Here is a 115,343-nt window from a genome sequence, read left to right on the forward strand (position 1 = left end):
CCTAGATTTATTTACAAATTTTTTCAATTTTTCTTGCATGTAGCCACTTAGAAAAGGTAGTATGCGAAACAGAAAGCATTTCTGCACCCTCACGCAAATTTACCTGTCCACGCTGCCACCTAGTCGCCACAGCATAAAAATCATCAGGAAGCTCAATCTTTGCCCTACCAAACACCACACCTCTTTGTCTGGCAACACGAATCCCTTCCATCTGTCTTTGATGAATATTTTCTCGCTCAACTTGAGCAACATACGATAAAATCTGCAATACAAGATCGGCAATAAACTTACCTGTTACACCATTTACATGTTTTCTCGTATCCAGCAAAGGACAATCCAACACTACAATATTTGCTTCTTTTTCTTTCGTGATTTTGTTCCACTGCTCAATAATCTCATCATAGTTTCTACCTAAACGGTCAATCGACTTCACAAACAACTCATCACCAGATCTCAAACGTCTAAACAATCTCAAATAATTTCTACGGTTGAAATCCTTCCCTGATGCCTTGTCAACATAAATACAGCCTTTTCTAATGCCATTGTCTTCCAAGGCCTTAAACTGTCTGTCTACACACTGATCCTTTGTAGACACCCTCGCATACCCATAGCGCATACTTATTATCTACTCCTTTTTTGAACACCATTATTTCAAAAAAGAAAAGAATAATTCAGCATGAAGAATTATAAAACCCCACTTCATCAGCTGGGTGCAAAGTGGCGAATCGACTTGCATGAGCGATTAAATATAATTCGCGAATGCACTTCGATTCGCTGAGCTTGCTCAAAGTTGAAAGCACAGTGTGCTTTCAACGCAAGCGAAGTACGTTAACATCCTGTGCACTCAACCCTAGAGCGTAGACATGTTCCCTCATACAGCCAAACTGCGCTCAAAAATCACGAGAACCCAGCTTGAAGCCGCCACACGCTAAACCTTTTAACGATAGACTCTTAAGCCCATACACACAAAGCCTAAAATGCAGGAACTAGAATGCACGCAAGTAGGTGTCATCAAAACGATATCTCGAAACAGTCACGATTTGCAAAGGAACGCCACTGATTCTGTATGATGAGTGTTGGGATATATGTCGAACGCGCGCAAAGACTGAACGCTGTAGCCAAGCTCCTTAAACGTACCAACATCGCGAGCAAGACTAGTCGGATCGCAAGCAACATACACAACAGCTCTTGCTCCAGACTTCGCAATCTGCTTACAAACTTGAGCTTTAGCACCAGCGCGAGGAGGATCCAACACAACAACATCTGGATGCGCAAATCGGCGCACAATCTTAGACGACTTACTCGCCTTAAACACCTGCGATTCAAGCGTTTGTGCAACATCACCTTGCAAAGCTTCAACAACATCCCTGCTAAGCCCTGCGCGCCCAATGTTTCGCCTTGCGTTCTTTACAGCAATCGGCGCACCCTCAATGCTAAGCACGCGAGCTGGCTCTGCAGCGCCAGCGAAACCTGCAGCACCAGCAGCATCTCCGCCAACATTAGCCAAAGTCGCAAGCGGAATCGTAAACAAACCCGAACCAGAATACAAATCCCACAAAACCGTATTCTTAGTGCGACCACCAAGCGCAGAACGGACTAATCCCAAAACGTAGTTCACTAAATGCTCTGGAGCTGCGCGATGAATCTGCCAAAAACCGCGCGCGTCAACATCGTAGTCAAAAGTGCGCATACGCGATGAATCGCAAGCAGCCGCAACACGCACGCGCTCGCGCAACAAAGCCGAACCTGCAACCAACTCATCATTTACTATAAGCGCATAATTTTCGCCAATCGCACTAAGAAGCGCAGCCTTGTCATTAAAATCCAAACCATCAACCCTAGGCTCTGGAACAGCAAGGCGAATTTGCGCATTTGGCGAGAAAGAACGATTCCACAAGTCCAAAGAATCCGCAACTGCTAAAACCGCGCGCGACGCAAGTGGCATAGTATCAATCGCAATGCGATCATGCGACTCGCGCTTACGCATAGACAATCGGCCTTCATCATCCGCAACCAACTCCATGCGCGTACGCCAATTAAATCCGTTAAGCTCCTCGTCCCCTGGAATGCGCTCAACGTTAACATCACTATCCAAAACATCTATATGCGCTAAGCGCTGGAATTGATTGGCAATTACGGAAGCCTTCCAACGAATCTGACCAGGCAAAGAAACGTGAATTAAATCCGCGCCGCCAACTCCGCCGCCCTGAGCCAAAGGACCAGCGAGCTTCCATTGCGGCTCCACACGATCCGCACTAGGCTCCAAAACTTCTACAACTTCGCCGGTAAAAAAGTGCGCTTTTGCACGCATCGGCTCATCCATGCGCACAACAACCAGCTCACCAGGGAGCGCAAATCGCACGAATACAACGCGTCCGTCAAGATGACCTACACATCTTCCTTGATCCGCATATCTCTCGATTCGCATCGTCACTTGCATGTACTACCCCTTAGTTCTGCGTTTTGTTAAGCTGCTTTTCGTCACGCTAATCCTCTAACGCTGATTTTAGTTAATCTGACTTTCTCCGATTGGATTTACACCACTCTGCTTTTCGTCAATCTGCTTTTCGTTGCGATTTTTATGATGAAGTCGCATAAATGGAGTTGCAATAATCAAGTAAGAAACCCAAATCGCGAGCGCCCAGAACGGCAATCCCATAATCAAACGTACTGTGCCAAGCCACACAACGTGATTCGTCAAATATAGTGGCACTTGCAAAACAAGCCTCAGCGCAAAAACAGCAATCCACAATCCAGTAACATACATGTATGCTCGCTTAAGCGGCTTATAATCAAGCCATTCGTGCAGCCACTTGCCAAAATTTTCCGTAGGCATTTTGCGAATCGACTCAATCACAAGCCCAAGCGCTGGCACGCGCACAATCAGCGAAATCGCAAGAAGCACACCATACACAGCGTTTGTAATGAAGCCCATCATATAGTAGTCGCGCGCTTGATGGCTCGTCCACACCCAAATAAGGCAGATTCCAACGGAAACAAGTCCACTAATTGCTCCCATAAGCGACTGCTTCTGAATAAGACGAATCACAACTTGCAAAACAGCAAGAACAGCGGATGCAATAACAGTTGTATGCAAATTGTTTGTTACAACAAAGCAAATAACAAACAGCAAGCCTGGCAGCATGGATTCAATTACGCCTCGAACGCCACCTATGGAATCAATTACAGAAAAGTTTCTTCCATCAGAACCGATAGAGGCAAGGGAAGCAAGCCCAGAACTTTTTTTGCCATAAGCGTTATTTTTCTTCAAGACGATATCCTTATGCTACTTAACTTACTGCTATCTAACCTCAGAAAACATTGGTCCGCGAGAAAGCGTAGTTTTTACATCAACTTGCTGATCGTATCCTAAAGGCTTATCTTCTTTTTTTAAAGCGTCATCAGCATTTTCTTCAGATGAACTATTACTTTCATCATTATTTTCTTCTAATCTATGCGCTGATTCTTTTTCTTCACGAGTTAATGGCTCATGCATAGGAATAAGATCACGAGGCGCTAATGGTTCTTCACCGCGATTTACAACAATCCCCTTAAACCATTCGTCTAATTGCTTAGTTTCATTATTATTTTCTGCCAACTCTGTTGCTGCAGGCCCAGAAAATACTCCACGAAGCATCCAGCGAGGACCATCAACTCCAACGATACGAGTTGTAATACTCTTTTCTCCAACTTTTACAGGCAGCAAAAGTTCAGTTCCAAATTCGCCTTGTGCGGTGCAAGCTTGGCTATTCCCGTCAAGTAAGTCTTTGCATACTTCATTCCAAATACCAGTAGATTTCGGAGCAGCAAAAGCTTCAACTTCAACACTTGACGATCCGTAAGTTACTGTTGCGCCAATTACTTGATCATTTTCACGCTGCTTTTTTACGCGTAATTCTATACCTTGGAAATATGGAATATAAATTGAGCCAAAATCAAGATAATCACTGAAATCAGGAGCATCTTCATCGTTGAAATCCCATGGACCAGTTTTTAACTTTACAGCTTCATCTATATCTTTTGAAGATTCTACTTCTTTATTTCGGCCAAATAACCAGCCCATTATTCCTCATTTCTTAAAACAACAAGCACAACAATAAGCATAATGCTAATCGTCGTAAATTGCTCAACTTCACCAGATTATCACAAACAAAGCACTGAAAATATGCATATGAGCAAATGCTATTACTTTATTTATTTCAGTTATGTGATTAATAATCACACACCGTATTTTATGGTTAAAGGCGCGTGATCCGACCATCTTGCCTCATAACTTTCAGCCCGATCAATCACAAAGCCACAAGCGCTTTCTGCAATTTCTGGCGTTGCAAACTGATAGTCTAATCTCCAACCAACGTTATTGTCGAAAGCTTTGCCGCGCTGACTCCACCAAGTGTATGGTCCTTGAATATCTCCCGCAAGCATGCGCATAACGTCCACAAATTCATACTCGTTAATCCAGCGGTCAATATACGCGCGTTCCTCCGGCAAAAATCCTGCACTTTTTTCATTTGCTTTAGCGTTTTTAATATCTAACGGCGTATGCGCAATATTAAAATCACCGCACAAAATCGCTTGATTTCCGCCACTTGCAGCAATATCTCTAAGCTCCCCCAAGCGAATAAGCATTGTGTCTAAGAAGCGGAATTTTTGCTGCATTTTTTGCGGATCATCCACGTTTCCAGCGTGAACATACACTGAAGCAATAGTAATTTCATACCCTTCAGGAGTACGAACGTCAGTTTCAACCCATCGCCCAGAATCAACATCATCACTTAAGCCGGGCAAACCGTATCGTTTTTCAATTACAGGAAGTGATGTTACTAGCGCTACCCCAGCTCGACCTTTTATGCGGCAAACTTCGTTTGCATAAGTAAAATTATCGTTTTCTACAGGATTTGAGATATTTTCAGACGCGCGATATCCCATTTCAATTTTTGTCATAATTGGGTCGATTGCATCCTGCGGAGCGCGCACTTCTTGCATACACCACACGTCAGGAGTGTGAGAATCGGACCAGTCAAGCATCCCCTTACGCTCGGCCGCACGAATACCATTTAAGTTTGAAGTAGTAATTGTGATCATAAATCTAACTCTAATATGCGCGTTACACAAATATGCACGCTACGTAAAACAAAAAATAAGGTGCAGAAATTTATAAACCTAGTTATTAACCAAGTTATAAACTCTGCACCTTTTATTATTAGCTTGTATTATTTAATTTAATCTAATCCAAGCTCCAAGTTTCCACCAGGAATTGCGTCGAGAAGATCACGAGTATATTCCTTTTGAGGATGATCAAACACTTCGTCGGTTGTAGCGTGCTCAACAAGCTTGCCGTGCTGCATAACAACAACCTCGTCCGCAATCTGACGAACCACTGCCAAATCGTGAGTGATGAACAAGTAGCTCAATCCGCGCTCCGCTTGCAAATCGTTAAGCAAATGCAAAACCTGATCTTGCACAAGCACATCCAAAGCCGACACAGCTTCGTCGCAAACGATAACGTCCGGATCCAATGCCATTGCGCGCGCGATTGCAATGCGCTGACGCTGACCGCCTGAAAGCTCGTTCGGGAAGCGAGTCATAACAGAAGCAGGCATACGAACCATGTCCAAGAGTTCACGCACACGATTCTGGCGGCTCTTTTTATCACCAATCTTATGAATTCGCAAAGGCTCTTCAATAGAACGATAAATCGAATACATTGGGTCAAGCGAACCATAAGGATTCTGAAACACTGGCTGAACATGACGGCGGAAATCAAGCAAATCCGCACCCTTTAAGTCAGCAATATTCTTGCCTTCGTAAGTAACAGTTCCGCTTGTTGGATTAAGAAGTCGCAAAACCATGTTTGCAACAGTAGACTTACCAGAACCGGATTCACCCACAATTGCCAACGTTGTTCCGCGTTTAATAGAGAACGAAACATCGTCAACAGCTTTGAAAAGCTCCTTCTTGCGAGGAAGCTTAAACTCTCGGGTTAAGTGATCGACTGTAATAATATGCTCACTCTTTTCAAGAGTTTGCTCACCTACTACGTGATGCTCAAGCAAATTATCCGCGTTACCACCATGCTCCTTAACGGAAATGATTCGTTGAGAAGCAAGACTTGGAGCGGCAGCAACAAGTCGCTTAGTATAAGGATGCTGTGGATGCTGCAAAACGTCCAAAGATGGACCAGATTCAACAACACGACCCTTATACATAACAACAACGTGCTGTGCGCGAGCTGCGGCCAAACCTAAATCGTGAGTAATGAACAGAACGGAAGTTCCGAGCGAATCAGTAAGCGTATGCAAATGGTCAAGAATGCGCTTTTGCACGGTAACGTCGAGTGCGGAAGTTGGCTCATCTGCAATCAGCAAATCTGGACGGCAAGCCAAGCCAATGGCAATTAACGCACGCTGACGCATGCCACCAGAGAACTCGTGCGGGAACTGACGTGCTCGAGTTGCAGCATCAGGCAAACCAGCCTCATCAAGTAAACCTGCAATACGGTCGTCAACATTAGCGCCAACAACATACTTTTTGGCAATTTCCCAAGCTTTGTCGTCGTTCACACCGTACTTGATTAAATCGTCTGCAACGCGCCAACGAGTTTCAGAACCTGGAACCCACTCTTTTTTGTAGTAGCCCATGGCTTCATTCATCTTGAATTCATCAAGTCCGATTTCTGCCAAAGACTTGCGTGCAACTTCCATCAATTCTGGTAATTCTTTAGAACCGAGGAACGTTTCGTCCTCATTGCTTTTAACTTCTACAGCATCACCTGCAAGAGCTTCCGCAAGAGCAGAACGCTTCTCATGGCTTACGTCAACACCATTTGCAAGAAGAGCTTCTTTAACCTGTGTACCAATACGCCAAACAGGGTTCAAGTTACTCATAGGATCCTGAGGTACCAAGCCCATTGCAGTACCGCGCAAAGAAGCAAACTCTTTTGGCTTTAATTTGCTAATTTCTTGGCCATTAAGCTTAATAGAGCCGCCCGTAACATGACCTGTTCCTGGAAGCAAACCCAAAACTGCCATTGCAGAAGTGGACTTTCCAGAACCAGACTCACCTACGATTGCAACCCACTGGCCGGGATATACGCTAAAGCTTGCATCTCGAACAGCGTGAACAGCTTTCTTAGAATCAGTAGTGAAATCAACCTGAAGATTTTTCACTTCAAGCAATGGACCTTGCTCACGCTGCATAGCGAGAGCGTCTACATTTTTATGCGTTGAAATGCTCATAAGTTTTATTCCTCCACGCTAACTTCACGCCTTACGGCTCTTTGGATCCAACGCATCCTTTACAGCGTCACCCATCATAATGAAGGTAAGAACTGTAATAGCAAGCGCAAATGACGGATAGAACAATACTTCTGGACTATTATTGAAGTACCTGCTGTAAGTAGCAATATCTCCACCCCAGCTCACTGTAGTAGTTGGCAAACCAATACCGAGGAAGCTAAGTGTTGCTTCCAACACGATGTAGGAGCCGAGAGAAGTTGTGCCAACAACAATGATTGGAGCCAAAGAGTTTGGAATAATATGCCTAAAGAGATTTCGTATAGGCCTAGATCCTAAAGCTGTAGAAGCTGTGTTAAATTCTAGATTCTTTGATTCCATAACAGCACTTCTAGCTATTCGAGCAACACTAACCCAACCGAATAGAACCATAACTAGAATTATCTTCCACATTGATTTTGTGGTTCTAAACATTTGGAGAACAACTATAGCGCCAAGAAGCATAGGCAAAGCCAAGAAGATGTCGGTAATGCGGCTAAGAACAGCATCAACCCAACCTCCGAAGAAGCCTGCAATAGCGCCAATTAAAGAACCAACTAAAACAACCAAAGCTGTAGCAATTATGCCGATTGTTACAGAAGTACGAGTTCCGTATACTACACGAGCGTAAATATCGCATCCCTGCTTATCAAATCCAAGAGGATGACCATGAGAACTTGGCATCAAAGAGTTATTAAGTACGCAATACATAGGATCTTGCTTAACAAGCAATCCTGGGAATAATGCAATAAATAAAATTGCAATAATCAATATTGCGGAAATAATAAACAAAGGATTTCGTCTCAAAGTACGCCAAGCATCAGCCCACATGCTCGTAGCAGGAGCAGACTCGTCAACGGAATCAACTTCTTGTAACGGAGTTTCATCCAAGGAAGCAACATAACGTTCCTGTCCTGGAAGAGCAATATCTGCAGCAGTCAAATTTTCCTCAACTTTTTCTTGCATAATTATGCTTCTCCTTACGCGTAACGAATTCGCGGATCAAGAGCCGCGTACAAGATATCAACAAGTAAATTACTGACTACGAAAATCAGCATAAGCAAGGTAACTACAGAAACTACCAGGTTGCTTTCACCCTTCAAAATACCTTGATAAGTAAGGAAGCCAATACCGTGAATATTAAATATTGTTTCTGTAATCATTGCGCCGCCCATAAGAGCGCCTAAATCCTGGCCTAGGAACGTTACAACTGGGATTAAAGAGTTTCGAAGAATGTGTCGAATAATAACAGCGCCTTCTTTTAAGCCTTTAGCGCGAGCTGTGCGAACATAGTCGAGCGCAATATTTGACGAAACTTCAGACCTTGTAAGTCGAATTACATATGCCATAGATACAGATCCAAGAACCATTGCAGGAGTGAGCATATCTAAGAATCCAGGATCATTACTTACATTAGGAGGGAGAATATGCCACTTAATACCAAGCAAATACTGCATAGCATAACCAGTTACGAAGGTTGGTACAGAAATAAGAAGCAGAGAAACAATAAGAATTACGCTATCGTACCATTTGCCTTTTTTAAGACCAGAAATAATACCGAAAGTTACACCGAACAGCGCTTCAAATGCAAACGCCATAACAGCAAGCTGAATGGTTACCGGGAATGCACGACCAATTTCATCAATAACAGGCTGACCTGCAAAGGTTTGGCCAAAGTCAAGAGTAAGCGCATTCTTTAAGAACAGTAAATATTGAATAATAAATGGTTTATCTAAATTATAATTAGCTCGAATTTGTGCTGCGACAGCAGGATTAACTGGTTTATCGCCAAACATTGCATTTACCGGATCACCCGGCAAAGCAAATACTAAAGCATAAACCAATAATGTTGTGCCGAGAACAACAGGAATCATCTGCAAAATTCGACGCAGAATGTACTTACCCATCGGCTTCTCCTTGAATTGTTAACAATTACTCGCAAAAACAACAAAGTGCCACTCCAGTTAAAGAAATTTTTGGATTAATTCCTTCATTCCTTCAACTGGAGTAGCAATTTCGCTATACGCGATATTAAATTATTGAGAGGTGATATCAGAATTAAGTATTTTTCTGAATATCATGAAATTAATTTATATAAACTCCATATGAAGATTTAAATCTTACTTATGAAGCTGGTAGTACAGTGGCATGTTCTGCCAATCCATTACGAATCCCTTCAAATTGTGATTCATAACAGCCTTAGCATTCATGTAAAGCAGTGGTACAGATGGAAGATCCTCAAGAAGAGTTTCGCCAGCCTGATGATAAAGCTTAGTTGCTTCGCTTGCATCGGAAGATGCAGTAGCCTTAGTAAGCAATTCATCAAACTTTGGATTCTTGTAATCGCCATCATTAGAACCATTGCCATCAGCTGCAACAGAAGCAAACTGCTGAGTCAAGTATTTTTCTGGGCTTGGATAATCTGGCATCCAGCCTGCACGCCATGCGCCCTTAACCTTACGCTTGGTGCATGCATCGCGGAACTCCTGGAAGGTTGGGATTGGCGTAGTTTCTGCCTTAACACCCAAATTGTTCTTCACATAGTTCACAACTGCATCGAACACAGACTTAGCAACAGCGTTATCAGCATTGTAGGTGAAGGTAAGAGGACCATCATACTTGGAAATAGCATCTGCCTTAGCCCACAATTCCTTAGCCTTCTTTGCATCGAACTTCAAATGCTCGCTACCCTTCAACTTAGGATCATAGCCTGGGGTCTTTGGAGAAGTGAAGTCGTTAGCAGGAGCAGCAGTCTTGTTCAGCACCTTTTCAGCAATTGCCTTACGATCGATAGACATGGAAACTGCTTGACGACGCAAGCGGCCTTCCTCAGTCTTAACATCGAAGTGTGGGAGGCTGGAAGCAATAGTGAATTGAAGAATTACAGAACCAGGCTTGTTGTAAGCAGTGATTGTGCTATCGCTCTGGAAGTTGCTGGTTTCAGTATCTGGAATGTTATCGGTCATATCGAGGTTGCCGGACTGTACGTCACGGTAAGCAGCATTACCATCGGTGTAAATCTTGAAGGTAACGCCATCATTCTGAGCCTTGCGAGGGCCTTCGTAAGCTGGGTTCTTCACAACTTCAATCTGCCTGTTGTGATCCCAAGACTTGAACAAGTATGGACCGGAGGAAACAGGCTTTTCACCATAAGCCTTTGGATCCTTGTAGAAGGATTCTGGAAGTGGAGCGAATGCCAAGTAGCCAACCTTAATTGGGAACACGGAATCTGGCTGCTTCAAATCAACGGTAAAGGTGTTCTTATCTACAACCTTCAAACCGGAAAGCTGTTCGTCGCCCTTTAAGCCATCCTTCTGCAATTCGTCATAACCCTTAATGGTCTGGAAGAAGGAAGCGCACTTCTGTGCATTCTTAGCGTTAGCAACAAAGCTCCAAGCCTTGGTGAAGCTTTCAGCGGTAACAGGAGTACCATCGCTGAACTTCTTGCCTTCCTTAAGCTTAACAGTGTACTGAGTTGCGTCTGCGTTTGGAGTCACGCTTTCAGCATCCTCGTTTACCGGATTGCCCTTTTCATCAAAAGTGATCAACGTTGAGTTGACCAACATAGCAGGACGTGCACCAGCGTTTTCGTTAATGTTGCCAGGCACCAATTCATTCTGTGGCTCAGTGTTATTTACGGTAATAATAACTTTTCCACCGTTTGTTTGCGCAGTCTTCGAAGCAGATGAGCCGCAACCACCAAGCAACATGGCCAGCGAGCAGGCCGCAGCAGCAAAAGCTAAAGCCTTATTCTTCATATTTATTCTCCTAACGTCTGGTAGGCAGGATGCTATATCAATACAAAAAGCCAAGTCATGAATAAAATAAATCCATCTAGTTTTATTGCCAGATGGATTTTTTTAGCCAATGACAAGGCCTCTTCGTTGATTAAAATTCAATAATACGTATTTTTGCAAACAATGCAAGAGAATAAGTAAATTGTAAAATTTATTGTTTATATATAAAAATTACTGATTAAAACACCATTTTTTCGCGTAAAAACCAAAAAAATTACTATTTTATCAATAAATTTTACTGTTTTTTACTAATTTAGATATATTACATATATGTAAATTATGTAATATATTATGTAAAGGCTTTGTTAATTAGCGAAAAGTTATGTATTTATTATACAGATAATTAAGCACGCGGAAAAGCTTGTAAATAGCGCTGTTTCAACGCTTCTATAGATACATGCGTATAGCGTTGAGTAGTGTTAAGCGAAGAATGACCCAACAATTCTTGCACTTCGCGCAAATCTGCTCCACCGTTAAGCATGTGTGTAGCCGCACTGTGGCGCAAAGAGTGCGGAGAAATATCCGGCACATGCGCACTTTTAGCCGCATCATGAACTACTTGTCTTACTAATCGCTGATCAATGCGCTTCCCACGAGCGCCAAGAAATATTGCAGTTTGTGCAGAATCTTTCAATAAAATTTTTCGCCCGCTCTCTGAAAGCCATTCAGACAAAGCTTTTGCGGCCGGAATCCCAAAAGGAACAACGCGCTGCTTATTTCCCTTACCTGTAACTTTTATAGTATGCGATGAAAAATTAATATCTTGAATGTTCAAGCCAGTAAGCTCACCAACGCGAATGCCGGTGGCATATAAAAGCTCAATAATTGCAGCATTGCGAAGTTCAACAGCTTTCTGATTTTTATTACACGAAGATGAATCATTAGCTTTAGAATCAATATTATTCATTAGCGCTTCTGCCTGAGACTCATCTAAAACAGATGGAAGAACATTCTTAATTTTTGGAGTCATCAAAATTTCTGCAGGATCACTATTTATAAACCCAACATGCTGGCACCATGCGAAAAATCCGCGCACCGCAACAACTTTTCTAGCCAAGCTTGAACGAGCATGATTTCTAGAAGCGTCTGCCATCCAAGAGCGCAAATCATCCGTAGTAAGATCTGAAATATTTTTAAAACCATGACGATTACACCATGATAAGCACTGTTTAATATCAATTGTGTAAGCTCGATTCGTGCGCTCCCCCAAGCCCTTATTCGCGCTCACATACGTAATGTAATCATCTACTAAACTCGCATATTGGGCAGGAAAATTTACGAAACTATTGGAAGCCACTCGCTTATTTTCCATGCTTAATCACCCTTGCGTAACTTTATAAACGTTTGCCATACGCGTCAGCCACATGCATAATACAACAAGGAGCATGTTATGGAAACACGTATAAAAAACTTGACTACACTACCACAGCGAATACCTGCAGGCACGCGCATAGTAGTAAGAACATACAAAATTATAGAAGAAAATAACGATGGAGTGCAAAAAATCGAGTATCATGATGCGATTGGGCACGTACTCGAGTGGGATGGAGAAACGCTTCACTTACTTCGAGATCCTGCAGCAAACGGCACTAGAGCTGCCGAAGAAATGTTCATTGATGCCAGAACAATTGCACGCTTAAAGCCAATTCCGGAACGCAAATTCCAAAAGCCGCTTAAAATATAGACATTAAAACTCGCGCAACAGCAAGCAAGGAACTCACATTATAAGTTGTTTAGCGAACTATCTGCACGCAATAGTAGTTGCGAAGATTCGTTGGTATTAAATCCGCAGATTTCAACAATAGATTCACCTAAGCGCGCTGAATCCAGCAAATCTTTCTGCCAATTGCTGCTGGAAACATACTTCCACAATCTAATATTTGCATCATCTATTTGATTCGTATCATCGCTTTGATTCGTATCATCGCTTTGATTCGTATTAGTTTTAGACGATTTGCGCTGCTGATATTTATATTCTCGCCACGATTGAGCTTTAGCAAAAAACTCTTGCTCATCATCGTCAGCAAGTTGCTCATCTTTATCCAACATATTTGCAGCAAAAGTTAGCTCAGAAATTACAGAACGCAATAATTTCGCAGTATTATGACGATTTTCGCTTACCATTGCGCGCGTGCGTTGAGGATCCGTAAGAGCAACGCGCGTCATATCTCGCCAAGAGCCTGCAGATAATTGCAAAGCAATAGCGCGGTTAGACTGTTCACATAATACGTTTGCAAGAGCTGTTGCAACAACGTGAGGCATGTGAGAAATAAGAGCTGCAGACTTATCGTGCGTTTCATCGTCTAAAACTATTGCACGATTCTTGCATAGCGAAACAATCATTCGTAAAACATTGCTAACTCGCCAAAACTCAGTGTTGTTATCAACAGTTAAAGCCCACAAAGCACCATTTAAAAGCTCAGCACTAGAAGCTTTCCAACCAGTAAATTCACTACCCGCCATAGGATGCGCACCAACGTAACAATCCTGCAAACCTGCCGCAGCAACTTGCTCACGAACTAAAGCTTTTACACTACCAACATCGCTAATAGTTGTACGAGATTTGTCAACATAAGGTGCGATTTCCTGCAAAATACTTGGCATAGAAGATAGAGAATTGCACAAAATTAGGACGTTTGGGCGAAGCTTAGCTAAATCTTGCACATTTTCTACGCAGTCAATTCCTAAATTTTCAGCTTCTTCGTATGGATTATGATGACGATTCCACGCATAAACGCTACATTCAGGCAATTTTGCAAGTCTTTTTGCAAGAGATCCACCAATAAGACCAAGACCTACAATACCAACAGAAAAATTTTGAGAAAATTCAGCGTTCTCTACCATAATAATTCTCTTTCTGCCTGCATTACGTTCAAATTGCGCAAAGAATCAACCGAAGGATCAACACACACTCCGCCATTAGGAAGCATCCAATCGTTCATCACGGGATTATTGCGCTTCTCAGAAGGATACACTGCTAAGACTCGAACCCAATCTCCATGCTCAAGAACCTCTTGAATCATATCTTTACACATAGAATCCCAAGGGGCAGAATCAACTGTTGCAATAAAACTGTATAAACCATCCTGCCCTTTAATCGGTCTAGACATAAAAGAAGTCATATTAAGACCATGATCACGAACAACGTCAAGCAAATTTGCTAGCACGCCAGCGCCTGTGCAACGCGGAATAAAAGCAATAATTGATGAAAATGATGAAAAGTTTTCACGCTGAATATTAACAAAATCTAAAACCTCATCTCGAGGAGCTAATACTAAAAACTCAGTGCGCGCACCGGAAAAATCTTCAACACCTTCGCTCACAATCCGCCTATTGTATAAATCTGCACAAATTCTAGGGCATAAAGCAACTTCGCCAGGAACTAAATCTCTACAGGCAGCAGCGTTTGAAGACGCAGTTTTTTCTTGCAACCCGCGCTCTTGAACAAACTTACGGCATTGCGCCAGCGCGTGAGGGTGAGCAACAATAGTCGAACAGTTATCAATTGAATCTGACTTGCAAATAACAGCATCAAAACTAATATCAACGCCTACGCGAGCAATGCCAACCATATTTTTTGCATCGATTAGTAAATCTAAATTAGGTATTACAACGCCTTCAATATTGTTTTCCCACGCAATAACACCCCAATGGTTATGCTCTTCAATTTCACTAGCAATGCTAAGAACATTTTCGCAAGCAGTTGGAATAAGTTGCAAATTATCAAATGATTGTAACTGCTGTTGAACTTTTAAAGCAGCTTGATGAGTAAAAGAACCTTCCGGCCCTAAATAACATAATTTACGAGCACTATTACTGTTCTTATTACTATCCATGACTATTTCCTTAAAGACCACTGTAAAAAATACTGTCAAAACTATTGTAAAGACTACTGTAAATTCTTTACTTATTTAACACTATTCAACAACAAACCAACGCTGAGGCATACAAAGCAAAATTGCGTGAGCAATAAGAATGCCATAAAGCCAAAAATACCCAACGTATTTCACACACCAAGGCATAGGAATAGTAAATCCTACAGGAACAAGAATTGCACTACCAATAAAACCAAGCGCTAGAATCCATACAACAGAAGAAAAAACTACTGCGTGAATAAATAATCCCCACCATCCACTACGAGCTCTGGAACACCAAGCAGAAAGCGCAAGTAATATTATGGCAACAACAAAACCATATGGCAAATTATCCATTGCTCCAGCACGATGCACAAAAGTTCCAATTAGCGCACATATTGCAGAAGAAACACACGTGGTCGCATACCTACCCCATAAAGGTAAGCGATGCGACCACGGTTTTGCTGTCATAATAAATCAGCCTTAATTTACAAATAGTATTTTCGAGAATGCATCACGCAGCATTATTATTTTGACGACGCTGCTTAGCACGCCACTTATACCATTCGTCACGGCTCAAAATAATCTTGCGAACACGAATTGCTTCAGGTGTAACTTCCACACACTCGTCTTCGTTAGCAAAATCAAGAGACTCTTCCAAACTCATCTTAATTGGCGGAGTTAAAGTTTCGAGAACATCAGCGGTTGAAGAACGCATGTTAGTCATATGCTTAGCAAGCGTAATGTTTACATCCAACTCGTCTGGCTTGTTGTTAATACCAACGATTTGACCTTCGTAAACTGGGCTTTGCGGATCCACAAAGAAGATGCCGCGAGCTTGCAAACGCTGCATAGCATAAGGAGTTGCAACACCCTTACGATCGCAAACCATTGAACCGTTCTGGCGAGTAACAATCTGACCAGCCCATGGAGCATAACCGGCGGAAATAGAGCTTGCAATACCAGTTCCGCGAGTAGCAGAAAGAAGAGCCGTGCGGAAACCAATAAGACCACGAGAAGGAACAGTAAACTGCAAACGAACCCAACCAGAACCGTGGTTGCTCATAGAATCCATGCGGCCTTTACGATCAGCCATAAGCTGTGTAACAGTACCCATGTATTCTTCTGGAACGTCAATAGTTGTACTTTCCATAGGCTCGTTAATTTGACCATCAATAGTCTTAGTAACAACCTGAGGACGGCCAACCGTAAGCTCGTAGCCTTCGCGACGCATCTGCTCAGCCAACACAGCCAACGCAAGCTCGCCACGACCCTGAACTTCCCAAGCATCTGGACGCTCAGTTGGAATAACCTTAATAGAAACGTTACCAATAAGCTCGCGGTCCAAACGATCCTTAATCATACGAGCAGTAAGCTTATGATCTTTTCCTTCAGTACCAGCAAGAGGAGAATCATTTACGCCGAAAGTCATAGAAATCGCAGGATCGTCAACATGAATTAACGGAAGAGGCTTTGGATTGTTCTGATCAACAATCGTTTCGCCAATCATAATGTCGTTAACGCCAGCAACAGCCACAATATCGCCAGGACCTGCAGAAGCTACAGGAGTACGCTCCAAACCTTGAGTACGAAGAAGCTCAGAAACACGGAAGTTTTCAATAGAGCCGTCGACTCGAGAAAGACCGTAAGTTTTGCCCTTTTCCAAAACGCCGTTATAAATACGAACCAAGCCTAAGCGTCCAAGGAAGTCGGAGGAATCAATGTTTGCAACATGAGCTTGAAGAGGAGCACCCTCTTCGTATTGCGGAGCTGGAATGTTGGAAATAATAGAATCAAACAGTGGTTCCAAATTGTCATTATCTGGCAAACCACCATTTTCTGGCTGATTTGCAGAAGCGTAACCGGCTTTAGCAGCGCAATAAATTACCGGCAAATCAAGCAAAGCGTCGAGATCAAGATCAATACCTTCCTCAACAACGTCCTGAGCCAAACCAAGAAGCAAATCTGTTGATTCGCCAACAACTTCTTCAATGCGAGCATCCGGACGATCCACCTTATTCACGCACAAAATCACAGGAAGCTTAGCTTCCAAAGCTTTGCGAAGCACAAAACGAGTCTGCGGAAGTGGACCTTCAGAAGCATCAACAAGCAGAACAACACCGTCAACCATAGAAATACCGCGCTCAACCTCACCACCAAAATCAGCGTGGCCAGGGGTATCAATCACGTTAATAGTAATGCCTTCTGGGTGACCATATTTTTCAGCCAACGGGCCGGTGTACTGCACAGCAGTGTTCTTAGCAAGAATAGTAATGCCCTTTTCGCGTTCCAAATCATTGGAATCCATAACGCGATCTGGAACTTCTTCACGCTCAGAAAATACGTGAGACTGTTGAAGCATGGCGTTTACCAGAGTGGTCTTACCGTGGTCGACGTGCGCCACAATTGCCACATTTCGAATATCACCGCGAACAGTCATCACAAACCTCTTCCATTCTTAGCGTTTAAGTAATTATTTACGAGCAGCTATCTTAAGCATGAAGCTAATTAAATAGCCGCAATACGTTATTGGCAAAACCAAAATCGGCAGACTGCCAAACCTCGCCGATTTTACTCGCGAGCTAAGACAGTCTTACAAAAAGCGCGAGAAGTAAAAACAACTCGCGCAAATCAAGCCGTAAAAAACTTAAGCAACAACACCTTTAGCAATAAGCTCGCGCGCAACCTCACGATACTCTTTTGCAGTCTTGTGCTCAGGAGCAAAAATAGTGATAGGAACTGCAGCAACAGTAGAATCCGGCAATTTAATAGAGCGGGAAATCACGGAATGCAAAACTCGATCTTGGAAAGCTTCGTAAATGCGCTGTAAGACTTCTTCGCTATGCAAAGTGCGTGTATACATAGTAACTAGAACACCAAATACTTTAAGATCTGGATTAATTCGAGACTGCACTTTTTCAATAGATTGCATAAGGAGAGCAACACCTCGAAGTGCAAAGAACTCTGCAGCAAGCGGAATAATTACACCATCTGCTGCTGTTAGCGCGTTTACTGTAAGCAAACCTAGAGAAGGCTGGCAGTCTACGATAATAACGTCATACTCGTCTCTAACTTTACGCAATACGCCTGCGAGAATCTGTTCACGGCCAACTTCTGTAACCAACTGAACTTCTGCAGCAGATAAATCAATATTAGCCGGCATAATATCAATATTTTCGGTTTCAGTATGACGAATTACGTCGTGAACGTCTACTGACGAATCGAATAATGCTGTATAAACCGTGTTATCAAGCGCGTTAGCGTTAATTCCAAGACCAACAGTTGCAGCACCTTGCGGATCGAAATCAACAATTAAAACGCGACGACCATACTGGCTTAAAGCTCCAGCAATATTAATAGAGCTGGTTGTTTTACCGACTCCACCTTTTTGATTGCACATAGCAATAATTCGCGCAGGACCGTGAGAAGTAAGCGGTTGCGGCGCATGAAAAGTCTCGTATTCGCGTCCAAGTAAATCAGTAGGCATGTTCCCCACTTTATCAACAGGTATACTCACGAAACTCTGAGAATGAAATTATCTAGCACGAGGATGACTCATTACATACGCTTCAAATAAAGCATCTGGGCTAATATGCGTGTAAATTTGCGTAGTTGTTACAGAAGCGTGACCAAGAAGCTCTTGAACTGTGCGAACATCCGCACCACCTGCTATTAAATGCGTAGCAAGAGAATGACGTAAAGTATGTGGATGCAAGGGGCGTCCAAGTTTTGCGCGCTCCCCTGCATCAACAACCACAAACCATGCTGACTGTCGAGATAAAGCATTGCCGCGTTTATTTAAGAAAATAGTGTGCAATTCGCGCTTTCCTTTTGAAGATAATATTGGGCGAGATTTTTCAATATACTTGCAAATAGCTCTAACAGCGCAACCACCAATTGGAACTAGACGCTGTTTTGCGCCTTTTCCAGTAAGTTTTACAACGGAGTCTTCTAAATCAAGATCTTCAAATTTTACGCCTACTGCTTCTGAAATTCGCGCTCCTGTAGCGTACAAAAATTCGAGTAATGCTGCGTCTCTAAGAGAAATCGCGTCCTCGCTACCAAAATTTCCAGCAGCTTCAATAACACGATTTACTTCATCAACGCTTAGCACATCCGGCAAGTAATCCGCCTGCTTTGGCGCTTTTACTTGCGCTGAGGCGTCAGAGCTAATATCTCCATGAGCAAGCATAAAACGATGCCATTCGTGAATACTTGCAAGTCTTCTAGCAACAGTGCGAGATCCCAAACCTAATTTATGCAAAGTTCTAATATATGATTCAATATCTAACTGCGAAATAGCGGTAATATCTTTAATTTTTCGTTCACTATAAAGCCAAGATGCGTAATCTTGCAAATCTGAAGCGTATGCTGATACTGTTTTTTTAGAAAGACCACGCTCAATATCAATATGCGCAATAAAACGTTGAATATAAGATGCAAATTCTTCAGGAATATTATTTTTTCTATTGTCAGAATCAAGATTTGAGCGCATAAAAATAATTATAGCTAATAAGTAAATTTGTTGTTTTAAAAGAAAAAGCCCGCCTTAAAATGGACGGGCTTAAAATCAAACTCTATTAAAGCGAAATCAGGCTTCAACTGGAGCATTTACGTCAGCTGGCAATGCAGCCTTAGCAGCTTCGACAACAGCCTTGAATGCTTCAATATCGGAAACAGCGAGCTCAGCAAGAGCGCGACGATCCAATTCAATCCCTGCCAAGTGCAAGCCCTGAATGAAGCGATTGTAGGTGATGCCTTCAGCGCGAACTGCAGCGTTGATGCGCTGAATCCACAACTTGCGGAAATCACCCTTGCGAGCCTTGCGGTCGCGGAAGTTATAAGTAAATGAGTGGAGCAGCTGTTCCTTTGCCTTGCGGTAAAGACGGGAGCGCTGACCGCGGTAGCCAGAAGCCCTCTCAAGAACAACGCGACGCTTCTTGTGAGCGTTTACTGCGCGCTTTACTCGTGCCATAAGTATTCCTCAGCTTTCTTAAAAATTTATGATTGCGTATTCGTTTACAAGCAATTCTTACTTGTTACTTACTTAACGAGCAAGCCCTTAAGCTTCTTGCTCTGCGCAGTAGCCAATACTTTATCTTCGGAAAGAGCACGACGTTTACGAGCCGACTTGTGCTCCAAGTTGTGGCGCATGGCGCTACCATCGTGCATCACCTTACCGGTACCGGTAAGACGAACGCGCTTGGACGCTGCGGAATTAGTTTTCATCTTCGGCATTGCTGCCCTCCTTGTGATGTTGATCGGATTGCATAGCATTTACTGCAGCTGCAGCCTGTGCCTGCACTTCCTGCTTTGCCGCAAGACGTGCAGCCTGGCGAGCTTGACGCTCTGCACGAGATTCAGCGCCTCGACGACGCTGCTCAGACTGTGTATGAATCTTCTTGCCCTTTGGAGCGAGAGTCATAATAATATTGCGACCCTCTTGCTTCGGCGCAAACTCAACGGTGCCACTTTCAGAGACCTCATCCGCAAGTCGGCGTAACAGTTCAACGCCGCCAATTGGACGAGACTGTTCGCGGCCACGCAGCATAATAGTGACCTTTACCTTATCTCCACCGTTCAAGAAACGAAGTACATGACCCTTTTTAACGTCAAAATCATGATCATCAATCTTGAGGCGGAAACGAATTTCCTTAACCTCAGCAGTGGTCTGATTACGGCGCGCTTCACGAGCCTTCATCTTTTCGTTGTACTTGTACTTACCATAGTCAATAAGCTTGGCTACTGGAGGTTTAGCAGTAGGCGCTACCTCGACGAGATCGAGGTTAGCTTCCCTTGCAAGGTTTAACGCGACAGAGGTTGCGATAACTCCCACCTGCTCGCCTTTTGGACCAATAAGGCGCACCTGAGGGACTCGAATCTCCTCGTTAATGCGTGGTTCGTCGCTAATGATGACTCCAATCCTTCTAAATACTGGTAGAATGCAATACACCAAGAAGTCCATTAGTTTAAGGATTCAACACTTCATATCAATAAAACGCTGTATAACAGCGCAGCAAGCAGCACAAGAGACTAACTTGCGTGACCGAAGTCATGAACCCGAAACCACAGTAGGCTTCCAGGTGGGGACATCCCACTTTCTTGATTACTCAAGCCAAATGTTTAGTATACTACATGCCTTGACAAATAATCATTACGCAAATCGCTAATAGACTTACTTACGCAACTTGCACAGGATCAGGCTTCAATCCATCGTGATTAAAGTACACGTCATACCAGGTCAAGAAAGTGTAAACTGTCCAAATCTTGCGACGATCGTCAGTACGCTTAGCATAGTTGTTATCTATCATTTGAAGTAAAGCGTCACGATCGAAGAACTTTGCCGCATCGTCACTTTCAAAAGTTTTGCGCACAATCTTATAAAAGCGTTCTTCGCGCAACCAATCTTTAACTGGCACTGGGAAACCAAGCTTTTCACGGTCGTACCAGGCCTTAGGTAAATGACGTGCAGCCGCCTGGCGGAAAGCAAACTTCGTATTTTCATCAGTAATCAAATACTTAGTAGGAACCTGCTCTGCAACATCCATAAGCATACGGTCAAGTAAAGGCACACGAAGCTCCAAAGAGTGAGCCATTGTCATTTTATCTGCCTTAAGCAAAATATCTCCCGGCATCCACTGATGCATATCGAGATACTGCTTCTTCTTAACTTCCGAAAGACCCTTACCTAAAATTCTGTTATAAATAGCACCAACAATATCCATAACATGCGGACCTTTACGGTATTCAGGCTTCAAAAGTTTTACAGCATCTTCCTCATTGAAAACCTTTGACTGGCCAATAAAATGCTCCTCAGCTGGAGCCAAATTAGCGTACAAATGCCATGCTCCATGGAAATGCTTTCCTTTTGCTGCTCTACCAATTGCATAACGCAACTTTTTCGGCAACTTTGCGAGCATACGCGTCACAACTTTAATAAGCTTGGAACGCGTGTGAACACCATAATCAATGTATCCTGCAAATAATTCATCTGCGCCTTCGCCGCTTAACACAACACGCAAATCCTGAGAAGCTAGCTTCGCCAGGAAGAACAATGGAACGCAAGAGAAGTTAGAATCAGGCTCATCTAAATACCATTGAATCTGCGGGAAATAGCGGAATGCATCTTCAGCATCAATAATTTCAGATTTATTATTTAAGCCAATAATTTTCGCCAATTCTCCAGCCTGCTTGGACTCGTTATAACGTCCGCCAGCAAAACCAATTGAATACGTGTGCTCTGGGCGAGCAACAGCGGCAACATAGCTAGAATCTACACCTGAAGAAAGGAAGGAACCAACTTCAACATCTGCAATCTGATGAGCTTTAACAGAATCGCAAACAGTTTTATCGATTAAATCCACAAGCTCGTTCAAATGCTGCTTGCTTTCACGGAAATTAGGATCGTAATACTGTTCGATTTTCATCTCACCATTTTTATAAGTGAAACAATGTCCTTCAGGAAGCTTAAACACACCCTTAAAGAAAGTCTCACTAATTGCAGGATATTGGAAAGTCATAAAAGGCTTAAGAGCATTCTCGTTTAATTCCTTCTTAAAATCCGGATGACGAAGAAGAGATTTAATTTCGGAACCATACATAAAAGTGCCGTTCATATGCGCATAATAGAAAGGCTTAATACCAAAATGGTCGCGAGCGCCGAACAATTCTTGAGTTTGCTTATTCCAAATAACAAACGCAAACATTCCGCGCAAACGCTTAAGTAAATCCTTACCCCACTGTTCATAACCGTGTACTAATACTTCTGTATCGCAATCAGTGTGGAAAATGTGACCATCTTTAATAAGTTCTTCACGAAGTGGCTTGTAGTTATAAATCTCACCGTTGAATGTAACTGCAAGATTTCCGTCTTCGTTATACATTGGCTGAGAACCACCGTGAAGGTCAATAATGCTTAAACGACGAAATCCCAATGCTGCATGATTATCAATCATTGTGCCATACTCGTCAGGCCCACGGTGAGCAATTACATCCGTCATATCTTTAACAATTTGTTTTTTGACGTTAATTGGGGTGTCATTAATGAACCCAGCAATTCCGCACATTTATTTCTCCTCGTAAAGTGCACAACACAAGTCATATTATTTTCCGACAAATTATTTTCCTGCTACTAATGCAGAAAATCTATAATGTCTTAGAAAATCTAGTCTGATATGCAATGTTACATCAAGCGCTTTATGTTATTGAAGAATATCAAGCAAAAACATAACAAAATACTACTCAATACAGCGTTTGTAAACTATTGTTTGGAAGCATTAAATAGATACTAATAGAGCGTTATTATGATGATATGGAACCTTTGCAACGCTGCGTAGTACTAGCAGCAGGAGATTATTACGACAATACACGTGAGCATGTGCCGGATCGCGCACTAACCATTGCTGCAGATGGTGGATGGGATCATGCATGCGAATTAGGTTTGCATGTAGATGCCCTTATTGGAGATTTTGATTCTGTTCGCCTTAAGCTTCCTACCGACGCCATTATTACACGTTTGCCATCCGAAAAGGATGATCCAGATTTACTTTCCGCATTAAAAGTTGGATGGTCTAAAGGAGCTAGAGAATTCCATATTTTTGGCGGCTTAGGTGGACGCGTTGACCATACAATTTCCAATATTCAACTTATGGTTCGCTTAGCTCGTCGCGGCGGAATTGGCTTCTTATATGGCGACGGTCAAATAGTTACTGCTATTCACGATGGTTCACTTGATTTTCCAGCATCAAACGGAAGCAAATCTCGCATAGTTTCAGTGTTTTCGCACACTCCTGTTTCAAATGATGTAAACGAGACTGGTTTAAAATATCAGCTTGAGCATGCTGTTATGCACGGCGACGCTGTTCAAGGTTTAAGCAACGAATTATTAAACAACACACCGGCTCATATTGATGTTCATGAAGGAACGCTTATTGTAACCTTCCCAATTAACGCTCCTTTGCCGCAAGTTAGCTGGTTCAAAAGGCCTGTTGGAGATTTAGGCAAAGTTGACACTTCTATTTCTGAAGCATTAGCTGTTCCTCTGGAAAGTGAAGCAACTCCAACTGACTCAACTACTGCAGCTGCAGAGTCTATGACTTACAACGATTAGACCTTGAACTCTTTACACATTACGTGCACTGTTCTGCAACTTTTCGTACAGACCGCACACTAAAATGAACACCGTTAATTCAAATAACGATGACCACAATGCGTGAGTTTTCATCGCGAAAATAGCGCGACTTAAACGTTGCGCACGAGGTCTCACTCAAGGGAGAACCACATGACAGTCAAGATTGGTATTAACGGTTTCGGTCGCATCGGTCGTCTTGCATTCCGTCGTATTTTTGAGCTTCAAGCTCGCGGCGGTCAAGCCGGTGATATCGAAGTCGCAGCCATCAACGATCTGACCACTCCTTCTATGCTCGCCTACTTGCTTAAGTACGACAGCACCCACGGCACATTCCGCCACGATGACGGCACCCCAGTTGAGGTGACTTCTACCGAAGACGCAATCGTCGTAGATGGTAAGACTTATAAGGTATACGCCGAGAAGGATGCCAATAACATTCCATGGGTTAAGAATGATGGCGTTGAATTTGTTCTTGAATGCACCGGTTTCTATACTTCTGCAGAAAAGTCCCAGGCTCACTTGAACGCTGGCGCTAAGAAGGTTCTTATCTCCGCTCCTGCTAAGGATGAAACCACCCCAACAGTCGTATTCGGCGTAAACCATCAGATTTTGAAGGCCTCCGACAACATTGTTTCCGCTGGTTCTTGCACCACCAACTCCATGGCTGCCATGGTTAAGCTCTTGCAAGATAACTGGGGAATTAAGTCCGGCTTCATGACCACAATCCACGCTTACACCGGAACTCAGATGATTCTTGACGGCCCACGCGGCTCCAAGCCACGCAACAACCGTTCTGCAGCTTGCAACACCATTGAGCACTCCACCGGCGCTGCTAAGGCAATCGGCAAGGTTGTGCCAGAAGTTAACGGCAAGCTCCAGGGTCACGCACAGCGTATTCAGGTTCCAGATGGTTCCGTTACCGAGTTGACCACCGTTCTTGAAAAGCCAGCAACTGTTGAAGAAATCAACGAAGCCTTCAAGAAGGCTTTTGAGAACTGCGAGTACTTCGGTTACAATGCCGACAGCATCGTGTCTTCTGACATCATCGGCGACACCCACGGTGGCGTTTTCGATCCAACTCAGACCGATGTGAACACTGTTGACGGTGTAACTTTGGCTCGTACCGTTACCTTCTACGATAACGAGTGCGGCTTCACCGCTAACATGATTCGCACCCTTCTTTACTTCGCTGAAATCTCCGAGTGATTTCACTCAAGTAAAAATCAGAAATAATCTGATTTTGTAAGGTTTATTAAACCCCTTGTGCTGCTTTCTAGGCCCACAAGGGGTTTATTGTTTAAATTTACATTAAGTCAATAGTTGGTATAGCATATCATGTAACACAAAATTGCTACTAAGTCACGCAACATAAGGGGAAACGCAATGAGTAAAAAACATGCAGAAACAGGAAAAGCAACTCCTGCTATTGCGCAACTCGAAAACGCAGGAATCACCTTCCGCATAGCGCAATACGAGCATGATGCCGATCACATGGATGACGGCTATGGAATTGAAGCTGCTGAAAAACTCGGCGTAAGTGCCGCTCAAGTTTGTAAAACACTTATGGTTGACACTGGTGAAAAGCGAGTAGTTGGAATTGTTCCAGTAAATGGACGACTAAATATGAAAGCAATTGCTGCAGCGGTCGGCGCAAAGAAAGCTAGTATGACAAGCCCAGAAGTTGCACAACGTGAAAGCGGATACGTGGTTGGCGGAATCTCGCCATTTGGTCAGAAAACACATCATGAAACAGTTCTTGACACTAGCGTAATGCAGTTTGATGAGATTCTTGTTTCTGGAGGAAAGCGCGGACTTGACGTGGTGCTTAATCCTCAAGACATCGTAACATTGTTAAATGCAACCGTTGCAGATATTGCAGCATAAGTTTGCTGCAACTAGATTTAAGCATAAGCTAAGCGTGAGCTAGTATAACGTCTTGGCAACGTGCGATAATCCCTAAGGTTGTTAATTAATCGTTAAGGAGTACCATTATGGGTATGCGTGGCCGCAAGCGCAAGGCGCGTCGTAAAAAAGCAGCAAATCACGGCAAAAGGCCAAATGCTTAAGCTGTAATTTTTGCTTATAAATACTATAAAAGCCCGCTTCTACGCGGGCTTTTGTTTTGATTATCTGCATAAATCTGCAAGCTCGTGCTTTAACTGAGTTCTAGCACGATTAAGTCTGCTCATAACAGTACCAATTTTTATGCCTTCTTCTTTGGCAATCTGCTTATAAGATTTCCCATTAATAGCAGCCTCAACAAAAACTTTTCTGCGATCAGGAGGAAGAGTTCCTAAAGCTGCAATAATCTCCTTAGGAGCGAATCCTTCAAAATACTCTTGTTCCGCAGAAACCAGTCCATTTGGAGTATGATTAGAAGCTTCGTAAATATCCCAATCGTTATAATCGCCAGTTTTATCGTTTGCTCGCTTAGGCGCACGCTTTTCTTTTGCGTATTGGTTAAAATACAAATTGCGCTCAATCCTGTTAATCCAAGCTGAAAAATTTGTGCCAGGATGAAAAGTCGAGAAAGATTTTAGCGCACGCTCAAAAGTATCTTGTACTAAATCTTGAGCATCCTGCACATTATTGGTTAATCGCATAGCTTGATTGTATAAAGAATCAACACAAGTAGTAATAAGCTGCTCAAATTGCTCATATTTACGCTTAACAAGCGCGCACTTATTAGACTTACTCATAACTTAATAATACTTTTTACTTTGCACATAGATTTGCAAATATCTTTACGAATCGTTTGACGAATCGCTTTGTAGATTGTCCGCGCGCCATAACGAGCCATTGCGGTAATATTGTGACTATGCCAACAAATATTAAAGAATTGTTAGATGCTTTAAATGCAGCTCCATTTCAAGAGGAAAACACTCCACTTTCAAAATCGTGGCTGCTTGGTTTCGATACTGAAACAACCGGAGCAAATATTGGTAAAGACGCAATAGCTTCCGCAACCTTGGTTTTAAGAAATCCTTCTTTAGGTCACGAAGGCGATGCTGTTTCTACATGGTTAATTAACCCTCATCAGCCTATGAATCCTAAAGCAAGCGAAGTAAATGGTTTCACAGACGAATACCTTCAAGAACACGGCGGAGAACCTGTAGAAGAGCTTGAAGCACTGGCACAAGCAGTTAGCTTGGCTCAAGCAAAGAATATTCCATTGCTGGCTTATAACGCACCGTTTGATGTTGCTATGCTTCGTCATGATTTGAACCGTTGGCAGCTAAAATCTTTAAATCAGCGACCATCTTGCAGCATAAGCACTCTTACAGAAAACGATGTTCTTACCGTAGATCCGCTTGTTATTGATCGCGCTGTTTCTATAAGACCTGGAAAACGCACCTTAACTCTTACTTCCCAATTCTATGGCGTTGAACCAATTGGTGACTTCCACGATGCAACTGCAGATACTGTGGCAGCTCTTGATTTAGTTGCTCCTATGTGCAATGCGTATGAGCAAATTGGAAGCATGACATTAAGCAATCTAATGAGTTGGCAGAGAGAAGCATATATTCGTTGGAGAGATAGTTTTAACAAGTGGCTTGAATCTCACGGTCGCGAGCCAATTCGTGGAACTTGGCTTTAAACTTGTTGAAATAAACAATTTATAATCCAATTGCATTATTGCTTAAAAATATTTACTTATGTTTAGCGAAAAGAAAAATATGACTATGCACAACACGTTGTCACTAACAAGCGCAAGTAAACTTTTGCAACAATATGGATTGTTGCGCGAAATGATTCAGCATCACGAGTCACAAGATTCAGCTTCCAATAGAGAACAAGCCACAGACTCTACGCATTCTCGTAATGAAATATGGTCTTTAAATCCGTATTATTTTGCCAATTTTGATGCGGATGAGTGTTTTGCTCACGCAACTTACGATACTCGCGATATTAAGCCTGGAACTTTGCTTTTTATTAAAGGCAATTTTAAGCCTGAATATCTTTTAGACGCAGACAGCAAAGGTCTTAGCGCATACGTTGCTGAACAAAGTTACGCTGAGTACACAAATGCTGTTGGCTTAATTGTTACAGACGCGCGCAAAGCAATGAGCATACTTTCTGCAGAATTCTTTGGAAATCCTCAAGAAAAACTCACAGTTGTTGGAATTACTGGAACTAAAGGTAAAACAACTACCGCATACTTTACTCACGCTATTCTAAACGCACATTCTGGCTCAAAAGCAGCATTGTTCTCCTCCGTAGATAACTGCTTAGACGGTGTTAATTATGTTGAGTCAGATTTAACAACTCCTGAAAGTTTTGACGCTTTTAAAATGATGCGCGAAGCTGTAGATAACGGCATGAAATACCTTGTTATGGAAGTTTCTTCCCAAGCCTATAAGGTAAATCGCGTGTACGGGCTTAAGTTTGACGTTGCAGCTTTCTTAAATATTAGTCCGGATCATATTAGCCCTATTGAGCACCCAACTTTTGAAGATTACTTGTATTGCAAGCGTCAAATTATTGCAAATACTAAGCATCTGGTATTAAATGCGGATGCAGATCACGCAGATCTTTTAATGCAAGACGCTGAACGTAACAACGTGCATGTAACAACTTTTGCAAGAATCCAAAAAGATGAAATAGACAATAGCTCTTGCGAAATTAAAAATAGTGACGATTTAGAAGATAATCTCGTAGACTCTTGCACATCTGTTAACGACGACTATGCCGAGCTACTTACGCCTGATTACATTGCAATGCCTACAGGAAACAGTGAGTCGCATTGCATTGCTATTAGAGACACTGACGAAGATGGCAACTACGAAAATAGTGACTACGAAGAAGACGTGCACTACTGCCCTATATCCGAATTCGCATTGTCTATTGCAGGAGATTTTAATTACGAAAACGCTTTAGCAGCAATTGCTATTGCTGGAGAACTTTCAATTAATCAGGATACTGATTTAGCAGCACTGAAATCTATTGAAAATATTAAGATTCCTGGACGCATGGAAGTATTCAAAGACGCACAGTCTAACACAATTGCTGTTGTTGATTACGCGCATAATTATATTTCCACTAAAGCACTTCTTGATTTTGTTGATGAACGTTACGGTAAGGAAAACCCTAGAATTACACTAGTAACAGGATCTGCAGGTAATAAAGCTTACGATCGTCGTAAGGAAATCGTTCAAGCTGCTCAAAATCGTATTTACCAGTTTATTTTTACAACTGAAGACACAAATACAGAAGACGAAATGGATATTTGCAAAGATATGCGAGGCTACATAACTAACGAAAACGTTAAGTCGCATATTATTATAGACCGTCCAGATGCAGTGGAATACAGTGTTGACGACGCTCGAAAAAGCTTTAATCGCGAAGAAAAATTCAACGTTATTCTTTTGATTGGCAAAGGCGATGAGCGTTGGATTAAACACGAAAACAAGCATGTGCCTTACGAGGGTGATTCAGAAATCATAAAACGTCTTTTTACGCTTTAACATTAAGTATTGCAAAAACGTAAAAGTAAACGCTACGAATACATGCTACAAATAAACGAACCAATAAACCATAAAGAAGATATTAATGACTAATCAAAAATTCCAACCAGTGCTGCTCGGCAGCGATATTAACGCTTACGGAATGGCTAGAGCATTCCATGAAGCATACGGTATTACTTCTATAGCTTTTGCATATTTCCAACTTTCTCCTACAAAATTTAGCAAGATTATTGATGTGAGAATCGTTCCAAATTTTGGCGAGCTTAAAACATTTTTAAGCACAATGCTTTCGTTTGGAGAATCATGGAAGAAAGAGAATCCAAATACTAAGCTTCTACTTATTCCTTGCGGAGATGTTTACGCAAATTTGTTAAGCCAGTGTGGAGAAAAATTGCGCGACTATTTTGCTTTCCACACTTTGCCAAACGAATTAAACCGACAGCTTAGCCTTAAAAGCTCGTTCTATAAAACTTGCGAAAAGTACAATCTTCCTCACCCAAAAACTAAGGTAGTAAACGCTGAGGAAGTAGCTTCTTGCGCATACAAAGATCTTCCATTCGACTTCCCGATTGCTATGAAGCCTGCAGATAGCGCCAAATGGCTTAAAGTTGATTTTGAGGGGCGTAAGAAGGCTTTTATTATCGACACACCTGAGGAGCTTGATACTCTTATTCAACGTTCTTATAAAGCCGGTTACGATGGCGAAATGATTTTGCAAGACTTTATTCCGGGCGACGATAGCCGTATGCGCGTTCTAAACGCATACGTAGATAGCGAGCACCACGTGCGCATGATGTTCCTTGGACACCCGCTTCTTGAAGACCCAACTCCAGAAGCGGTCGGCAATTACGCTGCTATTATTCCTGACTACAATGAGGAAGTTTTCCGCAACATTAAAGCGTTCTTAGAAGATATTAAATACGTTGGCGTAGCTAATTTTGATATGAAATACGATGAGCGCGACAGAGAGTATAAACTTTTTGAAATAAACTTACGTCAAGGCCGCTCAAGCTACTTTGTGACTTTAAACGGCTTTAATATTGCGAAATATTTTGTTGAAGATTTAATTGACCATAAGCCTTTTGACGGAAATACTGTGTTCGGCCGTGGAGAAAAATTGTGGATGGAAATTCCACGCTCTATTTTCTTAAATTATGTAGCAGAAGGCGAAGAAAAGAAGCGTGGTACTAGTATGATTCGTCGCGGCGATTGGGGCACTACGCTAGAATATAAGAAGGATATGAACCTACTACGCTGGCTTATGATTCGTCATATGTTTTCAATTTACAAGAAGCGCTATGCTGAATTTTTCCGCAATAAGGCGTGAAATACTCCGGCACAATATGGGTTCCGAAAGGAAAATTACACGATGAAACGGCCGTTTTTTGCTGTGCTTGGCGGCATGGGCACGCTTGCAACAGAAAGCTATATTCGTTTACTGAATAAAGAAACACATGCGCATAATGATCAAGAGTTTTTGGATTATGTGGTGTTTAACGACGCTTCTGTGCCAGATAGAACGGCTTATATTGTTGGCAATTCCGAAGAAAACCCATTCCCTGTTCTTGCGGACGATATTCAAAAAGCAACGCAAATGGGAGCTTCTTTTATTGTATTAACATGCAATACGGCACATTATTTTTACGATAAGTTCCAAGCTCTTACAAACGTGCCTATTATGCATATGCCTCGCGGAGCTGTGGCCGAAATTGCTCGACGCTACCCTACTGCTCGTTGCAAGCGCATTGGATTTTTAGGCACTGCAGGATCTCGTAAAGCGGGAGTGTATCAGCGCGCTATTGAAGAAGCGGGATACACGTTTGTAGCTCCAGACGACGATTTGCAGAAACGTATTACTTCGCTTATTTACGATGACGTAAAAGGCACAGGAGACCTTGATTTTCACCGTTACGAATCAGTTTTAAGCGATATGCTAGACCCTTCTGGAGCATGCCGTTGCGACGCACTTATTTTAGGATGCACAGAGCTTAGCGTGCTAAATGAAGCTTTCCCTCTTCCGCAAATTCCTTTAGTTGACGCTCAAGCAGTACTCGTAAAAGATACTGTAGAAAAAGCTAAAGCTTTGCGAAATTAGCAAATTAAGCAGCTAAATAAGAAGCTTGATTCTCAAGACTCGTCAATATTCGGGTGAATTGCAACGCGCTGATCTTTTGGCTTTTTTAAGTCCGGATTCACATGCTCAACAAGCATTGTGCGAGCATCCCCTGCCGTAACAAAGCTTCCGCAAATAAGCACGCCGTGACCGTAGCCAACGCCAAGCTCATCGTCTTCATCAACAAGATTCACAGCCGTTTGAATAGCATCCGGAAGCTCGTCAACACGAATCACGCGATCCCTGCCAAACACGCCTACAGCAATCTTTTCGAGCTCTTCCGGATCCATTACGCGGTCGCGCCAAGAATTACGAGTCACAATAATCTTCGTCAAAATAGGCTCAAGAACACCCAAGTATTCTTCAACCTGCTTATCTGCCATCATTGCAACAACACCAATAAGCTGCTCAAAATGATAGTTTTCTTCAATAGTTTCACGAAGAGACTCAGCAGCATTCACATTATGACCACCGTCAACAATAATCGTCGGCGAAGTACGAACCTGCTCAATACGACCCGGAACCTTAACCTGGCTTAAAGCTTCAGCAACCAAATCGCCATCTAAAGCTCCATTTACCGGTAGCACAACTTCAGCCGCAGCGAGCGCCGCCAAAGCATTATGCGCCTGATGCTTACCAAACTTATCTATTGGAACATCCTCATAAGTGCCAAGAGGCGTGCGCAAGGTAACAAGCTGGCCGCCAACTGCAGGAGTACGAGAAACAACTTCAAGCTCGCCGTCACCATAAGAAGAATCGCGCAATAATTTAGCATTATTACTCTCAGCAACTTCCTTAATAATTGGCAAAACCTTATCCTCATGCGGCTGAGGACCTAAAATTACAGTGCAATTTGGCTTAATAATGCCAGCTTTTGTGCGCGCAATCTCTTCAACAGTGTTTCCAAGCCACTGCATGTGATCCATATCCACAGGGCCAATAATTGCAGCATCCGCGTCCATAACATTCGTAGCATCCCATTCGCCACCCATGCCAACTTCCATTACAGCAACATCAACAGGAGCATCCGCAAAAGCCCAAATTGCCATGGCTGTAAGCACTTCAAAAAAGCTCATTTTTGGCTTACCGTCAGCCTCCATGCGAGCATCAACCATGTCGATAATATCTTTCATTTGATCCCAAACATCAATAAAATCGTCGTCGCTGATTTCTTGACCATCAATCATAATGCGCTCGTTTATGCGCTCTAAATGTGGAGAAGTGTAAAGACCAGTGCGCAAACCGTATGCTCGGCACAACGACTCAGCCATGCGAGCAGTAGAACCCTTGCCATTCGTGCCAGTAATATGAATAACGTGCATAGACTTTTCTGGATGCCCAAGAATATCGAGAATTAAGCGCATTCTGTCTAAATCAAGATTAGTTTTATTATGCTCAGGAGCGCGGCTCATAATATTGCGCTCAATATCAACAATTCGCTCATTATTGCAATTTGGATGTTCCATAGACATAACTGCACTCCCCTAATTTTGTGCTCACTTACTCATTTTCCAAATATATAGATTAGTTTATGCCAACAACACTTACAAAAAATAATTTTTAAGAAGAAAGCTAATACTTATACTCGCATATGATTGTTTTGTAAATTACATATAAAATCTGATCTTTTTAATCCAAAAAACTCGCGCAAAACAGTAAATAAGACTATGTTAGTTATTGTCTAGTTTAATTCCTAGTTTATTTTTATTTACACACAAAAAGAAGTGTTAAGGAGTCGCATAATGGCAGAAAATACGCCAACAGAGCACGGTGAAGAATTAAAATCTGACGGTACGCAAAAGGCGGAAGACCGCGTTAACAATCGTTCTCTTCGACCAAATAGCGATTCTTTTAAAGATTTTATGACAAGCAGCTGGGATAATCAGGAGCCGGAAGTTAAGCCTCTTGAATCCAGCAAGTACATTCCAGCACGTTTAGAAGCACTTTCAGAGCGCTTCCCAGGAGAACGCTTAGTTATTCCTGCAGGACAACCAAAAGTGCGCAATAACGATTGCGATTACGCTTTCCGCCCAGACACAACTTTTGCCTACTACACTGGCTTGGGTCAAGATTATGAGGCTGGAGCCGTACTTGTTATGGAACCGGTAAGCGAAGACAGCAAGGAAGCTAAAGCCTGCAAAAATCATATTCCAGAGCTTTTTGTAGCCCCACGCGCAGATAACAGCACTTCAGCATTTTACAGGGATCCACACTACGGAGAATACTGGGTTGGCCCACGCGCAGGCTTGAAAGAGCTCAAAGCCATGACAGGAATTGAAACGCGTGACATTGCTGAACTTGACGACGCTATTGCAAAGAATGTAAGCGACGACGCAAATGGCGAAGGCGTTCGCGTTCGAATTATTCGAGAAACCGATCCGGAGCTTACCGCAAAAGTTGAGACAATGCGCGAAGCAAGCGGGTTTACGGACGAAGACGCTAATAGTTCCGCTGACGACAAACTGCACGAATTTGCTGCAGAAGCTCGCATGCTTAAAGACGATTACGAAATTCGAGAAATGCGCAAAGCTGTTGCTGCAACAAAGCTTGGTTTTGACCGCATGCTTACTAGATTGCCTCAAGCTCTTGGCAAAGAACATTCCGAACGCATGATTGAAGGCGCTTTTAATTCTGTTGCACGCGAGGAAGGAAACGAAGTAGGCTACGACACTATTGTTGCTTCCGGCAAGCATGCTCCAATTTTGCACTGGATGCGAAATACTGGCGTAGTTTCTAACGGAGAACTGCTTCTTATTGATGCAGGCGTTGAAGTAAACAGCCTCTACACCGCCGACATTACGCGCACGTTCCCAACAAACGGCAAGTTTACCGACTTGCAAAAGAAGCTTTACCAGTGCGTTCTTGACGCTCAACAAGCCGGTTTTGAAGCGGCTAAGCCAGGTGCTACTTACTCCGATATTCACCACGCTTGCATGCGAGTATTAGCAGAACACTTGCACGAATGGGGAATTTTGAAGGTTAGCGTTGAAGAGTCACTATCTCCAGAAGGCCAGCAGCATCGACGCTGGCATGCGTGCGGAGTAGCTCACCATCTTGGCTTGGACGTACACGACTGCGCTCAAGCACGCTACGAGTCTTATCAAGGCGCAAAAATTACTCCAGGCATGATCTTTACGATTGAACCAGGATTGTATTTTGCAGCTAACGATTTAATGCTACCGGAAGAAATGCGCGGTATTGGCATTCGCATTGAAGACGATGTGTTAATGACAGAAAACGGGCCGGAATGGCTTTCTATTGACATTCCAAAGCAGATTGACGATGTAGAAGCCTGGATGGCCGACCGTGCAGGAAAGGAAATATATGACTAAGCCAATTGTTCTTTCGCTAGGCGAACTTTTATGGGACTTACTTCCGCACGGAAAGCGCGTAGGTGGAGCGCCAGCCAATTTTGCATACCATGCACAATGCCACGGCGCTCAAAGCTGCATGATTAGCGCAGTTGGCCAAGATCAGCTTGGAGACGAGCTAATTGACAAAGTCAACAAAGCTGGAATCACCTCAATTATTCAACGAAATGCTTGGCCAACAAGCACAGTAGAAATAGCGCTTAAAAACGGAATACCAGAATACACAATTTTGAGAAATATTGCGTGGGATCATATTCTTTACACTCGAGAGCTTATTGACCTCGTAGAGAGAGCAGACGCGGTATGCTTCGGCACTCTTAGCCTGCGCTCGCAAGAAACTCACGACACTATTCTTCAATTATTGAAGCATACTAAGCCTGGAGCGATGAAGTTCTTCGACATAAACATTCGAAGCGACCACTACTCTAAGGATCTCATTGATACTCTTCTTCAGCAAGCCACCGTTTTTAAGCTTAACGATTCCGAACTGTTCCTACTTCGAGACATGTTCAATATTCGCGACACTTCCGACGAAGAAGCTTGCCGCTGGTTCCAAGCACGCTACGCATTAGACTACGTGATTCTTACAGGCGGAGCTACATTTAGCACGATTATTACAAGCACCGGCGAAAGCTCCACTATTCCAACGCCTCACGTAAACATTATTGATACGGTTGGCGCAGGAGACGCATTTTCTGGAGTGTTTGCAACGCATATTCTTAAAGGCGAAAGTCTTGAAGAAGCGCATCGAGCAGCCGTTAATACTGCTGCGTTCGTATGCACTCAGGAAGGCGCATGGCCAAAGTATCCTAAACAAATACCGGATTATTTAGCAAAAGCCGGAAGATAAAGTAAAAAATAAAATAAAATAAAAATAAAATTTAACTCATAAAAATCAATAACGCCACTTCATAAACTTGATGAAGTGGCGTTATTTAGTTCGTGGGGCCTCAGGGGCTTGAACCCTGGACCGACGGATTATGAGTCCGTTGCTCTAACCGACTGAGCTAAAGCCCCACGCTAACAAAGTTAGCAACGACTAGATTAGCACATACCCATAAACGTAGCCAAACCTAGTGCGTCGAACTCAAATAAAAAGCATCACACGCGCTCAGTTCGTCCGGAAGCAAAGTTATCAAGAGCACCGGTTGCGCGCAAAGCCAAGTAAACAAACCACACAAGCACACCGGAAAGCAAAAGACCACTTACAAGCTCCGTAATCATATGAATCGTAATATAAGTAGGAGCTTTAGCCTGATACTTAGTGAAGCTTAAGAACACACCATACTCAAAAGCCACAAGCAAACCAGAAAGAGCACTCAAAGTCAAATTAAACTTTCGATACTTAGCAATCAAGAATGGCAATTCTGCAAAAACACCCTGCAGCAAAGCAGAAATAACAGTATCCCTAATATTAAAAGGAGAACCAAGCAAAACCTGCACAAAAGCTGCAACAACATTCACATACACTGCAGAACCAGGCTTACGAATTAAAAGAAGAGCAAGAGTGCCAGATAAATACCACACGCCATGCGTAATACTAGCAAAACCAGGAAGAATAGCAGCATTAAGCGTGCGAATTATTGGAATAAAAACCAATCCATAGCCAAAAAGAATTACGCCAAAAACAGCAGATAAAGCAGCTCCCAAAGCAATATCCGCCACACGCCAACGCAAATTAGCAACAATTGAAGGCTCCGGATTAGCTTTATCATTCGCACTATCCGTTACAGGAGTTGCAGAAGCTACAGAAGCAGATGATTTCGCTTCATCACTATCAATACTATTATCAATATTCGTGTTAAAAATATTGCTCATAAGAAATCCTTTATCTTAAAAATGCTGCGCATTGTAAATACTTAATTGAGCACTTCCTGACCTACGCAACCCGGGCAGAAGCACCAACGAGTAAGTCTATCACCTTAAACAAAAGAAACACACGCTATAACAAATTTGCGTTATCAAAGTAAGTTATAACGCAATATAAAACCGCAGAAATATAGGAACAAGTAGCAGAAAACAGATAACTGAAGGAAAAACCTAGGTTATAAGGGTTATATGCCAAAAACTTGGGCAAGATGCAATCAAAAACAAAAAGCACCGCTAGGATTTTAAGCGGTGCTATAATTTGTACCCCCTAAGAGAGTCGAACTCTTGTTGTCAGATTGAAAGTCTGGTGTCCTAACCGTTAGACGAAGGGGGCTTCGAACCAAACCATATGATATTAACACTCGGAAAAGAAGCTCGCAACTTACGGCGTGTTGAGATTAAGTACGGCTTAATTGCGTGTGTGTTTGTAGGATTAGTTTTATTTTTTCTTTCGATATTCTTTAGTATCGTCTATGAGTTTTGACTGGTGTTCTTGTTCTTAGGTTCTTGACGAGGCTGGAAAATTTGTGTTTGCGCAAGTCCCGTCCTTCGTTGCTTTAACTGTTAAAGTATTTTGCTGTGTTCGCCTATCTTTTAACAATGTTGCTTCCTCAGTCCTCTTTTATTGCTGAACACAATTTTTCCAGCCTCTCAACACACTAAACGACAACACAAAACTCATAACTCGTTAAATTTGTTACGCAAAGTACGTGGTTTACTAAGTGCAACTAAAGTCACGCAATTAAGCTGCGGGTAGGTGCGTGGTAGGTAGGAGTGTTCGGTGTGGTGTGTGCAGCAGCGCGAATGCTAGTATTCGCTAATCAACAGGACTAGCGTATTGAGAGCATTATTTCGCTAGGTAGGTGAAGTCGTGAATCCTGCGACCAGCCTCCAAGCCTTTACGCTCAAAATTTGTAAGAACGCGACCAGCAAAACGCTCAGATTCACTAAAATCTGCGTGAGGAAGAGCTGCTGCAGTGTCGACCGTACCTTTTCCAACGTGCTCAGTTGGGAGACTTACTTTTAATTCGCCAATATTTGTGAAATCTTCGCGAGAATCCATAATCTCATGCACGTGCAAAGCATAATCCTCAATATCTGTAGCAATGCGCCACGCACCCTCTTTGCGCAATGCCTGGTGAATTGTAGAAGCAAGCTCTGGCTGCACTATACGACGCTTATGGTGGCGCATTTTAGGCCATGGATCAGGGAAGAAAGTCCAAACTTCTTCTAAAACACCTAAATCGCAAGCTGCGAAAAAATCAGGAGCATTGATTTGCGCAATACGAAGATTAGTTAAACCTTGCTTTCCAGCTAAAAGCATTGTGTGAGCAACGCCTGGATCATAAACTTCAAGCGCCAAAAAGTTAGTTTCCGGCAAACGTTCTGCTGCAGCAACAACGTTTTCGCCCTGACCGGAACCGATTTCAACAATAAGCGGATTATTATTGCCCCACTTATCTTTAATCCAATCATGCGTAATGTGCAAATTTTCGCGCAATCTAAAAGAGCCAGGAGCTTCAGTAACATCTAATAAGTACTGACTTGCATAACGCTCCTGAGCGTGCTGTAAACGCGCATCTAAGCGTCCAGAACGACGCACAAACGACAATACAGTGCGTTGCTTGGCTTGCATAGTGTTTTCGTTTTCATTTTCACTGCTCATTAGATTACTTTCGTTATTCGGCTATACGCTTTTAGTTAAATTATTTAGTTAAATTCGCATGATTTTAGTTATGCTCGAACTCTTGTTTATGCTACCAAAAAGTATAAAAAAGCAGCGAGAGTGTTAAACAAACGCTGCTTAATTAAGATTTTTATTGCGTAATACGCTTTAAGAGAACAAGTCTCGAGCAGTATTGCCGTTTGGAGCATCCTCTACTTTAATATTCACTTGCGCAGGACTGAGCAAGAACACGCGAGGAGTTACACGCTCAATAGAACCGCGCACGCCGAATACTACGCCAGCAGAGAAATCAACAATTCGATACGCCACAGACTCAGTTACGCCAGTTAAATTAAGCACCACTGGAACGCCATCTCTTAAAGCACGACCAACCATTTGCGCATCGTCATAAGACTTTGGATGAATGGTAGTAATACGGCTCATGCGATTAAGACTTGCGCGAGCAGAAGTGCCACTAGGGCGAGAATCGTCTCCGCGCTGCGACGCAACAGGTGTTACCGATCGATCGTTGTCAAAGGAAGTTTCTGGAACATCAGCTTCAACATAATCATCATCTTCTTGAACATCTGCCATACCAACGTACGACATTACGTTCTTCATAAAGCTAGCCATGAAGCCACCCTCCTCTCGTTACGCCTAACGCAGAAAATCAGGAATATCTAGTTCATCCGGTTCAGAAGGCTGCGGTTGAGCAGGTTCTGGATTAGATACATACTGCTGATTTGCTGCAGTATCAAACATAGAAGGCACAGAAGCAGGCTGCTCTGCTTGTTTAGCAGCAGATTCTTCCCTCATAGCAGAAGTAGACTTTGCTGGAGCAACAGACTTTACATCTGCCTGCATATCAACAAACTGACCGGCTGTTGCTGAAGATTCTTCCGACTTAGAGTGAGCGTCAAAACCTGCAGCAATAACAGTCACACGCACTTCGTCACCGTAGGAATCATCCAAGGAAAGACCCCAAATAATTTGTGCTTCTGGATGAATAGCCTTACGAACAAGCTCAGTTGCAGCAGACGCTTCTTGAAGCTTCAAATCGCTTGGACCTGCAATGTTAATCAAAGCACCGTGAGCACCTTCAATGCTTTCCTCAAGAAGAGGCGAGCTGATAGCGATTTCAGCAGCCTGAGTTGCACGATCTTCACCCTTTGCAGAACCGATGCCAAAGAGTGCTGTACCTGCTCCACGCAAAATAGCGGTAACATCGGAGAAGTCCACATGAATGTACGAATTTGTGGTAATCAAATCAGTAATACCTTGAACACCAGCAAGCAATGCAGTATCTGCCGTCTTAAATGCTTCAATAATACCGATTGTGCGATCCGAAATTTCCAAAAGACGATCGTTTGGAATTACGATTAACGCATCAACTTCTTTGCGAAGATTTTCGATACCAAGTTTTGCAGATGCAGCTCGCTGCGGCCCTTCAAAACCGAATGGACGCGTAACAACTGCAATAGTTAAAGCACCCTGCTGATGCGCAGCACGAGCAACTATTGGGCTAGCACCAGTGCCTGTACCGCCGCCTTCGCCGCAGGTAACGAACACCATATCAGCACCCTTAAGTGCTTCTTCAATATCTGATTGATGATCCTGTGCAGCTTTTGCACCCTTCTCAGGATCAGCACCAGCACCAAGACCTCGGCTTGAAGCGTCCGATAATGAAATCTTTACATCAGCATCAGAACGCAGTAAATCTTTAGCGTCAGTATTAATGGCTACAAATTCTACATTCTGTAGACCCTCGCTGATCATCCGATTGACGGCGTTACCGCCGGCACCACCGACGCCGACTACCTTGATGATGGTTTTGTCGTTGAAATTGTCAGTCTGGGCAATCTCGCTCACCGTTTTCTCCTGTCACTCACGCACGTTTACACAATATTTTAGCGCAAAACGCTCGATACTGACGACGTTTTAACAATAAACTGAAAAAATGTCACTGATTTGATAATACACCGTGCTATATGCAAATATACATAGCCGGTAATTTTCTTTGAATAATCACAAGATAATCGCAGAATAATCAGTATATAAAAATGGCCAAAAGCCTAGAAAACTCTAGTAACTAGCATCCATCGGGTCGTCGCCAAACAAGGCTTCGCGCTCCTCATGGCTTGTAGTACGAGAATCCAACCAGCCGTATGGCAAATGAACTTTTTTAGCAAAACGCACACGACCACGCGGCGTGTCTAACACTTGTTCCGGCAGACGAAGAGAGCCGTCGAGCATATTAAGATTGCGATTAACATCCTCAATAGACTCGCATTCCATAAAGTTTTTGCGAGTTCCTCCACCAACCGGAAAACCCTTTAAATACCAAGCAATATGCTTACGCAAGTCGTGAACAGCCATACGCTCGTCACCATCATAAAACTCAACCAAAAGATTTAAGTGGCGCAAAATCACTGAGCCAACTTCCGCCAAAGTAGGATTAACACGATTATCGCTACCCTCGCAAGCGTTACGAATATCTGCAAAAATCCAAGGCCTACCCTGGCATCCGCGACCAATGGCAACTCCCGCGCAACCAGTTTCTTTAAACATTGCGAGCGCATCTTGCGCACCCCAAATATCACCGTTTCCAAAAACAGGAATATTAAGCGCATCAACAAGCTCACCAATACGCTGCCAGTCTGAATGACCACCGTAATATTCTGAAGTTGTGCGAGCATGCAAAGTTACAGCAGCACATCCTTCTTCCTGAGCAATATGGCCGGCTTGCATAAAAGTTTCATGACTCTCGTCAATACCAACGCGGAATTTAGCTGTAACTGGGATTCCTGCAGGATTACAAACAGAAACTACGCGATGCAAAATTTCTTGCAGCAAATCAGTTTTCCAAGGAAGAGCAGACCCACCGCCGCGTCTTGTAACTTTAGGAACAGGACATCCAAAGTTTAAGTCAACATGGTCGGCCATGTTTTCATCGACAACAATTCGAGCAGCAAGCTCCACAATAGAAGGATTAACACCATAAAGCTGCAAAGATCGCACTTTTTCACTAGGCGCAAAACGACAAAGTCTAAGCGCTTTTGGATTTCTTGCAACTAATGCTCTAGCTGTAATCATTTCTGCTACGTAAAGCCCGTCTGGACCAAATTCTCGGCAGATTACGCGAAATGGCCAGTTAGTGATTCCAGCCATTGGAGACAAAACAACAGGAGTTGCAATATGAACTTTCCCTAAATCCACTGGTTTGATAGAAAAATTCATATTGCTTTAACTCCATTCACTTTAATAATATTTTTGCTTATTAATACTTAAGATATTCTTAAGCGATACTCAAACGCGTATTAGTACAAGCCGCCAGCAGTCGCGATTTTAACAGGCTTAGACTCGTCTTCGCCTGCTTCTTTAGCAATATCTACAGCACCATCAGCTGAGCGAGTGCCAACAATCTCAACAGGACCCTGCGGATACTTAACGCGCTTTTCGTTAATGCGGCTAGCAACGTAATCTGCAACCTTGCCCAAAGAAACGCGCTCTTGCTGCATAGTGTCGCGCTCGCGGATAGTAACAGCGTGATCTTCCAAAGTATCAAAGTCAACTGTTACGCACAAAGGAGTACCGATTTCGTCTTCGCGACGGTAGCGGCGGCCAATAGCGCCTGCTTCATCGTAATCAATAACCCAATCATGCTGGCGAAGATCTGCAGCCAAATCTTGAGCAACAGCTTGCAATTCCGGCTTCTTGCTCAACGGCAAAACTGCAGCCTTAACAGGAGCCAAACGAGGATCGAGTCTAAGAACAGTGCGCTTGTCAACGCCGCCCTTAGTGTTTGGAGCTTCGTCAACGTCGTAAGCGTCAACCAAGAATGCCATAAGAGAGCGCGTAAGACCAGCAGCAGGCTCAATAACGTAAGGCACGTACTTTTCGCCAGTAGCCTGGTTAAAGTAGCTCAAATCCTCGCCGGAATGCTTAGCATGAGCAGACAAATCGTAGTCAGTACGGTTTGCAATACCCTCAAGCTCTCCCCAGTCAGAACCTTGGAAGCCGAATTTGTACTCAATATCGACAGTGCGCTTGGAATAGTGGCTGAGCTTCTCCTTAGGATGCTCGTACATGCGCAAGTTTTCTGGCTTCACACCCAAATCCACATACCAGCGAACGCGAGTGTCAATCCAATACTGATGCCAAGCTTCGTCTGTTCCAGGCTCTACGAAGAACTCCATTTCCATCTGCTCAAACTCACGAGTGCGGAAAATAAAGTTTCCAGGCGTAATCTCGTTACGGAAAGACTTACCAATATTTGCAATGCCGAATGGCGGCTTTTGACGAGTAGAAGTCATGACGTTCTTAAAGTCCACAAAAATACCCTGAGCTGTTTCTGGACGCAAATAGTGCAAGCTGTTTTCGTCTTCAACAGGGCCTAAATGCGTGCGAAGCATCATGTTGAAGTCACGTGGCTCAGTCCAGTTTCCGCGAGTACCACAATCTGGGCAAGCAATATCTTTTAAGCCGTTTTCTGGCATTTTATCGCCATGCTTTTCGGCATAAGACTCTTCCAACTTGTCTGCACGATGACGCTTATGGCAGTTCAAGCACTCAATCAAAGGATCGTTAAACACGGAAACGTGACCGGAAGCAACCCAAACTTGCGAAGGCAGAATAACGGAAGTATCCACGCCAACAACATCGCCGCGCGTGGTTACCATGTAGCGCCACCATTCGCGCTTGATATTATCCTTTAACGCAACGCCCAACGGACCATAATCCCACGCGGAGCGCGTGCCACCGTAAATTTCGCCAGCTGGGAACACAAAACCTCGACGCTTAGCCAAGGACACGACTTCATCAAGCTTTGAAACAGCCACAATACACCTTTTCGTAAAACTAGAAAATTCGGGTGAAACGGTGTTAATTATAGAAAAACCCTGTGACGCTTGTAGAATTATTAAAGTCACGCAAATTTATGAGTTTGTTGCGCATTATTTGGCGTTATATTTTGCTAAATTTGCGTAAGATTACGAATTTAAGGGATTGTGCTATGAGTGAAATCAATAAAGATAACGAAGATAAAAACGCAAACATTTGCGAAAATAGCTGCGCAAACGCTCACAAAACTAACACGGTTGCGGCGTTGTGCATTGCTCCAAGCGGAGTCGGCGACGAGTTAAGCGAGTACGTGGCGGATGCCGTGAAAGTTATTCGCGACTCTGGATTAAAAAACGAAACGAACGCAATGTTTACGAATATTGAGGGCGAATTTGACGACGTTATGCGCGTTGTTCGTGACGCAACTATGACGCTAGTTAATAAAGGATACAGAACTGGCGTAATTCTAAAGCTAGACATTCGCCCTGGTTTTAGCAATCAAATTGACGCAAAAGCAGCGCTCGTAGATAAGATTCTCGACGAACGCAAAAACAACGAAAACTAAGCGCGTTTAAGCGTCTAAACATCTAAGCGTTTAAGCGTTTTTTACGCCGCCAAACCTGCGGTCGCGATGCGCATAACGGTCAATCGACCTCCACAGCGCTTCGCGGCCGTAATCCGGAAATAGTTCCGGCACAAAATCAAGCTCCGCGTAGGATGCTTGCCAAGGCAAAAAGTTACTTGTGCGCTGCTCGCCGGAAGTGCGAATAACCAAATCGCAATCTGGAATATCTGGATTATACAAGTGCTCAGCAATCATTTTTTCAGTGATACGATCGCCTTTAATCTTGCCATTTTGAATTTCTTTAGCAATTTGCGCACACGCATCCGCAATTTCCGCTCGCCCACCATAATTTATGCAAAAAACAACGTCAATAGTTTTGTTGTTCTTGGTGATTTCTTGAGCTTTTTCCAGCTCGTCAATAACAGACTTCCACAAACGAGGACGACGCCCAGCCCAGCGCACGCGCACACCCCACTCGTTCATTTGCGCAACTCTGCGATGAATAATATCCCTAGAAAATCCCATTAAAAAGCGCACTTCTTGCGGAGAACGCTTCCAATTTTCCGTAGAAAAAGTATACAAGCTTAAGTAGCGCACTCCCGCTTCAATAGCGCCAGCAATAGTGTCAAAAACAACAGGCTCCGCGGCTTTGTGACCTTCGGTTCGAATCATTCCGCGCTCTTTAGCCCAACGACCATTACCGTCCATAATCACACCAACATGGCGAGGAACCTTTCCCTTAGGAAAATCTGGTATGCGAGAAAGGTCACTAAAAGGAGCCGCCGGAATATTAAGCGACGTATAATCCACGTTTTCAAAAGCCATACTTAAGAATGTAACAACCCCATTGAACGAATTGGACGCTCAAGATAATATTCCGCCCAAATCTTTGCGCAAGAAAGAGTAGAAGAATCGATTGGCACGCCGTCAATAGAATGCCAATCGCCTTGCAAAAGTGCGAATAGTTGAAGACGTGTTTCGTCAGAACAAATAATAGATTCGGGCGTATGATCGCCAGCACACATAACGCCGCCGGCAGATGGAGAAAAGTAGCACAAATTTTCTTCTTTTCCGCAAACAACGCAAGTTTTTAAACGCGGCGACCAGCCAGCCAAAGACATTGCGCGCAAAAGGTATGAAATTCCAATAGCATTCGGCGCATGCTTTCTGTTAGATAGCGACGACAAAGCAGCAGTAAGTAGACGATACTGTCCGGAAGTATCTTGATATTCACGCATATACTCATCCGTATATTCGTTGGAAACCAGAGCATCTGCAACTTCCAACATAACGCTTGCATACTCATAGGACGTATAATCGGCACAAATCGGGCCGGCGTAGGCAGATATGGAAACAGCCTGTGATACAACATCCAAAGACTTTCCTTGCGCCAAAAGCACATCAACGCGCATAAGAGGCTCAAGTCGGCCGCCAAAGCGCGATTTAAGACGACGAACTCCTTTTGCAACAGCACGAACTTTTCCATGCTGCTTTGTGAGCAAAACTACAATTCTATCTGCTTCACCCAAAGGAAAAGCACGAAGCACAACGGCTTCATCGCGATACAACGGCATAAATCAAACTGCCAGTCTAAAATTATTGCAAATCTTAGCAAATAAAAGCGGTTACGCTATGCCGTCACTGGTATCGTCACTATTATCGTCGTCATTATCTGAATCATTATTGAAAGAAGTCGATTCATCAATATGACCGATTATTGGGAATGAAAGATCTGGAATATCCAAACTCAATGGCTTGCTAGGCTCTAAATGCGTAACTGGGATTTGCATAGAATCAGATGCGCGCTTTGCAGGAGCTGCAGGCGGGAAAGATGGTATAGCAGATGCAGCAGACTCAGGTGCAGACTCAGGTGCAGACTCAGCAGCTTCGTGCGTACGATGTGAAACCGGAGGGAAAGCAGGAGGCACAGTCGGCGGCACAGAAGTATTCGCAACTGGCTTTGCAGCTGGCTTCACAGCTGGAGGCACAGTCGGCGGCACAGTAGCAGAAGCAGAAGAATTATGCATTACTGTGGCACTTTGCAAAAGCTCATCGTTACTATCTTCATCGTCAAGATTTGCAGACTTACTTTCTGCAGAATGAGCCGTAAAGATTGCGCGCTCAGACTGATGTAACGCTTCAAACGAATCGCTAGAAGATTGATTATTGTAATCAACCGGAGCAAAAATGCTTTGCTTTTCGTGATCAGGAACATTAGGCACCAATTGAGAGCGAGTAATCTTTGGCAAAACGTTTGAGACTTCGCCCTTTTCTGCAGAAGAAGTTGCGGAAGATACTGCAGAAGATACGCCAGACACTTTTGTTGCAGGAGCAAAAGATGGAGCCACAGAAGCAGTTGCAGAAGCAGCAGACGCAGCAGCCACGTCCGTCGCTGTTCCAACAGCCGCAGCCGCAGACGCAGCCTCAGCGGACGCGCGCTTATCTTCAGCAGCAGACGCAGCAGCAATAGCCTCAACAAGAGTATGTCCTGAATAATCAGAATTAACATACTTGTCTAAACGCTTAAGAGATTCCAAGCTACTTAACAAACGCACGCAAGCATTCAAGTAGTAATCAACCTGACGCTCATCATAGCCATGTTTGCCAGTTTTTTGAGTGAAAATAACATTAGAAACATATGTGGAGTTAATGTCGTTCAAAGTATTTTCGTCAGTTTCCCACTCAAGCTCGTGACCAAGCATAAGCGCAATCTTATCTAAAGCTTGATCAACCATAATATCTACTTGCTTACGAGCATAAGATGGTCGACGAGAAGCTCCGTTATCAAAACGTTCACGATAATCACGCTGAGCATGTTTCAAAAGCTTACGATACAACTCTTCAGCGCGAGCTTTCCAAGCCACCCTACCACACTCGGAAATCTCCTGCTCGGTGCATTTGTCAACAACTGCGCGCTCCAAACGAGACAGTGCAGCATCAACCTGCCCAATAACATAACCATTTCGCTCTAAGTCAAAAGAAACTTCTTGAATGTCTTGCTGAGTAAGTCGAGCCTCATCGCTTTCATACAAAGTGTGCGCACGCTCCAGAAAAGCATCTACCTGTGCGACGTTATATCCTAACTTACGCTTACCCACACGCTCCATTCCTGAAGCATTACGAGCGGTATCAGGTTTATTAGTCATCTACTATCGACCTCCTGAGCACATGTTTCCATTGAGTATACTCTACGCGATTGTTGAGACGCGCGCCACGCTTAAGTACATTCGTACAGACCCTCATGTATGTTTTTACTTTGTTGCAATCGGGCGATTAGCTCAGCTGGCTAGAGCGCCACCTTTACACGGTGGATGTCGGGGGTTCGAGTCCCTCATCGCCCACTTTCTGTTCGATTCAAATTACCTTATTTAATTAGATTATTTAATTCGCTTATTTTGTATTCATTTTGTATTCATTTTGTATTTACATCTTTTGCACTACAGCTTGGCAATTTATCTGCTCCACGGCTGGAACCTATAGATTTCAACGCTTTATAAGCTTCATCAATAGTACTAACTCGAACAACTCGCAAACCTTGTGGAACATGACCAACTACTTCGTCGCAATTATCTTTAGGAGCTAAAAACCAGGTAGCACCATCTCGCTTAGCTGCAATCATTTTTAGGCGAATACCACCAATAGCGCCAATTTTCTTCGATTTTTCAATAGTTCCAGTGCCGGCTATAGTTTTACCGCCAGTTTCACTTTCAGGCGTAAGCTTATCTAAAATTCCAAGCGTATACATCATTCCTGCAGAAGGTCCCCCAACATCTTCAATATGTAAACGCAACTTCACACCCTTAGTATTAATTCCAAGATGCTTAGAGGCGTATTGTAAAGCAACATTTTGCGCAACATCCTGCGAATTGTTCATTTCGTGTTCGGATTCCTTATCGTAATCATCCGCATTCTGACCAACAGGCACAATTGCTTCGCGAGGAATTATCGCTTTTTGAGGATTCAGCCACGAAATAAGCGCTTCAAATGTTGAAACTTCATGCCCTGGAACTCCAGAAGTATCAACAGTGAGCATTAATAATTTCCCGCTATCTTTATACTTTGCATGCTTTGAAAGTATTTGAATTACAGGAAGCTTTGAATCTCCAGAAACACCAAGCACATCCTGAGTAGTACCAGGCTCTTCTACAACATACGCACTTGGTAGCATCAGCGCAATTAACGCAACTAATACGGCAAAAAATCCCGCAAAATAGCGCAAAGAATGTGAATCAATATACAAAATTAACTGCTTCGCAAATGTTAGCAATCTACCTGATAACCTGCTAAATATGCGCAAACGTTTAGAAAAGCCAAGCATGTTTGTATCATTACACAAGCCCTATATAGATTAATTTGATTTTGAATTTGACTTATAATGCAAATAATGCAAAATATAATGCAAAATATAATGTATAAAACATAATAAAAACATATTTGCTTTAAACCGCAGCAAAAGGATGAACTCATGAACGATGATGCAATTCACCAGTGGCTTATTGAATGCTTTGGGCCAATACAAGGCGAAGAAGCATGGAAACAACTTGAACAACTTCCTTTTGAGCTGCGCGAACAACTCTTAAATCAAAACCCAGATAAGCTTCCTAAACCGGACGAAGTTCGTAGCATGATGCAAGCTTTCAGCGCAGGAGGACTAAATAATCCTAATGAAATGGAAGCAACACTTGAAGAAGGGCCAATTAACCAAAAACTTGCGCAATCAATTGCATTACAGCGCGCAACCGGAGATCAAGGTAACGTAAATGCAGAAGTTGCTGACTCGGCTAGGCGTGCGCTAAGTCAAGCAAATTTGTGGCTAGATATTACGTGCAATTTCAATCCTGCTCCAGGAACACCAGCGGTACTTTCAAGAGCGGATTGGGTTGAAGGAACACTCGGAGCATGGGTAAAATTCGCAAACCCTGTTGCAAAATCCGTGAACGAAGCGCTTACTTCTGTTATTGAGGAGCGATTTAGCGGTGTGGACGACGCTGAAGTAAAAGGACTTTTTGCAGGAGTTGTGCCGATTCCGCTGCCTGAAGGAATGAATAATCCAGCGCAACTAATGAAACTACTCGGAAACACTTCCTTTGCTATGCAATTAGGGCAAGCTGCGGGCGCACTTTCGCACGAAGTACACGGAAGTTTTGATCAAGGACTTGCGTTATTGCAAAATCCTGCTGGAGGCTTAATTCCATACAACTGCATTGAATACGCAAAAGTGTGGGAGTTAGATATTACAGAAGTCATGAATTATTTGGCTTTGCGAGAAGCAGCTCACGCAAGACTATTTGCATCCGTGCCATGGCTTATGCCGCGATTTGAGGCGCTGATTATTAAGTATGCAAACGGAATAAACATTGATTTAGAGGCGATGGAAGAACAACTTCGCGACGTAGAAACTATGAATCCGGAAGCAATTTCGGGTGCTGTAAATTTGCAGAATATTGGTAGCAATGATTCAGAGGAGCAGCGTCAAGCATTGCACAGTTTAGAAACACTGCTTGCGCTTGTTGAAGGATGGGTTGATTGCGTTACTTGGCAGGCTGGAATGGCTCATATTGTGCATATTGAACAGTTGCGCGAAATGATGCGTCGCGAGCGCGCTGCAGGAGGACCGGCAGAAGTGACATTCGAATCGCTTTTGGGATTGAAACTTAGACCTCGCCGAATGAGAGAAGCAACTAAGTTGTGGGAAAAGATTACGCAAGAGCACGGAATTGATAAGCGAGATAGTTTGTGGGGTCACCCAGATTTGCTACCAACTTTGCAGGAAACTAGCGAAAACGCGAAGGAAGATGGTAGTGAATCTAATCATGAAAATAGTAGCAAAAGCGTAAACGCAAATAGCAGCGAAGTCTTAGATACTAGCTTAGGTACTAGCAGTAGCGAAAATTGGGATGCTGACTTTAGCAAGCTACTTGAGGAAGAAGAGCACAAAAAGAATCAAGGCGGCGAAACTGGTAACGGATCTGGCGACGGATCTGACAATACCGACGGCGCCGAAAATCAGGCTGAATAATCAATCACGCTATTAAAGCGATGTAAAGGAATAATCGAAATCCCCTCAAACATTCTGTAGCTTTGCAGTAATGCTTCTGGAACGGTAATTACTTGTTGATTAGTGAACTTTAACATTAATGCTCTGCAGACGCTGATTACTTATTACTTATAGAACACTAGCATCATTGCTGCTGCGCACTCCACACCAGACACTCCTACCACACAGCAGAACACTAGCGGTTTTAGTGGTAGTGAGGGTGGGTGTTGCTTGGTCGAGCAATATAAAAGCGGAGCGATAGTAATATCTTTTTGACGAATAACTATTTTTGCAAAAAAGTAAGTAAAAAAAACTAAACTTAACTATCTAGCCACTAAGTCCAAATAAGGTATAAGAGCGGAGCGCTGCGAGACAAGTAACACCCACCCTCACAGCCACACCATAAACCGACAGCCAAAAATCGAAATCAAGCCAAGAAGCGGCTAGGAGCGCGATTCATCCCCGCGCTTCCCTCTTTTCGGCAAGCGTAAGACAGGTGAAGCGTTTTTTCAGCACGAGTCACAGCAACATACATAAGTCTGCGCTCCTCTTCTATATCTTCATCTGTAGAAGCAGAACCGAATGGTATTAAGCCTTCCGAGCAACCAACCACATAAACGTGCGCAAACTCCAAACCCTTAACTGCGTGAATAGTAGAAACCGTAACTGTTGAAATATCAAGCGTTTTAGAAGCATCACCAGCATCTAAAGAAGCCGAGGTTTGCGCATCTTCCAAAACATTTCGCTGCCAGCCAACGTCTCTTCTCACTCGATACGGCATTTTGGCAAATTTCAAAGCCTTGCAAATAACCTGCTGCTGAGCGTTAGTGCGCGTTAGTATTGCGCAATCTCCCGGATTGGCAACTTCGCTTTTTACAAACTTTACAATTTGATTGACCACACCCAAAGCTTCATCAACATCAGTCGCAAAAACCTGCTGCGAAACACGAGTACCGCCTTTAGTAAGAGACTTAACTTTTACGTAGTCACGCTTATACGGCGATGAAGCAAGTACGCGATTAGCAATACCAACTATGCGCTCTGTTGAACGATAATCCGTATTCAAACTAATATCGGCACTTATTGGAGCAAATTCTTGCGGAAAAGCTAACAAATCGTAGCTACTTGCGCCCGCAAACGAGTAGATAGTCTGAGCAGGGTCGCCAACTACGCAAATATCACGATTCTGCCCCATCCATAATCGCAATAATTCGTGCTGTAAAGGAGACACATCCTGATATTCGTCGACTGTAATCCAACCAATTGATTGACGAATACGCCTAGAAGATTCCGGAAAATTTCGCAAAATATGACATGCAAGCAAAAGAATATCGTTAAAATCAATACAATTATGCGAATTTTTTTCTGTTTCGTAAGCTTCGTAAACGTCAACGAATTGCTGCGGTTCTAATCCTGCAGGAGGCAGGCGATGAGTTGCAGCACAAGCGCGAATGTAATCATCTGGCGCGATAAGCGAAACTTTAGACCAGTTGATTTCCGCCAAAATATCTCGAGCTTGCAGCAAAGTTAAGCCATCAAAATCTGGGTAACGCTTAAGAGCTGCAGATATTATTTGCTTAGGATCTTCCATAATAGACGGAAAAGGCGCTGAACAAACTTCACTCCACACGCTACGAATCTGCTGCAATGCAGCCGAGTGAAAAGTTGCAACACAACCAATATTTTTAACGCCAAGAGCCTCTATTCTAGAGCGCATTTCCGCAGCAGCTTTTACAGAAAAAGTAACTGCCAAAACTCTTTCAGCATCCCACTTACCGCTAGCGCAAGCATACGCAATTCGACGCGTAATAGTGCGCGTTTTACCAGCTCCAGCGCAAGCAATAATGCGCACCGGACCTTCTACTGCCGTGGCAGCTAAACGCTGCGAATCATCCAAACCATCTAAAAGAGCTTCTGGAGAAGGCGCTTTAGAAGCGTCTGAAGAAGCCGCTTTCGAAGTCACTTGCGAGGTTTCTGGCGAATAATTCATACCTACTATTGTGGCAGCAATAACGACGCTTGTGCAAGCTGAATAAAAACATGTGTATAACTTACGAAAAATTGGTAAAATCTCGGTGCTTTGTATTACTGTGGGAGTGTGACACAACTCAGTAGATTCAAGTTGGCAGCACTGGCATCTGCAGCCATGCCCGAAGTACAGTTTGCAGGAACGCGCCAAAGTGAGCAAGTTAATGCCACTGATACCGCGGCTGGAATTTCTCACGCCGTTGTGCAAGATGTTTCAGGTAAGCTTTATGACATTTTTATTAGTGCAGACAACAAGGGTCGCAAGCGCTTGCGCGACCGAGCTCGTGCAGCATGGACGCTTGAGCACAGCAAAGATTTAGCAGCTTTGGGATTTGCGTACGACACTATGCTTACGTTTATTCCAGGAAAACGCGAAGGCGAAGAAAACAATACTGCAACCGCGAATGCTACAAATAATGCAGATAGAGCAAATCTTAAGCAGACTATGCAAATGTCTAGCATTATTTCCGACGAAAATGACAATGACACTGTGCTTATTTGCGAGCATCTTGAAGGAAGCGCGCGCGACTTGCGTCTTCTTACAACGGATGATTGCGCAAATGTTGGAACTGCAATCGGCGCAATTCACAGACTTCGTCCTAGCTTCGTAACTCGCGGAAAATATCCTGCTTTTACTACTGGCCAAATTCGAGCACAGTTAACCGGTTGGATTAAAAGGCTTCGTCAAGCAGGTCACATTCCAACAGAAATTACGGACAGCTGGTCCAGAGTGTTGGAAACTGAAGGATTGTGGTCATTTGAAACATGCCCAGTACACGGCGGTTTTGTTGACGGAGATATTCTGTTTTCAGGATCTACTATTACTGCCGTAACAAATTGGCAGGGAATGCAAATTAACGATCCTGCTCGAGATTTGGCTTGGATTTTTGCAAAACTCAACGAACAGCGCAGAAACGCAGTACTTTCTGCATACGGCAGGATGATGGGATCTCGTCTCGATAGTTTGATTATGCTTCGAGCGAATTTGTGGTTGCAAATGGAGCAAGTTGGAGATTTTATTCAGGCTTTGCAGCGTGCAGACACAACAAGTATTATGCGTTTTAAGGCGCAGGTGGAACGTTTAGCGCACGAGCTTAGCCGTATTAACAATGCTCAAGCCGCTAAAACTCACTCTGCTGGAAGCCCTGCTTCTACTATTACTGTTGGCACGCTTCTTGAAAACGACAACACAAAAAGTCGCCAAATTTTGCAAAATAATTCTTCTGAAAATGCTGCAAATACCGCAAATTCCGCAAATGGAGACGAAACCAATGAGCGCGATATTACGGTTGAAGGAAATGTTTCTAAAGATAGCGATCAGAACACAAAAGTCGCGCGCGAAGCTGCCGAAAACGACGATACTCACGAGCGCACAGTTCAGTACGCTGTAACTAATTCTTCTAGCAACGAGGAAGCTGAAAAGGCAGCGCATATTGCAGACGATACGGCAACTCAAGTAATTACGCATGTTGAAGCTAAGTCTTCAAATGATAATGCTGACGCTGCAGAAGCTGAAGCAGAATCAGAAGCAGAATTAGAAGATGACGTTGTGAATGTTGAAGCAGCAGTTGCTGAGACAGAGACAGTTGCTAAATCAGAGACAGTTGCTGAGCCAGATGCAAACACTGAAGCAGAGGCAGATTCTGAAGAAACTTCCGCACAAGAAGAAGATGATAAGCCAGAAACGGTTATTATTCCTCTTCGCGAGCGCGAAGAGCGAGCAAAGCGCGACGCTGAAGAAGAAAACTGAAGAAGAAAGTAGTTTATAGCACTTATAGGAGGACAGCATGCGAGTAGTGCTGGGATTAAAAAACGTTTCCGATTCAATTGATTTTGAAACAAACCAGAGCGCGGACGAAGTGCGCACAATTATTAGCGACGCAAAAGATATGCTTGAGTTTACTGATGTAAACGGTCGAACGATTATGATTTCAGCATCGTCATTGTCTTACGCACTAATCGGCGACACTCCAAAGCATTCAGTAGGATTCAGCGCCCTCAATTAATATAACAAACTATAACCAAACATTATGAAGCTTTACAGTATTGCTCTGCAGAAGCTGATTACTTATTGCTTAGTGAACACTATCATTCATGCTGTTACACACGCCACGCCAGAAACTTCAATCTATGCACACACCGCAGCTTAATTGCGCGGCTCTAGTTGCACTTAGTAAACCGTGCAGTTTCGTAACAAACTTAACGAGTCTATGAGTTTTGTGTTTGTGTTTGGTGTGTTGAGAGGCTGGAAAAATTGTGTTCAGTGCTAAAAGAGGACTGAGAAGCTACATTCTTTAAGAAAGGCGAACACAATAAGCGTCTTTATCAGCCAGAGCGCACGAAGGACGGGACGCACGCAAACACAAATTTTCCAGCCTCGTCAAAACCAAAAAACTAAATCAGTTACAAAACTCATAGACGATACTCAAGAACATCGAAAATAAAGAGTTTAAAGCCTATAGCCGCGCAAGAGTATTTCTGATACCACTTCGCGGCTTGTTGTTTCTTCGCCCAAACGATTCGGCTTGCCTGATCCATGCCAATCCGATCCGCCTGTTACAAGCAAATCGCACTTTTGCGCCAAATCAAGCAAACGCTGACGCTGATCTTTAGAATTTCCGCGATGATACACTTCCAAACCGTCAAGACCGGCTTTTGCAAACGATATAATCTGATCGTCTGAAAGAAGCACACGATTACGCGCAGGATCCGCCGGATGCGCAATCACAACAACTCCCCCAGCATTCTTAACCGCATCAATAACCTCACGCACATTCGGCGAAGACGTTGGAATATAGTACTTGCTTTGCGGAGAAACAGGGCCAGCAAAAGCTTCGGAGCGCGTGCGAAAAACGCCGGCTTTAACCAAAGCATCCGCAATATGCGGTCTGCCTATTGTGGTCAAATCACCGAGCTTAGCTTGAGCTAAAACATCATCCCAAGTAATTGGAAAATCTTGCGATATGCGCTCAACCATGTGCTTTGTACGCTCAAAGCGATGCTTACGAGTAAGCTCAAACATGCTTACAATCTGCTCGTTTTTAGGATTGTACTGGTATGCAAGCATGTGCACATAAACTCCAGCATCTTGAGCAGTAATTTCCGAACCAAACAACACGGGCATATTCGAAACCTTAGCCGCAGCGCGAAAATCATCCCAACCTGCAGTAGTGTCATGATCGGTAATAGCAACTCCATGCAAACCAGCGAGCTTAGCTTGCATAATCAAATCTTCTGGAATGGCAGTGCCGTCAGAATAAACGGTGTGACAGTGCAAATCCCAGCGTTCGCGCGCAGCCAGCGTAAGATGCGTGCTACTAGCATTCGCATAATCAAATGCGTCGCATTGTTCGTTGCTATTTTCGGTCATATAATCATCGTAAACTGTGCTATGTAAAGAGAAATAAATACGCACTCATAATCATTCGCTATTATTTGCTATTATTCCCATTGTTAATAATTCGTTATCGGTAAATTTTAGGAGCGCAAATGGAGCAGACCAGCACGGCGCAAGAAGAATACGAAACAACACTGCGCGGATGGAGACACTCCTCTTTTTGGACTTACGGCGTAATGCTGTTCTTTTCCGTAGTGGCGCTTATAACATCGCTTATTCTTTCCGCAGAAACGCTTGCTTTGGCGCGCGCACCGAAAAAACTGCTCAGCTGCGACTTTAACACCGTTGTCTCCTGCTCTCGCGTTTCACAAGCTTGGCAGGCAGAAATTGTGAAATTCGGCGAATTAAGCTTCCCAAACGCATTCTTTGGAATTGCTGCAGAAAGCGTGTTCGTAACACTTGCTGTTATTGGAATGATTCGCGTTTGCGTGCCGCGCTGGTTCGCAATCTGCACTTGGATTGGCGGATTATGCGCGCTCGCCTACTCTTACTGGCTGTTCTCACAATCTATGTTCGTGATTCACGCGTTATGCCCATGGTGCATTGTGCTCATGTTCTCCACAACAATGCAATTTATGTCGTTGACGCACGCAAGCGTAAGCTCGCAAAAGCTACTTGTTAAGCGTTTTACGTGGGTTGAAAGCTACTACCGTTTGCGATACGACCTACTAGTTGACGTGCTGTGGATTGCGGCATTAGTTACGCTGATTTTAAGCCAGTATGCAAAAGTAATTTTTTAGTAAAATACTAAAGCTCGAATATAAGACTACTTACACAAGCTTTCTGCAAGTTGCTGCATACGCTCGCTAGTATCCGAATTAGTAAGCGTAATTGAGCCTTCCTGAGATTCACTTGCAAGCTCGCCTAAATCTTCCAGAATTTTTTGAAGATGATTGATCGTGCCTTCGTTACCGTCAACAATATTCGTGCGCGCAGGCAAAAATTCGCGGAAATAATCGCGGTAGAACACAAAATGAGTGCAGCCAAGCACAACCGAATCAATACTTTCTAAATCATACTCATCGAAATACTTGTGAAGAGCTGCAAAAACAATATTGCGATTATTAAGCTCCCCACACTCAACAATACGCACTAAATCAGGGCAAGCTTGAGAAAAAATCGTATGATTTTTAGAAAAACGCTGCAGCAAATCCGCGAACTTGTGCTCGCGCAAAGTAAGCTCAGTTGCGGCCACAATTACGCGCTGAGACTCGCCTTTGCCTAAATCGCAAGCTAATTTAAGCGCCGGCTCCATACCTATGATAGGTATGCTGTAGTTCGCGCGCAAATCGTTCACAGATGCGGAAGTGGCGGTGTTGCAAGCAATTACGATGGCTTTTACATTTAAGCTAACGAATCTCTCAACAATTTCGAAGCTTAGCTTTTTAACTTCCTCGGGAGTTTTAATGCCGTATGGAGCGTTGGCAGAGTCGCCAAAATAGATGATTCGCTCATGCGGAAGAGCAGCATGCAACTGACGAGCTACGGAAATGCCTCCAAGCCCCGAATCAAAAACGCCAATTGCTGCCGACGATGCCATAGACTACCTCCTAAAAACGCTTACTATCGTAATGGCGAGCCTCAACATATACAAGCGAATCAAAAACAAAAATACAAGCGGAGCAATAACAACAAAACGTGCCGAGTATGAAGAATACACCGGCACGTTTTTGTTTAGTTAATTAGCTGTTAGTTGTGTTTTACGCACGCTTAAGACTTACGCTAAGCTCAGTTGCGCTAGAATCAGCCTCAACAACCTCGAAGCTCGTAGCCAAAGTTTCTTCCGCAATCAAATCACGGAACTGATTAACTTTAGCAACGTCCACAGCTGGCACGCTCAAAGTCAAAGCGATTCGGTCAGTAACATCCAAACCGTTCTCCTTGCGCGCATCCTGAACAGCGCGAATAGCGTCACGAGCATAACCTTCAGCAAGCAAATCGTCTGTCAAAGCAGTGTCGAGCATAACGAAACCGCCAGTTGGCATTGCAGCAGAAGCGGTGTTTTGAGCCGCTTGAGCGTCAGAAGACTCAACGCGATTTACAAGCTCATACTCGCCCTCAACAAGCGCAACTTCGCCGTTTGGAGTCTGAACAACAGGAGCACCAGACTCGTCAACATGCCAATCGCCACTCTTAGAAGACTTAATAGCAAACTGCACTTGCTTACCCAAACGAGGACCAGCCGCGCGCGCATTCACCTTAAGCTCGTGAACAATCTTCAAACCGTGAGAGCTTGCATCCTGCAAAGTGCAGAATGTAACATTCTTCACGTTAAGCTCACGCTCAAGCACCTGCTCGTAAGGCTCAACAGCAGCAGTATTTTCTGCAACAACAGTCAAGTTTGCCAACGGCTGACGCACGCGCAACTGTTCCGCCTTACGCAACGAAAGCGTAGAAGACACAACCTCGCGAACCTTATCCATAGCAGCAACCAAAGCATCGTCGTGCGCAAGAACAGCACCAAGCTCGGTGACTTCTCCGGCCTTAGGGTTCTTCTCGCCATCCGAAAGAGTCTCAGGCTCAACCAAATAAGGCCAATCAGCCAAATGCACGGATTCGCCGCCAGTAAGGCCACGCCACACAGCCTCCGCTTCCATTGGAGCAAGAGGAGCAATCGTGCGCATGAACACTTCCAGAACAGTGTAAAGCGTGTTGAAAGCAGCTTCATCCTCATTCCAGAAGCGGTCACGGCTGCCGCGAATATACCAATTTGTAAGCACGTCAATAAAGTCGCTAACTGCAGCGCAAGCATCGCTAATCACAAACTCGTTCAAGCACTTTTCTACGCGCTCAACAAGCAAACGCGTGCGAGCAAGCAAGTAACGATCCATATTGCAAAGACCCGCAACCTCGTCCGCGCGAAGGCGACGAGCATCGTAGCCCTTACCACCGTTTGCAGCGTTAGCATACAAAGTGAAGAAGTAGTAAGAGCTCCAAACTGGAAGCATAACCTGACGAACAGTATCCCTAATGCCGTCTGCAGTAACAATCAAATTGCCACCGCGCAAAATTGGCGAAGACATGAGGAACCAGCGCATTGCGTCCGAACCGTACTCGTTGAAAACGCCATTAACATCTGGGTAGTTGCGCAAATGCTTACTCATCTTCTGACCGTCGGAACCAAGCACAATGCCGTGGCAAATCACGTTCTTATAAGCCGGACGGTCGAATAGAGCCGTAGCCATAATGTGAAGCGTGTAGAACCAACCGCGAGTCTGACCAATATACTCAACGATGTAATCGCATGGGAAGTGCTCTTCGAAGAATTCCTTATTTTCAAACGGATAATGGAACTGCGCGAAAGGCATAGAACCAGACTCAAACCAGCAGTCGAGAACATCCGTAATACGGTGCATTTGCGACTTTCCAGTAGGATCATCCGGATTTGGACGAGTAAGGCGATCGATATACGGGCGGTGCATATTCACATTGCCGTCGTCGTCGCGCGGATAGTCGCCAAAATCAGCCTTAAGTTCTTCCAACGAACCGTATACGTCTACGCGAGGATACTTTGGATCGTCACTCACCCACACTGGAATTGGCGAACCCCAGAAGCGGTTACGGCTAATCGACCAATCGCGAGCGTTAGAAAGCCACTTACCAAACTGGCCGTCCTTAACGTTTCCAGGAATCCAATTAATCTCCTGATTAAGCTCAAGCAAACGCTTCTTAATCTTCGTAACAGACACAAACCAGCTAGAAACAGGCTTGTAAATAAGCGGAGTTGCGCAACGCCAGCAGTGAGGATAGCTGTGCACGTAGCTTTTTTCTTGGAATAGCAGCGCGCGCTGATCTTCCGGCATTTGAGCAAGCGGGCCGTCTCCTGCACGCAAGTTACGCAAAATAGGCAAGTTGGCGTCGAAAACGTACAAGCCTTCGTAATCTGGGCAGTCGCTTGTAAACTTGCAGCCTGCGTCGAGCACGTCAACGCTGCGAATTTCGTGCGCGTTAAGCGTGTTCATATCGTCCTCGCCGTAAGGAGCCTGGTGAACAAGGCCAGTACCTTCAGCGGTGTCAACATAATCTGCAGTGAAAATCGTAAAAGCGTTAGGACCAGGAGTGCCACCCTCTGCGAGCGCAGATTCGCTTGCAAAGTATGGGAACACTGGGTAGTAGCGCCAACCAGCCATCTGCGCACCCTTAAGTTCGCGCACGACCTCGTAGTTTTCGCCAAGTTCCTTAGTGTAGGAGCCGAGCAAAGGCTTGCCAATGTAGAACTTTTTGCCAGCAAACTTGCCTTCGGTTGGGCGAACTTCCACGTAGTCGATGTCTGCGCCGACTACGATTGCGAAGTTGGTTGGCACAGTCCAAGGAGTAGTGGTCCAGAAGACTGCGTAAGCGTCGGCTTCGTCGCGAAGCTTAACGGCCACGGAAACGGTAGTGTCCTGACGATTCTGGTAAACGTCCGCATCCATGCGAAGCTCGTGGGCGGAAAGTGGAGTCTGATCCTTCGGGCAGTACGGAAGCACGCGGTAACCCTTGTAAGCCAAGCCCTTATCGTAAAGCTGCTTAAAAGCCCACATTACGGATTCCATGTATGGAATGTTCAGCGTTTTGTAGCCGCGCTCGAAATCAACCCAGCGAGCCTGACGATGCACGTAGTTTTGCCACTCGTTCGTGTACTTCAAAACGCTGGCACGGCAAGCATCGTTGAACTTTGCTATGCCCATTTTTTCGATTTGCTCAACCGACTCGATGCCGAGCTCCTTCTGCGCTTCCAACTCTGCAGGAAGACCGTGAGTATCCCAACCAAAAACGCGGTTTACTTTGCGGCCGCGCATAGTCTGATAGCGCGGAACCACGTCTTTTGCGTAGCCTGTGAGCAGGTGGCCGTAGTGAGGAAGACCGTTTGCGAATGGAGGGCCGTCGAAGAACACGAACTCGTTTTGGCTACCCTTGCCAGACGGGCGGTATTCGATTGACTTGCGGAAAGTGTTGTTTGCATCCCAGTATTGAAGAACGGATTCTTCAAGCTTTGGGAAGGAAGGATTTGGGGCAACTTGCGCGCCGGCGGCTTCTTGTGCAGATGCAGAAACACTTACCTTTGGGTATACGTTATTTGCGCACGACTTTTCGGCTGGATTAGTGGATTCGCTCACTGTGCTCTCCTCGCTCAACAGGGTGAATATTTCCCTGCGAGGACGACAGTTACTGCCGCGGTACCACCTCGCTTGCTATAAGACGATTACGTAACGAAAGTTACGTAGGTTACGTGCGTAACGCAAGTGCGTAGTGCAAATACGAAACGTAATCGAACTATTCTTATAGCCTCTCGTGTTTGGCTGTGCGGGCCAACCCCGTCGGTTCTAATAAGCGAGAACCTTACGAATCCTCGCCGTTCTTCCGAAAACTCCCCGCCGATAACGGATCATCGCTTAAGTTAGAAATAATCTAACACTATCCCCTAACATTAGGAATAATTTCGCGACTCGCGAATAATTTTCATGACATATTCATGACATATTATCCAAAAATGCTTTAGCTTCCTTAGCATTGCTAAAAACAATACCGTCTTCAGAAATTTTGCCATTCATAATTTGATTAGCGTGATTCATAGACTTAAGCGTTGCTTCATTCGGAACAGGCAAGTTACTATTCTCTTTAATTTTATTTTTCCAATCATAAAATTCATAAATACTAGACATTCCAATGCATTCAATAACATTTTTAGAGCAATTTGGCACTTCAACACAAAGCGCACTTAATAATTTCTCAATCTTCTCTAAAAACTCTAGATAATAGCTAGTTTCTAATAATATGTCGAAATCTTTAATAAGTTGAAAGACTGTTGCATTATCACTATGCGGTCTAGCACAATACAAACGTTCATCGTGCGCACAAATATTTCTGAACTCTTTAATTCTTCTATAAGTAGAATCAATTTTTATTGACGTAATATCTTTTTGAGAACAGTGTGAAGAATTATAAAGTTCAGTATATTTTTTAGCAACCAAACCTCTCACGCATTTAGTTTGAGCTTTGTAAAACCAGAACATCTGTCCGAAAGTCAAATCATTAGATAAAACCCATAATGGAACTTGCCCATCGTGATTATTGATACAATGTCGTATGTATTCTTTTCCTATATTTAATTTTTGATTATTTGACTTATTATTTTCTATAATTCGATTAAATGCTTTAATTAAACCACGTGATTCCTTTGGGTCTTCATAGTTATTTTCATTAAGGTAAGCATTAACTTCATTACCGTGCATTTGGCTAAAGCAATATGAACATGATGACCTTAACAATGCTTCTGCTCTAGTTGTAGCCGCAAAGATAATACTGCGAAGTTCACGATCAAATTTAAAAAGATAATAAATTTGTTCAAACTTTGTTCCTTGAACATATTTATTCGAATTGTTTGATTCGAGAAATGGATTTTTATATCCATTTACAACGCTATAGTAACCTTCTCTTTCAAGTATTTCCATAGCTTTAAACTCATCAGGAAACACTACTCCTCTAGACTTAAGCAATTCTATTTGTTGCCTGATAGTAGTAAAAGGTTTATAAATCACCATCATCCCCAACAATCCCCCCACTATTAGATGCACAAAGAGCCAATCAATCGCTTGATTGGCTCTTTGCGAACCAGACACTGCCTGGCTTCACCACTGCTTAATTATACAAAAGAAACTAATGCTTGTCAACAAAAATAAGCAAACTATATACAGCACACAACACCGTTGCACAAATATAAACTGCACAACGTCCACACATAAAAGTGCCCCGGATCAGAATCGAACTGACGACACCCACTTTAGGAGAGTGGTGCTCTATCCACTGAGCTACCGAGGCAACAAATGGCAATTATACACTATGGCGTGTCACTGCGTCGAGCTCTAATCCTCAAGATTCGACTGCGTGCCAGCCGTAGCTGCCGTCGCTGACTGCTCCGCCTGCGCCGCATCCAACTTGGCGCGAACAGTGGCAAGCAAACCCTGCGCGCGCTTTGCCAACGCCTCACCAATCTCCCACTGACGCATGGACTGGTCGAGCGTCAAACCGCCAGCCTCCAACGCCTGAACCGCCTGAACCAGCTTTTCGCGAGCCTCTTCGTACGGCATCGCCTCAATCGCAGCACGCTCTTCTTTCGTAAGAGTGCTTGCAAATTGCGCGCTTTCTGCACTATTCGCACTATTTGCCGCTGATTCTTCCGCTTTTTTCGTTACTTTCTCGCTCATATCTAACCTTTCGCTATATCTAAAATATTTAAAATATCTAAAAATCTACTTACTTGACTTTGCTGCAGCCGGCTTAGTTGCAGCCGACTTAGTGCCAGTCACCTTGCCAAGCACCACGCCGCTTTTAAGAGTAACAGTCATATCGTCGCCAACGCTCGCTAAAGCCGCGTCGTCAAGCACTCTCCCACCGCTGAGCTGCACAACAGCGTACCCGCGATTCAAAGTCGATTGCGGACTTAACGCGGTCAAGCTTGCGTGTGCCTTCTCAACAGTCAGGCTTGCGTCGTCCAGAAGTCGCACCAAACCGTGCCGCATTCGTTCGACAGCTTGCTCAACCAAACGCTCGTGCGGCTCAAGCATAGTGCTCGGGCGAGTAAGGCTCGGACGATTCGCGTAACCCTCAACAAGTCGAATCTCATTGTCAACGCGCGCAGAAATTCGCATGCGCATAGTTTGCAACGCGTTATCAATAAGCTGCCACTGCTCGCGAACGTCAGGAACCACGCGCTTTGCAGCATCTGTAGGAGTCGACGCGCGCATATCTGCAGCCAAATCAATAAGAGTCCAATCGTCCTCGTGGCCGATTGCAGACACAATCGGCGTCACGCACGCAGCCGTAGCACGAACCACACCCTCGTCCGAAAAACCAATCAAATCCTCAAAGCTGCCGCCGCCGCGAGCAACAATAATAACGTCAACCTCTGGATCCGCATCAAGCTGCTTAATTGCGGCAATAATATCCGCCGGACACTGCACGCCCTGCACATGCGCGTGAACAACCTTGAAGCGCGTAACAGGCCAGCGCAAATTCACGTTCGTAATAACATCGCCCTCCGCGCGAGCTTGAGGCGCACAAACTAGTCCAATGCACTTAGGAAACTCCGGCAGAGGCACCTTATTTTCCGCGTCAAACAAGCCCTCGCCCTTAAGTTTTTTGCGCAACTCGTCAATTTGCGCTTTTAAGTCGCCGGCACCGACGCGACGAATCTCGTCCGCAACGAAGCTCAAGCGCGTGGCTTTTACCCAAATATCCGCCTTGCCGTGAACGACTACGCGGTCGCCTTGGCGAAGATCGCGCGCCTGCTGCACGAAATTACTGAAGCCCATTACGGAAATCGAGACTTCTTCGTTGCTGTCGCGAAGGGTGATGTAGCCGGAAGAGGCGCGGCGCATGTTGATTTCGACGATTTGACCCTCGATCCACGCGGCTGGCCAGCGTTCGACGGCGCTGTGGAACTTTTGGCTTAAGATTGCGACAGGCCACGGGTTTTCGGCAGTCGTGTCGGCAGCTTTTAGAGGAAGCGGGCGCGGATGAGCTAGATTTTGCTGCGGCTGTTGCGGCTGTTGCAGTGGATTTTGCGAAACATCATCCTGAAATAATTGCGGCATCATATTTGACGAGGTCATGTTTCCAGCTTGACTGCAAAGAGGGACAAACGATGGATTCGTTGCGTGCGGTGATTGGATACGAAAAAACCCAAGCGCAAAGCTTGGGTTTTGTTTGTGCCCCCTCAGGGATTCGAACCCTGGACACGCTGATTAAGAGTCAGCTGCTCTAACCAACTGAGCTAAAGGGGCATTGGTTATCTCGGCCCGCTTTGCGAACCGAGTAACTACTATACTCAGAATGAGCTTGCGCGCAAGTGGGCGTGTCGCATTGCTCTTGCTTGAAGCTGCATTGCGCGCTTCAAGCAAGCTCAATGCGGTAGCGACGACTCAATACCTGAAAGCACAGTGTGCTTTACGTGCGCGACGACCTGCTTGAGCGCAGCACAGCGCGCGCGAAAGCAATTCGGAGCGGAAACTCGCTTAGGTTGGAAGTCCAGTGGACTTCCAACGCGAGTTTCGTAGCGAGCGCTTATAGCGCGAGCGTTATCTCGCATTTGGAGGGTTACGGAGAGTTAAGCGCTCCAAACACGAGAGAATCATCTCACCTTTGGAGGGTTTGAGGCTGCGTAGCGCTCCAAACGCGGGGAAAGTTTACGGCATTTGTTGTAGGTTTGGCTATTTATGGAAACATTTGCCGTGGATTTTACCTCGCGTTTGTTTCTCTGCGTGAGTAACGATAAACAGCCAACATCCGTTACTAACACAGATTGGCTACTGCGCGAGTAACACACAGCACACCGCATCACGCACTACCTGCGCCGCAACTTACGCAGCACAGCGCGCGAAACCGCCAGCAAATGCCGTCCGCGCAAACCCATCGCACTGCGCCTCTTGCCCAATGCAATCGCAAGCATCATAAACAGCAGCAGCGCAGACATCACCATCGACACTATAAACAACGTCATCCAAAGCGGCCACTGCAAATGGTCATCAGGCGCTTTCACCGGATCCGGCATCACGCGGTATCCCGTCACCAACAACCTGTGCGTGTTAATTCCGTACGGCGTGCACGTGATTAGCGTCGCCAAGTCGCGCCCCTTCTCGCGCCGCAGCAAACGAATATCGTTCGGCTGCACAACATTTATGCGAAACACTTTGTAGCGAAGAGTTTTGCCTTGCACGTCGAAATAGAAGTAATCGCCTTTTTTAAGCGTGTTTAAGTCGTCGAACATCGTGGCATCCGGCATACCCGTATGCGCCGTCACAACCGTGTGTCTGCTTTTGCCACCCACCGGCAAATCCGTACCGTACAAATGCCCAGCACCCATTGCCAGAATAGTTTGAGTAGTTCCGTGGTAAATAGGCAGTTTCACACCAATCTTCGGAATCTTCACAATACCCATAATTCCCATTGGCTCGCTAAGCATTTTTTCGTACTCTTTATACTCTGGAGTGTCCATGTAGTCGCTACTGCCGTTGTAAGGGTCCGCGCTAATAATTGCTTTGTGACGAGCATTGTATTCACGCGCTTTTCGCAAAATTTGCGCGCGATTTTCTTTAGGCTCATACTTATTTAATTTGTCGTATTCGATTGAGAGTTCCTTGGCAGCGTAATTGTTGACCAAAGTAGAAACCACAGGATAGCTGAAGCACAAAATGCCAATAAGAACAAGCACAACAGGCTCAGCCAGCTTGCGAAGTGTAGACATTGGTTTTGGGGATGATTGCTCTGGCGTCTGAGGCTGCGTGGATTGCTCTTGCGGATTTTGCTGAATTTGCGAAGATTGCGGAGACTGCAAAGATTGCATAGACTGCGAGCTTGCGGAATCTTGCGCACTTTTGGAGGACTTGTTAGCGCGCATACGAGCCAGCCGCTTAAATAGCGCGCGAACAGACTCTGCAAAATCAGCTAGCTTCATAATTCCTCCAATAAATGTTTTTGCAAAATAAACAGGGAGTCGGGAAGCGTTAATTAACGCGCACCCGACTCCCCCATTTTCGTTAATGCTTAAAGAAGCAGGGACTGAACTTAAGCGCGGAGCTTAGCCTGCTCTTCTTCCTTCTTGCGACGGTGAATATACACCACGAAGCCGGCGCCAACGAAGCACACGCCCGCGAGCGCGAAGAGAATCACGCCAGCAGCACCGGTCTTTGGAAGGTTGAACCAGAAACCTTTATCCTTGGTAGGAAGATTCTGGAATGTGTATGTTTTGTTATCATCAGTTACCTTAATTGTAACAACATCAGGATTGCGGATGTATCCGTCTGGCGCAGCAGTTTCTACGATGTAGAAATCTTCATCACGCTTTACAGAATATTCTTCAGTTAAACCAGTATCTTTTGCTGATGTTTTTTCGCCAAAAGCTGAGCGCGGACTATTCGCACCACACTTAGACTCTACATCAGTGTTTGTCTTAACTGCTGTGGCACAAGCTTGTGCATCGGTTGAATTAGCAAATAACACAAACTTTCCACCCTCAAGAGCACTTTGATCTTTAGAAGAAACCTTCTTAATCTTGAACTTCGAGAACTTCACCTCCTTGTACTCTTTACCAGTAACAACGTCTGGAGTACCAGTTTCATGCGAAGGAATTAAGCCGCCCTTGTTAGTAACAGTGCTGTTGCCAAGAGTTTTAGAATCAGCAAGAGTGAACTCTAAAGTAACAAATACCTTTACAACCTTGCCAGCATTGTCGTTTGCAGCTTTAGCAAGTTTCTTCCTACCACCTTCAGTGAAAGTAATAGGAATCTTCTTGCAAGCAACATCGCCAGCTGCAGCAGCTACATCTTCTGCAGTACCAACAGTGTAGTCAGTAGCAGCAAGCACAGTATCGCCATCTGCGGGCTTATCGCCAGTTCCAAGTTGTACCTTTGTAACTACGCTAGCAATGTCAGTAGGATAAGTAAAAGCCTTAGCTGGAGCGAGATCGACTACAGAATAGCCGTTAAAATCAGCGTCAGTAAGATCTGCAGTAGTTTGTCCAGTTTCAGCCTTTTCCTTCATCTTATCAAGCTCAGCGCTAATGGTGTAGGAAATCTTATCGCCAGCGCCAACAGTCTTAGAAGTATCTGCAGTCTTCTTAACGCTCTTGCTCAAATCCTTGTTCTTTGGATCCGCGTATGGAGCATAGTTGTAGACTACTTTGCCATCAGCATCCTTTTCAATCCTTGGGATTGTCATATAGAATGGCTTAGATTCGGCAGCAGAGAAGCCCGTTGGAACTGTTGTTTCTTGAACTTGATACAAGCCAATTTTAAGACTATCAAACTTTGCAACACCTTTTTCTTTAGTTTTTACTTTAGTTCCAGCACCAGTTTCAAGAGTTATTCCAGTAGTATTGCCTTTATTAAGATTGTCGATTTTATTCGCGACTTTAACCCAATCTGCGTACTTAGTTAAGTCGATATCCTTACTGTCGATTTGCGTCACCTTTTTTACAGTGAACTCAGCGCCGGCAACAGGAGTTGACTTCTTCTGCTTTTTGGTGGTTGAGTCAACCTCGTCTTGCCACTTGTAAATGGTGAGGGAATAATTAGCAGCCTTGTCGTTGTCACCAAGCTCCCACGGAGCATTCTTGTAAACAGCAGCCTGCGAGTTCTTATCTACACCTGTTATACCAGCAGTCGCAGTATCTTCTTCACCCCACGCAACGCTGGACACTGTCACAGCCCCCGCCGCGCACAGAGTTCCAGCCATTGCTAGCGAAGCAAACGCAGCAACGCATCGTTTTGTGAAATTATTCATTTTTTCTCCTTATTTGTTAGCGCTCTTTCGAGCAGAATTTCGGTACACAAAATTTTTCATAAATGCGCGCCCCCACTTTGTTTGGTCGAGAGCAAACGCAAGAACCATTAAGCACGTTGAAACAGTTGCAAAACCGCAGAGCAGAATATTCCAACCTGCGAATCCTGTTTTTGGAAGTTTAAAAGGCTCAACAATGTGGATTGGGAAGGCGGTTAGCGTGTAATCCTTGCCTTCTGTTAGCTCAGCTTCGTCATCAAGAAGAGTATCGCCGTTTTGCACGGAAGTTTCGTTAGCCACCTTAGTTGTATAAGCAGCAAGCGCATTCGGCTTCAACGCATACACAACGCACTGATAATCGCCCGTTTCTTTAGGCGCGCCTGCAATGATCGAATCCGTGCGCTCGACTGCATCGAACGGATTATCCGTATCCCAACCATCCGCTTTAACATCTCGCCTAAATAGAGTGCGCTTTGCATCGCACGAAGCTGAGTTACGCTCGCAATCTTTAAGCTCAGCAACAGTTTTAATATGATCCCATTTATGAATTTGGCTCTCCGTAGGAGCACTCAAGCCATTAACGCTACTAGACCATTTTGCACCATCATCCACTTCGCCATCTTTATTCAGCTTAGTGCACAAAACTTTTATAGAAATCTTCTTATCAACGTCACGCAATGACCACGCATCAATATACGGATTCAAAAATCGCATTCCGCGCATCATTGTGATTCCCTGATCTGGATCCACATCTCCATAATCGTCACTTTGCAAACCCGATTTGCCTTCAGCTGAAGCTTTTTCAGTTGTAACTCGCAGCTTTAAATCATCATTAGCAATCCATGGAGAATTGTTGACAGAGACTTTCAAATAGATAGGCTTACCTTCGTTACTGGAATCTGAATCAGCAGAAGAAGATCCGTCAGGAAAATGCGCAACAACTGGCACATAGTAGTCACCTGTTTTAATCCAAGTGCTCATTTTTACAGTGATCTTTCCGTATTTTTTGCCAGAGCCTGCAGAAAAATCTCTGCCAGCCTTACTAGCATCATCAGGCTTGTTACTTTGATCGCTGTTATTTTTATGGTCAATAAATGAAGCCCAATCAGGAACTTTGTGATCAGAATCGCCATCATATTGCCTTATTTCAAACCACGTTCCGTCAGGAAGATCATACGTGCGCGCTAGCTTACTATTGCACTTATCCCCTACGCCGCACTTGTTAACAGGCACAATAGAAGTCGAAACTTCACCTGGAAGAGTATTAATGCCGTCACCATAATTAGGCTGATAATAGTAAGACATTTTGCGAACAGTAATGTTCAAAGTCTTAGCTTCCCAAGTAATACCTTTACTGGAATTAAATAAAGCATCTTTACTTAGCTCGGTATCAATATCAGCAATATTGTTAGACTTAGCTGTAGCTATTTGATCAAACTTATTTACTACAGCTTCATCTTGCTGGTCTTGCGAACCGTCATTTTTAACAGAGTTCCTTAAAGCATAAACTTTGCACGCAAAATTACCGGTTTTTTCTACAGTGCCAGTAAGTTTGCCAACTGTACGCTCGTTTACGCTCTTAGGCTTAAAATCCGGATGTGTTGTAACATACTTGTTGTACACGTAATCGTCATAAAGTAAATCTTTTACACTGCAGCCACTGTCAGGATTGTCAAAGCACTTCTTTTGCTGCTCATAACTGGCGTGCTCCCAAACTTTTACGTCTTTTTTATCTAATGTAAGCCCATTAATTTCGCCAAGTTTGTAACTTCCAGCAACAGGCTTGCCATCGGAATCCTTTTCATAGCAAATCATGCGCTGATTAATCTTGCCTATGCCAAGATACGCAGAAGCATCAAAAGTGGTTTTTTCAACCTTTTGACCAAGCATCAAAACCAAATCAGAATCACCAGAATCCGAATACTTAAAATCTTCCGTATCATTGCTACTTATTGAAAGCTTCAAATCGCCAGGTTGTGGATTAAATCGCGTAAAAACTACATTCGCATAAACTGGAGAAGACTTACCATCTTTACTATTTCCAGCATTTGTATCATCGGAAGTAGTGTTATCCGGATAGTGCACAATTACGTGAACTTTGTAATGACCTGCTTTAGTCCACCTATCTGGTCGGAAAGTTATAACACCATATTTTGAAGAATTAGCACTATCAGGAATGGATTTTGTTTTTTTGCATTCGGAAGAATTATCGCACTGTTCGCCTTCAAAATTAGCCCACTTAGAAGCATCTTCTTTATCAGCTGCATCTTGCTTAATTTCAAACCACGTGCCAGCAGGAAGAAGCCCACGCTTAATTTTCTTATTGCCGCGAATCGGCTTACTCTTAGGAGTACCAGAATTCTTACTTCCACTTGTAGAGAGATTTCCAGCAACAATATTCGGAGTACTTTGATACTGAGGATTATAATATTCGGCGCTGTTATTAGTGCCGTCGGGTGCGCTGCGATCTGTGGAGGATCCGCTGTTAGTGTCGGTTGTTTTATTAGCAGCTTTTTTGTTATCGGCTTTATTTACGTTGACATTATTTGCGTTGGCTTTATTCGCGTTTTGACTGTCATTAGCAACCGCTGCAGAAGAAGGTTTAGTAGGCTCAGGTTTAATAGACGCAGTATTAGTATCAGCAGCCTTAAGCTCAGACGCAGGCGCAGGATTTGTTAAAGTATTTGAATTAGACTTTTTGCCGACCTCAGTCTCAGCCTTATTCTCTGTTTTAGTTGAAATTTTATTTGAAATTTCGGAAGATGCGTTCGACGGCGCAATAGGAGCAATCGCGAAGGTTGCAAGAACAGTTGCAGAGGCAACGAAAAACGCAAAAAGAGCACGTCGCGTGCACTTACGAAAATCGCGCTTGCGTTGTTGCATAGACATTCGCAGTATCTCCTTCTAATCTTAATGACTCTTAAAACTCGCACAACAATTTACGCAATAAGTACGGCACAGGCATAAGCTAACTTATATGAAATATTCGCATCAAATTAAGCGCCAGCCATCAAATTCATGCAGTCACTAGGCTGTAACACGAATTGCAATCTGCCGAGTCCCTCTTGTAAATTGCAACAATAGCTTTTGCAACTATACCCCCCCCCCCTAGGCATTTTGCAACACCCACTTAAAATTTAAAAGATTTTACGGAAAATATCTAAAATTATGTTATTTTAGCCTTAAATTTATGGATTTGTTAGAATATTCGCAATATATTGCATACAACAAAATATGGGTTATTCCCCAAAATATATTACATACAAAAAGAGCACCCCACCTTACTAGAAGATGAAAAGTGCTCTTTTGTTTGTTTATGTTATTTACTTTTGTTTACTTATTTATTTATTTTTGTTTACTTACTTGCGTTTACTTACTTGCTTGCGTGCATATGACGGCTGCGAGTTTTAAACGTTACAACACCACTTGCAAGCAGCACCATAAACGTCACAACCATGCCAATCACACTGCTACCAGTCATCGCCAAATCAGAAGTCATCTTCTTGGCGGCAGCCTTAGCGGCAGACTTCTCCTTTTCAGCAGACTTCTGCTTTTCAGCAGCGTTGCCATTGGCAGCAGCATCGCCGGATGCAGCGGATGCATTTCCGTCTGTACCAACATAAGTAATACCAGTAAACGTACCGAATCCAGAACCGGTACCTAATCCGTTACCGAATCTAGTACCAAGTCCGTTACCAAATCCAGTACCAGAATGAAGCTCTGAATACTTCAGGTTAATCTCTGCAACTGTTTCATCGAACGCTGTAGCATTTTCAGGAATAACCCACACGTTAGCCCAAGCAACCTGCTCGCCCTTATCGTTAAGCAAAACAATCGTATGCTTACCGAAGTAGCCAGCTGGAATCACAATATTAAACTGAGGTTGACCATTCTTATCCAAAGTTACTTTCACATACTTAGATCCATCTTCACCATGCAATAACACAGGCGAAGAATACATGTAAGCATAAGCGTAAGAAACCTTGTTTTCCTGAAGTTCCTTTATGAACTTGCTCGTAGTTGAAGAGACTTTAGTCTTGTGAGACTTAGAGCCAGACTTTGCATCGCCCTTAGCATGATCAATGCCAGAGAAATACAACTTCACAGGATTGCTCTTACCAGCGCGAACAACATCATTCATATGTTCACCAGCAACAAGGATTCCCTTAAGCGACTGATCTAGCTTTGCAGTAGACTCAGGAGACCTAGGGGCTGGAATTGAAGCGGAAGGAGGATTGACAGTTACAGAAGAGGAACCATGATCATTCTCATGACCATCATTTGACTTCTTTTCAACGAAGAATTCTGCGGAAGTATTCTTCGTTGCAACGTTACCAGCATAATCAACAGCTTCAACTTTAATTAAGTGCTTTCCGGCAGAAAGTGAATTGAAATCGACATCTACCTTCAGCTGTTTCTTCAGATCTTTCAGATCGGCAAAAGTAGCATCGTAAGGATTGTTCTTACTCAGCTTAATATCCGTTTCTTTAAGATTATTACTTGCATGATTTACTTCTTTACCATCAATCATCACTTGCAATAACTTCAAATGATCATCTTTAGCTGTTACAGAAATCTTACTATTTGCTTCAACACGATCATTGTCCTTTATTCCAAGTGTCACAGAAGGAGCATTCTTATCAACAACAACAGGAACACGACCATACAGTGCGCTAGACATCTGATCAATGGCTTGAATTAACACAAACTCTCCATTTTTAACTTCAACATCTCTATCGAAGCTCTGAGCATTAGTTTCTTTGCCTTTAGAATCAGTACTGAAGTTGTCTGAAGCAATAAGATTATTAATCTTAAGAGTATAGCCAGCAAAATCATCACTAATAACACCCTTGAATTTCACAGTGTCTTTATTAGTGAATATTCTGTCGCCATACAACTTTGGAGTACTAAACATTACTTCTGGAGCCTGTCTGTCGAAATAGAAAGCAACCGGAGTATCTAATACCACATCATCCGTCTCTTTGACAATCATCCTAAAGTCATTTATTCCAGGATGCATTGGCAGAGTTACCGTGAATGTAGAATCAGCATTTGCATTAGTGGACTTAGTGATTGTTGCAGCTATAGGATCAAAATCCTCATATCCCGAGCCATCATATTTAACTCGATTAGCTTTTGTAAATAGTATTTCTGTAGCTTTGTTACTTACTTTGCCGTTTGCGGTAAATGAATCGAGCGAAGTACCATCAGGAACATTCCAGTTATATGATCCTAAGCTGTTAGCATTACTCAGTGAAATATTATAAAGCTTTTGGCTTTGTCTTTGTGGCATAACGCGATTAGCAAAGCCTACATCCTGAGTAGATGCGTTAACTCCATCACTAGCAACCAAAGTAAGTGAATATGTATTAGCAGATGGAATAACTTTTACCGTAAATGAGCCATCAGGACCAACAGTTACAGGCTCTTCCACTTGTTTAGTCTGAATTTCACCATTAACAACATCATCTTTACTATACTTGACAGTAAGCGTGAGATTCTGCTTTGGAGTAGTATCGTCCTTAACTTCACCTTTAACTTCTACTGCACCAGTTTGGTCAATTGTTACATTCCCATTACTATCTGCATTAGTTAGTTTAATTGTTGGTGCCTTTTCGTCAAAATTAGTTGCAAGAGTTTCAACTACTTCTTTACCATCAGAATCTTTTGCCTTAACTGTTATTTTGTTAGCACCTTGTTTAATAGGAGCAGTAAAGCTAAATTCAGAATTATCTGTCTTAACAGTTAATTCTTTTTCTGCTTCAGTTCCTGATTGAGCATAAGCTTTCACATCCTTGCAGCCATCAGCAACACGTCCAGAGATTTCGATGCTGTATTTATTCACACCGTTATCTTTTTTAGTAGTGACATCCTTAATGCCAATATTATTAAGATTAACCTTATTATTTATGAGAATCTTTTTATTAGCAAATTCCTTAAACACTTTGGATGTATTGGTTTCATTGAAACCGCCATCATGCAAACTGACATTGACGTAATAAGCATTCTTACCTACATTAACTTTGCAAGTGCGAGTATAGCCATTTGCGTCATGAGTTTCACTGCAATCATTCTCATTAACCTTGACATAATCACTGTTACCATTAACTTTTACCCCTGGATCACTCAACGTTTCACTTAACTCATCATGAGCTGTAATGGTGATTGTACCATCGTTGTCAGGTTCGCTAATTGTAACGGTTGGAGCTTTAGTATCAAGGTTAAAATGCATATCAGTCGTCTGGCACATACCCTTAGTCAAGCAAGCTTTTACTCGATAAATATATTTGCCATCAGGAAGTTTCTTATTCCAATGCGCAATATCAGTAGATGTCTTATCATAAATAGTTCCATCAAAAGCAATAGAACTATTTAATGCTCTTGGATCACTTAATAATTCTGAGAAATTAGAACGCGAAACGTCATGTTCCTCTCCTACTTCTGCAACAGTCTTACCAGAATTATCCAAAACAGAATACTGTATTAAACTTGCATTACGGAATAATGCTAATGATGGTCGTATCTTATCGAATAACTCATCACCATTTGGCGAAAATTCTAAATGACCAGGAGCTTCATCATTAACTTGCACATCACCAAAATAACTTTCTGCAATAAGCGAAGTAGTCATATCAATTGTATTGTTAAGATACTCTTCACCAGGCTTTACAAGAATTGGCTCCTTATCCCAATCACCAACAAAACCAAGATATGGAACAGCCAAATTTGGTTCCCCGTCAGTTTTTGAAGCGAAACGCGCCCAACCTTCAACGTAATGATCGCGAGTCACGTCTGGAGTTAATGTAAACTCTACTTCTTTTTCTGACTTAGGATCTACTGTAACTTTATCAGTCGAAGAAGCTAATGTTTCTGAGCTAATAGAAGTAGTAGTTTTTTCACCAGCATTATTAGATTCATTAACAACATTTTGTTTAGGAACTTCATAAGTTACAGCCTTATCTCCATAATTGTGCAATTTAACAGTGAACTTACGATCTCCATTAACCTGACGTAAAGCCACATACGAATTGCCATCAACTGTTGCAATCACGTTAGTAGCAACGGCATTATCGACATGAGCTAAGCCAGCACCGATTTGACGAGGCGCGAATGGCACATTGCTTGAATTATTGAGAATCTCAGCCGTATTCATCAAGGCTTGTTCAACACGAGTAGCACGATCTTTTGGAGAAAGCTTAGGGAAGCGCTTCTTATAGCTTTCCATCACCAAAGCTGAAATACCGGAAACGTTTGGAGCAGCCATAGAAGTACCAGACATATTAGTGTACTTGTTGTTGTTCTGAGTGGACCACACGTTACCGCCGATGCCAGCGATATGAGGCTTAAAATCAAGTTCTGGAGTTGGGCCCCAAGAAGTAAAGCTAGAAGGATGCAACTTATCAGGATTTGGAATGCCCATTGTCTTATCAGAGAAGGAAACCTTAACTGTACCACTTGCATTAGCCTTGAGTGCAGCAACAATCTTCAAAGCATCTTCACGACGAATTGATGCTCCAAAGCATGTGAACTTATCAACTCCAGCCATGCCAAGGAACTGTGCTGAATCACCATCTTTGTTATAAACAATTACACCATCAGCACCCTTATCAATAGCATTCTGGAATTTTTCAGTAAATGCTATTTTGCCACGCTCAACTAAAGCGTACTTTCCGTTAAGATTCAAATTCTCAACGTCACTTTTTTGTCCAAGACCGATGTTCACAATCTCATGTTCTTTACCATCAGCTTTACCTGAGGCTATAGAGTAAGGAATCTCAGTTGCCTTACCAGCTTTATCTTTATATGAACCAGCGGTTTGAATAATATAAGAATTTTCTACAGAAGCAACGCTAAAAGCAGAAGGATAAGAAGATGGCGAACCAAGAGTTGCATCATCCCACTTTCCTAACGCATCATCAGTTCCTCCAGATGTAGAGAAACTCAAACCGGAGTTTCCTGCAGAAACAACTGGAAGCACACCAGCTTCACGAGCCTTCTTTAAAGCGAGAGATGTAGCATTAGAAGTTCCACTGAAACCGTTATCTGAGCCAAGAGACATGTTAATAACGTCTGCACCGAGCTTTACAGAATCCTCGATTGCAGCAACTATATCAGCATCACGAGCTCCGTGTGCTCCTGGCTTATTCGAAAACACTTTCATAGCGAGAAGCTGAGCGTTTGGAGCAATGCCGTTGATATGACCATTTTTATCAGCTGGCTTATTATCATCATCGCCGTTAGCTGCCACAATACCAGCTACGTGCATGCCATGCTGCTCTGCACCACTATCTGTAATAGTGTAGTCTTCATCAGCATAGTTGAAGCCAGCAGGAACTTTATTAGTGAACTTTACACCTCTAGACGGGAATGTCTCCTTAATCTTACGAGCTTTTTCAGCTTTGAAATCAAGTTTCATATCATGGTGACTTGGATCTATGCCCGTATCAATAATAGCCACAAGCATTCCAGTTCCATCAAGTCCACGTTTCTTAAATTCTTCATTCACACCCTGCAAACCGCGAGCATAATTTTCAAGAGGGTAATACAAACGTTCTTGCGCAACAGAAGCTACCTCATGTTCATGACGTAAAGCCGCAACTTTGTTAGCTGGAAGCGTTGCCTCAAAACCATTCATAAGGTAACCAAATTGGCGGCGGACTGTCATGCCATATTTTGAAGACCATTTTACAATAAGACGATTCTGGCCAGCTTTATTACTACTTTCAGATTGTTTCGAAGGAAGTTTTGGCTGTTTCTTCAAAGTAACAATAACAGTTACAGGCTTATTAGAAGAACCAGTCCTATTAAATGGATTATTAACTATTCTGCCAACAATCTTAGGATCAAGATATTTAGTAGTTTTATTCTTCTTATTTTTTTGGTTTACAACTTGCGTGAGATTATTTTTCTCAGCACTATTGTCTTTAACATTTTCCGCATAAGCCGCAGTTGATCCAGCAAGCGGTACCATAAGCGTCACCGCAGCTACGCCTAATGCTGCTAAACGAGTCAGATATGACGTTCGTTTGAACTTCATAAACATACTCTCCTTCAAAATGGTGGTTTTTATACAGGAAAAATTTCGGTTCGAGCTATCACAAACTCATGCCAGCTGCCAAAATCTTTCATACTGGCTGTCAAAATTTTTCATGCGGGTGTAAATATTTTTGTTACGCTGGCTTGAATCATTTCCGCTAAATATCGCACAAGAGGCATACCCCCCCCCCTATGCAAACAGCAAGAAATGGCGCATTTTTGCAAGTGCAACAAAATATTTTCCATATACTCTAGCACTTGTTTAAAGAGAAAAAATTTTTTTAACTTGTTAATTTCGCAAATAAAATTTGAAAAATTTATATCTCGGATAGAGAAATGGCTAAATTACGCCATTCTCTCGCAAACACTTTTCCACAAATAACATGCAAAAAAAAATTGTAGTTAACATATAATTTACAAAATTTTTCAAAAACCTTGCATTGTGGCAATATTTTTTAAAAAAATATTGTTGATTTACCAACTAATGTTGGCACACCTCGCAAGTTAAACCGTAAATTTTTCAGCCGCCCGATGAAGACACAAACGACGAAAAAATTTACACCGTGAGAGCGTTACCTAGCATTTGAAGCATAACACCCACAAAAACCCTCCAAACGCGGGAAAATCATCTCACATTTGGAGAGAATCACCCGCGCCGCAACTTACTCAGCACACTGCGCGACACCGCCAGCAAATGCCGTCCGCGCACATAAATCTCATCGCGCTTCTTACGCCACAAAGTCGCAACCATCGTCGCCAACACTGCAAACGTCAGAATCATAGCGAGCACAAACAGCGTCATCCAAAGCGGCCACTGCACACGATCCTCCGGCGCCTTCACCGGATCCGGCAGCACGCGGTATCCAGTCACCAGCAACCTATGCGAGTTAACGCCATACGGGGTACACGTAAGCAGCGTCGCAAGGTCACGCCCCTTCTCACGCTGCAGCAAACTAATATCGTGCGGATCAACCACACTAATACGAAACACCTTGTATCGCAGCGTCTCCCCCTGCACATCAAAGTAAAAATAGTCGCCCTTCTTCAAATTCACCAAATCGTCGAACATCGTGGCATCCGGCAAACCCGTATGCGCCGTCACCACCGCGTGACGATTCTTACCGCCCACCGGCAAATCCGTGCCATACAAGTGGCCCGCACCATGCGCCAAAACCTCCTGCGAACTACCATGGTAAATCGGCAGCTTCACACCAATCTTCGGAATCTTCACAATACCCATAATGCCCATAGGCTCATCAAGCTGCTTCGCATACTCCTTATACTCCGGCTTATTCATGTAATCCGTGGTACCATCGTACGGATCGGAGCTAATAATCGCCTTATGACGCGCATTATAGCGGCGAGCCGCACGCAAATGAGCACGACGCACATCCCCAGCCTGATCGTGATTATACTTATCGTACGCGGAAGAAATTTCCTTAGAAACGCGATTATTCCAAAGCGTAGAACACACCGGATACGCAAAACACAACAATCCCGCAAGCACAAACGCAATAGGCTCAATAATGCGGCGAAGCTTAGATTTTTGCTTAGACTTGTGAGCAGCGTGGGGTTTTGAGGCGGAAGCTTGGGGTGGTTGGGTTGATTCGGGTGCGGGTGGTTGGGTTGCGGGTGATTCGGTTTGGTTAGTTTGGTTAGTTGCGGTCAGTGAAGTTGCGTTAGTTTGGTTAGTTTGATTTTTGAAAAGCTTATTTTGGGAGATTTTGTTGAGGAAAGCATATACTTTTGCAACAGCGCTGTTTAATTTCACGCTTCCTCCGTTTCTAAGTTTATGTACGTAATTTTGTTTGTGTGGCGCGAGTTTTGGGGGATTTCTCTCCTCGCACGTCCCGTCCTTCGGGCGCTCTGGCTGTTAAAGGCGTTTATTGTGTTCGCCTTTCTTTAAAGAATGTAGCTTCTCAGTCCTCTTTTAGTGCTCGTAGAGAAATCCCCCAAACTCTGCGTGCTAACCATTAATAACCTCGTTTTATCGCAGAGATTTTTCGATTTTTCTTCTTCGCTTGGCGAATCAGCAGCCTGCGGATCTGACGTTCGCCGCGCTCAGTGCGAAAAATCTCAAATCTCTACCACACGAATATTTGCTCGACAAGCAATTCCTATCTCCCACCTGCAGAGCATTAATGTTAAAGTTCACTAAGCAACAAGTAATCGCCGTTTGCAGAAGCACAACTGCGAAGCTTCAGGAACATTTGCAGGAGATTCTCTGGCGTTTGTAGCTGGATTGGCTGGTTTGTGGGACATTTGCCGGAGATTTTCTGGCGTTTGTAGTCACATCAGCCAATTTATGGAACATTTGCCGGAAAATCCCCCGTGTTTGTGTACTTAGGCTGGGTGCAAGTCCACAAACACGCGCACCCTTCCCCGCGTTTGTGTACTTAAGCCGTTAGCAAAGCATTACTGCAAAGCTTCAGAAACACCGTTAGCAGAGCACAACTGCAAAGATACAGAAACAAGCGCAGCCGAAATTTACAGCGTTTGCAGCCAAAGCAATGTTTTCAAAAAAGAAAGATAAGACAGCAGACTGCGCTGTGCGAAGAAGAGGGATGCTCGCGCAAAGCGCGAACACAGCGCAGCCTGCTGAGTATTTAATTATAGCCAGGCGATTAAAGTTCCTCCGCGCAACACGCTCAAAAGCCTAAACCCAACCGCCCAGCGGATTGCAATTCCTTAAGAATCGCGCAGAATCAGGCAGCCTGCTGCTCTTCATCCTTCTTGCGGTTACGCATGAACACGAAGATGCCGAAGCACACCAAGCACACGCCAGCCAACGCGAAAATAATCACGCCAGCAGCACCGGTCTTTGGAAGGTTGAACAGCCAGCTCTTGCCGCCTTCAAGACCAGGGCCAGGAACGTTCTCTACAGGGAGAGTATATTCTGTCTTAGCTGCTTCAACTGTTACAGAATGAACATCAGGGTTACGAATGTAACCTGCTGGCGCCTCGGTTTCCACAACGTAGAATGCTGTACCGCGCTTAACGGAGTAAGCTTCGGTTTCACCAAGAGTGCTAACGTTTTCCTTTGTTTCAGTAGCAGTAGTTTTCTCACCAAAGCCAACGGAAGACTTATTCTTGCAGACTTTGTCAAGATCTTCGCCAGTTGTACCTGCTTTAATCGCATTGGTGCAAGCTGTAGCGTCGGCCTGAACCGCAAACAACCTAAACTTTGCGCCACCCAAGGCAGTCTGATCCTTAGACGAAACCTTCTTAATCTTGAACGTAGCAAAATCGGTGCTTGGCGGAGTATCAGCAGGAATCTCTGGAACATTTGTTCCAGGCACGTGAGAAGGAATTACGCTAGCCTTGTTTGTAACCTTGTCAGTCTTAAGCGTTGCAGAGTCTTTAAGCGTGAACTTAAAACGAACAGTCACATACACAGCCTTACCGACGTTGGCGTCTTTGTTTACTTCCTCAGCAAGCTTTGCGCGGCCATCGGCAGTGAACTCGATTTTGATCTTCTTACGAGCAACATCAGACTTGTCAGCAGGAGCAGCTACATCTTCAGCAGCGCCAACAGTGTAATAAGTTTTGTCTTGCGTAGCCTTCAAGTCAGTCTCGCCGACCTTAACTTCCGCAACTACAGAACTGTCATACTTATCAAAGTATTCACTTGGCGCAAGATCGAAGATGGTGTAACCCTGGAAATCATCTTCCTTAAAATCTGGGGAATTTTTAGCGGCCTTTGACTTATCAAGCTTTGCCTTGATGGTGTACTCAATCGTATCGCCAGCACCAACCGTATGAGTAAGGTTCTGCGTCTTAGTCACACTACCAGACTGGTCAGTGTTCTTAGGGTCAACGAATGGAGCGTAGTTGTACTTGGTCTCGGTCTTGACTGCACCGACATTGTTAGTTGTCACTTTCTCGATCGCTGGCAAAGTCATGTAGAATGCCTTGCCGCCATCCGCAGCAGAGTAACCGCTAGGAACAGTGGTTTCCTGAACCTGGTACAAGCCGAGCGGAAGATCCTTGAACTGCACAACACCGTTCTTGTTTGTTTTGCCTTCGCCGAGTGTGAAAGTATCATCATACGCGACCTTAACCTTACCGGTTTCATCGGTGGTGCTGATTGCACCTGCGTTGAGCTTCTCAACATTCTTAGTGATTGTTGACCAAGAAGTGTATTCGTTCAATTTAAGCTCAGTACCGCCAATTGACTTAATCTTCTTGAGGGTAAAGCCAGCGCCGGCAACAGGAGTTGCCTTCTTCTGATTGCCAGTCTTATCGGTTTCATTCTTCCACTTGTAGATGGTGATGGAGCCGGACGTTGGAGCACCAGTATTCCATGGAGCTGTTTTGTAATTAGCAGTACCGGAATCAACAGCTACGCCAATTTGACCTTTAGCTAACGTGGTGTCATCACCACCTACAACACTTGGGGTCGCCCAAGCGGAGCTGCCAGCCACCACGGCGCCGGCGACGCACAGCGTGCCAGCCATTGCGAGCGAGGCCACCGCGGCCACGCATTGTTTAGTGAATTTATTCACTTTCTTCTCCTTTGTTTAGTGCCCTTTTGGGCAGGTTTTGAGGAAAATACGATTGTTTTTAATTTTGTGTTGCGCTTAGCAAGCCACGTTTTGTGAAGCCACTTTCGTGAAGCCACGTTTCGCGGGCGCTTTTGGTGCGCAACAAGTTTTAGCGCGAATCGCACTGCAAGCTTGCAAGCCAGTTGCGTATTTGGACCAGCCGGCGCGCAGGTTTGCGTGCAAATTTTTTCATCAGCATCGCCACCTTTCGGTAGCCCACCTTCCGACGCGCCTAAATGCGGCGCGCAACCATCCGGTGACTTTGCAGACAAAATCTTTTACAGGCGCGCAATATTCGTCAAATCGCCTAATATTCTTAACTTTTTTGACTAAACCGCGCCAAACTTCGGAAATTTTACTGTTTTGAGTAGTGGATCGCAAGCCGCGCATTATGCCAGCCGCCGCGCCAGCAACTCCAGCAACAACACCAGACGCACTAGCCGCCGCGCCAGCGAGCATCGCATGACCCCACTTCGTCTGATCAACGAAGAACGCACCGCACATAACGCACATAGCAATCATCGCCACCACCAGCAGCGCCATGCTCATCCCCTCGCCGCCGGTCTTTGGCAGCGCGAATTTGTTAACCACGTTAACTTTGAACGATATGCGATCCCAGTCCTTAGATTTCACTAACGAGCTATCTGTAGCACTAAGATTTACATTCCACATATCAGTTGACGTGTAAGAAGCATTGCCCACAACTTGATTGAAAGCAGTAAGCGCCTTATCTTTCAGCGCAAAAACAGAGCAAGAATACGTTCCAGTCTCTTTTGGATCGCCCTCGATTTCTTCTTCTCTGCGCGCAACAGCACTTTCTACGCTTCCAGCCTGAGCATTATCCGTATTCATCAAGCCGTAAAGCACATGCTCAGCATAGCAGATTCCGTTTTCTCTACAATTTTTCTGCTGCTCTTCGGTAGCAAAATTCCATTCAGGAGTGTTTTCGCCGTAATTATTGCCCAAGTGCATGTTCAGAGTATCTTCAAGCCCGCGGCTCCACTTATCCTCACTATCCTTAGTGCACATCATACGCAGATTAATCTTGCCTTTATCTTTTACACTCCACGCTTGCACAAACGGGTTTTTAAGAAGCCCAATGCCCTTCATAACTGTAAGAGCGCTTCTACTATCTAGCGAACTGTCCGTATCTTTAGATTTAGTTAAAGTCATTCGCAGATCAGTACCCCTATAGCCTAAATCAGTCACCTGCACTTTTGCAAACACCGGATTCATGGTACTGGTTGCACTCGCTGAAGCCTTAAATTGGTTATTTCCAGCATCAGGATCGTCCGAATTTGAACCGTCCGGATAGTGCACAATCACATGCGTTTGGTAGTAGTCTTTAGGCGAAATCGTTACGTCCGGATGGAATGTAACGTTGCCATACTTAGAGCCTGAGCCTAAACTACTATCTTTACCCTTGTGATTGAGTGGATTAGTCTGATCATTAGGCGCATTACTATCGTTCTGACCTTTCAGACCCTTCTTCCAGAATGACCAATCGTATGCGTTATCGTATGTTGCAGGCGATGACGCTTCCTTCTTCAGCTCAAACCAAGTGCCATCTGGGAACGCTTCACCATCAGCAATCGCCTTATACGCAAGCGAGCCCTTATTTACATGATCGCCAGTTGGCTTCTTGTTCTTTGGCAAACCAGACTGCATTTGCTTACCAGCTTGCACAGTCACTTTATCGTACACTGGATTGTAGTTGTGAGCTTGCGTGTGAATTTGGATTGGTATTGGGCGCTTCGCATAGTCAACGCCTTCAACCGCGTCTTTCTTGCCGTTATCACCATCAAGCTTCCACTTGAAGTCTTTCAACGGATCAGTGTTATTCTTACTTGCATCTTTGTTGAGTTTTGCTACAGCTTTATCGAAGCTATTAAGCAAATAGTTATCTTTAGTAAACTGAGTTGCCTTAATTGCATACACTACGCACTCGTAGTCACCAGTCTCATTAGCTGTGCCTTTAATCCATCCACGCGTACGCTCAGTTGTGTCGCGTGAGTCACCATTTGTAATGTAATCATCATACAGCTGCGTATCAGGGTGGCACTTGCTCCTATCCTTCTCGCAAGCTTTCTGAGCTGGTGCATCCTCAGTATGATTCCAAATTTTAGGGTTCTGCATCGTAATGCCAGCAATACCGCCCGACTGGTAGTGAGACTGAGTGCCGTCTGAATTGATCTTATAGCAGATTGTGCGCAAATTGATTTTTCCAGGCTTATACACGGACCAAGAATCAAGCCAACGAGTCGTCTTCGTAGAAGTCTTTAGCTCCTCGCCCTTAGTGAGTCTGATTGTAGTATCAGACCAATCGCCGCTGCCTTCTTTATCACCAACATTCAAGTGCAAATTACCAGGAGTCTCATCATGCGATCGAGTAACATTCACACTCGCATAAATAGGCTTGCCGTTGTTTCCGGAATCTGAATCTGTTGATTTAGAACCGTCCGGATAATGAACTATAACCTGCGTTTTGTCAGGAGCAGCAGGGAACCACCTGTGCGGTCGGAACGTAACCTTGCCAAACTTGCCCGTAGGATTCTTAGCTGAATCACTAGAGTCAGCTTTATTGTCTTGATCATCCTCAAAGAATGCGTAACTTAAAGAACCCTTTAGTTCAAACCAAGTTCCGTCCGGCAGATCACCTTCGCGCACATCGTCTTGCAACTTATCCGCACCATTAGCCGTCTTCTTGCTTTGAGGCAAAGCAGTGTCTTGTTTGGTGCCGGCCTCCATTGTAAGGGTGGTATATTGAGGGTTGTAGTAGTGAGCATCTCTATGCACATGAATTGGGAAGGTTACCGAATCCCAGTCAACGTGCCTTTGAGTGGCATCAATAGGATTGTTTTTACTGCCCTTCTGATCCTTTAAAACTGACTTACTGATAACATCTTCAAACTTTTTGTCACCAGGGTTCTCTACAAACTTCTTTAGCTCTGTATCAAACTTAGTTTGCAAATTACCATGCTTACCATCTTTATTTTCAAGGTCTTTAATAGCGTACACAGTGCACACATAGTCGCCATTATTGTTTACCTTGCCACGCAACCAACCCCAAGTGCGCTCTGTGGTATCATACTCATCACCATATAAGTAAAGGTTATGGTTGCATTTGCTACCATCGGCTTTACACTCATTCCTCTGCTCATTATTAGCTCTCGTCCATTGAGAAGGCTTACTAGTAAACTTACCGTCTAAAGTATTGCCTTCTCGACCAGCAAGTGTTAAACCATTAACACCATCAATCGTGTAATCTGATCGCTTATTATCTGCGCCTAACTTATAGCAAAGCATGCGCTGATAAATTTTTCCTGGCTTAGCACTTGACCACGAATCAAAGAACATTGGCTTAGTGTTGCCATTATCATCGCCTAACACTTCACCTGGGCGGAAACGAATACCAGTTCGATCATTGTCCCCAATTTGTCTTCCGCCATATTGTGAATAAACCCTAAGCTTTAAATCATCGTCTTGAATATCTTGATCGGTCACAGACACAGGTGCATACACAGGCTTGCCAAGGTTACCAGAGTCAGGATCTTCAGAAGTGGAACCATCTGGATAGTGCACAATTACAGGAGTACTATACTCTCCGACCAAGGTACCATTCGGTGGCACAAAAGTAACTTTACCATACTTCTCTTCAGAAGAAGTATCGTCAGGCTCATCCTTACCTGATTTCTTGTTACTTTGCTTACCCTCAAACTTAGACCATGAAAGAACTGTCTTAGAATCTTTATACTTCTTTAACTCAAACCATGTGCCTTTTGGCAACCTTGTACCATTCGGTACAAGATCATTTTGACTCTTATCGTCACCTTTCACGCCATTAGAACCACTCTGGCTTACTGGAGCAGCCGAGGTAACTCCTCCCTTATGACCAACCTTCACATTCACCTTTATGTATTGAGGGTTATATTTGTGAGCCAGTGAATGAACAACAAAGTTTACTGTTTTAGACTGCCAGTCGTATTTTTGGCTATTAGTAGGCAAAGAGACGTTATAGTTTTTTGTTTCTACAGCCTTATCAAAATCAGTTTTTGCCTGGCTTCCATCTCTCAAAGCAAACACGCGGCAAACGTACTTACCGCCCTTCTTAGGCGTGCCAGAAATCTCACCACGCGAACGTTCAATAGTAAAAGCGTCCTTATCAAACAACTTTTTGCCACTGCACGTTCCGTTAGCAAAGCAAGTTTCCTGTTCCTTATCACTAGCGTGAGGCCATTTTTCAGTCTGCTTAAAAGTCAAACCGTTAATAGTATTATCGTTATTCGTTTTAGACAGGTCGCTAAAGGTATAGTTCTCCTTCTTGACACTATTACCTTCCTTTGTTTCCTTCCAACAAAGTGACTTCAACGATATTTGACCAATTTGATACTGAGCCCACGAATCAATCCAAATACTTGGTTTAAGCGGATCGTTAACATCAATAGTTACAGAGCCATTATCTCCTAAATTATTACGGCCGTAACCCTTATGAATATTCAGCTTCAGCTCAGAATCATTAGGATTTGGACGCTTAAGATTAACCGAAGCATACACTACGCTCTTGCTAAAATCTCCTCTTGCGTCAACATTAGCTGCATCGTCATCAGTAGAACTAGAACCATCCGCATAATGAACTACTACAGGAGTACGGTACTTCCCGACAGGCTCCCTCCATTTGTTTGAATAAAAACGGACTTTTCCATTATTTTTATCTTGATTTTCTATGCGCGACCAATCAAGCAGAGGATCACTCTTTAGAGCGTTCCTACCAGACTGTTTTGTGTACTGCTTCAACTCAAAAGTAGCATCTTTAGGAAGATCACCATCCTGAATACTATCCGCATGCTTCTTGCTTGAATCCTTAACGCTTCGTGGTTTAGCAGTGTAAACAATCGGTATAACATCTCTCTGATTTTCACCAGTTTTTTCTGTCAAATCAACTGGAGTGTAAACAGGGTTGTATATCCACGACTGAGGTATAACCTTAACCTTCATATCGTGAGTGTATTCAAGAGTCTTAGAATTGTTGCAATTGTACAATTCAGGATTAGGATACGTAATCTTTGTACCAAAAGTAAAAGTCTTATATTTATCAGTCTTACGCGGATTATATGTTATGTATCCTGACTTAGGATTAATATAAACAGATCCTTCAGGCATATTGTTAGGAGAATTTACTGTTTGAATACTATTATCAGACTTGCTTACAAGTGAGTATTTTATACCAATATCGTCAGGTAAAGCAGAGGAAGTTCCTCCATCATACACGAATTTACCTTTAGAACTGTCACCCTCCCATTTACCTGTTTTAATAATAGGCTTTACTGTTACTGGACGGCCATAAGTAGTAAGTGGAACGTTATCCTTACCATAATCCTTCAAAATAGAATCCTTATACTGCGGATATTCAATGTCATCCACACCTTTAGGGTTCATGTTATGCAAGTGTTCTACATAATCAGGTATGCCGTCACCATCAGTATCAAATGGACCAAAAACCGCATACTTATTTCTACGCCAGCTACTCCTAAAGCCAGCAGCAACAGGCATCCTGGTATACACATCTTTTTCAGTGTATCCATCTGCTAAGTAGGCACTTACAATCCACGTAAAGCGCTTATCACCAGTATCCCATTCAAGACTTGCAAATAACGTTTCAAAAAGATCTTTATTATTCCACTTATATATTTCGCACATGCCATATTGACAATTTTCAGGACTACCCTCCAATCGAGAGTATTTGTAAGGATTTGGAAGGCCGCCACCAACACCATTGTCTCCACTAGAAGCTCCAAGATTATCATTCCAACTATCGTTGAAACCTTTAAACTGCTTAGAATCACTAGGATCTTTAGTATACGTCCAAGCTGTCCACGACCCGCCAAATTTTTTCAAAGTTCCAATACGCATATCAGTTTGATCTTCGCGAACAAGTTGTGCAGAAGTATCACCTATCTGAATTTTACCGCTTGAACCTTCCCAATAACGTTTTACAAGTATTGTACTTTTATCTAGACCTTTAGGCAAAAACACTGACAAAGTAGGTTTACCAAGATAAGCAGCGCCGTCTTTAGGTTTATTTCCTTTAGGCTGCATCTCACCTGAATCAAGCTGCCTAGCAAACATAGCATTCCTGTTGAAAATTATTTTATAAGTTACTTTCGTTCTTCCATTTTCTTTTTCAACAACAGGATCTTCAATCCTCATATCTCTAAATGCATCAGAAGCATCATAAGTATGCGGTTCATCTTTCCTACCTCTACTATCTTCAGTTGTAGCAGCAATATAACCGTTACCTGCGTAATCCCACCAAACACTTGCCGCATTAGCCTGCTTGACCGGCGGAACTATGAGCATGGTTACTATGGTGGCGGCGGCTACGAGCATTGCGAAAAGCGCGCGGCGAAGAGTGTGGGATGGGCGTGCAGTGCGGGAAGTGCGTGCGCTGACGGAAGTTACTGCGGTGTTGGAAGAAGTAGAGTTAGAAGAAGATTCAGAAGAGTTAGAGTCAGAGTCAGAGTCGGCGAAGTTAAAGACAGAGTTAGAAGCAGAAGAGTTAGAAGCAGCACAGTTAGAGGTTGCGCTAGATACGGTAGCGCTTGAGGTAGCGTTGAGCGCGCCGTCACACTCGCTGATCTTATGCCAAGCAAAAGCGCGAGATGCAAGACGCCCCACGCGTGATGCGAATCCACGGAACTTTGCTGGTAACATTTTCTCGCCTTCCTAATCCTCCACTGCCGCAAAAGCAGCAGCATATCCCAAATTCCAACTCTAATCTTTAAGACTTCACGTACCCAACCTGCATGCAATGCCAATGCTCGGTGCACCAAAACTTGGAGCACACTACTGCAAATGCCATCTAACAGAACCAACCACAGGTAGTTCAGTATAACATACCTGTACGCCCTATATGCAAGTATAGTAGGTGAAATCTTCTAATATTTGTACCCCCCCCCCATGAAGAATTTCAAGCAAAATAGGGCATGAATCGTGTGTTTAATCTCACATGCGGAAAAATTCCTGCAATCTACTAATATCGCTAAAAAATCTACTATAAATCGCATTTATAACGAATAATTTTCGGCGCTAAAACGACGAAAGTGCGTGTTCGGCGTGTCTAAAACCGACCACTTCTACGACCCAAGATACTACATGTAGGTATGCTACGCGCGATTTGGCGCTATATACTGTGGTCGCCTGCGCGCGAGGTGCAGGCGCGAAGCGCGGGCGCGAAAATCCGACCAAAACGACTCAGCCGTGAGCAGTTTATGCCGCTTTACCAGCAGATTCCGACCAAAACTACTCAGCCGCGAGTAGTTTATGCCGCCTACGCGCGAAAATCCGACCACAACAGCACGCGCGTGAGTAGTTTATGCCGCTTGAGCAGCGTTCTCCCCACATTTGGAGCGACGCACAATCTCAATTAGCACCAACCTGATTCCCATACTCTCTAACCATCGCACTACGAGTAACAACCCACTGCTTGCCGTACTTTTGAGCATCAACGCCCTTAACAAGCTTCTTATACGACACAGCTTTCCTAAGAGTCGACTCGCTTAAATTCCACAAATCGCTCGCATCTGCAAAAGACATTAAATTGTCAAATGGCGTTTTAATCTGCTCGCCGTTATTCCACAACTCGTCGCACGAAATATCTAAATCATCATTCCAAACAATGCCGTATCCGCCAGTATCTACAACGACTTTATTAAACAACTCTTCGTCTTCCAATGCTTTGAACGCTGGAAACTTGTGCAGCAGATTAAGCACATTGTATTCCTTAAAAGTTCCGTTTACAAAATGCACAAGGAGCCTCATATTTGCACACGCTTTTACATCTTTAATCTTGTGGAAGTTCATAACCTCTCCTTTGTCACTATACTAAACTCACTATTGCTAAACGCTCCGTCTTTGCCGCCATATTAAACGCGCTAATGCACTAATTCTTCTGATCAATCTGCTTAAAACGCTTAAAGAACTTAAAAACTTAAAGCGTACCAGCGTATTAATTCAGCGGTTCTATTTTCTTAAATTCTTGAGTATTCCAAATAGTAATCAATTCATCTTTGTGAACTGCAATCCACTCAATCACCATGCACTCTGCGCGCTTGGGCAAATACCCGTCAATGACTTTACATAACTGAATATCTAGAGCAGCAACATAGTTGCCATATATAGCATGAATATGCGGCGGATTATGCTCTGCACTTGCAAAATACATTCGTATAACAATCCCATAAAACCTTGAAATTACAGGCACATTCACACCTCTTTCTTTTTTCTAAACGTTCAATAATATCAATATATTATATCACGATACAGTGATATTTGATGTATGCTAACCAAGACAGCGAACGCGCGAGCAGTTTATGCCGCTTGCGTGTGAAAATCCGACCAAAAAGGCTCAGCTGTGAGTAGTTTATGTCGCCTACGTGCGAAATATTGAAAGTAGAAGTAAGAGAAATCTGCGAGAATAGAAAATCAAAAGTGGGCTTAATGGGGTTCGAACCCACGACCTTCTGCTCCGGAGGCAGACGCTCTATCCACTGAGCTACAAGCCCGCAACTCGAGAAAGTATACACGCTAGTCGGGATGCGAAGCGGGAAGCGACATAAACTCTACAGCGGTGAGTAGTTTATGCCGCCTACGCGCGCACAAACCGCTAAAACCCCAACTCAGGATTCTTTAACAACTCATCAAACATCGCATGATACAAGCGCAAATTCAAAGACTCTATCCGCGTAATAGTCGAGATTTTGCCGCCAGTATCTTTCGACGAAGCACCACAAACGTAAACAGCCTCATCGACCATACCATAATCTATAACCACATACCTATCGCGATACTTTCTGCCAGAAGTCTTAAACTTCAAATCAACACTAGGATAATCACTTACAAAATCGCTCAGCATACTTTCCGTAAGCATATCCTTGCTCCTAGCATTATCACTAAAAACCACGATTTCAACCCCTTCCCCAGCAAACCGCAAAAGTTCCAACGTTTTAAGAGCAACATAATTATCTACAACATAAAATGCTTTTCTTAGCTGACTTATATATTTTGCAATACGCAAGATCCGCTTCTATTTTATTGCCGTCCATAAGAAGAAAATGTTTATACGTATCTGGATTAATAAAATTATCCATTACTTTATTAAAATCTTCCTTCGTTGCCATTTGAGATTTTATTTCCGCTATATCTTTAGTATTCTGGTTTGTTTGAATCGCAAGCTTAGCTAATTCATTCTCGCCAATAAAATCCCTATTTTCAACAATATAATCCTTCATCTGCTTAAAGGTTCTAATAAGCGCTTTCGACTGCATTGTGGCAAGATCACCTCTTAGCACAGTCATGAGCATATAAATACCCTGCTCCGTAAAAGCATAAGGCAGCTTTCTGCGACCACCCCAACTTGATGTAGAATTTTTCGACATCAAGTTTTTGAACTCGTCAGCAGTTAGCTGAAACATAAAGTCGTTATCAAATTTTTCTATGTTATTTTTTACTTGCTGATTGAACGCTCTTGTACTGTATCCATATATATTTCAGCTAAATCCACATCAAGCATGACTTTTTGATTGCGAATGTTATATATCTTTTCTTTTATAGTTTTAGCGTCTATAAGCGCTTTAGCGGACTCGCCTTTAGAATCCGCGATAATTAAATTTTTATTCTGCTCTACCATAAGACTCCTCCAAAAAAATGTACGTAAAACCTAGCGCCGCGCAACAAAAGAATCAGCATCACTTCTAGCGCAAGATGACAAAATCACAGAAACAACAAATCACAGAAGCAATCACAGAAGCAACAAATCACGGTAAAAACAAATCACGATTACTAAATCACGATTACTAAATCAAGCAAGTCATATATAAATGCGTCGTCTTAAATGCGCCAGCGCATATGCAACTATTTTACAACACTACAGGAAGAGCAAGGAATAGGCGGGCACGACTAAAATAGCGCAAGGGTGAGTAGTTTATGCCGCTTTACCGGCAGATTCCGACCAAAACGACTCAGCCGCGAGCAGTTTATGTCGCCTTAGAGCCAAAAAGCGACAGAAACTCTACGGAGTCGTAAAGGAAAGGCCGCTACGATACCCCAGCCGGTATCACGCACCGCCAAGGAAGGCGAAAGTACCGAAGTAAAGCGCAGACGCAACCGAAACCAGCGGCACAATCACGCAAACCGCAAAAATCCACCAATCGCGCGCATGCACACTACTCACGCGAGCGTGCGAACGCGCCCCAACTCCCCCAAAACCGCGCGCTTCCATAGCCGTGGCGAGCGTCGTCGAACGTCGAATCGAAAGCACAAGCAGCGCAAACGACTGCGGGAAGAACGCCCTCACGCGATGCTCATCGCCAAGCCCGCGCGAACGCCTCGACGCCGTCAGCGCCGCCCAATCATCCTGCAGCACGCCAAAAAGCCTAATTCCCGCCAAACCGCCGTACACGAATCGGTCCGGCAAATGCAACACCTGGCTAAACGCATCCGCCAAATCGGTTGCGTCCATGCCAATCACCATCACAATCGACGGAATACCAATCGCCAAAATCCTAAGCGAAGTTGCAACGGCCAGCATCGCCGATCGGTCCGTAGCATGCATAAGCCACCACTGGAACCAAGTATTTCCGCCACTTTTGCCGTATAGCAGCACAGTGAGCGCGGAAGTCGGCGCACCCACCCACACAGGCCAGGAAAGGCGAATCACACGCCACGGAGTAAGTTTGATGCATGCGAAAATCGCAAATTCCAGCACCAGCGCCACAGAAGCCGACACGCAATCAAGCGTAAAAATCAGCGGAATCGAAGCCGCGAACGCTCCAAAAATACGAAATACCGGATTCATCGACGCAATAAGCGGCGAACGGCTTGAAAGTTTCGGCTTTTCGCCGCGATTGTTGACGGCACTCACTTTGATTCGCGAAATGTCGGTTGCGCCGGTGGTGGCGGAAAGAGCTTCAGAAGCTTCAGTTTTCGAATCCGGCACAAGCTCCACCAAGCGCGCGCCTAACGCCTCAACCAGCTCACGATCATGCGTCACCACAATAATGCTCACACCCTCGCTACGAAGGCTTGCAATCAGGCGAATAATTTGCAGCCAAGTTTTGCGATCCTGACCAAAAGTAGGCTCGTCCAAAATCAGCACGCGCGGAGCTGCAGCAAGCGACGCAGCAACAGTCAGTCGCCGCTTTTCACCTCCCGAAAGCGTGTACGGATTCGCCTTCGCATAGCGCGCCAAACGGAATCGCTTCAGCAACTCCTGAGCCTTCGCGCGCGCCTCATCCGCCGGCACGCCCGTGCGAAGCGGGCCAAGCATAACCTCGTCCAGCACCGAACCACACGCGAACTGATGCTCCGGATTCTGAAAAACGTACGAAATTCGCTTCGCCAAATCCGGCGACTTCCACTTCATTGGATTCGTGCCGTTCGCGCCTTTCGCAAGAGCCTCGCTCGCCACAACATCGCCACTTACAGCCGGCAAAAGACCCGCCAAAGTTAGCGAAAGCGTTGATTTTCCAGTGCCGTTCGCGCCAACCAAAGCCGTAATCTGCCCAGATCTAAACTCAAGATTGATATGACGCGCAATCGGCTCGCTGCTATGGCTGATTGCGAGATCCTTCGTAGAAAGCAGGACTTCTCCGTAAGATTGTGTAGTATTTTGTGCAGGATTTTGTGCGAAATCTTCTATATTTTCGGAAGATTTACTTACGGAAGAAGTATCTACAGAAGATTTTACGTTTTTCTTGTAGCGCTCTGGAATCCAAATACCAAGATCTTCAAAGTCCAAATCAGTGCGATTAAACACCTCGTCCGGCGTGCCGTCCGCCACAATCACCGTGCGCGATGAAGCAGCGCGCGCAATATCGTCGTCGTGAACGGTTTCGTCGTGAACAGTTTCGTCGTTCGCATCTTTTCCGTTCGCAGCTTCATCATTCTCAAGCCCAAGCACAACCACGCGGTCGATCATGTCAATCCAAGGCTCTGCGTGATGCTCCACAAGCACCATAGTGGCGTGCGTCGAATCCAAAACCGCGCGCACCGCACCCACAATCTGCTGCGTACCGTCCGGATCCAAATTCGCAGTTGGCTCGTCCAAAAGCAGCACGCTCGGCTGCATCGCAAGAGCACCCGCAAGAGCCAAACGCTGCATCTGACCGCCGCTTAAATGCGAAGTTGAACGGTGCAACTGCAAGCCATCCAACCCAACTTTTTTAAGACTTTCGCGCACACGATCCCAAATCTCTTCGCGCGGAACGTTCATATTTTCCGGACCAAAAGCAACGTTATCTCCCAAACGCTGGAAAATCGCTTGCGCATCCGGATCTTGCAAAACAAGCCCAACCTTGCCTCGCGCGCGGCGAACTGGCACGCCGTCAACCAAAACGCAACCCTCGCTCACACCACCATCGGCATCTTCGACGAGAGTGGTTTGATGGGATTTTGCGGAAGTATCAGAAGTATTTGCGGAGGATTTAGTAGCGCTATCTTTCGCGCTACTTTTCGCCACAAAATCATTGCCAATAAGACCTGCCGCACCACTTAAAATCGTGGATTTACCAATGCCTGACGCACCCAGCAGCAACACACGCTGACCCGCCTTAATCGTGAGGTCCAACCCGCGCACAGCAAAAGCGCGACGGGAAGCATGACGATAACCCCAATGATCAAAACGAAGCTCAGCGTTATTAGCTTTGCTAGCTCTATTAGCGTTATTAGCGCTGCTGTCACTATTGCAATCGCTTGAAGCTGATGGAAGGAAAGTTTCAGATTCTTGCGATTTAACAGCATCAGGCATAGTAAATCCTTTATGGCAATGATAGATTTTAATTTTGCGAATACGCTATTTACTACTCGCTATTTACTATTTTTCGCGGATTTCACGACCGGAAGCAAACTGATCCAGAGCGCCGGTCTTAGCGATTCCCACATACAAGAACCACATCAAAATGCCTGCAATCACAATGCCGGAAACCACTGTGCTTACGAAGTATGGAAGACCATACTTGCCGAATACGCTAACAGCCTGCAACTTACCGAGGAAGGTGTAACCCCAGCAACCAATGCCAGTCAATGCGCCGGAAAGAATCATTGTGTTCAAATTCCACTTCTTGTAAGCGAAAATAATGAACGCAATTTCAGCAAACAGACCCTGAACCACTGCAATAGCGAAGGTTTCAGCACCGCCCCACTGATTGCCCATCAAAGCTTCGAGCACACCAGCTACGACTTCAGCGTAAATAGCAGCACCCGGCTTACGCACGATTACTGCGGCCAAAGGAGCAGCGAAGAGCCAAAGACCGTTAATAAGACCTGCAAAACCTGGAAGAATGCTGTTTAGCGCAGTCCATGGAACCTCACTAAAAATGGCAACAACCCAATAAATAAAAGCAGAAACAACGCCAATTACAGAAGCAACTGCGATGTCTGCAACACGCCACTGCATGTTGACCTGATAATTTTCTTCTGACATAAAATGTGCCTTTCTTATTATGCGTTGCAATGCGTTACATTGTGCGCAATGCAATACCTTGCGTTACAACGAAACCTTGCAACACCTCTCAGGCACGGGAAAAACTGACCTCCGTGCGCCGGCATTAACCGGATTCACGTTCAAGCGGTTTTCTCTCAGCTCTGCTGCGCGCAATAACGCACCAACACAAAGCACCCGTGTCGATTGACGATTGTACGGCAGCGCGTAGACGCACGCCTCCAAGCTTGGTCGCGACGACTGCGCGAGGGGCCGAAGAATGTGGTTGATAGACCATAACGCAGTACATAATCTGCGCCAGTAACGAAAAAACACTGTTATACGTTATTAACGCAATATGCCGACTGCGCCAGTAACGAAAAAACGCAAATATCCGTTACGCATGCAGAAAAACAAACACCGTATAATTTCCCAACGTTTGGAGCAATACGCAACAATAAAAAACGTGCGTAAGCACCTAACAAACAGCACTTACGCACGCTTATCATCCTATATTAAAATTTACTTACCGCGCATTGCACGACGGCTTATGCGCTGCGGACGCGTTGGATCAATACCTTTAGGAATACCGAATCCGCTCTTGCTTTGCAAAGTGCGCAAACGCTCGTTCAAAATCGCCAGCTCCGTTTTGGTAAGGAAGAATCGGCGGTTTGGATGAATCTTATTAAGCAGCGCAAACTTGTGATTCGAAGGCTGCAAAGTCTTGGCGCGCAACACTTTTCCGCGCAATTCCTTAAGCTTCACCTGGTTTTCGCCATTACCAACAGCCATACGGTATACAGGTATATTCGATCCCGCCGTAACGCTTCTAATAGCGTGCTCTTGGCGGTCCATCGCGTGCATTAAGCGCTCGTAATTGCCCTCGCCAACAAGGAAGATTCCGTTAAAACCAGTGCCGCGCCAAATCGCGTCCTTTGTACGAGGATCAACCCACACCGGCTGCTGCGGGAAGGTGAATCCGCCCTTGTTAATCGCCGAAACGATGCCAGCCGCTGCCCCTGGGCGACCTTCCAACTTCGCGTAACCAACCTTATCCGCGCGCTTCGTAAGCACAACCGTAAACAGCAGCAAACCAGCCATCACCGCCGTAACAATCATCATAACCCACGCAAAAATCGACCAGCGCAGCAACAAACCAAAAACAATAGCCACGACTATTGGCGCTGCAAACGCCACGGACAGCCACAGCGGAAGCTGCTTATCGTCAGGATACGTGTACTTATAAATGCGGATAATCTGCGAAAACATGCCCTGCATGCCCATTTTATTTGTGGACTTATTTGCGGACTTATTTCCCGACTGATTCGTGCTATGCGATTTGTCTTGTGATTTACCTTGTGCCATGCGTTTACCCCATGATATTCGCGTTATTTTGAGTACTCAAAACAATAATAGTAGGTTGTGCAAATATTAATAAGTTTGCGATTACTATATTGCTTAACTTGGCTTAATATTGCTTAATTTCGCTTAACTGCAGCTTACTTCGGCCAATTTCCGCGCTTTGGCGAACTTGGTTTCGGCAAACGCCAGTGTCGCATCTGCATCGCGCGGCTCCAGGCATACATTCCGGAACGCGACTGCTTTGACACCGCAACATCGCCATAACGACGCACAAGCTCCTTACGCAACTTTCGCCACATAATAAACATGTCAATCACGGAAGCAAAAAGATACGCGTACAGAAGCACAGCGAGCGCAATGTACACAATCACAAACCGCGAAAGCACAAACAGGCATACCATAATCACAATTGCAAACGGCACAAAAAACTCGCCGATGTTAAAGCGCGCGTCCACGTAATCGCGAATATAAACGCGCCACGGAAGCTGCTCAACCTTTGGCATATGCGCTAAATCACCTGTACGCATTGCTTCGTATTGGATATTTTCGCGCTGCCTAATTCTGGCGCGAGCCTGCTTTGCGCTAGCCTTGCGATCGGCTGGAACAAGCGGACGAAGATTTTGCGCTTGAGCCGCGTTGCGCTTAGGAGTTGGCGCGTTTTTTTCGCGGGATTTCACGGCTGATTTTTCGTCTGATTTTTCAGCTGCTTTTTCGTCTGATTTCTGCTGAGCAGACGCGCCGACGCTAGCTTCGTTAGCAGCTGTTTTCTTTGCAAATGGATTCCATGTCATGTTTGCAGATTACTCAACAGACTAGACGCATAAGCGCAACGTAGAAACGAAATTACTCAGCCAATCGATCCAAAAGCAGCGCTTCCGTCACAATATTTCCGCGCAATCCAGAAAGAGAAATCGACTCGTTAGGGCTGTGCGCATTAGACTTAGGGTCTTCCGGACCAGTCACAAGCACTTGCGCTTTCGGGAATATGCGCTGAAGCTCTGGAATAAACGGAATCGAGCCGCCCTCGCCCTTATTTACCGGCTCCACGCCAAAAGCATCGCGCATAGAAGCGAGCGCATCCTTTGTTGCAACAGCATCCGGATCCATTGCCCAACCCATGCCGTTATCAATCGGCTCTACAGTAACTTCCGCACCAAAAGGAGCGTGAGATACCAAGAAGTCACACAACGCTTTTTGCGCTTCTTCTGGACGCTGCGAAGGCGCGGTACGAAGCGAAAGACGCAACTTAGTTTCGTGCGCAATCACATTAAAACTGCCCTCAACTGGGTGCGCGTCCATGCCGATTACCGTCAGGCTCGGCTTAGTCCACATGCGCGCGGCGAGAGAACCGGTGCCTGCAAGCTTATAAGAATCAACCACGGAAGCGTCGGCACGCACTTGCGCTTCGTCCAAATCGCGCTGCAAACCGCCGACTGGCTCCTGGGCTTTAATTCCAGGCACTGCCAAATCGCCATCCTTGTTATAAAGCGAGGCAATAAGCATGGAAGCGAGAGTGTAAGCGTCCAAAATCGGGCCGCCAAACTGGCCGGAATGTACTTGATGACCAAGAACTTTAACCTTTACGTCCACGTCGGTATTTCCGCGCAAACTCGTTGTGAGGCTTGGGATTTCTGCGGACCAGTTGCCGGAGTCTGCCACGATGATTACGTCTGATTCGAATTCGTTCTTATGCGACTCGATGAACGGAATGAAGCTTGGCGAACCCATTTCTTCTTCGCCTTCGATGAAAACTTTAATATTTACGCGCAAATCGTCGCTTAGCGCGCGCAAAGCTCCGTAGTGAATTGCGATTCCGCCGCCATCGTCGGCAGATCCGCGGCCGTAAAGACGACCGTCAATCTCCTTGCCTTCAAATGGGTTCGTGTTCCACTCGGATGGGTCCGGAACAGGCTGCACATCGTGATGCGCGTACAGCAAAACCGTTGGCGCGCTTGGGTTTACGATGCGCGAGCCGACCACTTCAAAAGCCCCCGGAGTGCCGTCCGGATTCGTGGACTGCTCAACGCGCGCGTCAATACCAACCTCACGCAATACCCCAGCCACGTATTGCGCGGACTTTTGCATATGCTCGCCGGCAATACCCTTAGCCGAAACCGCAGCAAGCGAAATCTTCTTATTCAACACGGAAACTACATCATTCCAAGCGTCTTGCACGCGAGCGCGCACGTCTTCAACAGCCAAACCTGCCATAAATCCTCCCAAGTAAAAGTAGCAGAGCAGTAATTTATACTTACAAAACTATATCTAAATTATACATAAACTATATTCGCAAATCATGCGCTAAGCGCGCGCGATTCTACTTTCAACCCAATCGACAATATAAGGCGCGCACTGTTCAATCTGATCCATCGCAACCTCAAACTCGTGCGGGCCGCCGTACCATGGATCTGCCAAATCGAGCAGCATTTCGCGACCCGACTGCGGCTTAGGAAGCGCAGGATCAAACGTGCGATACATGTGCACAAGTTCGCGCTTTTGTGCAGGAAGAAGGCGCAAAAGTGAGTGCATGTGCGAAGCTGTCATTGGCAAAAACAGGTTCGTTTCCGCAATCTCATCCGCATCAATTCGATGCGCAAAATGCGACGCAGGAATCCTATACCCGCGTTTCGTAAGCTCACGCTGTGCGCGACGGTCAATCGGATTTCCGTACTCTTCGTCGCTAACTCCGCAAGATTGCACTGCAACAACGTCGCCCAATCCCCTCAATTGAAACTCGTTGCGCAATACAATTTCCGCCATTGGCGAGCGGCAAATATTGCCGGTGCAAACCGTCATAACAGTGTATGGGTGACGCGCGTCAACCTTGATTTTGCTTGATTCTTCAGTCATATTTCCTCGTTTATTTTTGGGTTTATAAATTACTTCTTGATTTATATATTCTTCGCATTCTGCAGATTGCTTCGTGATTTATTGTTTACTGCGCAGGCTCATATACCATAAACCGGTATTGTGCAGGATTGCTTTCGTCACCAACTTTAAGCGGCGCTTCATGCCACTCACCTTCGCGCGCAACATGCCATTTTCCGGAATCAACAAGCTCTTGGATGTTCGGAGCAAATGTGTCAGCTTCAACTTTCGCGTCGATTTGCGTAACGTAAGCTGCGTTCGCGTGATAATTCGCAAGCATTTCGCGCAAAATCGCAGCACCGCCAATAACCCAAATTGCATGGCCGTCTTGAGGAGAGTCTTGAGATGCGTCTTGAGATGCGCTTTCCTTACTTTCGAGCTTTTCCTTATTTTCCAGCCATTCGCGCGCGTAATCCAATGCCGCATCAATGCTAGTAAAACTACGCGCTCCATCTGCCACAAAATCAGGATTATGCGTAACCACAATATTTTCGCGGCCTGGCAGCGGACGGAATTTCGGCGGCATTGCATCCCACGTACCGCGGCCCATAATCACAGGGCAGCCGATTGTCATCGCCTTAAAATAGCGCAAATCTGGAGAAAGTCGCCACGGCATTCCGCCGTTCACGCCCATAGCGCCAGGCTTACCGTCCAAACCGAAAGCCTCACCCCAAATAAGTCGCACCGGAAAATTATTCACCGCACTTACGCTACTTTCCATTTTTCGCACCTCACAAGCAAAATCAAGCTCAATCACGCTCAATCAACCAAAATCACGCAAAATATTTCGCAATTATCACACAGCAACCGGCGCTTTAATCGTCGGATGATGCTTGTAATCAACAACCTTAAAATCGCTGTAATCGTAGTCAAAAATCGAATCTGCCTTACGAATTTCAAGTTGCGGATACGGGTATGGCTCGCGCGAAAGCTGCTCAAGCACCTGCTCAACGTGATTGTCGTAAATATGGCAATCGCCGCCCGTCCACACGAACTCACCAGGCTCCAAACCTGCCTGCTGAGCCATCATCATCGTCAAAAGCGAGTAAGACGCAATGTTAAACGGCACGCCGAGGAACATATCGCAAGAGCGCTGGTAAAGCTGACACGAAAGCTTGCCGTCAGCAACGTAGAACTGGAAAAGCGAGTGGCAAGGCGGCAACGCCATATGCTCAACTTCCGCAGGATTCCAAGCGCTAACAATCATGCGGCGAGAATCCGGATGATTTTTCATAAGATCTAGCACGTTCGCGATTTGGTCGATTGTGCGGTTCGGATTTTCCGCCGTAGGCGCCGGCCAACTCCTCCACTGAACGCCATAAACAGGACCCAAATCGCCGTTTTCATCCGCCCACTCGTCCCAAATATGAACGCCATTTTCTTGCAACCAGCGCACGTTACTCGAACCCTTAAGGAACCAAAGTAACTCGTACGCAAGTCCTTTGAAAAACACGGTTTTTGTAGTAATAAGCGGGAAGTATTTACTAATATCAAAGCGGATTTGTTGGCCAAAAAGTGAGATTGTGCCAGTGCCGGTGCGATCTGATTTTAGAGTGCCTTCCGTAAGGATTTTTCGCACTAAATCCTCGTAAGGAGTAGGGATGCTGGAAAGCGGTTTTTGTGGGATGCGCGCGCGAATTGCGGCAAGTTCTTCTTCTGTTAAAGCCATGATTCAATGGTAACAATTCACGGTAACAATTCACGGTAAGAATTGGACTGTCGTGGCGGTAACAATATGACGTAAAATAGTTAGATAATCAGTAGCAAAGGAGCAAAAATGTCTAGAAGATTATGGGTAGAGCGCGCAGAAGACGGCACTTGGGAAGCACACAGCGATGACGGTGCGAGCTTGAAGTTTGGGCACGGCGACGGCATGTTTAATCCAGTTGAGCTGATGCAGATTGCTTTGGCCGGTTGCACCGCTCTTAGTAGCCAGTATGCGGCTGAGCAGGCTGTTGGCGAGTCTGCCGGCGCGCGAGTTGTGGTAAACGGCACGTACGACGCAGAAGAAGGAGCGTACTTGCGTTTTCAAGAAGACGTTACACTTGACGCAACTTCGGCAAAACCTGCATTAAGCCAGGAAGATGCGGCCGCACTTAAAGAGCGCATGGAACGTCATATTTCCAGGGGTTGCACGGTTAAGCATACGCTCGAAAATGAGGCTAAAGTAAGCGTAAATGTTACTGTTCGCCGCTAAGATAAGGCAAAAAATCGCACCAAAATTCACACCAAAAATCGTAGAAAAAATCGTAGCAGAAATCGTAGCAAATTCACCACAAAATCGTAGCAAAAATCACGCAAAATTCACCACTTGTGGCACAATTGAATACACGAACTGAGTACACGAATTTAGTACACAGAATACTTGCGCAATAACGATGCTACGCATGCATGTATGCAACCGGAGGAAACTTTGAAAATCGCTATTTTTACCGAAACGTATCCACCGTACATAAATGGCGTTGCAACACAGTCATACATGCTCAAAAAAATGTATGAAGAGCTTGGTCACGAGGTGCTTGTGGTCACGGTTGGCTCCGAAAAACAGCGCAAAACCAAGCTTGAAGACGGCGTCGTCTATGTGCCTGGAATCTTACTTAAAAAGCTTTACAAATACCGCGTGGCGCTTCCGATTGGCCACATGCGAAAGCAGCTGCCACTTAAATTCAAGCCGGATGTTATTCATATTCAGAACGAATTTGGAATTGGCGAAATAGGCTTGGAAGTTGCGAAAAAAGAGCATATTCCTGTTATTTACACACTTCACACGGAATACGATAAATTCCTGTTTTACATTGGTTTGAAGCATTTTACTGAGTTTTCGCGCAACCTTTCGGCGAAATATTTTATGCGATTTTCGAAAAATGCCACAATTATTACGAGCATGTCTGCTAAAGCGCAGGCTTATATTGACCGTCAGAAGGTAGATAAAAAAGTTGTTGTGCTAAACAATGCCGTTGAATACAAGCAGTTTTTGCCTACTCCAGAGCGTCTTGCCTTCCGTAAAGCTTTCCGCGAAAAATACGGCGTTTCGGACTCGACTAAGCTTTTCGTTTTCGTAGGAAGAATTGGTGCAGAAAAAAATATTGCTGAGCTGATTGACAACTTTATGTATTGCGATTTTCCTCGCGAAAAAGCGCGATTATTTGTGATTGGCGGCGGACCGGATTTGGAAGACTTGCGAAATCGCGTGGCAGACAACGGTTTTGACGATAGGATCTGCCTGCTTGGACCGATTTCACACACGGAAATTCCGAAGTATTTGCACGCGATGGACTACTACACCACCGCCTCACTTTCCGAAATGCACTCGCTTTCTATGCTCGAAGCAATGGCTTCCGGACTGTTTGCGCTTGTGAAGCACGATGCGCCTAACGAAGACCAGATTATTAGCGGTCAAAACGGGTATCAGTGGGATACTCGCGAAGATTTTAAGGCAGTTTTTAGCAAAGTTTTGAATATGAGCGAGGCTGAGCAGGCTCAGCTTAAGGCGAATGTGCTCGAGTATTCGAAGAATAACGATTTTAAGAGCCAAGCGCTTGAGCTGCTCAAAATTTATGAGCGCGCAATTGAGATGAATAAGAAAGATCTCGCCGAAAAGAAAGCTAAGCAAGATGCAAGGCGTGCGCGTTTTATGCTAAAGAAGCACGAAAATACTGAGCAAAATCCGCAAGATTAGACGCTTTAACGCTCCAAACGCGTGAAAAATACCCCACGTTTGGAGCAAAACACAACCCAAAACCCTCCAAACGCGGGAGAAGTTACCCAGGTTTGGAGCATTTACGCACACATTACCCTCCAAACGCGAGACAACTACCCCACGTTTGGAGCAATATAGCACAAACAACGCTCCAAACACGAGCGTTATCTCGCTCGGGTTAAGCGCTAACGCAAAGGATCAATCGTCTGCTCAATCTCCTTGGCCGCTTCTGCCCCAGCCTTTGGAACATCAACCTCATGCACGCCAGAAATATCGTCAATAGACGCATTCTCGCTCTGCTTTTGAGCCTCGGCAACCTGAGCCGCGCTAAATTCCACATACTTTCTAGGCACAACGTACACAGGCCTCGAAGAATGCTGCAGCAAGCCCTGGCTAATCGAACCAAGCAAAAGTCCAGTAAAACCGCCGCGTCCGCGCGAACCAACAACCACAAGATCATGATTCAAGCTCGCCTGGGTTAGCGCATCAACAGCGGAACCAGGCACAACAGTGCGGTGAATCTTCAAATCTGGCAAACCTTGCAAAATAGGCTTCACACGCTCCTCAAGATCTTCCATATAAGATCCCATAACTGCAGTGTCTCCCTCAGCGCCCTGCACGCTTGGAACCGCGGAAATAACATCCAACTCAGCATTCCAGCTATCCGCCAAATTAGCGGCAATTTCCAGCGCTTTAAGACCCCACTTAGATTCGTCCGAACCCACAGCCACGCGCGAAATCGTGTTATTTAAGTGTATTCGCTGACCATCGTCGTCTGTGTAAGGCACAACCACGATCGGGCAATACGCGTACGCCGGCAACGAAGAGCTGGTTGTTCCAAGCAAACGCTCCGCCAAGCCGCCTTTACCACGGTTACCGATCACAATAAGCTGATAATTGCGCGAAAGCTCCACGAAAACCGACGAAGGGTCGCCTGTAACAATCAGAGTAGTTGCGTCAACGCCCTGCTCAAGCGCCACAGCTTTAGCTTTTGAAAGAATTTCTTGCGCATCGTGATGAGCCGCGTTATCGTCACCAATCGCAGTATAAGTAGCATCAAACGAAACCGCCGCATAACTCGGCAAAGAATACGCGCAAACAATTTGCAACTGTAAGCCTGCATGTTTTGCGTAATTTGCAGCCCACCAAACTGCCTTATAACTCGCGTGAGAGCCATCAACTCCAACTAAAACAGCTTTTTCGGGAATCATCGCCAACCTCCTCATACGGGCACTTGCGGCAGCAGCGTCACTCGTGCGCAAACGTATTTACTATTGTAGCGTAATTTTAGATTGATTGCTCGCAAGTTTTGCGATATATAACTACAAGACGCTATATACTCGCAAAACGCAATACAATTACAAGACGAGATATATAACTACAAGACGCGACGAATAGAATATCCACCAGGGAAAACGTAGCGGATTGGATCGTACTTAGTGCCGGCAAGCTGGGAATTAATTACCATACCGTTACCAACATAAATAGAAGCATGCTGACCGTTGGCAATAATATCGCCCGGCTGTGCTTGATCAAGACTTGGGATTGGAGTTCCAACAGTTGCCTGCGCGCCAGAAGTACGAGGCAAAGAAACACCAACAGCCGCAAAAACGTACTGCACGAAGCCGGAGCAATCCCAGCCAGCAGGAGTTGTACCGCCACTGCGATACGGCACCTTACCTAAGAATTGCGTAGCGAAATTAAGCAAAGCCTCAACAGACTTACCGTTTGGCGGCACAATATTAGCCTGCTGAACAGGCTGAACGGAACCACGGTACTCAGAACGGCTTGCTGCAGCTTCATAAGTGTTTCGCGCAGCAGCAGCGGCAAGTTCGCTAGGAGTCTTAGTTTGAGGAACGTTTAAGCTTTCAATTCCACCCCAATTGGAGTTGGAATCTACATCAGTAGAGGTAGATTCAGTCAAAAGATCTCGACGCACACTCGACATCTTTGGGAATGAGCGCGTTGAAGTAACAGCCGCCTGCTCTGACGCATGCGAAGACTCTGCCATGGCAACTGGAGCCATAACAGCAAGCATTGAAGCCGCAGTGACCGCTGATGCAATAACTGAAAAAATCTTACTGTGATTTAACATACTTCTGAAAGTTTAACACTATGCTGCTACATGCTCGTTTGGCGCAGATTGCGTTCTACACCAGTACACATGACTGTTACTTTCTCAGTTCGCTGACTGAATTAGTAACGGTGTTTGGATTGTGACTATGCCACTTAGTAATGCTTTAGTAGTGAATGAATTGATATTGAGAAAGCTGCTTTGCATCAAACTTACGAGAGAATGTTTTTCCGTGCAAAGAAGCGCCAGATTCCGAAGTTTCAATCGAACCGTCTGAATTAATCTTCTCAACAATTGCAACATGTCCGTAGAACGGATCCGAACCAGCCTGACCAGCGCGGAAAACCATAACATCTCCAACGTGGCGAGGTGTGCGATCAACCCAATACCCGAGTCCGCGCGCAGAATCAGCCCACATGTTTCCGTTGCCAAAATGCGAACCAACAGGCAAACCAAGTTGAGATCTACGCACATACACCCACCAAGTGCACTGGCTGAACTCATACGCGTTACCGGTATCCCCAGTTGCATGATTTGGATTAAAGCCCTTTGGCAATACGTCAAAGTCTTTATCCATAAGCAAAGCGACTTTAGGATTATCTGCAGCAGAACGCGACATTTCCGCAATATTAAAACCTGAATCCGCGCCCAGCTTCCAAGAATCCGACTTAGAAGACGTTACAGAAGCGGTTCCAGGATGCGAACTTGCAGCGCTTCTTGCAGTCGAAATACCCAAAAGGCCGGAAATTCCCGAAGAAGCATAAGCGCCGGAATTATTAGTATTTGCATCATAATCAGCGCGTGCAGCGTGTGCAGCATGAGCGGCATGAGCTGCATGTGAAGCATCACCGGAGTCTGAGCCACTAGCGTTTTCAATAGAGTCAACAGCGTTATTGATTGCATCCATAGAATCTGGCGAATCAATCGAAGTTCGCTGACTAGAGCGAGATACGTTCAAAGCCGAAGAATCATCAACGCTAGTTATGCCATGCTCAAGCTCTGATGCGCGAGAATCAAAAGTATTAATTTTTGTAAGCGACATTGTTGCCGCAACAGCGCCAATCATAGCAATCATAGAAGTTGAAACAAGCAGGCGACGACGACGCTCATTAGCAAGCCTAGACAACCTGATTTCGCGACGGCTTTGCGGCATAATCTCTTGCAAACGCTCGGCAACAGCATCCGAAACCTCAACAACAGCACCATTGCTTGCTGAAAGTGCAGCTAAACGCTCACTATTGCGATTAGTTTGGTAAGAACGCGCGCCATGAAGGCCGTGAGCTCCGCGCGAAGTGCGAGAGCTATGCGAAGAAGTACGCTCACTGTGCGAACCGTGCGCACCATGCTCACCATGCTGTGCTACAAAAAGCGAAAGCGGCGAATAACTACGCCCCTTTGCCTTCGGAGCACCATGTGCAGCACGCTTCATACGAATCACTTTCTTACGTAAACTTTGCCTGTAAATGCTGTGAATATTGTGGATTTAGCGACACCCAACGCACGCCTTCCACAGACACATCTATTTAAGATTACAACGTGGCGCGGATGTAGGAAACACTTATTGGAATCGCGCTGCGCAATCCTGTGCGCAATAACATACGAAATCGAGTGCGCAATAACGTGCATAATAACGTGCGCAATAACGTGCATAATCGCCCTGCATAATCTCGTGCGTAATTTTTAGACTCGACTCAGTTGTATGGTTAGAGTATGAAATTAGCACCTATAGTTAATCCAGATGCACGAAAGTCTACACCAAAGCCACTGCGCGTAGATTTGCGTAAGGTTTTTTCGATAGGTACAATAGCTTGGCTTATTGCAACAGTAGTTACGGTTATTATTGCGTTTTTGCATATTACTACTTGGTTTCCCGCGCTAGTTTGCGCAAGCGGCATGATTATTGGCGTTCTGCTTTTAATTTGGGAGCACTTTGACCGCTGGGATTATCGCCGGCTCGGAAAATAACTTATATTCGCGAAACTTAATTATTCGCAATCGGCACAGCAAAACTAACTGTAGTCCCCTGGCCCGGCCTGCTCCACAATGTAATACTTCCGTGATGCGTAAGTGCCACATGCTTAGCAATCGCAAGACCCAAGCCAACACCATCCTGACTTTTATTACTCTGATTGTGCGCACGATAAAAACGCTCAAAAATGCGCGACTGATCTTCTAAATCAATACCAACACCCCTGTCAACCACGCGAATTACAGCGTAACAACCGTCCGAAGAAGACGCGGCAGATATTGAAACGGTAGCGTTTTGAGGCGAATACGTAATCGCGTTTTCAATTAACTTACGAATCGCAGCTTTAATCTGATCGCCGTCACCGCGCACGCGCAAAGAAGAATCAGCTTTTATCTTAAGCAAAACGCCGCAATTTTGAGCAAAAGAGTCAGTCTGATTTTTAACAGACTCAAGCAAATCTGCAACCGACAACAATTTAGACGCATTTACGTCAATAGGATTTTGCGCACGAACAAGCCACAGTAAATCTTCAAGCATATGCTCAAGTTTTGTGGAAGATTTATTTGCGATTTTCGCTATTTCCTTAACTTTTTGCGTAGAAACGTTAGCTTCCTGCAAAACTTTAGTAAGCTGAGTTAAGCTGCGCGTGGAATTTATTAGCTGATCAGAAACGTTTGCAATAAAGTCGTCTCGAGTTTGCGCAAAACGGTGAGCCGCACTCGTGTCCTCAATAATCAACACAACCACACCGCCACCAACGCTACCTGCCGTAATATTCAGCCAATTTGGGCGCGAAATCGTAGTCGATTCTTCGGAATCATCCGCAATTTTATAACGCTCTGGAGTTGAAGTCACCAAAGAAAGACGCTCAAATCCCCCGGAATTGCGAACGGAATTAACAGCTTGAAGCACGCGCGACTGGCAGAGCGAATCGTCAATAACAACGCCCAGCAAATAAGCTTCGGAGCTTGCGCGAATTACGTCATTTTCGGAGTCGATTACAACAGTCGGCATGTCGAGCATTGCCAAAACTTGAGACGCATCCGAACTTAGGTCGTCTAAATCGGAAAGATTTTCGGATTCGCGGCCTGAGTTGAGATCTGAATCGTAAGAATCGTAAGCATGATTAGAAGTTAAGCCGCGTGAAATATTAACTCTTTTAAACGCGCGCAGCAAAAAACGCCACAACGGCGAAAACCAATCCGACGCAAAAACGCATAACGCAAGCACAACGCAAAGCGAGAGCACGCCAAACGCAATAAATACTACGGCTGAAGAATCAGGCATACTATTATAATCTCATATTTTGCGCACTTTGGTAACTCTGCAAATAAAAAGCGGCATAGACTACTCGCAGCTGAGCAGTTTCGGCCGCTTCGTTACTAGCGTCGTCTATAATTAGAAAGGATGCGCACATAAAGCTTATTGCAACAACGAAAGGATGCACCATGCGAGTGATTTTCAACGAAGAAATGAAGGCCGTATCTGCAAACCTCGAACGCATGGCGGAACTTGTGTCGAAAGCTATGAACGACGCGGGAAACGCACTTGTGAACGCGGATTTGGAATCTGCGCAAACCGTTATTGACAAAGACGCGGATTTGGACGCTTTGGAAGCCAGCACTATTGATCAGTGCTTAACTCTTCTCGCGCGCCAAAACCCGGTTGCAACGGACTTGCGCGAAGTTGTTGCCACTATGCGTTTGGCGGCAACTTTCGAGCGCATGGGCGACTTAACTAGTCATATTGCGCAAATCACTAGGCGAACTTGGCCAGAGTCCGCTATTGTGCAAGAAGCGCGCGAAACAATTGTTGCGATGATTGACTTTTTGCACGAGCTTGCAGGGCGATTAACTACCATGGTTGCTAATCGCGACGTAAAAATGGCGGAAACCATTATTGCTGGAGATGACTCGCTAGACAAGCTGCATGAGGAGATTTTTGCGCTTGTTGAAGGTGAAAATTGGCACGGCACGCGCAGGCAGCTGATTGACATTGTGCTGCTGAGCCGCTTTATTGAGCGCATTGGCGACCACAGCGTTGCTGTTGCAAGGCAGATTGTGTTTATTGTTTCGGGATTTGATCCAACAAAGAAGCCTGAGCCAGATAAAGACACTGTGATTGCGTAGCGCTTGTGGTTGCGTAGCGCTGATATTTTAGAGCGTTGAGTGACATATATTAAGCAGCGTATAAGCGGCACATAAACAGTGCATATTTGTTATGCAAGATTAATATTTATACAATGCTATACCACTATATTTAGTAGCGCCCCCAATCCCCCACATCTAAAAACTAAATTATTATTCATTCAATACTTATTAGGGGGGGGGGGCGTATAAAAATTCCTAGAATATTGCAGATGCGCTCAATCGTAAATAAAAAAGAAACGGGTGAATTTGCAATACGCAACAAATTCACCCGATAGAGAAATTAGAAAGAAGATATTTATAAGTATACGATGCTAGTTAATATTACGCAAGTACTTTTATAATATTTTCTTAAATTTTCTTTTTAATTTTTCGCTAAGTATTAGCTAAGCCTTAAATAAGTCTTCTTAAGCCTTCTTAAGCCTTCTTAAGCTCGACTTAAGCTCACTTCTGACCCTGAGCTGCAACAGCGGCAGCGCCGGCAGCAGCAGCTTCTGGATCCAAATACTCACCGCGAGGCTTGATTGGCTTGAAGTTCTCATCCAACTCGTAAAGCAGCGGAATAGCGGTAGGAATATTGACCTTAGAAATCTCTTCCTCGCTCAAACCGTCAAGCATCTTCACAATTGCACGCAAGCTGTTGCCATGAGCTGCAATCATCACGGTCTTTCCAGACTTAAGCTCAGGAATAATATCGGACTCCCAGTAAGGCGTTACGCGAGTCACAACATTTGCCAAAGCTTCAGTTTCTGGAACTGGATCGCCTGCGTAACGAGGATCGTTAGTCTGAGAATACTCATCGTTTGGATCAATCTCAGGAGGTGGAGTTGCGTAAGAACGACGCCAAATCATGAACTTCTCATCGCCATATTCCTGACGAATCTCAGACTTGTTCTTACCTTGCAAAGCGCCATAGTGACGCTCGTTCAAACGCCAGCTGCGGCGAACTGGAATCCACAAGCGGTCGGCTGCATCAAGCGCGTAATTCGCGGTGTTGATAGCACGACGAAGCAAAGAAGTGAACACGATGTCTGGAAGAACGTTCTTCTCTTTAAGAAGCTCGCCACCATGCTTAGCTTCCTCAACACCCTGCTCAGTCAGCGGTACATCAACCCAACCAGTGAACTGATTGGTCTTATTCCATGCGCTCTGACCATGTCGGAGCAATACTAATTTATATGTCATAATTACCTAGTCTATTCGTTTCGTACGACTACATGAATTAAATTTTACTTTGCGTCAATTAGCGTCAACTAGCGAAGAGGCTTCACAAGTGGGAACGTAATCGTCTCGCGAATAGTTGCGCCCGTAAGAGCAATCAGCAAGCGATCAATACCCATGCCCATACCGCCGGCAGGAGGCATACCAACGCCGAGAGCCTCAATGAAGTCCTCGTCAATATCCATTGCCTCAACATCGCCAGCCAAAGCATCCTTAGCCTGAGCCACAAAGCGCTCGCGCTGCACAACAGGATCGTTAAGCTCAGAATAGCCGGTTGCAAGCTCAAAGCCGCGCACGTACAAATCCCACTTTTCAACCATTCCAGGCTTCGTGCGGTGACCCTTAACAAGCGGGCTGGTCTCCACTGGGAAGTCGCGCACAAACGTTGGCTCGTAAAGCTTATCCTCGTAGAAGTGCTCCCACAAGTGCTCAACCAACTTGCCGTGATTCTCAACGTCGTCGCGCTCAACGCCAAGCTTGTCTGCAATCGCACCCAAATGCTCAACGGAAGTTTCCGGCGTAATCTCCTCGCCCAAAGCCTCAGAAAGCGAGCCGTACATTGTAATCTGCTTCCATTCGCCACCAAAATCGTACTCTTCGCCGTTAAGCAAAGTCACCTTGGTAGAGCCGAAAGCGTCGATAGCAGCCTTCTGAATCAGCTCCTTAGTAAGAGCGCCAATCGTATCGTAAGTGCCGTAAGCTTGGTAAGCTTCGAGCATTGTAAACTCTGGGGCGTGAGTTGCGTCCACGCCTTCGTTTCTAAAATCGCGGTTGATTTCAAACACGCGGTCAATGCCACCAACCAAGCAGCGCTTCAAGAAAAGCTCTGGAGCGATGCGCAAATAAAGATCAATGTCAAAAGCGTTCATGTGAGTTGTGAACGGACGAGCAGCAGCACCGCCGTGAACAGTTTGCAACATTGGGGTTTCGACTTCCAAGAAGTCGTGACTGTCGAAAGTGCGGCGAAGAGAAGCCACAGCATGCGAACGCCTGCGAACCATATCGCGAATCTTCTCGTCCGCAATCATACCAATATATGGCTTGCGCGTACGAGTATCGTCGCTTAATTCCTTGTGCAAAGCCGGAAGAGGCTGCAAAGCCTTAGCTGCAATCGCCCACTCGGTTGCAAAAACGGAAAGCTCGCCGGTCTTAGACGAAATCACGCGACCGCGAACGTAAAGGTGGTCGCCCAAATCAACCATCTGCTTAAAGCTTTTAATGGACTCCTCACCAATTTCCTTCTTGGAAACCATGGCCTGAATCGTCGTGCCATCACCGGCAGAAAGCTTAACGAAGCACAAGCCGCCAGCGTTACGCAAGAAAAGCACGCGACCTGCAATACCAACCTCGGTATCGGTTTCTTCGCCTGCTTCAAGCTTGCCGTCGAACTGCTTACGAACCTGCTCGATAGTATCCGTAACGTTAAGATGCACAGGGTAAGGCTGCACGCCTTCCTTAAGAAGCATCGCACGCTTAGCAACGCGCATCTGCACCTGCTCTGGGTGCGCAAGAGGGCCAAACTCTTTATTGCTTGGGTCGATTGCTTCGTCCAGAGTTGCGCCTTCGTTTACACGCTTGGCGATTGCCTCGTCTTGAGCGAGTAACATTTCGGCATGTTCAACAGTGTCGATTTCGTTGGCGATATCTGTGGTAGTATCTGTTGCTTCGTTTTCTGCGGCGTTTTGCGCGGCAGACATTGCAGTATTGGTGTCAGTCATAAACGCTAATTGTAGCTACTAGGTAATACAGATAAGAACACAAGCTAAGCAAGCGCAACAAAATATTTGTATGCGCCAGCCTGTAACATTACGGACGTTGTTAGAACTTTGTACGCAAGTACTTTGTGCAAGTATTTTGCGCAAGTCTTTTGCGCAAGTCTAACATCGGGCTGTAGCGCAGTTTGGTAGCGCGCTTCGTTCGGGACGAAGAGGCCGCGGGTTCAAATCCCGCCAGCCCGACTTTTGATTTTTGAAACATCTGCCGGAAATTATCCGGCATTTGTAGTCTTCTCGGCCGTTTTATGAAATATTTGCCGGAAATTCGTTACCAACGCAGCACGCAGGAGCGAGCGCGCGACATAAACTACTCACGCGTGCGCTGTTTTGGTCGGAATCTGGCTGAAAAGCGACATAAACTACTCACAGCTGAGCAGTTTCGGTCGGAATCTTCCGTAAAAACGACATAAACTACTCACAGCTGAGCAGTTTCGGTCGGATTTTCGCACGCAAGCACACTATAAGCACGCTATAAGCACGCTGACAATCTGCTACTCTTCAACAATCTGCTTCTCGTCGCGCTTCTTCCTCATCTTGTATCCCAAGGCAAAGCCGATAATCAGCATAATCAGCCACGACACAATCAATCCAGCAATCAGACCAGCAACCAATCCGCCATTTTCTAACCACGAATACTTATTACCGTTTTGATAAGACGCAGCGTTATTTTCCGACTTTTTTGCCGAGCCGGCGGAATTGCGCGAATTTGCGTCAGATGGCGAAGTTGGGCACACACATTTGCAAGTCCCGTCGTTGCCATTTAACTGCTTTTGCGCGCCGGAATTGGCGTTATTAGTGCGATTAGCGAGATTATTGCGATTACGATTGGCCACCCCACGACGAAGCGCGTTATTTTCTGCATCAGCGTTTTGAATTGATTGAAGCGGATTCTGCGGCGCGTTCTGAGGCACATTATCAGGCTCGTTATCAAGCGGATTAAATGGATTTGAATCCGGGTTCGAATCCGGAGTAAAATCCGGATTAATATTCAAATCTGGATTCGGCGTCGGAGTCGGTGTTGGCGAAGGTTGCGGGCCAGGCTGCGGCTGCGGTTGCGGTTGCGGTTCTGGCTGCGGTGGCGTTGGCGGCGTTGGTGGAACAGGCGGCTTTGGCTTTGGCTTGTGCTTTACATCAGCCGTAAAAGTGATGTCAAAAAGCGAATGTATAACCGCATCTTTAATATCTTTATCTTGGATATATGAAGGATTTTTCTGATTTTTGAGCAAATTACTTGTTGGTACGTTCCCATCTACAGCAGAACCAGTGTTCTTCATAAATATTGGATTTTTATTAATAATTTTATAATCAATATTGGTGAATATTGGATTCAGCAATCTCTGCCACTTAACTGTATCCCCATCAACAATTCCAAGAGACTTTCTAATCTCATCAAAAGTCATGGTTGATTTATAGCGAGAATTATCAGCTTCTTTAAGAAGATTCTCCAACACATCAATCTTACTATTCTTAGATTCGCGAATAAGTTTAGCAGTGTAAGTTAAACCAAGATCTTCCGCCTGCAAGGCTAGTTTTTCTTTATCAGCATCTTTGTTAGCAGGGTTACCGCTTAGTTGAAGATCTTTACTAGGAGTGTATTTATGCGTGCAATTCACAAACTCTGTATTCTTACCTAACGTATTATTCCTACCTAACGTATGATTTTGACCTTGCAATGCGTCAGTAATACAGGTAATTGTGTTATTAGGATTTTCAGCGTTCCCAACTTTGCTGTTAAATGTAACTTTAATATAATCGCGAACCCAACGAATGTAGCCAGTCTTCGACTCATAATCATTAGCTACCAAATCAATATTTTCCCCAGGTTTAACAGCAGATTTACCCTTGGATTTACGCCATATGCCATCAGGAAAAATGGAAGTATTTTTATTATTAGCATCCGTAGGCAACGTAAGATCTCTTAGTCCAGAATTTTTAAACATGTCGGAAGTTGCAGAACAAGGATCTTCCTTTCCATGTTTAACTGACCCTTGTGGGAACTTCCACTTACTTAAATCTAAAGACTTAACTCCGCTTCGCAAAAACATTGCAGACATATCTATAACGCTACTCGTATTCCACTTGTCAATGCCCGCAATAGTTTTCAAACTTTGAGTATTGTAAAACATGCCGTACATAGTCTTAACGCTGCTAGTATTCCATTTTTCAACACCCGCAACAGCTTCCAAACTTTGATTGTTTGCAAACACTAAAGACATATCTCTAACGCTTTTAGTATCCCAGTTATCTAAACCTGTTACACTAGTGAGGTTAATATCGTTTTGGAATAATTGACTGATATCTGCTAAAGTACCAGAATTTGCTTTAAACAACTTGGCACTAGTTAAACTATTGCACTCATAGAACATCGCCCAAGCATTTTTAATCTTAACGTTTTGCCAACCACTTAAATCAATGTTTTTAAGTTTTTTATCATTCGCAAACATAAAACTGGTATTAGTAATGCTGCTCATATCCCAATTCGTAATTCCATCAACAGTTTCAAGGTTTGTGCATTCTGCGAACATTGATTGTAATGAGTTGTCTTTGATATCATCCGCAAATTTTATATGGTCCAAACCAACTACTTTTTGAAGACCAGCGTATCCTTGGAACATACTTTCTGCACCATCTAATGTCATATCTTCATCTATGACAATAGTTTTTATTTGATTCTTAAGAGCATCAAAGCCAGGTCCACTATAATTTCCATCCGAAGTTCCGAAAATACTATCGAACTTACCTGAACCCGTACCATATCCAGTATTCCCACCATAAACAGGCTTCTTTGGATCAATAGGTCTCAGATGTATCGTATCCCACGTACCAGCAATAATAAGCCACTTAAGATTACGACCAGGTAGTTTAATCCATTCTTTGTCATCTGCATCATCAGCAGACCGAGTCGAAGTAGCAGTACTTGAAGCCGAAGCCCTCCCCGAACCCGCACCCGCCGAACGCGCGGCATTTTTTGAGGATTTGGGAGCAGTAGCGCCGGAAATCGCGGAAGAAGTGCGCGATGTGCCAATCATACCGACTGCGCTTGTGATTGTTGGCAACGTCATTGTTACTGACGAAATCACAGACGCGCAGATGGCCACAATTTTATAAATCCCGCTTTTATTCTTCACACTCTTATTGCTCATTTATCTTCCTGTTCAATCAGCAAAATACACACTCTCAATATTTATGCTAGCCAGTAAAAAAAAAACGAAAGAGCAGCGCAAAAAATAAGTTAGCGCGCGCAAAGTTTTTGTCGCTTCTCGAGAAGATTACGGCAGTTTCTTTACGTGGCTGTAAAGTTGAAGTCGATTGATTGAAGAGCGCAATAGCAAGGGGGCTTTGATGCAGAACGCTGCGCAATTTTATAGCGAGCTTGACGAAATGTTCGCGAATCACGCGGGCGCGGAAGCAATTGAATCGTACCTTTTGCGAAAACTTGCCGAAACACAGGTGAATTCCGAAGTCGCGGCAGATGCAAAGGCGCAACAAGAAACCGCGGAAAATGCAGCA

84 protein-coding genes, 7 tRNA genes, 1 pseudogene and 1 riboswitch (1 of these 93 running past the window's edge) are annotated in these 115,343 nt (G+C 44.5%); of the genes and pseudogenes, 23 read left to right on the plus strand and 69 right to left on the minus strand.

What is annotated here, in order from left to right; genetic code table 11:
• Nucleotides 1-7 precede the first annotated feature (7 nt).
• The 10 genes from CGSMWGV1500E_RS02160 to CGSMWGV1500E_RS02115 all read right to left on the minus strand — a co-directional run bounded on the left by CGSMWGV1500E_RS02160 (nt 8) and on the right by CGSMWGV1500E_RS02115 (nt 12,383).
• Entirely contained in the window at nt 8-616 is a 609-nt protein-coding gene (locus tag CGSMWGV1500E_RS02160) for a recombinase family protein (protein ID WP_004128639.1), read from the minus strand.
• A 417-nt stretch (nt 617-1,033) separates the two neighbouring features.
• Nucleotides 1,034-2,440: a class I SAM-dependent RNA methyltransferase gene (locus tag CGSMWGV1500E_RS02155; protein ID WP_004128641.1), complete on the minus strand. Its 1,407-nt coding sequence runs from the start codon at nt 2,438-2,440 to the stop codon at nt 1,034-1,036.
• A 66-nt stretch (nt 2,441-2,506) separates the two neighbouring features.
• Nucleotides 2,507-3,271 (minus strand): DUF3159 domain-containing protein, encoded by a 765-nt coding sequence (locus CGSMWGV1500E_RS02150; protein WP_004128643.1) that lies wholly within the window; start codon nt 3,269-3,271, stop codon nt 2,507-2,509.
• 30 nt (nt 3,272-3,301) lie between these two features.
• Nucleotides 3,302-4,063, minus strand: coding sequence for a DUF3710 domain-containing protein (locus CGSMWGV1500E_RS02145; protein WP_004128645.1), 762 nt, complete (start codon nt 4,061-4,063; stop codon nt 3,302-3,304).
• Nucleotides 4,064-4,218: 155 nt separating this feature from the next.
• Nucleotides 4,219-5,085 (minus strand): exodeoxyribonuclease III, encoded by an 867-nt coding sequence (locus CGSMWGV1500E_RS02140; protein WP_004128646.1) that lies wholly within the window; start codon nt 5,083-5,085, stop codon nt 4,219-4,221.
• A 137-nt stretch (nt 5,086-5,222) separates the two neighbouring features.
• Entirely contained in the window at nt 5,223-7,238 is a 2,016-nt protein-coding gene (locus CGSMWGV1500E_RS02135; RefSeq protein ID WP_004128648.1) for a dipeptide ABC transporter ATP-binding protein, read from the minus strand.
• A 24-nt stretch (nt 7,239-7,262) separates the two neighbouring features.
• A complete protein-coding gene (locus CGSMWGV1500E_RS02130) occupies nt 7,263-8,240 on the minus strand; it encodes an ABC transporter permease (RefSeq protein ID WP_004128651.1) in 978 nt (325 codons plus the stop codon).
• A gap of 14 nt (nt 8,241-8,254) precedes the next feature.
• Complete coding sequence (locus tag CGSMWGV1500E_RS02125; RefSeq protein ID WP_004128653.1) at nt 8,255-9,181, minus strand: ABC transporter permease; 927 nt, start codon at nt 9,179-9,181, stop codon at nt 8,255-8,257.
• Between the two features lie 213 nt (nt 9,182-9,394).
• Nucleotides 9,395-11,032, minus strand: coding sequence for a peptide ABC transporter substrate-binding protein (locus CGSMWGV1500E_RS02120; protein WP_004128654.1), 1,638 nt, complete (start codon nt 11,030-11,032; stop codon nt 9,395-9,397).
• 382 nt (nt 11,033-11,414) lie between these two features.
• The gene (locus tag CGSMWGV1500E_RS02115) at nt 11,415-12,383 is read right to left on the minus strand and encodes a tyrosine recombinase XerC (RefSeq protein ID WP_004128656.1); all 969 of its coding nucleotides are present in this window, start codon (nt 12,381-12,383) and stop codon (nt 11,415-11,417) included.
• A gap of 78 nt (nt 12,384-12,461) precedes the next feature.
• On the opposite strand from CGSMWGV1500E_RS02115, the gene CGSMWGV1500E_RS02110 reads away from it, so the two are divergent.
• Nucleotides 12,462-12,755, plus strand: coding sequence for a DUF6725 family protein (locus CGSMWGV1500E_RS02110; RefSeq protein ID WP_004128657.1), 294 nt, complete (start codon nt 12,462-12,464; stop codon nt 12,753-12,755).
• A 38-nt stretch (nt 12,756-12,793) separates the two neighbouring features.
• Here the strand turns inward: CGSMWGV1500E_RS02110 and CGSMWGV1500E_RS02105 are convergent, their stop codons facing one another.
• From CGSMWGV1500E_RS02105 to asnB, 10 genes are all read right to left on the minus strand, one after another.
• Nucleotides 12,794-13,915: a prephenate dehydrogenase gene (locus CGSMWGV1500E_RS02105; RefSeq protein WP_004128659.1), complete on the minus strand. Its 1,122-nt coding sequence runs from the start codon at nt 13,913-13,915 to the stop codon at nt 12,794-12,796.
• On the minus strand, nt 13,909-14,907 hold the full coding sequence (locus CGSMWGV1500E_RS02100) for a prephenate dehydratase domain-containing protein (RefSeq protein ID WP_004128661.1): 999 nt from the start codon (nt 14,905-14,907) through the stop codon (nt 13,909-13,911). Before CGSMWGV1500E_RS02100 ends, CGSMWGV1500E_RS02105 begins: the two co-directional genes overlap by 7 nt.
• 81 nt (nt 14,908-14,988) lie before the next feature.
• Entirely contained in the window at nt 14,989-15,396 is a 408-nt protein-coding gene (locus CGSMWGV1500E_RS02095) for a hypothetical protein (protein ID WP_004128663.1), read from the minus strand.
• Between the two features lie 43 nt (nt 15,397-15,439).
• Nucleotides 15,440-17,365, minus strand: a complete 1,926-nt coding sequence (gene typA / locus CGSMWGV1500E_RS02090) for a translational GTPase TypA (RefSeq protein ID WP_004128664.1) — start codon at nt 17,363-17,365, stop codon at nt 15,440-15,442.
• 207 nt (nt 17,366-17,572) lie between these two features.
• Nucleotides 17,573-18,412, minus strand: coding sequence for a ParA family protein (locus tag CGSMWGV1500E_RS06405; RefSeq protein ID WP_004128666.1), 840 nt, complete (start codon nt 18,410-18,412; stop codon nt 17,573-17,575).
• A 48-nt stretch (nt 18,413-18,460) separates the two neighbouring features.
• Nucleotides 18,461-19,420 (minus strand): site-specific tyrosine recombinase, encoded by a 960-nt coding sequence (locus CGSMWGV1500E_RS06410; protein WP_004128668.1) that lies wholly within the window; start codon nt 19,418-19,420, stop codon nt 18,461-18,463.
• Between the two features lie 96 nt (nt 19,421-19,516).
• Nucleotides 19,517-19,900 (minus strand): 50S ribosomal protein L20, encoded by a 384-nt coding sequence (gene rplT, locus CGSMWGV1500E_RS02075; protein ID WP_004105106.1) that lies wholly within the window; start codon nt 19,898-19,900, stop codon nt 19,517-19,519.
• A 68-nt stretch (nt 19,901-19,968) separates the two neighbouring features.
• Complete coding sequence (gene rpmI / locus CGSMWGV1500E_RS02070; RefSeq protein ID WP_004128670.1) at nt 19,969-20,163, minus strand: 50S ribosomal protein L35; 195 nt, start codon at nt 20,161-20,163, stop codon at nt 19,969-19,971.
• On the minus strand, nt 20,144-20,890 hold the full coding sequence (gene infC, locus CGSMWGV1500E_RS02065; protein ID WP_080572232.1) for a translation initiation factor IF-3: 747 nt from the start codon (nt 20,888-20,890) through the stop codon (nt 20,144-20,146). Before infC ends, rpmI begins: the two co-directional genes overlap by 20 nt.
• Before the next feature lie 214 nt (nt 20,891-21,104).
• Entirely contained in the window at nt 21,105-22,991 is a 1,887-nt protein-coding gene (gene asnB, locus CGSMWGV1500E_RS02060) for an asparagine synthase (glutamine-hydrolyzing) (protein ID WP_004128674.1), read from the minus strand.
• Between the two features lie 245 nt (nt 22,992-23,236).
• On the opposite strand from asnB, the gene CGSMWGV1500E_RS02055 reads away from it, so the two are divergent.
• The 4 genes from CGSMWGV1500E_RS02055 (at nt 23,237) to CGSMWGV1500E_RS06560 (ending at nt 26,121) form a co-directional block, all read left to right on the plus strand.
• Nucleotides 23,237-24,034, plus strand: a complete 798-nt coding sequence (locus CGSMWGV1500E_RS02055; RefSeq protein WP_004128676.1) for a thiamine diphosphokinase — start codon at nt 23,237-23,239, stop codon at nt 24,032-24,034.
• Between the two features lie 171 nt (nt 24,035-24,205).
• Nucleotides 24,206-25,261: a type I glyceraldehyde-3-phosphate dehydrogenase gene (gene gap, locus CGSMWGV1500E_RS02050; protein ID WP_004128678.1), complete on the plus strand. Its 1,056-nt coding sequence runs from the start codon at nt 24,206-24,208 to the stop codon at nt 25,259-25,261.
• Between the two features lie 177 nt (nt 25,262-25,438).
• Complete coding sequence (ybaK, locus tag CGSMWGV1500E_RS02045; protein WP_004128680.1) at nt 25,439-25,939, plus strand: Cys-tRNA(Pro) deacylase; 501 nt, start codon at nt 25,439-25,441, stop codon at nt 25,937-25,939.
• Between the two features lie 107 nt (nt 25,940-26,046).
• Nucleotides 26,047-26,121, plus strand: coding sequence for a 50S ribosomal protein bL37 (locus CGSMWGV1500E_RS06560; protein ID WP_369803150.1), 75 nt, complete (start codon nt 26,047-26,049; stop codon nt 26,119-26,121).
• 60 nt (nt 26,122-26,181) lie between these two features.
• Here the strand turns inward: CGSMWGV1500E_RS06560 and CGSMWGV1500E_RS02040 are convergent, their stop codons facing one another.
• Entirely contained in the window at nt 26,182-26,754 is a 573-nt protein-coding gene (locus CGSMWGV1500E_RS02040) for a sigma-70 family RNA polymerase sigma factor (protein WP_004128682.1), read from the minus strand.
• A gap of 119 nt (nt 26,755-26,873) precedes the next feature.
• Here CGSMWGV1500E_RS02040 and CGSMWGV1500E_RS02035 point away from each other — a divergent pair, with 119 nt between their 5' ends.
• The 4 genes from CGSMWGV1500E_RS02035 (at nt 26,874) to CGSMWGV1500E_RS02020 (ending at nt 31,615) form a co-directional block, all read left to right on the plus strand.
• The gene (locus tag CGSMWGV1500E_RS02035) at nt 26,874-27,653 is read left to right on the plus strand and encodes an exonuclease domain-containing protein (protein WP_032843595.1); all 780 of its coding nucleotides are present in this window, start codon (nt 26,874-26,876) and stop codon (nt 27,651-27,653) included.
• Between the two features lie 79 nt (nt 27,654-27,732).
• Nucleotides 27,733-29,520: a UDP-N-acetylmuramoyl-L-alanyl-D-glutamate--2,6-diaminopimelate ligase gene (locus CGSMWGV1500E_RS02030; protein WP_004128685.1), complete on the plus strand. Its 1,788-nt coding sequence runs from the start codon at nt 27,733-27,735 to the stop codon at nt 29,518-29,520.
• An 85-nt stretch (nt 29,521-29,605) separates the two neighbouring features.
• Entirely contained in the window at nt 29,606-30,847 is a 1,242-nt protein-coding gene (locus tag CGSMWGV1500E_RS02025; protein WP_004128687.1) for a hypothetical protein, read from the plus strand.
• 42 nt (nt 30,848-30,889) lie between these two features.
• Nucleotides 30,890-31,615: an aspartate/glutamate racemase family protein gene (locus CGSMWGV1500E_RS02020; protein WP_004128690.1), complete on the plus strand. Its 726-nt coding sequence runs from the start codon at nt 30,890-30,892 to the stop codon at nt 31,613-31,615.
• 32 nt (nt 31,616-31,647) lie between these two features.
• On the opposite strand, the gene CGSMWGV1500E_RS02015 is transcribed toward CGSMWGV1500E_RS02020, so the two are convergent.
• Complete coding sequence (locus tag CGSMWGV1500E_RS02015; RefSeq protein ID WP_004128692.1) at nt 31,648-33,105, minus strand: bifunctional folylpolyglutamate synthase/dihydrofolate synthase; 1,458 nt, start codon at nt 33,103-33,105, stop codon at nt 31,648-31,650.
• A gap of 270 nt (nt 33,106-33,375) precedes the next feature.
• On the opposite strand from CGSMWGV1500E_RS02015, the gene CGSMWGV1500E_RS02010 reads away from it, so the two are divergent.
• Nucleotides 33,376-34,965, plus strand: coding sequence for an aminopeptidase P family protein (locus tag CGSMWGV1500E_RS02010; protein ID WP_004128694.1), 1,590 nt, complete (start codon nt 33,376-33,378; stop codon nt 34,963-34,965).
• Nucleotides 34,958-35,854 (plus strand): carbohydrate kinase family protein, encoded by an 897-nt coding sequence (locus CGSMWGV1500E_RS02005; RefSeq protein WP_004128695.1) that lies wholly within the window; start codon nt 34,958-34,960, stop codon nt 35,852-35,854. The genes CGSMWGV1500E_RS02010 and CGSMWGV1500E_RS02005 overlap by 8 nt, the downstream gene beginning before the upstream one ends.
• A 93-nt stretch (nt 35,855-35,947) precedes the next feature.
• On the opposite strand, the gene CGSMWGV1500E_RS02000 is transcribed toward CGSMWGV1500E_RS02005, so the two are convergent.
• From CGSMWGV1500E_RS02000 to CGSMWGV1500E_RS01965, 8 genes are all read right to left on the minus strand, one after another.
• Nucleotides 35,948-36,021 (minus strand) — tRNA-Ile (locus CGSMWGV1500E_RS02000).
• 84 nt (nt 36,022-36,105) lie between these two features.
• Complete coding sequence (locus CGSMWGV1500E_RS01995) at nt 36,106-36,822, minus strand: ECF transporter S component (protein ID WP_004128698.1); 717 nt, start codon at nt 36,820-36,822, stop codon at nt 36,106-36,108.
• Nucleotides 36,823-37,135: 313 nt separating this feature from the next.
• A tRNA-Glu gene (locus tag CGSMWGV1500E_RS01990) sits at nt 37,136-37,207 on the minus strand.
• Nucleotides 37,208-37,720: 513 nt separating this feature from the next.
• The gene (gene trmB / locus CGSMWGV1500E_RS01985) at nt 37,721-38,539 is read right to left on the minus strand and encodes a tRNA (guanosine(46)-N7)-methyltransferase TrmB (protein ID WP_004128700.1); all 819 of its coding nucleotides are present in this window, start codon (nt 38,537-38,539) and stop codon (nt 37,721-37,723) included.
• A gap of 168 nt (nt 38,540-38,707) precedes the next feature.
• Nucleotides 38,708-39,172 carry a cell division protein SepF gene (locus CGSMWGV1500E_RS01980; RefSeq protein ID WP_004128702.1) on the minus strand — a complete coding sequence of 155 codons (465 nt, stop codon included), beginning with the start codon at nt 39,170-39,172 and terminating at the stop codon, nt 38,708-38,710.
• A 24-nt stretch (nt 39,173-39,196) separates the two neighbouring features.
• Complete coding sequence (gene ftsZ, locus CGSMWGV1500E_RS01975) at nt 39,197-40,408, minus strand: cell division protein FtsZ (RefSeq protein ID WP_032843563.1); 1,212 nt, start codon at nt 40,406-40,408, stop codon at nt 39,197-39,199.
• 213 nt (nt 40,409-40,621) lie between these two features.
• Entirely contained in the window at nt 40,622-41,776 is a 1,155-nt protein-coding gene (gene dusB, locus CGSMWGV1500E_RS01970) for a tRNA dihydrouridine synthase DusB (RefSeq protein ID WP_004128705.1), read from the minus strand.
• 80 nt (nt 41,777-41,856) lie between these two features.
• On the minus strand, nt 41,857-43,377 hold the full coding sequence (locus CGSMWGV1500E_RS01965; RefSeq protein WP_004128707.1) for a glycine--tRNA ligase: 1,521 nt from the start codon (nt 43,375-43,377) through the stop codon (nt 41,857-41,859).
• A gap of 173 nt (nt 43,378-43,550) precedes the next feature.
• On the opposite strand from CGSMWGV1500E_RS01965, the gene CGSMWGV1500E_RS0106100 reads away from it, so the two are divergent.
• Nucleotides 43,551-43,943 (plus strand): MTH1187 family thiamine-binding protein, encoded by a 393-nt coding sequence (locus CGSMWGV1500E_RS0106100; protein ID WP_032843597.1) that lies wholly within the window; start codon nt 43,551-43,553, stop codon nt 43,941-43,943.
• A gap of 30 nt (nt 43,944-43,973) precedes the next feature.
• On the opposite strand, the gene CGSMWGV1500E_RS01960 is transcribed toward CGSMWGV1500E_RS0106100, so the two are convergent.
• Genes CGSMWGV1500E_RS01960 through CGSMWGV1500E_RS01950 form a run of 3 tightly spaced genes read right to left on the minus strand, consistent with a single transcriptional unit; the run spans nt 43,974 to nt 47,089 of the window.
• Nucleotides 43,974-44,768, minus strand: a complete 795-nt coding sequence (locus CGSMWGV1500E_RS01960) for an isoprenyl transferase (RefSeq protein ID WP_004128711.1) — start codon at nt 44,766-44,768, stop codon at nt 43,974-43,976.
• Between the two features lie 2 nt (nt 44,769-44,770).
• A complete protein-coding gene (recO, locus tag CGSMWGV1500E_RS01955; protein ID WP_004128713.1) occupies nt 44,771-45,517 on the minus strand; it encodes a DNA repair protein RecO in 747 nt (248 codons plus the stop codon).
• Nucleotides 45,518-45,568: 51 nt separating this feature from the next.
• On the minus strand, nt 45,569-47,089 hold the full coding sequence (locus tag CGSMWGV1500E_RS01950; protein WP_004128715.1) for a DivIVA domain-containing protein: 1,521 nt from the start codon (nt 47,087-47,089) through the stop codon (nt 45,569-45,571).
• A gap of 121 nt (nt 47,090-47,210) precedes the next feature.
• On the opposite strand from CGSMWGV1500E_RS01950, the gene CGSMWGV1500E_RS01945 reads away from it, so the two are divergent.
• A tRNA-Val gene (locus CGSMWGV1500E_RS01945) sits at nt 47,211-47,284 on the plus strand.
• Nucleotides 47,285-47,355: 71 nt separating this feature from the next.
• On the opposite strand, the gene CGSMWGV1500E_RS01940 is transcribed toward CGSMWGV1500E_RS01945, so the two are convergent.
• A complete protein-coding gene (locus CGSMWGV1500E_RS01940; protein WP_004128717.1) occupies nt 47,356-48,261 on the minus strand; it encodes a PDZ domain-containing protein in 906 nt (301 codons plus the stop codon).
• 147 nt (nt 48,262-48,408) lie between these two features.
• On the opposite strand from CGSMWGV1500E_RS01940, the gene CGSMWGV1500E_RS01935 reads away from it, so the two are divergent.
• Nucleotides 48,409-49,962, plus strand: a complete 1,554-nt coding sequence (locus CGSMWGV1500E_RS01935) for a zinc-dependent metalloprotease (protein WP_004128719.1) — start codon at nt 48,409-48,411, stop codon at nt 49,960-49,962.
• A 445-nt stretch (nt 49,963-50,407) separates the two neighbouring features.
• Here the strand turns inward: CGSMWGV1500E_RS01935 and CGSMWGV1500E_RS01930 are convergent, their stop codons facing one another.
• A complete protein-coding gene (locus CGSMWGV1500E_RS01930) occupies nt 50,408-51,970 on the minus strand; it encodes an ATP-dependent helicase (RefSeq protein ID WP_004128721.1) in 1,563 nt (520 codons plus the stop codon).
• A gap of 156 nt (nt 51,971-52,126) precedes the next feature.
• On the opposite strand from CGSMWGV1500E_RS01930, the gene CGSMWGV1500E_RS01925 reads away from it, so the two are divergent.
• Nucleotides 52,127-53,758 carry a phosphotransferase gene (locus CGSMWGV1500E_RS01925; protein WP_032843566.1) on the plus strand — a complete coding sequence of 544 codons (1,632 nt, stop codon included), beginning with the start codon at nt 52,127-52,129 and terminating at the stop codon, nt 53,756-53,758.
• Nucleotides 53,759-53,795: 37 nt separating this feature from the next.
• Nucleotides 53,796-54,014: a DUF3107 family protein gene (locus CGSMWGV1500E_RS01920; RefSeq protein WP_004128724.1), complete on the plus strand. Its 219-nt coding sequence runs from the start codon at nt 53,796-53,798 to the stop codon at nt 54,012-54,014.
• Nucleotides 54,015-54,457: 443 nt separating this feature from the next.
• Here CGSMWGV1500E_RS01920 and CGSMWGV1500E_RS01915 read toward each other — a convergent pair whose 3' ends face one another.
• Complete coding sequence (locus CGSMWGV1500E_RS01915; protein WP_004128727.1) at nt 54,458-55,378, minus strand: PHP domain-containing protein; 921 nt, start codon at nt 55,376-55,378, stop codon at nt 54,458-54,460.
• Between the two features lie 119 nt (nt 55,379-55,497).
• On the opposite strand from CGSMWGV1500E_RS01915, the gene CGSMWGV1500E_RS01910 reads away from it, so the two are divergent.
• Nucleotides 55,498-56,145 (plus strand): vitamin K epoxide reductase family protein, encoded by a 648-nt coding sequence (locus CGSMWGV1500E_RS01910; RefSeq protein WP_004128729.1) that lies wholly within the window; start codon nt 55,498-55,500, stop codon nt 56,143-56,145.
• A gap of 26 nt (nt 56,146-56,171) precedes the next feature.
• Here the strand turns inward: CGSMWGV1500E_RS01910 and murI are convergent, their stop codons facing one another.
• From murI to CGSMWGV1500E_RS01790, 26 genes and pseudogenes are all read right to left on the minus strand, one after another.
• On the minus strand, nt 56,172-56,945 hold the full coding sequence (gene murI, locus CGSMWGV1500E_RS01905) for a glutamate racemase (RefSeq protein ID WP_004128732.1): 774 nt from the start codon (nt 56,943-56,945) through the stop codon (nt 56,172-56,174).
• 160 nt (nt 56,946-57,105) lie between these two features.
• Nucleotides 57,106-60,504: a mupirocin-resistant isoleucine--tRNA ligase gene (gene ileS, locus CGSMWGV1500E_RS01900; RefSeq protein ID WP_004128734.1), complete on the minus strand. Its 3,399-nt coding sequence runs from the start codon at nt 60,502-60,504 to the stop codon at nt 57,106-57,108.
• Nucleotides 60,505-60,858: 354 nt separating this feature from the next.
• A complete protein-coding gene (locus CGSMWGV1500E_RS01895; RefSeq protein ID WP_230455194.1) occupies nt 60,859-62,007 on the minus strand; it encodes an Abi family protein in 1,149 nt (382 codons plus the stop codon).
• A gap of 126 nt (nt 62,008-62,133) precedes the next feature.
• Nucleotides 62,134-62,206 (minus strand) — tRNA-Arg (locus tag CGSMWGV1500E_RS01890).
• 44 nt (nt 62,207-62,250) lie between these two features.
• On the minus strand, nt 62,251-62,592 hold the full coding sequence (locus tag CGSMWGV1500E_RS01885; RefSeq protein ID WP_004128738.1) for an exodeoxyribonuclease VII small subunit: 342 nt from the start codon (nt 62,590-62,592) through the stop codon (nt 62,251-62,253).
• A gap of 45 nt (nt 62,593-62,637) precedes the next feature.
• A complete protein-coding gene (gene xseA, locus CGSMWGV1500E_RS01880; protein WP_004128740.1) occupies nt 62,638-63,984 on the minus strand; it encodes an exodeoxyribonuclease VII large subunit in 1,347 nt (448 codons plus the stop codon).
• A gap of 112 nt (nt 63,985-64,096) precedes the next feature.
• A tRNA-Lys gene (locus CGSMWGV1500E_RS01875) sits at nt 64,097-64,170 on the minus strand.
• Between the two features lie 560 nt (nt 64,171-64,730).
• Complete coding sequence (locus CGSMWGV1500E_RS01865) at nt 64,731-65,840, minus strand: class C sortase (RefSeq protein ID WP_004128744.1); 1,110 nt, start codon at nt 65,838-65,840, stop codon at nt 64,731-64,733.
• 110 nt (nt 65,841-65,950) lie between these two features.
• A complete protein-coding gene (locus CGSMWGV1500E_RS01860) occupies nt 65,951-67,666 on the minus strand; it encodes a SpaH/EbpB family LPXTG-anchored major pilin (RefSeq protein WP_004128746.1) in 1,716 nt (571 codons plus the stop codon).
• A gap of 9 nt (nt 67,667-67,675) precedes the next feature.
• On the minus strand, nt 67,676-70,552 hold the full coding sequence (locus CGSMWGV1500E_RS01855) for a hypothetical protein (RefSeq protein WP_004128748.1): 2,877 nt from the start codon (nt 70,550-70,552) through the stop codon (nt 67,676-67,678).
• Between the two features lie 484 nt (nt 70,553-71,036).
• Nucleotides 71,037-76,700 (minus strand): S8 family serine peptidase, encoded by a 5,664-nt coding sequence (locus CGSMWGV1500E_RS01850; RefSeq protein WP_004128750.1) that lies wholly within the window; start codon nt 76,698-76,700, stop codon nt 71,037-71,039.
• 645 nt (nt 76,701-77,345) lie between these two features.
• The gene (locus CGSMWGV1500E_RS0106105; RefSeq protein ID WP_032843568.1) at nt 77,346-78,470 is read right to left on the minus strand and encodes a class C sortase; all 1,125 of its coding nucleotides are present in this window, start codon (nt 78,468-78,470) and stop codon (nt 77,346-77,348) included.
• A gap of 934 nt (nt 78,471-79,404) precedes the next feature.
• Complete coding sequence (locus CGSMWGV1500E_RS01845) at nt 79,405-81,204, minus strand: SpaH/EbpB family LPXTG-anchored major pilin (protein ID WP_004128756.1); 1,800 nt, start codon at nt 81,202-81,204, stop codon at nt 79,405-79,407.
• Between the two features lie 231 nt (nt 81,205-81,435).
• The gene (locus CGSMWGV1500E_RS0106110; RefSeq protein ID WP_032843571.1) at nt 81,436-87,954 is read right to left on the minus strand and encodes a Rib/alpha-like domain-containing protein; all 6,519 of its coding nucleotides are present in this window, start codon (nt 87,952-87,954) and stop codon (nt 81,436-81,438) included.
• 708 nt (nt 87,955-88,662) lie between these two features.
• On the minus strand, nt 88,663-89,103 hold the full coding sequence (locus CGSMWGV1500E_RS01840) for a helix-turn-helix domain-containing protein (protein WP_004128759.1): 441 nt from the start codon (nt 89,101-89,103) through the stop codon (nt 88,663-88,665).
• A 145-nt stretch (nt 89,104-89,248) separates the two neighbouring features.
• Entirely contained in the window at nt 89,249-89,503 is a 255-nt protein-coding gene (locus tag CGSMWGV1500E_RS01835; protein ID WP_032843574.1) for a DUF4160 domain-containing protein, read from the minus strand.
• 228 nt (nt 89,504-89,731) lie between these two features.
• A tRNA-Arg gene (locus CGSMWGV1500E_RS01830) sits at nt 89,732-89,804 on the minus strand.
• 101 nt (nt 89,805-89,905) lie between these two features.
• Nucleotides 89,906-90,928, minus strand: a pseudogene (locus tag CGSMWGV1500E_RS0106115) (ORF6N domain-containing protein).
• A gap of 426 nt (nt 90,929-91,354) precedes the next feature.
• On the minus strand, nt 91,355-94,045 hold the full coding sequence (locus CGSMWGV1500E_RS01825) for an ATP-binding cassette domain-containing protein (RefSeq protein WP_004128766.1): 2,691 nt from the start codon (nt 94,043-94,045) through the stop codon (nt 91,355-91,357).
• Between the two features lie 66 nt (nt 94,046-94,111).
• Nucleotides 94,112-94,720, minus strand: coding sequence for an ECF transporter S component (locus CGSMWGV1500E_RS01820; protein WP_004128767.1), 609 nt, complete (start codon nt 94,718-94,720; stop codon nt 94,112-94,114).
• Nucleotides 94,721-94,812: 92 nt separating this feature from the next.
• Nucleotides 94,813-94,929, minus strand: a riboswitch (TPP riboswitch).
• Nucleotides 94,930-95,239: 310 nt separating this feature from the next.
• Nucleotides 95,240-96,082 (minus strand): DUF4191 domain-containing protein, encoded by an 843-nt coding sequence (locus CGSMWGV1500E_RS01815; RefSeq protein ID WP_004128771.1) that lies wholly within the window; start codon nt 96,080-96,082, stop codon nt 95,240-95,242.
• Nucleotides 96,083-96,216: 134 nt separating this feature from the next.
• Nucleotides 96,217-96,870 carry a DUF3043 domain-containing protein gene (locus tag CGSMWGV1500E_RS01810; RefSeq protein WP_004128773.1) on the minus strand — a complete coding sequence of 218 codons (654 nt, stop codon included), beginning with the start codon at nt 96,868-96,870 and terminating at the stop codon, nt 96,217-96,219.
• Nucleotides 96,871-96,922: 52 nt separating this feature from the next.
• Nucleotides 96,923-98,290, minus strand: coding sequence for a dipeptidase (locus CGSMWGV1500E_RS01805; protein WP_004128774.1), 1,368 nt, complete (start codon nt 98,288-98,290; stop codon nt 96,923-96,925).
• A gap of 90 nt (nt 98,291-98,380) precedes the next feature.
• Nucleotides 98,381-98,929 (minus strand): low molecular weight protein-tyrosine-phosphatase, encoded by a 549-nt coding sequence (locus tag CGSMWGV1500E_RS01800; RefSeq protein WP_004128781.1) that lies wholly within the window; start codon nt 98,927-98,929, stop codon nt 98,381-98,383.
• An 85-nt stretch (nt 98,930-99,014) separates the two neighbouring features.
• On the minus strand, nt 99,015-99,668 hold the full coding sequence (locus CGSMWGV1500E_RS01795; protein WP_004128783.1) for a dihydrofolate reductase: 654 nt from the start codon (nt 99,666-99,668) through the stop codon (nt 99,015-99,017).
• Nucleotides 99,669-99,743: 75 nt separating this feature from the next.
• On the minus strand, nt 99,744-100,616 hold the full coding sequence (locus CGSMWGV1500E_RS01790; RefSeq protein ID WP_004128784.1) for a thymidylate synthase: 873 nt from the start codon (nt 100,614-100,616) through the stop codon (nt 99,744-99,746).
• Nucleotides 100,617-100,724: 108 nt separating this feature from the next.
• On the opposite strand from CGSMWGV1500E_RS01790, the gene CGSMWGV1500E_RS01785 reads away from it, so the two are divergent.
• Both CGSMWGV1500E_RS01785 and CGSMWGV1500E_RS01780 read left to right on the plus strand, forming a co-directional pair.
• Nucleotides 100,725-101,144, plus strand: a complete 420-nt coding sequence (locus CGSMWGV1500E_RS01785; RefSeq protein WP_004128786.1) for an OsmC family protein — start codon at nt 100,725-100,727, stop codon at nt 101,142-101,144.
• Nucleotides 101,145-101,342: 198 nt separating this feature from the next.
• Entirely contained in the window at nt 101,343-102,626 is a 1,284-nt protein-coding gene (locus CGSMWGV1500E_RS01780) for a glycosyltransferase (protein ID WP_004128789.1), read from the plus strand.
• A gap of 206 nt (nt 102,627-102,832) precedes the next feature.
• Here CGSMWGV1500E_RS01780 and CGSMWGV1500E_RS01775 read toward each other — a convergent pair whose 3' ends face one another.
• The 3 genes from CGSMWGV1500E_RS01775 to CGSMWGV1500E_RS01765 all read right to left on the minus strand — a co-directional run bounded on the left by CGSMWGV1500E_RS01775 (nt 102,833) and on the right by CGSMWGV1500E_RS01765 (nt 106,150).
• Nucleotides 102,833-103,858 carry a universal stress protein gene (locus CGSMWGV1500E_RS01775; protein ID WP_004128790.1) on the minus strand — a complete coding sequence of 342 codons (1,026 nt, stop codon included), beginning with the start codon at nt 103,856-103,858 and terminating at the stop codon, nt 102,833-102,835.
• Between the two features lie 167 nt (nt 103,859-104,025).
• On the minus strand, nt 104,026-104,742 hold the full coding sequence (locus CGSMWGV1500E_RS01770; protein WP_004128792.1) for a C40 family peptidase: 717 nt from the start codon (nt 104,740-104,742) through the stop codon (nt 104,026-104,028).
• Between the two features lie 145 nt (nt 104,743-104,887).
• Entirely contained in the window at nt 104,888-106,150 is a 1,263-nt protein-coding gene (locus CGSMWGV1500E_RS01765) for a CHAP domain-containing protein (RefSeq protein WP_004128794.1), read from the minus strand.
• A 281-nt stretch (nt 106,151-106,431) separates the two neighbouring features.
• Here CGSMWGV1500E_RS01765 and CGSMWGV1500E_RS01760 point away from each other — a divergent pair, with 281 nt between their 5' ends.
• Nucleotides 106,432-106,686 (plus strand): DUF2530 domain-containing protein, encoded by a 255-nt coding sequence (locus tag CGSMWGV1500E_RS01760; protein ID WP_004128796.1) that lies wholly within the window; start codon nt 106,432-106,434, stop codon nt 106,684-106,686.
• Between the two features lie 16 nt (nt 106,687-106,702).
• Here CGSMWGV1500E_RS01760 and CGSMWGV1500E_RS01755 read toward each other — a convergent pair whose 3' ends face one another.
• The gene (locus CGSMWGV1500E_RS01755; protein WP_004128798.1) at nt 106,703-107,977 is read right to left on the minus strand and encodes a sensor histidine kinase; all 1,275 of its coding nucleotides are present in this window, start codon (nt 107,975-107,977) and stop codon (nt 106,703-106,705) included.
• Between the two features lie 161 nt (nt 107,978-108,138).
• Between CGSMWGV1500E_RS01755 and phoU the strand changes: the two genes are divergently transcribed.
• Nucleotides 108,139-108,819, plus strand: a complete 681-nt coding sequence (gene phoU / locus CGSMWGV1500E_RS01750; protein ID WP_004128799.1) for a phosphate signaling complex protein PhoU — start codon at nt 108,139-108,141, stop codon at nt 108,817-108,819.
• A 462-nt stretch (nt 108,820-109,281) separates the two neighbouring features.
• Here the strand turns inward: phoU and CGSMWGV1500E_RS01745 are convergent, their stop codons facing one another.
• A complete protein-coding gene (locus CGSMWGV1500E_RS01745) occupies nt 109,282-110,022 on the minus strand; it encodes a phosphoglyceromutase (protein ID WP_004128801.1) in 741 nt (246 codons plus the stop codon).
• A 68-nt stretch (nt 110,023-110,090) separates the two neighbouring features.
• Complete coding sequence (lysS, locus tag CGSMWGV1500E_RS01740) at nt 110,091-111,776, minus strand: lysine--tRNA ligase (RefSeq protein WP_004128803.1); 1,686 nt, start codon at nt 111,774-111,776, stop codon at nt 110,091-110,093.
• 166 nt (nt 111,777-111,942) lie between these two features.
• Here lysS and CGSMWGV1500E_RS01735 point away from each other — a divergent pair.
• A tRNA-Pro gene (locus CGSMWGV1500E_RS01735) sits at nt 111,943-112,016 on the plus strand.
• 308 nt (nt 112,017-112,324) lie between these two features.
• Here CGSMWGV1500E_RS01735 and CGSMWGV1500E_RS01730 read toward each other — a convergent pair.
• A complete protein-coding gene (locus tag CGSMWGV1500E_RS01730) occupies nt 112,325-114,976 on the minus strand; it encodes a BspA family leucine-rich repeat surface protein (RefSeq protein ID WP_004128804.1) in 2,652 nt (883 codons plus the stop codon).
• A gap of 199 nt (nt 114,977-115,175) precedes the next feature.
• On the opposite strand from CGSMWGV1500E_RS01730, the gene CGSMWGV1500E_RS01725 reads away from it, so the two are divergent.
• A protein-coding gene (locus tag CGSMWGV1500E_RS01725) for a DUF4037 domain-containing protein (protein ID WP_004128806.1) crosses the window boundary here: on the plus strand, nt 115,176-115,343 show its beginning. It continues 1,941 nt past the right edge of the window; 168 of the gene's 2,109 nt are visible here — the first part of the coding sequence; it begins with the start codon at nt 115,176-115,178; its stop codon lies beyond the right edge, outside the window.

It is taken from the genome of Gardnerella vaginalis 1500E, from assembly GCF_000263595.1.
GTDB lineage: Bacteria > Actinomycetota > Actinomycetes > Actinomycetales > Bifidobacteriaceae > Bifidobacterium > Bifidobacterium vaginale_E.

Coding starts and splice junctions, on each gene's coding strand:
- CGSMWGV1500E_RS01980 (WP_004128702.1), bottom strand. CDS start 39,172: ATGGCTAGCTTTATGAAGAACGTAATGTCGTACGTTGGTATGGCAGAT.
- rpmI (WP_004128670.1), bottom strand. CDS start 20,163: ATGCCGAAGATGAAAACTAATTCCGCAGCGTCCAAGCGCGTTCGTCTT.
- CGSMWGV1500E_RS01885 (WP_004128738.1), bottom strand. CDS start 62,592: ATGAGCGAGAAAGTAACGAAAAAAGCGGAAGAATCAGCGGCAAATAGT.
- CGSMWGV1500E_RS06405 (WP_004128666.1), bottom strand. CDS start 18,412: ATGCCTACTGATTTACTTGGACGCGAATACGAGACTTTTCATGCGCCG.
- phoU (WP_004128799.1), top strand. CDS start 108,139: ATGCGAGTGATTTTCAACGAAGAAATGAAGGCCGTATCTGCAAACCTC.
- CGSMWGV1500E_RS02025 (WP_004128687.1), top strand. CDS start 29,606: ATGACTAATCAAAAATTCCAACCAGTGCTGCTCGGCAGCGATATTAAC.
- CGSMWGV1500E_RS01805 (WP_004128774.1), bottom strand. CDS start 98,290: ATGGCAGGTTTGGCTGTTGAAGACGTGCGCGCTCGCGTGCAAGACGCT.
- CGSMWGV1500E_RS02055 (WP_004128676.1), top strand. CDS start 23,237: ATGGAACCTTTGCAACGCTGCGTAGTACTAGCAGCAGGAGATTATTAC.
- CGSMWGV1500E_RS02145 (WP_004128645.1), bottom strand. CDS start 4,063: ATGGGCTGGTTATTTGGCCGAAATAAAGAAGTAGAATCTTCAAAAGAT.
- CGSMWGV1500E_RS02115 (WP_004128656.1), bottom strand. CDS start 12,383: ATGGAAAATAAGCGAGTGGCTTCCAATAGTTTCGTAAATTTTCCTGCC.
- CGSMWGV1500E_RS01790 (WP_004128784.1), bottom strand. CDS start 100,616: ATGGCTTTAACAGAAGAAGAACTTGCCGCAATTCGCGCGCGCATCCCA.
- CGSMWGV1500E_RS01755 (WP_004128798.1), bottom strand. CDS start 107,977: ATGCCTGATTCTTCAGCCGTAGTATTTATTGCGTTTGGCGTGCTCTCG.
- murI (WP_004128732.1), bottom strand. CDS start 56,945: ATGGCATCGTCGGCAGCAATTGGCGTTTTTGATTCGGGGCTTGGAGGC.
- CGSMWGV1500E_RS01765 (WP_004128794.1), bottom strand. CDS start 106,150: ATGAAGCGTGCTGCACATGGTGCTCCGAAGGCAAAGGGGCGTAGTTAT.
- CGSMWGV1500E_RS01935 (WP_004128719.1), top strand. CDS start 48,409: ATGAACGATGATGCAATTCACCAGTGGCTTATTGAATGCTTTGGGCCA.
- CGSMWGV1500E_RS02155 (WP_004128641.1), bottom strand. CDS start 2,440: ATGCAAGTGACGATGCGAATCGAGAGATATGCGGATCAAGGAAGATGT.
- CGSMWGV1500E_RS01770 (WP_004128792.1), bottom strand. CDS start 104,742: ATGTTAAATCACAGTAAGATTTTTTCAGTTATTGCATCAGCGGTCACT.
- CGSMWGV1500E_RS01745 (WP_004128801.1), bottom strand. CDS start 110,022: ATGACATATAAATTAGTATTGCTCCGACATGGTCAGAGCGCATGGAAT.
- CGSMWGV1500E_RS01795 (WP_004128783.1), bottom strand. CDS start 99,668: ATGGAAAGTAGCGTAAGTGCGGTGAATAATTTTCCGGTGCGACTTATT.
- CGSMWGV1500E_RS02110 (WP_004128657.1), top strand. CDS start 12,462: ATGGAAACACGTATAAAAAACTTGACTACACTACCACAGCGAATACCT.
- asnB (WP_004128674.1), bottom strand. CDS start 22,991: ATGTGCGGAATTGCTGGGTTCATTAATGACACCCCAATTAACGTCAAA.
- CGSMWGV1500E_RS02020 (WP_004128690.1), top strand. CDS start 30,890: ATGAAACGGCCGTTTTTTGCTGTGCTTGGCGGCATGGGCACGCTTGCA.
- dusB (WP_004128705.1), bottom strand. CDS start 41,776: ATGAATTTTTCTATCAAACCAGTGGATTTAGGGAAAGTTCATATTGCA.
- CGSMWGV1500E_RS01850 (WP_004128750.1), bottom strand. CDS start 76,700: ATGAAGTTCAAACGAACGTCATATCTGACTCGTTTAGCAGCATTAGGC.
- CGSMWGV1500E_RS01820 (WP_004128767.1), bottom strand. CDS start 94,720: ATGTCAGAAGAAAATTATCAGGTCAACATGCAGTGGCGTGTTGCAGAC.
- infC (WP_080572232.1), bottom strand. CDS start 20,890: ATGGACTTCTTGGTGTATTGCATTCTACCAGTATTTAGAAGGATTGGA.
- CGSMWGV1500E_RS01760 (WP_004128796.1), top strand. CDS start 106,432: ATGAAATTAGCACCTATAGTTAATCCAGATGCACGAAAGTCTACACCA.
- CGSMWGV1500E_RS01785 (WP_004128786.1), top strand. CDS start 100,725: ATGTCTAGAAGATTATGGGTAGAGCGCGCAGAAGACGGCACTTGGGAA.
- CGSMWGV1500E_RS01995 (WP_004128698.1), bottom strand. CDS start 36,822: ATGAGCAATATTTTTAACACGAATATTGATAATAGTATTGATAGTGAT.
- CGSMWGV1500E_RS01815 (WP_004128771.1), bottom strand. CDS start 96,082: ATGGCACAAGGTAAATCACAAGACAAATCGCATAGCACGAATCAGTCG.
- CGSMWGV1500E_RS01960 (WP_004128711.1), bottom strand. CDS start 44,768: ATGGCTTTTGAAAACGTGGATTATACGTCGCTTAATATTCCGGCGGCT.
- CGSMWGV1500E_RS02095 (WP_004128663.1), bottom strand. CDS start 15,396: ATGACAGCAAAACCGTGGTCGCATCGCTTACCTTTATGGGGTAGGTAT.
- CGSMWGV1500E_RS02120 (WP_004128654.1), bottom strand. CDS start 11,032: ATGAAGAATAAGGCTTTAGCTTTTGCTGCTGCGGCCTGCTCGCTGGCC.
- CGSMWGV1500E_RS01865 (WP_004128744.1), bottom strand. CDS start 65,840: ATGAAGCTAGCTGATTTTGCAGAGTCTGTTCGCGCGCTATTTAAGCGG.
- CGSMWGV1500E_RS0106110 (WP_032843571.1), bottom strand. CDS start 87,954: ATGTTACCAGCAAAGTTCCGTGGATTCGCATCACGCGTGGGGCGTCTT.
- CGSMWGV1500E_RS01855 (WP_004128748.1), bottom strand. CDS start 70,552: ATGTCTATGCAACAACGCAAGCGCGATTTTCGTAAGTGCACGCGACGT.
- CGSMWGV1500E_RS01920 (WP_004128724.1), top strand. CDS start 53,796: ATGCGAGTAGTGCTGGGATTAAAAAACGTTTCCGATTCAATTGATTTT.
- CGSMWGV1500E_RS01950 (WP_004128715.1), bottom strand. CDS start 47,089: ATGACTAATAAACCTGATACCGCTCGTAATGCTTCAGGAATGGAGCGT.
- lysS (WP_004128803.1), bottom strand. CDS start 111,776: ATGACTGACACCAATACTGCAATGTCTGCCGCGCAAAACGCCGCAGAA.
- trmB (WP_004128700.1), bottom strand. CDS start 38,539: ATGAGCAGTGAAAATGAAAACGAAAACACTATGCAAGCCAAGCAACGC.
- CGSMWGV1500E_RS01940 (WP_004128717.1), bottom strand. CDS start 48,261: ATGCTTGGCTTTTCTAAACGTTTGCGCATATTTAGCAGGTTATCAGGT.
- rplT (WP_004105106.1), bottom strand. CDS start 19,900: ATGGCACGAGTAAAGCGCGCAGTAAACGCTCACAAGAAGCGTCGCGTT.
- CGSMWGV1500E_RS02135 (WP_004128648.1), bottom strand. CDS start 7,238: ATGAGCATTTCAACGCATAAAAATGTAGACGCTCTCGCTATGCAGCGT.
- CGSMWGV1500E_RS02105 (WP_004128659.1), bottom strand. CDS start 13,915: ATGGTAGAGAACGCTGAATTTTCTCAAAATTTTTCTGTTGGTATTGTA.
- typA (WP_004128664.1), bottom strand. CDS start 17,365: ATGACTGTTCGCGGTGATATTCGAAATGTGGCAATTGTGGCGCACGTC.
- CGSMWGV1500E_RS01800 (WP_004128781.1), bottom strand. CDS start 98,929: ATGACTGAAGAATCAAGCAAAATCAAGGTTGACGCGCGTCACCCATAC.
- recO (WP_004128713.1), bottom strand. CDS start 45,517: ATGCCGTTGTATCGCGATGAAGCCGTTGTGCTTCGTGCTTTTCCTTTG.
- CGSMWGV1500E_RS06410 (WP_004128668.1), bottom strand. CDS start 19,420: ATGCGCTCAAATCTTGATTCTGACAATAGAAAAAATAATATTCCTGAA.
- CGSMWGV1500E_RS02040 (WP_004128682.1), bottom strand. CDS start 26,754: ATGAGTAAGTCTAATAAGTGCGCGCTTGTTAAGCGTAAATATGAGCAA.
- ybaK (WP_004128680.1), top strand. CDS start 25,439: ATGAGTAAAAAACATGCAGAAACAGGAAAAGCAACTCCTGCTATTGCG.
- CGSMWGV1500E_RS01730 (WP_004128804.1), bottom strand. CDS start 114,976: ATGAGCAATAAGAGTGTGAAGAATAAAAGCGGGATTTATAAAATTGTG.
- CGSMWGV1500E_RS02160 (WP_004128639.1), bottom strand. CDS start 616: ATGCGCTATGGGTATGCGAGGGTGTCTACAAAGGATCAGTGTGTAGAC.
- CGSMWGV1500E_RS01840 (WP_004128759.1), bottom strand. CDS start 89,103: ATGAACTTCCACAAGATTAAAGATGTAAAAGCGTGTGCAAATATGAGG.
- CGSMWGV1500E_RS02100 (WP_004128661.1), bottom strand. CDS start 14,907: ATGGATAGTAATAAGAACAGTAATAGTGCTCGTAAATTATGTTATTTA.
- CGSMWGV1500E_RS02030 (WP_004128685.1), top strand. CDS start 27,733: ATGACTATGCACAACACGTTGTCACTAACAAGCGCAAGTAAACTTTTG.
- CGSMWGV1500E_RS02140 (WP_004128646.1), bottom strand. CDS start 5,085: ATGATCACAATTACTACTTCAAACTTAAATGGTATTCGTGCGGCCGAG.
- CGSMWGV1500E_RS02035 (WP_032843595.1), top strand. CDS start 26,874: ATGCCAACAAATATTAAAGAATTGTTAGATGCTTTAAATGCAGCTCCA.
- xseA (WP_004128740.1), bottom strand. CDS start 63,984: ATGATGCCGCAATTATTTCAGGATGATGTTTCGCAAAATCCACTGCAA.
- CGSMWGV1500E_RS02125 (WP_004128653.1), bottom strand. CDS start 9,181: ATGGGTAAGTACATTCTGCGTCGAATTTTGCAGATGATTCCTGTTGTT.
- CGSMWGV1500E_RS02015 (WP_004128692.1), bottom strand. CDS start 33,105: ATGTCTATGGAACATCCAAATTGCAATAATGAGCGAATTGTTGATATT.
- CGSMWGV1500E_RS01775 (WP_004128790.1), bottom strand. CDS start 103,858: ATGATTCCCGAAAAAGCTGTTTTAGTTGGAGTTGATGGCTCTCACGCG.
- CGSMWGV1500E_RS0106100 (WP_032843597.1), top strand. CDS start 43,551: ATGAGTGAAATCAATAAAGATAACGAAGATAAAAACGCAAACATTTGC.
- gap (WP_004128678.1), top strand. CDS start 24,206: ATGACAGTCAAGATTGGTATTAACGGTTTCGGTCGCATCGGTCGTCTT.
- CGSMWGV1500E_RS02010 (WP_004128694.1), top strand. CDS start 33,376: ATGGCAGAAAATACGCCAACAGAGCACGGTGAAGAATTAAAATCTGAC.
- CGSMWGV1500E_RS01860 (WP_004128746.1), bottom strand. CDS start 67,666: ATGAATAATTTCACAAAACGATGCGTTGCTGCGTTTGCTTCGCTAGCA.
- CGSMWGV1500E_RS01825 (WP_004128766.1), bottom strand. CDS start 94,045: ATGCCTGATGCTGTTAAATCGCAAGAATCTGAAACTTTCCTTCCATCA.
- CGSMWGV1500E_RS02005 (WP_004128695.1), top strand. CDS start 34,958: ATGACTAAGCCAATTGTTCTTTCGCTAGGCGAACTTTTATGGGACTTA.
- CGSMWGV1500E_RS01930 (WP_004128721.1), bottom strand. CDS start 51,970: ATGAATTATTCGCCAGAAACCTCGCAAGTGACTTCGAAAGCGGCTTCT.
- CGSMWGV1500E_RS01780 (WP_004128789.1), top strand. CDS start 101,343: ATGCAACCGGAGGAAACTTTGAAAATCGCTATTTTTACCGAAACGTAT.
- CGSMWGV1500E_RS01810 (WP_004128773.1), bottom strand. CDS start 96,870: ATGACATGGAATCCATTTGCAAAGAAAACAGCTGCTAACGAAGCTAGC.
- CGSMWGV1500E_RS01910 (WP_004128729.1), top strand. CDS start 55,498: ATGGAGCAGACCAGCACGGCGCAAGAAGAATACGAAACAACACTGCGC.
- CGSMWGV1500E_RS02130 (WP_004128651.1), bottom strand. CDS start 8,240: ATGCAAGAAAAAGTTGAGGAAAATTTGACTGCTGCAGATATTGCTCTT.
- CGSMWGV1500E_RS01925 (WP_032843566.1), top strand. CDS start 52,127: ATGCCCGAAGTACAGTTTGCAGGAACGCGCCAAAGTGAGCAAGTTAAT.
- CGSMWGV1500E_RS01915 (WP_004128727.1), bottom strand. CDS start 55,378: ATGACCGAAAATAGCAACGAACAATGCGACGCATTTGATTATGCGAAT.